The 112,847-nt window shown below is 62.4% G+C and carries 106 protein-coding genes and 4 pseudogenes (1 of these 110 running past the window's edge); 48 read left to right on the top strand and 62 right to left on the bottom strand.

Features of this window, described 5'->3' with window-relative positions:
• Positions 1–198 carry the beginning of an NUDIX hydrolase gene (locus VSR68_RS15180; protein ID WP_342940633.1) on the bottom strand. 270 nt of this gene lie to the left of the window's left edge, so the window shows 198 of its 468 coding nt (coding positions 1–198); the start codon lies at positions 196–198; its stop codon lies beyond the left edge, outside the window.
• Between the two features lie 171 nt (positions 199–369).
• On the opposite strand from VSR68_RS15180, the gene VSR68_RS15175 reads away from it, so the two are divergent.
• Positions 370–942 carry a YbhB/YbcL family Raf kinase inhibitor-like protein gene (locus tag VSR68_RS15175; protein ID WP_342940632.1) on the top strand — a complete coding sequence of 191 codons (573 nt, stop codon included), beginning with the start codon at positions 370–372 and terminating at the stop codon, positions 940–942.
• Positions 943–1,032: 90 nt separating this feature from the next.
• On the opposite strand, the gene VSR68_RS15170 is transcribed toward VSR68_RS15175, so the two are convergent.
• Together VSR68_RS15170 and VSR68_RS15165 are read right to left on the bottom strand one after the other, a co-directional pair.
• On the bottom strand, positions 1,033–1,788 hold the full coding sequence (locus tag VSR68_RS15170; RefSeq protein ID WP_342940631.1) for an SDR family oxidoreductase: 756 nt from the start codon (positions 1,786–1,788) through the stop codon (positions 1,033–1,035).
• A 463-nt stretch (positions 1,789–2,251) separates the two neighbouring features.
• Complete coding sequence (locus VSR68_RS15165; protein WP_342940630.1) at positions 2,252–3,544, bottom strand: aspartate carbamoyltransferase; 1,293 nt, start codon at positions 3,542–3,544, stop codon at positions 2,252–2,254.
• Positions 3,545–3,628: 84 nt separating this feature from the next.
• Here VSR68_RS15165 and VSR68_RS15160 point away from each other — a divergent pair, with 84 nt between their 5' ends.
• The 5 genes from VSR68_RS15160 (at position 3,629) to VSR68_RS15140 (ending at position 7,323) form a co-directional block, all read left to right on the top strand.
• Positions 3,629–3,844 carry a hypothetical protein gene (locus VSR68_RS15160; protein ID WP_342940629.1) on the top strand — a complete coding sequence of 72 codons (216 nt, stop codon included), beginning with the start codon at positions 3,629–3,631 and terminating at the stop codon, positions 3,842–3,844.
• A gap of 126 nt (positions 3,845–3,970) precedes the next feature.
• The gene (gene dapA / locus VSR68_RS15155; protein ID WP_342940628.1) at positions 3,971–4,882 is read left to right on the top strand and encodes a 4-hydroxy-tetrahydrodipicolinate synthase; all 912 of its coding nucleotides are present in this window, start codon (positions 3,971–3,973) and stop codon (positions 4,880–4,882) included.
• 366 nt (positions 4,883–5,248) lie between these two features.
• Entirely contained in the window at positions 5,249–6,427 is a 1,179-nt protein-coding gene (locus VSR68_RS15150) for a M23 family metallopeptidase (protein WP_342940627.1), read from the top strand.
• On the top strand, positions 6,420–6,812 hold the full coding sequence (locus VSR68_RS15145; RefSeq protein ID WP_342940626.1) for a hypothetical protein: 393 nt from the start codon (positions 6,420–6,422) through the stop codon (positions 6,810–6,812). Before VSR68_RS15150 ends, VSR68_RS15145 begins: the two co-directional genes overlap by 8 nt.
• Positions 6,813–6,870: 58 nt before the next feature.
• Positions 6,871–7,323, top strand: coding sequence for a polymer-forming cytoskeletal protein (locus tag VSR68_RS15140; RefSeq protein WP_342940625.1), 453 nt, complete (start codon positions 6,871–6,873; stop codon positions 7,321–7,323).
• Between the two features lie 76 nt (positions 7,324–7,399).
• Here the strand turns inward: VSR68_RS15140 and VSR68_RS15135 are convergent, their stop codons facing one another.
• On the bottom strand, positions 7,400–9,469 hold the full coding sequence (locus tag VSR68_RS15135; protein WP_342940624.1) for a putative bifunctional diguanylate cyclase/phosphodiesterase: 2,070 nt from the start codon (positions 9,467–9,469) through the stop codon (positions 7,400–7,402).
• Positions 9,470–9,563: 94 nt separating this feature from the next.
• Here VSR68_RS15135 and VSR68_RS15130 point away from each other — a divergent pair, with 94 nt between their 5' ends.
• A complete protein-coding gene (locus VSR68_RS15130) occupies positions 9,564–9,818 on the top strand; it encodes a hypothetical protein (RefSeq protein ID WP_342940623.1) in 255 nt (84 codons plus the stop codon).
• Between the two features lie 15 nt (positions 9,819–9,833).
• Here the strand turns inward: VSR68_RS15130 and VSR68_RS15125 are convergent, their stop codons facing one another.
• The gene (locus VSR68_RS15125; RefSeq protein WP_342940622.1) at positions 9,834–11,474 is read right to left on the bottom strand and encodes an L-lactate permease; all 1,641 of its coding nucleotides are present in this window, start codon (positions 11,472–11,474) and stop codon (positions 9,834–9,836) included.
• 437 nt (positions 11,475–11,911) lie between these two features.
• On the opposite strand from VSR68_RS15125, the gene VSR68_RS15120 reads away from it, so the two are divergent.
• The gene (locus VSR68_RS15120; RefSeq protein ID WP_342940621.1) at positions 11,912–12,484 is read left to right on the top strand and encodes a nitrogen fixation protein NifQ; all 573 of its coding nucleotides are present in this window, start codon (positions 11,912–11,914) and stop codon (positions 12,482–12,484) included.
• Between the two features lie 76 nt (positions 12,485–12,560).
• Positions 12,561–13,484 (top strand): recombination-associated protein RdgC, encoded by a 924-nt coding sequence (locus VSR68_RS15115; protein ID WP_342940620.1) that lies wholly within the window; start codon positions 12,561–12,563, stop codon positions 13,482–13,484.
• Positions 13,485–13,515: 31 nt separating this feature from the next.
• On the opposite strand, the gene VSR68_RS15110 is transcribed toward VSR68_RS15115, so the two are convergent.
• On the bottom strand, positions 13,516–13,737 hold the full coding sequence (locus tag VSR68_RS15110) for a hypothetical protein (protein ID WP_152764277.1): 222 nt from the start codon (positions 13,735–13,737) through the stop codon (positions 13,516–13,518).
• A gap of 164 nt (positions 13,738–13,901) precedes the next feature.
• Complete coding sequence (locus VSR68_RS15105) at positions 13,902–14,810, bottom strand: glutamate/aspartate ABC transporter substrate-binding protein (RefSeq protein WP_342940619.1); 909 nt, start codon at positions 14,808–14,810, stop codon at positions 13,902–13,904.
• Between the two features lie 257 nt (positions 14,811–15,067).
• On the opposite strand from VSR68_RS15105, the gene VSR68_RS15100 reads away from it, so the two are divergent.
• Positions 15,068–15,502 carry a hypothetical protein gene (locus tag VSR68_RS15100; RefSeq protein WP_342940618.1) on the top strand — a complete coding sequence of 145 codons (435 nt, stop codon included), beginning with the start codon at positions 15,068–15,070 and terminating at the stop codon, positions 15,500–15,502.
• A gap of 19 nt (positions 15,503–15,521) precedes the next feature.
• Here VSR68_RS15100 and VSR68_RS15095 read toward each other — a convergent pair whose 3' ends face one another.
• Positions 15,522–16,454 (bottom strand): LysR family transcriptional regulator, encoded by a 933-nt coding sequence (locus VSR68_RS15095; RefSeq protein ID WP_342940617.1) that lies wholly within the window; start codon positions 16,452–16,454, stop codon positions 15,522–15,524.
• A 148-nt stretch (positions 16,455–16,602) separates the two neighbouring features.
• On the opposite strand from VSR68_RS15095, the gene VSR68_RS15090 reads away from it, so the two are divergent.
• The gene (locus VSR68_RS15090) at positions 16,603–17,466 is read left to right on the top strand and encodes an NmrA family NAD(P)-binding protein (RefSeq protein ID WP_342940616.1); all 864 of its coding nucleotides are present in this window, start codon (positions 16,603–16,605) and stop codon (positions 17,464–17,466) included.
• 31 nt (positions 17,467–17,497) lie between these two features.
• Here VSR68_RS15090 and VSR68_RS15085 read toward each other — a convergent pair whose 3' ends face one another.
• Positions 17,498–19,819 (bottom strand): FdhF/YdeP family oxidoreductase, encoded by a 2,322-nt coding sequence (locus tag VSR68_RS15085; protein ID WP_342940615.1) that lies wholly within the window; start codon positions 19,817–19,819, stop codon positions 17,498–17,500.
• A 283-nt stretch (positions 19,820–20,102) separates the two neighbouring features.
• On the opposite strand from VSR68_RS15085, the gene VSR68_RS15080 reads away from it, so the two are divergent.
• Entirely contained in the window at positions 20,103–21,527 is a 1,425-nt protein-coding gene (locus VSR68_RS15080; protein WP_342940614.1) for a PLP-dependent aminotransferase family protein, read from the top strand.
• 46 nt (positions 21,528–21,573) lie between these two features.
• A complete protein-coding gene (locus tag VSR68_RS15075) occupies positions 21,574–21,882 on the top strand; it encodes an ArsR family transcriptional regulator (protein ID WP_342940613.1) in 309 nt (102 codons plus the stop codon).
• Between the two features lie 57 nt (positions 21,883–21,939).
• Here the strand turns inward: VSR68_RS15075 and VSR68_RS15070 are convergent, their stop codons facing one another.
• Both VSR68_RS15070 and VSR68_RS15065 read right to left on the bottom strand, forming a co-directional pair.
• Positions 21,940–23,094 carry an FUSC family protein gene (locus VSR68_RS15070; protein WP_342940612.1) on the bottom strand — a complete coding sequence of 385 codons (1,155 nt, stop codon included), beginning with the start codon at positions 23,092–23,094 and terminating at the stop codon, positions 21,940–21,942.
• Between the two features lie 28 nt (positions 23,095–23,122).
• Entirely contained in the window at positions 23,123–23,734 is a 612-nt protein-coding gene (locus tag VSR68_RS15065) for a LysE family translocator (protein WP_342940611.1), read from the bottom strand.
• A gap of 157 nt (positions 23,735–23,891) precedes the next feature.
• Between VSR68_RS15065 and VSR68_RS15060 the strand changes: the two genes are divergently transcribed.
• Positions 23,892–24,422: a GNAT family N-acetyltransferase gene (locus tag VSR68_RS15060; protein ID WP_342940610.1), complete on the top strand. Its 531-nt coding sequence runs from the start codon at positions 23,892–23,894 to the stop codon at positions 24,420–24,422.
• An 89-nt stretch (positions 24,423–24,511) separates the two neighbouring features.
• On the opposite strand, the gene VSR68_RS15055 is transcribed toward VSR68_RS15060, so the two are convergent.
• The 12 genes from VSR68_RS15055 to VSR68_RS15000 form a co-directional block, all read right to left on the bottom strand.
• The gene (locus VSR68_RS15055) at positions 24,512–25,573 is read right to left on the bottom strand and encodes an alkene reductase (protein WP_342940609.1); all 1,062 of its coding nucleotides are present in this window, start codon (positions 25,571–25,573) and stop codon (positions 24,512–24,514) included.
• 95 nt (positions 25,574–25,668) lie between these two features.
• The gene (locus VSR68_RS15050; protein WP_342940608.1) at positions 25,669–25,992 is read right to left on the bottom strand and encodes a helix-turn-helix transcriptional regulator; all 324 of its coding nucleotides are present in this window, start codon (positions 25,990–25,992) and stop codon (positions 25,669–25,671) included.
• A gap of 374 nt (positions 25,993–26,366) precedes the next feature.
• A complete protein-coding gene (locus VSR68_RS15045; RefSeq protein WP_342940607.1) occupies positions 26,367–27,437 on the bottom strand; it encodes an SDR family oxidoreductase in 1,071 nt (356 codons plus the stop codon).
• A 39-nt stretch (positions 27,438–27,476) separates the two neighbouring features.
• Positions 27,477–28,556: a maleylacetate reductase gene (locus tag VSR68_RS15040; protein ID WP_342940606.1), complete on the bottom strand. Its 1,080-nt coding sequence runs from the start codon at positions 28,554–28,556 to the stop codon at positions 27,477–27,479.
• Positions 28,553–29,416 (bottom strand): intradiol ring-cleavage dioxygenase, encoded by an 864-nt coding sequence (locus tag VSR68_RS15035; protein WP_342940605.1) that lies wholly within the window; start codon positions 29,414–29,416, stop codon positions 28,553–28,555. Before VSR68_RS15035 ends, VSR68_RS15040 begins: the two co-directional genes overlap by 4 nt.
• Positions 29,417–29,436: 20 nt before the next feature.
• Positions 29,437–29,721, bottom strand: coding sequence for a YciI family protein (locus tag VSR68_RS15030; protein ID WP_342940604.1), 285 nt, complete (start codon positions 29,719–29,721; stop codon positions 29,437–29,439).
• A gap of 28 nt (positions 29,722–29,749) precedes the next feature.
• Positions 29,750–30,658 (bottom strand): NAD(P)-dependent oxidoreductase, encoded by a 909-nt coding sequence (locus VSR68_RS15025; RefSeq protein ID WP_342940603.1) that lies wholly within the window; start codon positions 30,656–30,658, stop codon positions 29,750–29,752.
• A gap of 4 nt (positions 30,659–30,662) precedes the next feature.
• On the bottom strand, positions 30,663–31,733 hold the full coding sequence (locus VSR68_RS15020; RefSeq protein ID WP_342940602.1) for a 2,3-butanediol dehydrogenase: 1,071 nt from the start codon (positions 31,731–31,733) through the stop codon (positions 30,663–30,665).
• 57 nt (positions 31,734–31,790) lie between these two features.
• Positions 31,791–32,762, bottom strand: coding sequence for an ABC transporter permease (locus tag VSR68_RS15015; RefSeq protein WP_342940601.1), 972 nt, complete (start codon positions 32,760–32,762; stop codon positions 31,791–31,793).
• Positions 32,759–33,733 carry an ABC transporter permease gene (locus VSR68_RS15010; protein ID WP_342940600.1) on the bottom strand — a complete coding sequence of 325 codons (975 nt, stop codon included), beginning with the start codon at positions 33,731–33,733 and terminating at the stop codon, positions 32,759–32,761. The genes VSR68_RS15015 and VSR68_RS15010 overlap by 4 nt, the downstream gene beginning before the upstream one ends.
• Positions 33,717–35,237: a sugar ABC transporter ATP-binding protein gene (locus tag VSR68_RS15005; protein ID WP_342940599.1), complete on the bottom strand. Its 1,521-nt coding sequence runs from the start codon at positions 35,235–35,237 to the stop codon at positions 33,717–33,719. The genes VSR68_RS15010 and VSR68_RS15005 overlap by 17 nt, the downstream gene beginning before the upstream one ends.
• Before the next feature lie 53 nt (positions 35,238–35,290).
• Positions 35,291–36,445 (bottom strand): ABC transporter substrate-binding protein, encoded by a 1,155-nt coding sequence (locus VSR68_RS15000; protein ID WP_342940598.1) that lies wholly within the window; start codon positions 36,443–36,445, stop codon positions 35,291–35,293.
• 235 nt (positions 36,446–36,680) lie between these two features.
• On the opposite strand from VSR68_RS15000, the gene VSR68_RS14995 reads away from it, so the two are divergent.
• From VSR68_RS14995 to VSR68_RS14985, 3 genes and pseudogenes are all read left to right on the top strand, one after another.
• Complete coding sequence (locus VSR68_RS14995; protein ID WP_342940597.1) at positions 36,681–37,601, top strand: helix-turn-helix transcriptional regulator; 921 nt, start codon at positions 36,681–36,683, stop codon at positions 37,599–37,601.
• A 393-nt stretch (positions 37,602–37,994) separates the two neighbouring features.
• Positions 37,995–38,156 (top strand): annotated as a pseudogene (locus tag VSR68_RS14990) (IS6 family transposase); the annotation flags it as partial.
• Between the two features lie 294 nt (positions 38,157–38,450).
• Complete coding sequence (locus VSR68_RS14985; protein WP_342940596.1) at positions 38,451–39,683, top strand: MFS transporter; 1,233 nt, start codon at positions 38,451–38,453, stop codon at positions 39,681–39,683.
• A gap of 7 nt (positions 39,684–39,690) precedes the next feature.
• Here the strand turns inward: VSR68_RS14985 and VSR68_RS14980 are convergent, their stop codons facing one another.
• Entirely contained in the window at positions 39,691–40,425 is a 735-nt protein-coding gene (locus tag VSR68_RS14980) for an IclR family transcriptional regulator (protein WP_342940595.1), read from the bottom strand.
• Between the two features lie 215 nt (positions 40,426–40,640).
• On the opposite strand from VSR68_RS14980, the gene VSR68_RS14975 reads away from it, so the two are divergent.
• Genes VSR68_RS14975 through VSR68_RS14955 form a run of 5 tightly spaced genes read left to right on the top strand, consistent with a single transcriptional unit; the run spans position 40,641 to position 45,611 of the window.
• Positions 40,641–41,876 (top strand): CaiB/BaiF CoA transferase family protein, encoded by a 1,236-nt coding sequence (locus tag VSR68_RS14975; protein ID WP_428983511.1) that lies wholly within the window; start codon positions 40,641–40,643, stop codon positions 41,874–41,876.
• Between the two features lie 23 nt (positions 41,877–41,899).
• Positions 41,900–42,985, top strand: a complete 1,086-nt coding sequence (locus VSR68_RS14970; protein ID WP_342940594.1) for a TauD/TfdA family dioxygenase — start codon at positions 41,900–41,902, stop codon at positions 42,983–42,985.
• Positions 42,986–42,994: 9 nt separating this feature from the next.
• Positions 42,995–44,263, top strand: a complete 1,269-nt coding sequence (locus VSR68_RS14965) for a 3-isopropylmalate dehydratase large subunit (RefSeq protein WP_342940593.1) — start codon at positions 42,995–42,997, stop codon at positions 44,261–44,263.
• Positions 44,260–44,763, top strand: coding sequence for a 3-isopropylmalate dehydratase (locus tag VSR68_RS14960; RefSeq protein WP_342940592.1), 504 nt, complete (start codon positions 44,260–44,262; stop codon positions 44,761–44,763). The genes VSR68_RS14965 and VSR68_RS14960 overlap by 4 nt, the downstream gene beginning before the upstream one ends.
• Entirely contained in the window at positions 44,760–45,611 is an 852-nt protein-coding gene (locus VSR68_RS14955) for an oxaloacetate decarboxylase (RefSeq protein WP_342940591.1), read from the top strand. The genes VSR68_RS14960 and VSR68_RS14955 overlap by 4 nt, the downstream gene beginning before the upstream one ends.
• Positions 45,612–45,758: 147 nt before the next feature.
• On the opposite strand, the gene VSR68_RS14950 is transcribed toward VSR68_RS14955, so the two are convergent.
• From VSR68_RS14950 to VSR68_RS14935, 4 genes are read right to left on the bottom strand one after another with little or no spacing between them, the layout of a single operon-like run.
• Positions 45,759–47,123 carry a short-chain fatty acid transporter gene (locus VSR68_RS14950; RefSeq protein ID WP_342940590.1) on the bottom strand — a complete coding sequence of 455 codons (1,365 nt, stop codon included), beginning with the start codon at positions 47,121–47,123 and terminating at the stop codon, positions 45,759–45,761.
• A gap of 26 nt (positions 47,124–47,149) precedes the next feature.
• A complete protein-coding gene (locus tag VSR68_RS14945; RefSeq protein WP_342940589.1) occupies positions 47,150–47,959 on the bottom strand; it encodes an amidohydrolase family protein in 810 nt (269 codons plus the stop codon).
• Positions 47,960–47,998: 39 nt separating this feature from the next.
• Positions 47,999–49,189, bottom strand: coding sequence for a CoA transferase (locus tag VSR68_RS14940; RefSeq protein WP_342940588.1), 1,191 nt, complete (start codon positions 49,187–49,189; stop codon positions 47,999–48,001).
• 25 nt (positions 49,190–49,214) lie between these two features.
• Positions 49,215–50,108 carry a CoA ester lyase gene (locus tag VSR68_RS14935; protein ID WP_342940587.1) on the bottom strand — a complete coding sequence of 298 codons (894 nt, stop codon included), beginning with the start codon at positions 50,106–50,108 and terminating at the stop codon, positions 49,215–49,217.
• Positions 50,109–50,206: 98 nt separating this feature from the next.
• Here VSR68_RS14935 and VSR68_RS14930 point away from each other — a divergent pair, with 98 nt between their 5' ends.
• Positions 50,207–51,121 (top strand): LysR substrate-binding domain-containing protein, encoded by a 915-nt coding sequence (locus VSR68_RS14930; RefSeq protein WP_342940586.1) that lies wholly within the window; start codon positions 50,207–50,209, stop codon positions 51,119–51,121.
• A 156-nt stretch (positions 51,122–51,277) separates the two neighbouring features.
• Here VSR68_RS14930 and VSR68_RS14925 read toward each other — a convergent pair whose 3' ends face one another.
• From VSR68_RS14925 to VSR68_RS14905, 5 genes are all read right to left on the bottom strand, one after another.
• Entirely contained in the window at positions 51,278–52,051 is a 774-nt protein-coding gene (locus tag VSR68_RS14925) for a glutaredoxin domain-containing protein (protein ID WP_342940585.1), read from the bottom strand.
• Positions 52,052–52,088: 37 nt separating this feature from the next.
• Positions 52,089–52,865 carry an ABC transporter permease gene (locus VSR68_RS14920; RefSeq protein WP_342940584.1) on the bottom strand — a complete coding sequence of 259 codons (777 nt, stop codon included), beginning with the start codon at positions 52,863–52,865 and terminating at the stop codon, positions 52,089–52,091.
• Positions 52,862–53,506: an ABC transporter permease gene (locus VSR68_RS14915; RefSeq protein ID WP_342940583.1), complete on the bottom strand. Its 645-nt coding sequence runs from the start codon at positions 53,504–53,506 to the stop codon at positions 52,862–52,864. The genes VSR68_RS14920 and VSR68_RS14915 overlap by 4 nt, the downstream gene beginning before the upstream one ends.
• Positions 53,507–53,616: 110 nt before the next feature.
• Positions 53,617–54,465, bottom strand: a complete 849-nt coding sequence (locus VSR68_RS14910) for an ABC transporter ATP-binding protein (protein ID WP_342940582.1) — start codon at positions 54,463–54,465, stop codon at positions 53,617–53,619.
• A gap of 9 nt (positions 54,466–54,474) precedes the next feature.
• A complete protein-coding gene (locus tag VSR68_RS14905) occupies positions 54,475–55,455 on the bottom strand; it encodes an ABC transporter substrate-binding protein (RefSeq protein ID WP_342940581.1) in 981 nt (326 codons plus the stop codon).
• Positions 55,456–55,655: 200 nt separating this feature from the next.
• Here VSR68_RS14905 and VSR68_RS42820 point away from each other — a divergent pair, with 200 nt between their 5' ends.
• The 6 genes from VSR68_RS42820 (at position 55,656) to VSR68_RS14870 (ending at position 61,587) form a co-directional block, all read left to right on the top strand.
• On the top strand, positions 55,656–56,402 hold the full coding sequence (locus VSR68_RS42820) for a GntR family transcriptional regulator (protein ID WP_428983510.1): 747 nt from the start codon (positions 55,656–55,658) through the stop codon (positions 56,400–56,402).
• Positions 56,403–56,441: 39 nt separating this feature from the next.
• Positions 56,442–57,848, top strand: coding sequence for a 3-isopropylmalate dehydratase large subunit (leuC, locus tag VSR68_RS14890; protein WP_342940578.1), 1,407 nt, complete (start codon positions 56,442–56,444; stop codon positions 57,846–57,848).
• Positions 57,845–58,456, top strand: coding sequence for a 3-isopropylmalate dehydratase small subunit (leuD, locus tag VSR68_RS14885; RefSeq protein WP_342940577.1), 612 nt, complete (start codon positions 57,845–57,847; stop codon positions 58,454–58,456). Before leuC ends, leuD begins: the two co-directional genes overlap by 4 nt.
• Before the next feature lie 34 nt (positions 58,457–58,490).
• Complete coding sequence (locus VSR68_RS14880) at positions 58,491–59,876, top strand: MFS transporter (protein WP_342940576.1); 1,386 nt, start codon at positions 58,491–58,493, stop codon at positions 59,874–59,876.
• Between the two features lie 22 nt (positions 59,877–59,898).
• The gene (locus tag VSR68_RS14875) at positions 59,899–60,777 is read left to right on the top strand and encodes an isocitrate lyase/PEP mutase family protein (protein WP_342940828.1); all 879 of its coding nucleotides are present in this window, start codon (positions 59,899–59,901) and stop codon (positions 60,775–60,777) included.
• 84 nt (positions 60,778–60,861) lie between these two features.
• Positions 60,862–61,587: a GntR family transcriptional regulator gene (locus VSR68_RS14870; RefSeq protein ID WP_342940575.1), complete on the top strand. Its 726-nt coding sequence runs from the start codon at positions 60,862–60,864 to the stop codon at positions 61,585–61,587.
• A gap of 396 nt (positions 61,588–61,983) precedes the next feature.
• On the opposite strand, the gene VSR68_RS14865 is transcribed toward VSR68_RS14870, so the two are convergent.
• From VSR68_RS14865 to VSR68_RS14850, 4 genes are all read right to left on the bottom strand, one after another.
• Positions 61,984–63,618 (bottom strand): choline dehydrogenase, encoded by a 1,635-nt coding sequence (locus VSR68_RS14865; protein ID WP_342940574.1) that lies wholly within the window; start codon positions 63,616–63,618, stop codon positions 61,984–61,986.
• A 2-nt stretch (positions 63,619–63,620) separates the two neighbouring features.
• Positions 63,621–63,932 (bottom strand): cupin domain-containing protein, encoded by a 312-nt coding sequence (locus tag VSR68_RS14860; protein WP_342940573.1) that lies wholly within the window; start codon positions 63,930–63,932, stop codon positions 63,621–63,623.
• An 81-nt stretch (positions 63,933–64,013) separates the two neighbouring features.
• Positions 64,014–64,877, bottom strand: a complete 864-nt coding sequence (locus VSR68_RS14855) for a glycine betaine ABC transporter substrate-binding protein (RefSeq protein WP_342940572.1) — start codon at positions 64,875–64,877, stop codon at positions 64,014–64,016.
• A gap of 56 nt (positions 64,878–64,933) precedes the next feature.
• The gene (locus tag VSR68_RS14850; protein ID WP_342940571.1) at positions 64,934–66,190 is read right to left on the bottom strand and encodes a Xaa-Pro peptidase family protein; all 1,257 of its coding nucleotides are present in this window, start codon (positions 66,188–66,190) and stop codon (positions 64,934–64,936) included.
• A gap of 159 nt (positions 66,191–66,349) precedes the next feature.
• Here VSR68_RS14850 and VSR68_RS14845 point away from each other — a divergent pair, with 159 nt between their 5' ends.
• Complete coding sequence (locus tag VSR68_RS14845; protein WP_342940570.1) at positions 66,350–67,285, top strand: LysR substrate-binding domain-containing protein; 936 nt, start codon at positions 66,350–66,352, stop codon at positions 67,283–67,285.
• Positions 67,286–67,603: 318 nt separating this feature from the next.
• Here the strand turns inward: VSR68_RS14845 and VSR68_RS14840 are convergent, their stop codons facing one another.
• Genes VSR68_RS14840 through VSR68_RS14830 form a run of 3 tightly spaced genes read right to left on the bottom strand, consistent with a single transcriptional unit; the run spans position 67,604 to position 69,400 of the window.
• Positions 67,604–67,804: a DUF1289 domain-containing protein gene (locus VSR68_RS14840; protein WP_342940569.1), complete on the bottom strand. Its 201-nt coding sequence runs from the start codon at positions 67,802–67,804 to the stop codon at positions 67,604–67,606.
• Positions 67,805–67,807: 3 nt separating this feature from the next.
• On the bottom strand, positions 67,808–69,094 hold the full coding sequence (gene dmeF / locus VSR68_RS14835) for a CDF family Co(II)/Ni(II) efflux transporter DmeF (protein ID WP_342940568.1): 1,287 nt from the start codon (positions 69,092–69,094) through the stop codon (positions 67,808–67,810).
• Positions 69,095–69,121: 27 nt separating this feature from the next.
• The gene (locus VSR68_RS14830) at positions 69,122–69,400 is read right to left on the bottom strand and encodes a metal/formaldehyde-sensitive transcriptional repressor (protein WP_028370623.1); all 279 of its coding nucleotides are present in this window, start codon (positions 69,398–69,400) and stop codon (positions 69,122–69,124) included.
• A 121-nt stretch (positions 69,401–69,521) separates the two neighbouring features.
• Between VSR68_RS14830 and VSR68_RS14825 the strand changes: the two are divergent.
• Together VSR68_RS14825 and VSR68_RS14820 are read left to right on the top strand one after the other, a co-directional pair.
• Positions 69,522–70,501 (top strand): annotated as a pseudogene (locus VSR68_RS14825) (chromate resistance protein ChrB domain-containing protein).
• 11 nt (positions 70,502–70,512) lie between these two features.
• Entirely contained in the window at positions 70,513–71,682 is a 1,170-nt protein-coding gene (locus tag VSR68_RS14820) for a chromate transporter (RefSeq protein ID WP_428983516.1), read from the top strand.
• Positions 71,683–71,804: 122 nt separating this feature from the next.
• On the opposite strand, the gene VSR68_RS14815 is transcribed toward VSR68_RS14820, so the two are convergent.
• The 5 genes from VSR68_RS14815 to VSR68_RS14795 form a co-directional block, all read right to left on the bottom strand.
• On the bottom strand, positions 71,805–72,479 hold the full coding sequence (locus tag VSR68_RS14815) for a nitroreductase family protein (RefSeq protein WP_342940566.1): 675 nt from the start codon (positions 72,477–72,479) through the stop codon (positions 71,805–71,807).
• A gap of 285 nt (positions 72,480–72,764) precedes the next feature.
• Positions 72,765–73,400, bottom strand: a complete 636-nt coding sequence (locus VSR68_RS14810; RefSeq protein ID WP_342940565.1) for a nitroreductase family protein — start codon at positions 73,398–73,400, stop codon at positions 72,765–72,767.
• A gap of 68 nt (positions 73,401–73,468) precedes the next feature.
• A complete protein-coding gene (locus VSR68_RS14805; protein ID WP_342940564.1) occupies positions 73,469–74,239 on the bottom strand; it encodes an alpha/beta hydrolase in 771 nt (256 codons plus the stop codon).
• Between the two features lie 92 nt (positions 74,240–74,331).
• The gene (locus VSR68_RS14800) at positions 74,332–74,520 is read right to left on the bottom strand and encodes a hypothetical protein (protein ID WP_342940563.1); all 189 of its coding nucleotides are present in this window, start codon (positions 74,518–74,520) and stop codon (positions 74,332–74,334) included.
• Between the two features lie 16 nt (positions 74,521–74,536).
• Entirely contained in the window at positions 74,537–74,872 is a 336-nt protein-coding gene (locus VSR68_RS14795) for a hypothetical protein (RefSeq protein WP_342940562.1), read from the bottom strand.
• 277 nt (positions 74,873–75,149) lie between these two features.
• Between VSR68_RS14795 and VSR68_RS14790 the strand changes: the two genes are divergently transcribed.
• From VSR68_RS14790 to VSR68_RS14775, 4 genes and pseudogenes are all read left to right on the top strand, one after another.
• A complete protein-coding gene (locus tag VSR68_RS14790; protein WP_342940561.1) occupies positions 75,150–76,037 on the top strand; it encodes a LysR family transcriptional regulator in 888 nt (295 codons plus the stop codon).
• A gap of 311 nt (positions 76,038–76,348) precedes the next feature.
• Positions 76,349–76,609 carry a hypothetical protein gene (locus tag VSR68_RS14785; RefSeq protein WP_342940560.1) on the top strand — a complete coding sequence of 87 codons (261 nt, stop codon included), beginning with the start codon at positions 76,349–76,351 and terminating at the stop codon, positions 76,607–76,609.
• Between the two features lie 275 nt (positions 76,610–76,884).
• A pseudogene (gene bktB, locus VSR68_RS14780) lies at positions 76,885–78,074 on the top strand (beta-ketothiolase BktB).
• 643 nt (positions 78,075–78,717) lie between these two features.
• Positions 78,718–78,936: a hypothetical protein gene (locus VSR68_RS14775; RefSeq protein WP_342940559.1), complete on the top strand. Its 219-nt coding sequence runs from the start codon at positions 78,718–78,720 to the stop codon at positions 78,934–78,936.
• On the opposite strand, the pseudogene VSR68_RS14770 reads toward VSR68_RS14775, so the two are convergent.
• Positions 78,928–79,392: pseudogene (locus VSR68_RS14770) on the bottom strand (IS6 family transposase); the annotation flags it as partial. The gene VSR68_RS14775 and the pseudogene VSR68_RS14770 sit on opposite strands and share 9 nt — an antisense overlap.
• Before the next feature lie 177 nt (positions 79,393–79,569).
• On the opposite strand from VSR68_RS14770, the gene VSR68_RS14765 reads away from it, so the two are divergent.
• The 3 genes from VSR68_RS14765 to VSR68_RS14755 all read left to right on the top strand — a co-directional run bounded on the left by VSR68_RS14765 (position 79,570) and on the right by VSR68_RS14755 (position 83,924).
• Complete coding sequence (locus tag VSR68_RS14765) at positions 79,570–79,749, top strand: hypothetical protein (RefSeq protein WP_428983509.1); 180 nt, start codon at positions 79,570–79,572, stop codon at positions 79,747–79,749.
• A gap of 1,302 nt (positions 79,750–81,051) precedes the next feature.
• Positions 81,052–82,680: an MFS transporter gene (locus tag VSR68_RS14760; RefSeq protein ID WP_342940558.1), complete on the top strand. Its 1,629-nt coding sequence runs from the start codon at positions 81,052–81,054 to the stop codon at positions 82,678–82,680.
• Between the two features lie 350 nt (positions 82,681–83,030).
• Positions 83,031–83,924, top strand: a complete 894-nt coding sequence (locus VSR68_RS14755; RefSeq protein WP_342940557.1) for an ATP-grasp fold amidoligase family protein — start codon at positions 83,031–83,033, stop codon at positions 83,922–83,924.
• A 35-nt stretch (positions 83,925–83,959) separates the two neighbouring features.
• Here the strand turns inward: VSR68_RS14755 and VSR68_RS14750 are convergent, their stop codons facing one another.
• The 4 genes from VSR68_RS14750 to VSR68_RS14735 all read right to left on the bottom strand — a co-directional run bounded on the left by VSR68_RS14750 (position 83,960) and on the right by VSR68_RS14735 (position 87,334).
• Positions 83,960–84,640: a response regulator transcription factor gene (locus VSR68_RS14750; RefSeq protein ID WP_342940556.1), complete on the bottom strand. Its 681-nt coding sequence runs from the start codon at positions 84,638–84,640 to the stop codon at positions 83,960–83,962.
• Between the two features lie 18 nt (positions 84,641–84,658).
• Entirely contained in the window at positions 84,659–85,564 is a 906-nt protein-coding gene (locus VSR68_RS14745; RefSeq protein ID WP_342940827.1) for a S1C family serine protease, read from the bottom strand.
• Positions 85,565–85,869: 305 nt separating this feature from the next.
• Positions 85,870–86,445 carry an isochorismatase family cysteine hydrolase gene (locus tag VSR68_RS14740; RefSeq protein ID WP_342940555.1) on the bottom strand — a complete coding sequence of 192 codons (576 nt, stop codon included), beginning with the start codon at positions 86,443–86,445 and terminating at the stop codon, positions 85,870–85,872.
• Between the two features lie 247 nt (positions 86,446–86,692).
• A complete protein-coding gene (locus VSR68_RS14735) occupies positions 86,693–87,334 on the bottom strand; it encodes a FadR/GntR family transcriptional regulator (RefSeq protein ID WP_342940554.1) in 642 nt (213 codons plus the stop codon).
• A 215-nt stretch (positions 87,335–87,549) separates the two neighbouring features.
• Here VSR68_RS14735 and VSR68_RS14730 point away from each other — a divergent pair, with 215 nt between their 5' ends.
• From VSR68_RS14730 to VSR68_RS14715, 4 genes are read left to right on the top strand one after another with little or no spacing between them, the layout of a single operon-like run.
• The gene (locus VSR68_RS14730; RefSeq protein ID WP_342940553.1) at positions 87,550–89,334 is read left to right on the top strand and encodes a gamma-glutamyltransferase family protein; all 1,785 of its coding nucleotides are present in this window, start codon (positions 87,550–87,552) and stop codon (positions 89,332–89,334) included.
• A 36-nt stretch (positions 89,335–89,370) separates the two neighbouring features.
• A complete protein-coding gene (locus tag VSR68_RS14725; RefSeq protein WP_342940552.1) occupies positions 89,371–90,843 on the top strand; it encodes an MFS transporter in 1,473 nt (490 codons plus the stop codon).
• 30 nt (positions 90,844–90,873) lie between these two features.
• Positions 90,874–91,404 (top strand): GAF domain-containing protein, encoded by a 531-nt coding sequence (locus tag VSR68_RS14720; protein WP_342940551.1) that lies wholly within the window; start codon positions 90,874–90,876, stop codon positions 91,402–91,404.
• 58 nt (positions 91,405–91,462) lie between these two features.
• Complete coding sequence (locus VSR68_RS14715; RefSeq protein ID WP_342940550.1) at positions 91,463–91,915, top strand: CoA transferase; 453 nt, start codon at positions 91,463–91,465, stop codon at positions 91,913–91,915.
• Here VSR68_RS14715 and VSR68_RS14710 read toward each other — a convergent pair.
• The 4 genes from VSR68_RS14710 to VSR68_RS14695 all read right to left on the bottom strand — a co-directional run bounded on the left by VSR68_RS14710 (position 91,846) and on the right by VSR68_RS14695 (position 97,819).
• Positions 91,846–92,460: a hypothetical protein gene (locus VSR68_RS14710; protein ID WP_342940549.1), complete on the bottom strand. Its 615-nt coding sequence runs from the start codon at positions 92,458–92,460 to the stop codon at positions 91,846–91,848. The genes VSR68_RS14715 and VSR68_RS14710 overlap by 70 nt on opposite strands.
• A 91-nt stretch (positions 92,461–92,551) precedes the next feature.
• Positions 92,552–93,601: a patatin-like phospholipase family protein gene (locus tag VSR68_RS14705; RefSeq protein WP_342940548.1), complete on the bottom strand. Its 1,050-nt coding sequence runs from the start codon at positions 93,599–93,601 to the stop codon at positions 92,552–92,554.
• Between the two features lie 190 nt (positions 93,602–93,791).
• Positions 93,792–97,247 (bottom strand): adenylate/guanylate cyclase domain-containing protein, encoded by a 3,456-nt coding sequence (locus tag VSR68_RS14700; RefSeq protein WP_342940547.1) that lies wholly within the window; start codon positions 97,245–97,247, stop codon positions 93,792–93,794.
• A 290-nt stretch (positions 97,248–97,537) separates the two neighbouring features.
• Complete coding sequence (locus VSR68_RS14695; protein WP_342940546.1) at positions 97,538–97,819, bottom strand: hypothetical protein; 282 nt, start codon at positions 97,817–97,819, stop codon at positions 97,538–97,540.
• Positions 97,820–98,758: 939 nt separating this feature from the next.
• Between VSR68_RS14695 and VSR68_RS14690 the strand changes: the two genes are divergently transcribed.
• Together VSR68_RS14690 and VSR68_RS14685 are read left to right on the top strand one after the other, a co-directional pair.
• Positions 98,759–98,956, top strand: coding sequence for a hypothetical protein (locus VSR68_RS14690; protein WP_342940545.1), 198 nt, complete (start codon positions 98,759–98,761; stop codon positions 98,954–98,956).
• A gap of 526 nt (positions 98,957–99,482) precedes the next feature.
• Positions 99,483–99,713: a hypothetical protein gene (locus VSR68_RS14685; RefSeq protein ID WP_342940544.1), complete on the top strand. Its 231-nt coding sequence runs from the start codon at positions 99,483–99,485 to the stop codon at positions 99,711–99,713.
• A 74-nt stretch (positions 99,714–99,787) separates the two neighbouring features.
• Here VSR68_RS14685 and VSR68_RS14680 read toward each other — a convergent pair whose 3' ends face one another.
• The 5 genes from VSR68_RS14680 to VSR68_RS14660 form a co-directional block, all read right to left on the bottom strand.
• Positions 99,788–100,222, bottom strand: a complete 435-nt coding sequence (locus tag VSR68_RS14680; RefSeq protein ID WP_342940543.1) for an RbsD/FucU family protein — start codon at positions 100,220–100,222, stop codon at positions 99,788–99,790.
• A 90-nt stretch (positions 100,223–100,312) separates the two neighbouring features.
• Positions 100,313–101,887: an altronate dehydratase family protein gene (locus VSR68_RS14675; protein WP_342940542.1), complete on the bottom strand. Its 1,575-nt coding sequence runs from the start codon at positions 101,885–101,887 to the stop codon at positions 100,313–100,315.
• Positions 101,887–103,482, bottom strand: a complete 1,596-nt coding sequence (locus tag VSR68_RS14670; protein WP_342940541.1) for an aldehyde dehydrogenase (NADP(+)) — start codon at positions 103,480–103,482, stop codon at positions 101,887–101,889. Before VSR68_RS14670 ends, VSR68_RS14675 begins: the two co-directional genes overlap by 1 nt.
• A gap of 54 nt (positions 103,483–103,536) precedes the next feature.
• Positions 103,537–104,874: an MFS transporter gene (locus VSR68_RS14665; RefSeq protein WP_342940540.1), complete on the bottom strand. Its 1,338-nt coding sequence runs from the start codon at positions 104,872–104,874 to the stop codon at positions 103,537–103,539.
• A 145-nt stretch (positions 104,875–105,019) separates the two neighbouring features.
• Complete coding sequence (locus VSR68_RS14660; RefSeq protein ID WP_342940539.1) at positions 105,020–106,234, bottom strand: fumarylacetoacetate hydrolase family protein; 1,215 nt, start codon at positions 106,232–106,234, stop codon at positions 105,020–105,022.
• 179 nt (positions 106,235–106,413) lie between these two features.
• Here VSR68_RS14660 and VSR68_RS14655 point away from each other — a divergent pair, with 179 nt between their 5' ends.
• Positions 106,414–107,370: a LysR substrate-binding domain-containing protein gene (locus VSR68_RS14655; protein ID WP_342940538.1), complete on the top strand. Its 957-nt coding sequence runs from the start codon at positions 106,414–106,416 to the stop codon at positions 107,368–107,370.
• 111 nt (positions 107,371–107,481) lie between these two features.
• On the opposite strand, the gene VSR68_RS14650 is transcribed toward VSR68_RS14655, so the two are convergent.
• Entirely contained in the window at positions 107,482–108,510 is a 1,029-nt protein-coding gene (locus VSR68_RS14650) for an aldo/keto reductase (RefSeq protein WP_342940537.1), read from the bottom strand.
• 106 nt (positions 108,511–108,616) lie between these two features.
• Positions 108,617–109,720 (bottom strand): LacI family DNA-binding transcriptional regulator, encoded by a 1,104-nt coding sequence (locus tag VSR68_RS14645; protein WP_342940536.1) that lies wholly within the window; start codon positions 109,718–109,720, stop codon positions 108,617–108,619.
• Between the two features lie 384 nt (positions 109,721–110,104).
• Here VSR68_RS14645 and VSR68_RS14640 point away from each other — a divergent pair, with 384 nt between their 5' ends.
• Positions 110,105–111,646 (top strand): sugar ABC transporter ATP-binding protein, encoded by a 1,542-nt coding sequence (locus tag VSR68_RS14640; RefSeq protein ID WP_342940535.1) that lies wholly within the window; start codon positions 110,105–110,107, stop codon positions 111,644–111,646.
• Positions 111,647–111,662: 16 nt separating this feature from the next.
• The gene (locus tag VSR68_RS14635) at positions 111,663–112,712 is read left to right on the top strand and encodes an ABC transporter permease (RefSeq protein WP_342940534.1); all 1,050 of its coding nucleotides are present in this window, start codon (positions 111,663–111,665) and stop codon (positions 112,710–112,712) included.
• Here VSR68_RS14635 and VSR68_RS14630 read toward each other — a convergent pair.
• Positions 112,663–112,847, bottom strand: a 185-nt coding sequence (locus VSR68_RS14630) for a hypothetical protein (protein WP_342940533.1), incomplete at its 5' end; no start/stop codon positions are given. The genes VSR68_RS14635 and VSR68_RS14630 overlap by 50 nt on opposite strands.

Genomic DNA, 112,847 nt, shown 5'->3' with positions numbered 1-112,847 from the left:
CGCTTCCAACGCGAGACCTGTTTCCTCCAGCACCTCACGCCGCGCGCATGACTCGATGCTTTCGCCGAACTCCAGGTGTCCGCCCGGAGGCGCCCATGTGCCCGCGCCATGCGAGCCGGCCCGCTTCCCGAGAAGAACCAATCCATCCCGAACGATGATGACCCCGACGCCAACCTGGGGCTGCGCATTGTTATCCATTGTCGAAGCCTGATGTGAGTTCGCGTGAAGGCGAGTTTGAATATGGCCCGTATCGTATCGGGACGTTGCGCGCAAGACAACGCGATGATTCGCGACGCTCGCTTCCGCGAAGTTCCGTTGATCGCTATCGTTCGATCGCAAGTTCACCCTCGTCCCTCAACGGAGCGCACCATGCGATTGAACGTCCTTTTGCGAACGACTCTTTGCTCTTCAGTGCTTCTGGCGATCATGCCGGCGATGGCCATTGCCGGCCCGTTCACGGTCAAGATCGATGACCTGAACCACGGGCGCTTCGCGAACGAACAGGTGTATGGCGGATTCGGCTGTCATGGCGACAACGTTTCGCCGCACATCTCGTGGTCGAACGTTCCACCGGGAACGAAGAGCATCGTCGTGACGATCCACGATCCCGATGCGCCGACGGGTGGACTCGGCTGGACGCATTGGGAGGTCGTCAACATACCGGCGTCGGAATCGTCGATCGGGAAGGGCGCTTCCGGCAATCCCAACGCGTTGCCGACGGGCGCCCTCGAAACGCTGACGGATTTCGGCGAGTCGAAATACGGCGGACCTTGCCCGCCTCAAGGAGAGACGCATCGATATGTCGTCACGGCATCGGCGCTCAGCGTTGCGCAGATCGACGTGAAGACGGCGTCGAGTCCCGCGCTCGTCGCCTATCAGATGCATGGAAAAGTGATCGCGCAAGCGCGGTATGTCGCGACCTATCACCGGGCCGCGAATTGAACGTTCGAAGTTGAACGTTCGACGTCGAGCATTCGATGCCGGGCGGGAGGTCACATGCGTGTCATCCCGCCGGCGTCGGCGGCTGCGCGGTCAGCTCGCTGCCTTCGAGCGGCGCAGCCATTCGTCGAAGCCGACGCGGCCCAGGCGCGCTTCACCCAGCGGCACGAGCGAATGCTCTTCGACGAGGCTGCCGAAGTATCGCGCGTTGGGATCCCTCACGACTTCACGCGGATCGCCGACGGCCTTCAGATAGCGCGCGATGAATTCGTCGAACGGCGCGCGCTCGGGGCCCGCGATCTCGACGATGCCGTTGCGAGGCGGCGCGATCCCGACATCGGCGACGGCAGCGGCCACGTCATCGGATGCGATCGGCTGGAAAAGGCCCGACGAAATCTTGACGACGTTTCCGTCCACGCTCGAATCGGCGATGCCGCCGAGAAATTCGAAGAACTGTGTCGAGCGGATGATGGTGTACGGGACGCCGGAGGTCACGATCAGTTTTTCCTGCGCGACCTTTGCGCGGAAATAGCCATTTTCCGGCGACCGTTCGATTCCGACGATCGAGAGCGCGACGTGATGCCGGACGCCCGCTTCCGCTTCGGCGGCGAGAAGATTGCGGCTGGAAGTCTCGAAGAATTCGAGCACCGCCTTGTCTTCGAACGACGGCGAATTGGCGAGGTCGATCACCACTTGCGCGCCCGTCAAGGCCTCGCTGAGCCCTTCGCCGGTGATCGCGTTGATGCCGCTTCTTGGCGATGCCGCGATGACCTCGTGGCCCGCGTCGCGCAGAATGGGGACGGTCTTCGAGCCGATCAGGCCCGTTCCGCCGATGACAACGATCTTCATGACTCACTCTCCTTGACTGCCGAATCGCGTTTGAGGACTTGCTCGGGCTTTGGCTCAACTTTGACAACAGGCGAAGCGGCGGCGCGCGTGTCAATACCCGCTGTCGGCGATTGCCTGTTGTCGCAAACGACCCGGTTGCGCAAGCGTTATTCGTGGCGCTCTCTGCGGGGCTTCGTGGAGGCGTATGTAACGCCGCACAGTCGGTGGCGTTCGCGGTGACAGAAGCCGTGAAGAATCGTCATCGGCCGGTGAGCCCCGTGCGTGTAAAAGCCGACGCACGTTTAACCATAGAACGTTTTTCGAAAAACAAAAAACCGCTGGCACGAGCCGGCGGTTTCGACGCAAGCGCAGTACTTCGATGAACGCGAAATGGCATCGGGCCTTGATTCGCTGCGAGTACAGCCACAAAAACAAAACGCGCCTTCAAACTTCGAGGCGCGTTTTGCTTCGGACCGGCGTTCGCTCAGTCGATGCCATGAAACACGGCATCGTCCGGGCCGAGATAGGCGGGCGGACGCCAGGCCGCATCGCGCATCGAATGCTGAACCAGCTTCTCGACGCCGAGCAGCACCGCGAAAATCGCCATCCGCACGGGAATGCCGTTGTCGGTCTGGCGGAAGATCGCGAGGCGCGAATCGTGATTCAGGTCCGTGCTCAGATCGTTCGCGCCGGGGCGGCTGTCGCGCGGCAGCGGATGCATGATCAGCGTGTCGGGGCCGCACACGGTATCGACGAGCGCCTGGTTGATCTGGAAATCGGGCGTGTAGCCTTCGAACGATTCGTCCGCGAAGCGCTCCTTCTGGATGCGCGTCGCGTAGACGACGTCCGCGCCGCGCAGACCGTTCGCGAGATCGTGCGTCTGCTCGACCACGTGGCCGTTGCGCGAAATCTGCTCGACGATGTACGAGGGCATTTCGAGCGTCGGCGGCGAGATCAGCGTGAACTTGATACCGCGATACAGCGCCAGCAGCTTGACGAGCGAATGCACGGTGCGCCCGTACTTGAGGTCGCCGACCAGCGCGATATGCGCGCCGTCGACGATCTTGCCCAGCCGCGAGAACTCGCGCTGGATCGTGTACAGGTCGAGCAGCGCCTGGCTCGGGTGCTCGCCGGGGCCGTCGCCGCCGTTGATCACGGGAATGTTGGTCGCGCGCGCGAATTCGGCCACGGAGCCCTGTTCCGGGTGACGGATCACGAGGGCATCGACGTAGCCGGCCATCACGCGGCTCGTGTCGTAGATCGATTCGCCCTTGGCCATCGACGAGAACGTGAAGCCCGTCGTATCGCACACCGAGCCGCCCAGGCGGCAGAACGCCGCGCCGAAGCTCACGCGGGTGCGCGTGCTGGCCTCGAAGAACAGATTGCCGAGCACCGCGCCTTCAAGCACGCGCGAGATTTTGCGGCGGCGCGCGATCGGCTGCATGATGTCCGCGACGCGGAACAGCGACTCGACGGCGTCGCGCGAGAACTGATCGACGGAAAGCAGTTGCGGCTTGCCTTCGAACAGAATCTGGCTGCTGAGCGATTGCGAATCTACGCTTTGCGTATACTTTTCCGCCGGCGCGCCGTTCACGACGATCTCCGACACGAAACGCTCGACGATTTCCGGCATCGCCCGCGATTCCTGCGAGTCGTCGGGCAAGAGCCACGTGTCGAGCGCGCGCTTCGACACGCCGATGCGCGTCGCGAAGCCGTCGCGGGTGAGGTTAAGACGCCGCATCGCGTCACGGAGAAAGGCTTGTTGCGGGACGCTCATGGGCTGCCTCTTTTTTCGTCAGGTGATTGATCGATATACGCGTTGCGTATATTAATTCGCCGTGCGAGGAAGTCAAGCAAATTCGTGTATCCGTTCGCCGAACGCGCGACGCTCCGGCACGCCGGATGCAGTGACGGCGGCAAGCCGCGCCGCTTTCCGGTTACACTTCCGTCCATGGAAACGGACTCGATGCTCCGCGAACGTCTCGAAACCAGCGCGCTTTTGCTCGCTGTGTTCGCGCGCGCCGCTGCTGCACAGGCATGCGCCGCTTCCAAGGCCAAAAAACAGCCGCTCATCTGACCGGAGCTGCTGTTCCGTCAGATGTGCGACGGAACAGCCTTATCCAGCCCGGTTTTCAAACTCCCGCTCCGATACTGCCTTCCTCGCCGCTGAACGGTTCCGATACGGTCGCGTTCGAGAAAAGTCATGTCCAATTTTTCGGGTATCTGGATTCCCCTTGTCACGCCGTTTGCCGCTGATGGCTCCGTCGACGAAAGTGCACTGCGCCGGCTCGTGAAGCTTTACGCGGAAGCGGGCGTCGCCGGCATCGTCGCGCTCGGCACGACGGGCGAGCCGTCGTCGCTCGACGCACACGAGCAGGAAGCCGTGCTCGCAGCCACGCTCGATGCCGCGCGCGGCGCGTTGCCCGTGATCGCCGGCGTATCGGGCAATAACGCGCGCAGCATGCGCGAGCGCGTGTTGCGCCTGAACGCACTGCCGCTCGCGGGGCTGCTGATCTCCGCGCCGTACTATGTGCGGCCGTCGCAAGCGGGCATCGCCGCGCACTTCGAAATGCTCGCCGACGCCAGCGAGCATCCCGTCGCGCTCTACGACATTCCCGCGCGAACCGGCGTGCGCATCGAGCCGGACACGTTGCTCTCGCTCGCCGCGCATCCGCGCATTCAAGCGGTCAAGGATTGCGCGGGCTCGCTCGACACGACGCACACGCTGATACTCGACGGCCGCCTGCAAGTGCTCGCCGGCGACGACATCCGCATCTTCGATACGCTCTGCATGGGCGGCAGCGGCGCGATCGCCGCGTCCGCGCATGTGTGGCCGCAGCGCTTCGTCGCGCTCGAGCGCGCGCTGAAGACGGGGCGCCTCGACGAAGGACGCGCGCTCTTTCACGCGCTCGTGCCGCTGATCCGGCTGCTGACGTCCGAGCCGAATCCCGCGCCCGTGAAGGCCGCGCTCGCCACGCTGGGCCTGATCGAAAACGAGCTGCGCGCGCCGATGACGCGTGCGAGCGAAAGCTTGCGCGAGCGATTGGCGGACATGATCGGCGCACATGATTTGCCTGATTTGCGCACCTGTTTTGCGCACCTGAGCGGTAGATGACGCGCATGTGAGGCACGCCGGATTGCGATTCGGGCTGTCCTGGCGCTGCGTTTCGCACGAGTGGCACGAGTCTCGCGAGTCGCGGACCGGCATCGGACTGCGACGAATCCGATGCCGTCCAATTTGAGATGTGCGTTTGGCGGGCAGCGTGATAATTCGCGCCACCCGTTTTTCATCACACTCAGATCGATTCGTCATCCTGCGTATGCTGATTCATCGCTTCACCATGCAACCCGCTGTGCTGCTCGTCGTTCGACTCATCGCGCAGTTCATCGCGCTACTCATCATGCGTCCGCCGGCTGCTCACGCATCGCATCGTGTGTGCATGCCGCGTCTCGATGCGCGCCCGACGAGGGGCGCGTTCTGATGTCGTTGATCTGGGGCACGGGCCGGAATCTGACGAACGGCGCGGTGCGTTTCGTCACGCGGCGCATGGCGTTTGCGATCGCGGTGCTGGTCGCGTGCGGCAGTTCCGCGCTGGCGTTGACGGCGGGCGTGATGATCGGCCGCGCGTGGCCGAAGAGCGACGCGGCCGCGCAGTCGGGCGACAGCCGCGTCCGGCGCGACTATACGATCGCGGAGCTTGGCAAGCTGAATGCAGCAATCGAACAGATGCAGCCACGTCTGACGCGGCTCGCATCGCAGGTCGCGACGCTGCACGACTTCGAAACGCGGCTGAAGACCATCAAGACCTTGCCGCGTCCCGTGTTCGCATCGCCGGCGCTTTCTGCAAGCGATCTGCTCGGCGACGATGCAGGCGACGATGTGATCGTCGGCGGCGCCGGCAACAAGGCGGACCGCGCGCAGGCGATCAAGGGCGCCGGAAAGGCGGGCGGCGGCAAGGACCACGGCGCCGCCAGCGAAGTCCGGGCAAAAGCGAACGAAGGCAACGACGACAATTCCGCATCCGATGGAAAACCCGCCAAACCCGGCGAAACAAAGAACGGCAAGGCGAGCGACGCCGCCGTGATAACGGGCGAAGGCGGTCCGTCGCTGCCGCCGCGCCGCTGCGACGAGCTGACGTCCGAACGGGTGCGCGACGCCGTCGAGATTCATCAGCAGATCGGCTGTCTCGTCGCGACGCTCGCCGCGCTGGAGCAGGAAACGACGATGCACGTCGCGAACTGGGAGTCGTTTCCGGGCCGTATGCCCGTCGACGGCGCGCACTTCGGATCGCCGTTCGGCAATCGTGTCGATCCGTTCACGCATCACCTCAGCTTTCATCCGGGCGTCGATCTCGTCGCGATGACGGGCACGCCGATTCTCGCCGCGGCGGGCGGCCACGTGATCCGCGCGGGCCCGGAGAGCGGCTACGGCAACGCAGTCGAAATCGATCATGGCAACGGCCTGATTACACGCTATGGGCACGCATCGCGAATCGTCGTGCAGGAAGGCGATCTCGTGCTGCCGCGCCAGCATATCGCCGACATCGGTTCGACGGGCCGTTCGACGGGGCCGCATCTGCACTTCGAGGTGCTGGTCAACGGCGCGCCCGTCGATCCCGCCGACTATCTCGCACTTTTCATGGAGCCGTCTCATGGCTGACCGCATCGGCGCATTGAGCCGCTTGCGCGGGCGCCGCATCACGCAGCGCGCGTATGAACTACAGCCCGTGCGCTCGCGGGGCACGCGCATCGCGACGTGGACGCTCGCTTGCATCGCATGTGTCGCGTGCGTCGTGGCGGGCGGCGCGGCGGTGCGGGCGTACGACTTGCACGTCGCGGCGGCGCACGCGTCATGCACGACGCCCACGACGCCGGCTTCGCGCGACGACGTACAGGACGCACTGATGCGCGCGCAACTTGCGCTGAAACAGGAAGCGGCGTCGCGCGCGACGGTGCAGAAGTCGGCCGACGCACTCGCAGTCGAAGTCGGCCGGCTCAAGGCTCAGGTGCTGTTCCTGCAAGGCCAGAGTCATTCGCGCCGTTAGCGCGGCGCGCGGTGCGCCGCATTGACGGCGCGTTCTCAACCTCAATCCGATATCGATCATGTTCAGCAAGAAGAAGTCACCCGGCGTCACCCAGAGCAAACTGGCCACCTTGATCGCGCACGACGTGTATGTGACGGGCGATCTCGAGTTCAGCGAAGGCCTGCGCATGGACGGTCATGTGAAAGGCAACGTCACGGGCAAGGCGGGGTGCGAGACGCTGCTCGTGCTGAGCAATCGCGGCTCGATCACGGGGAACGTGTACGGCTACGACGTGATCATCAACGGCACGATTACGGGCGACGTGATTGCCGATCACTTCGTCGAGTTGCAGGAGAACGCGCACATCACGGGCAATATCTACTACCAGCAGTTGAGGATGGATGTCGGCGCGTCCGTCGACGGCAAGCTCACTCGCCGGGAAGCGACGCATGCAGTCACGAGCCCGTACATCGAGCACGCGACAGAGCATGTGCCGCATACGGGCCACGAAGTGCAAGCCGTCGATCAATAAGGTTTTTGCAAAGGCTTGCCGCTCGTCACGCACGGGACAAAGCGGCGCAAAGCCGCAAGCCACGCGCATGCGCGAATCAGGCGGCCGTCATGCGGTCCTGAAGCAGTTCGCTGAACGCGTCGGCCGTGAGCGGCTTGCCGAGCAGAAAGCCCTGCATTTCGTCGCATTGCAGGTCCTTGAGCTTGTCGAGTTGCGAGGCCGTTTCGACGCCTTCCGCCACCACGTCCATTTCCAGCGAGTGCGCGAGCGCGATGATCGCCTGCACGATCGCGCTGCCTTCATGGCCGTGTGCGTCGAGCCCGTTCGTGAAGAAGCGGTCGATCTTCAACTGCTTCACGCGAAAGCGCTGCAAATAGGCGAGGCTCGAATAGCCGGTGCCGAAATCGTCGATTGAAATTTCGAAGCCGCTGTTCTGGAATTCGCGGATCATGTCGGTCGTCCTGGCTGCGTCCTGCATCGCGACCGATTCAGTGATCTCGAACATGATCTGGCTGCAATCGACGTTTTCGCTGTGCACGATCTCCAGCATCTTCTCGATCAGATCCGGCTGCGCCATCTGCCGGGGCGACAGATTGATCGCGACTTTCGTCGGCGGCAGGCCCGACGCTTCCCAACTGCGTATGTGGCGGCACGCCTCGCGCAGCACCCAATAGCCGATCTGCACGATCTGTCCGGAGCGTTCGGCGATCGGGATGAAGTCCATCGGCACGAGCGCGCCGAGTTCCGGGTGGTTCAGGCGGATCAGCGCTTCGGCGCCTGCGACGTCGCCGCTGTCGCCGCGAAACTTCGGCTGGAAATGCAGCGAGAAATAGCCTCGGTCGAGCGCTTCGTGCAGCGCGCTCTGAATCTTCAGCGTGCGCATCGCCGCTTCGTTCATGTGCGCTTCGAAGAAGCGATACGCGCTGCGCCCGCCACGCTTCGCTTCGTACATCGCGGCGTCGGCGTGCTTCAACAGCTCGTCGACGGAATCGCCATCCTGCGGATAAAGCGCAATGCCGATGCTCGGCATGATCTGCAGCGTCTGGCTTGCCGTATCGATGCCTTTGCGCATCCGTTCGAGCACGGCATCGGCCAGCTTCGCTGCGTCGTCTGGTGCGCCGAGGTTTTCGGCGAGCACGATGAACTCGTCGCCGCCGAGCCGCGACACGGTATCGGCACCGCGCACGCATTGCAGCAGGTTGTGCGCAAACGCTTTCAACACTTCGTCGCCGTATGCGTGGCCGAGCGAATCGTTGATCGTCTTGAAGCCGTCGATATCCATGAACAGAATCGCGAAGCTGCGCCCCGTGAACTTCGACACGACGATCGCGCGTTCGATGCGCTCGGTCAGCGTGCGGCGGTTGGGCAGATCGGTGAGCGTGTCATAGGTGGCGAGGCGGACGATCTGGCTGTTCAGCGACGACACGGAACCGGCGAGGAAGGTGGTGCGCGCATCGAAGCGCGACAGGATCAGCGTGACGATCAGAATCGCGAACGTGAACACCATGATCGTGGTCGCGAGCCACTGCGCGTTGACGCCGTGCGCCGCGCCGCAGATCGAGCCTGGCAGAAAGTCGGCGGCGGCCATGCCCGTGTAGTGCATGCCCGTGATCGCAAGGCCCATGACGCCGGCTGCGCCGATGCGCTTGGCCAGCACGCGATGCACGTTCGCGTCGCGCAACGCATGCGCGATCCACAGCGCCGTGATGGAAACCACGATCGCGACCGCGACGGACGCGGCGAACAGCGACGGGCGATAGTGGATGCCCGGCTGCATCTGCATCGCCGCCATGCCGGTGTAGTGCATGCCCACGATGCCGATGCCCATCAGCACGCCGCCCGTCACGAGCCGTTTGACCGGGAGGGCGGGGCGCGCCACCTGATAAAGCGCGAAGTACGACACCACGATCGCAATGCCGAGCGAATAGCCGGTGATCGCGAAGTCGTAGCCGAGCGGTATCGGCAGTGAAAACGCGAGCATCGCGATGAAGTGCATCGACCAGATGCCCGTGCCCATCGCGGCCGCACCGCCCGCGAGCCACAGGTGGCGCACGCGTGCGCGGGCCATCGTCGAAATGCGTCCGGCGAGGTCGAGCGCCGTGTACGACGCGAGCGTTGCGACAGCGAGCGACACGGCGACCAGACCCAGGTTGTAAGTGCTCTGCATGTCGGTCCGTTGCTAAAGGAATGTTCCCACAACGGGCTAACGGCAAAATCTTTAATTAATTGAGTAAAAATCCAAAACGCTTATTCGAAAACGTTTGGCGCGTTTTAAAGGCTCTTTTGATTTCGAGGATTTAAAAGAGGAGATTGCGCGTGTTATCCGCGAATTGGAACGCAATTCGTTGTCGGGCGCGCGGCGTCGCGAAGAAGAGAGCGATGCGTACCGCCGATGCAATTCGGCCAACGGCATCGAAGGAAACAGGAAGACAGCAGGAAGAAAGCAGAAAGAAAGGCAGGAAGAAAACAAACGAGGGCCGCAACAGCCGCGGCCCTCGTTCGACAGACTGAATTAAATGCAGTGCCAGCCGTCAATGCGGCAGAGCCGGGATCATCCAGCTCAACACGTGTTGCTGGAGGAACACCAGCAGGCCGAGCAGCAGGGTCAGGAACACGCTATGCCAGAACGTGCGGGCGAACACGACGCCTTCCTGGCCTTTCAGTTCCGTCGTCGAGACACCCGTTGCGATGTTCTGCGGCGAGATCATCTTGCCCATCACGCCGCCCGACGAGTTCGTCGCCGCCATCAGCACGGGATCGAGGCCCACCTGGCGCGCGGCCACGACCTGCAGGTTGCCGAACAGCGCGTTACCCGAGGTGTCGCTGCCCGACAGAAACACGGCCACCCAGCCAAGCGATGCCGAAACGAGCGGGAACAGCGCACCCGTCGACGCGACGCCCATGCCGAGCGTGTAGCTCATGCCCGAGTAGTTCAGCAGATACGCGAGGCCGACGATCATCATCACCGTCGCGATTGCAATGCGCGTCTGACGCCACGTCTTCAACACGCACTCGAAGAAGCTGCCGACGCTCGTGCGCGTCCACGCAGCCGTGATTACGGCCGCGAGCAGGATCGCCGTGCCCGTGCCGAGCGGCTGGAAGTCCCAGACGGCCGCATAAGGCTTGTTGTAGAGCGTCACATAGACGGCGTTGTGCAAGCCCGGCCATTTCACCTTGATGTCGCCGATCGACGCGATGTCGGCATGGACCCAGACGATCACCACCACGGACACGATGATCCACGGCAGCCAGCCGCCGTAGCCGACGCGTGCGCCGTTATTCTCGATGCCGGCGCTGCGCACGACGGCGAACTTGGGGTCGGGCTCGGGGCGCCAGACCTTGAGGAAGGCGATCGTCACGATCAGCGACGTGAGCGACGACAGCACGTCCGTGAGCTGGTAGCCGAGAAAGTTCGACGTGACGAACTGCGCGAGCGCGAAGCTGCCGCCCGACACGAGAAGCGCCGGCCACAGCTGGCGGATCGAGCGGAAACCGCCGTAGATGCCGACGACGTAAAAAGGCAGCAGCAGCGCGAAGAACGGCAACTGCCTGCCGACCATTGCGCCGAGGGTCGCGGCGGGCAGCGACGTCACGGCGCCGAGCACGGTGATCGGCACGCCGAGCGCGCCGAATGCGACGGGCGCGGTGTTGAAGATCAGCGTGAAAGTGAGCGCCTCCAGTGCGGGAAAGCCCAGGCCGACGAGCAGCGCGCTCGTGATTGCCACGGGCGTGCCGAAGCCGGAAATGCCTTCGAGCAGACATCCGAACGAGAACGCGACGACGAGCAGCACGAGCCGCCTGTCATCGGGCAGATGGTCCAGCATCCACTGGCGGAACTGCTCGAAGCGTCCGGACTTGACCGCGATGTTGTAGAGCAGCAGCGCGTTGACCACGATCCACATCACGGGTACGAGCGCGAGCGCCATGCCTGCGCCGACCGCATCGAACGCGATGCCGGCGGGCATGCCCCATACGCCCGTCGCAATCGCGAGACCGGCGATCAGGCCCGCCAGCGACGCCTGCCATGCGGGCCGGCGAAGCACGCCGAGCATGACGAGCGCAACCGCGATCGGCACGGCCGCGACGAGAAACGAAAAGAGAAGCGAATTGCCGACGGGCGTCAGCGGTTGTGCGAAAAGTACTCCTGGCGGTACGGCGGTTGTTAATGCCATATTGTCTTTGTCTCCTGTGTCCGTTCCCGGGATCGGCGAACTGGGTCTTCGATTTGTTGCTGGTCTGGGAATCGCAGTTTCTTTACCGCACGGACGCCCGGTAACGCTGCGTTTGTCGCTTGCTTTCTTTGTGTAATTCGATTCCGCAATACCCCAAACCTGGCGCATTTTTACTGCATCGCCGTGCAGTGTCTATCTGCCGTGGATGTGGTAATACCAGTTTGTGCGCAGTCGCGGAGAGCTCGGTGCAGACACAACCAGTGCGCATAACGATTGCCGCCGTGTAATCGCAGGAGCGTGGCGATCAACTAAAGGTGGTCATACCAGCCGGTCGACATGGCGGACGGGCGCTGCAGCGTGCTCGTTCGATGTTCGCCATGTGAAAATGGCGAGGCCCGCACATCGAAGCGAAGCAGAACACGAACGGGAGCAATGACATGACGTCTGATCCGATTGGCGCACGCGATACAGCAGTGGCGCGTCTGCTCGATCAAGCACTGCATCGCGATGCAGCCGATACCGTGATGTTCGCGCGCCTGATCGGCGCGAAGCTTGCGAGCGGAGAGGCGTTGCATCTCGGCCTCGCGCGCGACGCGCTCGACGCGTTGCTTTCGCGTCACTTTCGGGGTGCGCAGCCATTGCACTTTGCATCCGAACGCATCGCCTCATCGGAACATGAGCCCTTCGTCGATGCGATGCGCGAATTGCTGCTGCGCCATGAATCGGCGCGTCCGGCCGCCGACCGCGACGCGCAATGTCTCGCGACGATCATCGCGACGGCGTGTCTGCGCCCCGATCATCTATGGCGCGATCTCGGTCTCGATGGGCGCGATGATGTGACGGACATTCTCACGCGCCACTATCCGCAGCTCGTCGCGCGAAACATCGATGGCCTGCGCTGGAAGAAATTCCTCGCGCGAGAACTGGCGCTCGCAGAGGGGCGCGCGCCTGCGCCCGCGCCGGGCTGTCCCGGTTGCGAGGACTATGGCTTCTGCTATCCGGCCCGCTGATCGCCGCTGATCCGGGCAAACCCCCACGTGGAAACCCGCTGTCATATAGAATGACGCGCTTTTGCCCGATCTCGCCATGTGGTTCAAGAATCTCCAGCTTCACCGTCTTCCCGCTCCGTGGAATGTGAGCGTCGAGCAAATGGAAAAATGGCTCGCGCCGCATGCGTTCCAGCCTGCCAATAGCGTCGAGGTGCAGCGCCAGGGCTGGGCGTCGCCGCGCAACGACGGCCCGCTCGTCTATTCGATCAACAAGCAGATGCTGCTCACGTTCCGCGCGGAAAAGAAACTGCTGCCGGCGTCGGTGGTGACGCAGGTGACGAAGGCGCGCGCGCTGGAACTCGAAGAGCAGCAGGGCTTCAAGCCCGGCCGCAAGCAGATGCGCGATCTCAAGGAACAAGTCACCGACGAGCTGCTGCCGCGCGCGTTCAGCATCCAGCGCGACACGCGCGTGTGGATCGACACCGTCAACGGCTGGCTCGTGATCGATGCCGCGTCGCAGGCGCTCGGCGACGATGTGCTCGGGCTGCTGGTCAAGTCGATCGACCGCTTGCCGATCAGCAGCGTGCGCGTCGCGCAGGCGCCCGTTTCCGCGATGACGAACTGGCTGCTGGCGGGCGAGGGCCCCGTCAATTTCACGCTGGATCAGGATACGGAACTGCGCTCGCCCGCCGAAGGCAACGCGACGGTGCGCTACGTCGGCCACGCGCTCGAAGCGGACGACATGCGTCGCCATATCGAAGCGGGCAAGCAGTGCATGCGGCTTGCGATGACGTGGAACGACCGTGTGTCGTTCGTGTTGACGCCGTCGCTGACGATCAAGCGCGTGACGCCGCTCGACGTGATCAAGGAAGCCGCCGATCCGACCGCGCTCAACGACGACGAGCAGTTCGATTCCGACGTCATGTTGATGACAGGGGAACTCGCGAAGTTGCTGGAAGGGATTGTCGATGCGCTCGGCGGCGAGCTCGACGAAGGGATGGCGTCCGCGAAGGCGGCGTAATCGGCGTGGGGTTCGCGCGAAGCGAACCCCGTCAGTCGAACATATTCCTGAACGTGACGGCCACGATGACGGGCACGCACAACACCAGAGGAATAGCGAAGTAAGGCACTTCGAGATCGACGAACCAGCTATACACGAGCCAGCCGATTCCGGCGCACAGCGTACCGATGCCGATCAGCGCGGTGAGGACGTTCAGCAGCGTGGGCGACGGTTTCCAGCGCTTGTGTTCCTCGTTGGGCGGGGGCGATGTCATTGCAACTCCGGAGCAGATCGTCACGAGTTTCGATTCGTACAATTCTACTCCGGCAGCTTGCAACCGGCGCTACTCAAACGGCGCGCCGGAACGGCCTGAAAGCCACCCGCAAGGGCGGCTCGCAAGGGCTCCGGCGCGCTTTCGGCGAGCCTCCGATACAGGCGTTACTCGAAAGCCTTGTCGTTCGGATTCTTGTAGAGCGAGCGCAGGTTGTCGCTCATCGGGAAGTCGAAGTTCATGTTCTTCGGCGGCACGGGCTTCATGAACCACTTATCGTACATCGCGTCGATCTCGCCGCTCTTCATCACGTGCGAGAGCGTCTCGTCGACCACCTTGAGGAACTCCGGGTCGCCCTTGCGCAGCATGAAGCCATACGCCTCCGACGATTGCGGCGTGCCGACGATCACCCAGTCAGCGGGCTTCGCCGTCAGCGTGCGCGTGCCAGCGAGCAGCACGTCGTCCATCATGTACGCGACGGCGCGGCCCGTTTCGAGCGTCATGCGGCCTTCGCCGTAGTCCTTCGCGCTGATGATCTGCATGTTCATCTTCTTGTCTTCGTTCATCTTGCGCAGAATGCGCTCGGACGTCGTGCCCTGGTTCGTCACGACCGTCTTGCCGGCGAGATCCGGGAAGTCTTTGATGCCGGAATCCTTGCGCGTGAGCAGGCGCGTCGTCGCGACGAAGAATGTGTCGCCGAAAGCAACCTGATTCTGCCGCGACGTCAGGTTCGTCGTCACGCCGCATTCGAGATCGACCGTGCCGTTCTGCACCAGCGAAATGCGGTTCTGCGACGTCACGGGGATGAAGCGCACCTGAAGATTCGGCTTGTGCGTTTTCGCTTTCACCGCGTCGATGATCTTGTTGCACAGGTCCTGCGAAAAGCCGATCACCTGATTGTTCGTATCGACGTACGAGAACGGAACCGACGTCTCGCGATGGCCGATCGCGATCAGATTGGCGGACTCGATCTTGGTGAGCGTGGGCTGCGATTCTTGCGCGGTGGCATTCGCTGCCGAAGTGAGGCAGGTCGCTGCGACGCACAAGGCCAGCGCGAGCGAGTTCAGTCGTTTCATTGCAAGTCCCCTGTTGAATCTGGATCGATCGGTTTTGGACGGGCGAACCGTAAGGTCGGGCACGGTCCGGAGCATGCGTGCACGAATGTTGCCACAACAAAATTAATTGCAACATATGTTTAACCCTTAATGCCGCGGTCGTCCGACCGTTCGCGAGAGCACAGTCATATGCGCGGCGGATCGCGATGGCATGATGAATGCGGCGATCGCTTCTACACTTGTCGTTCCGTTTTCCGTCGAAAGCAAGGAGGAAACCGATGCACGCCGTTCGCACATGGATTGCAGGAGTCACTTTGATGACAACGCTCGCCGCGATGGCCCCGTTGTCCGCAGCTTCGCAGACTAACGCCGGCGCACCGCCGTCGCCGCCACCGGCGCCCGCGGCCGACGGCACGTTCCTGCTGACGATCTTCCTCAAGCACGACCAGTCGAAGCCGCTGCCGAAGATCAATCAGGAGCTTGCCGATCAGGGCTTTTACAAGGCGTTTCCGCCGCCGGGCATCGAGGTCGTCTCGTGGTACGTGATGATGGGCGTCGGCCAGGTCGTCACGCTGCGCGTGCCCGCCAACCGGTTGCGCGAAGTGAACCGCGCGATCGAGGAAACCGCGTGGGGCGGCTATCACACCGAGTTCTACCCGACTTACGACTACAAGTCGATCGCCGAGCAGGCGCGGGCAAAGAACGGCAAATGAGCGGACGCTCGCCGACGCGTCAGTACCACGGCGTATCGGCGAGTGCGGAGCCTGTGATCTTCGCGATGAAGTCGAGGAATGCGCGCACTTTCGCCGGCGGATGACGCCGCGACGGATAAAGCGCGTAGAGCGGAAAGCGCTCGTCGGGCCAGTCGGGAAAGAGATCGACGAGACGGCCGCTGTCGAACAGCGGCTGCGTGCCGAGCGCCATGATCTGCGCGATGCCGTGTCCGGCGAGGCACGCGCCGTGCATCGTCGATACGTCGTTGACCACTAGCCGGCCGCGCGCCGCGATGACGATTTTCTTGCGCGGCCGGTGAAATTCCCATACGAACGGACGTCCCGTTTCCGGGTCGCGATAGTGGATGCAGTTGTGCGGCTCGCGTTCGAGATCGGCCGGCTTGAGGGGGCGCCCGTACTTCTTCAGATAGCCCGGCGACGCAGCCGTCACGATGCGCGTTTCCAGCAGCTTGCGCGCGACGAGCGTCGACGGACGCGGCTCGCCGAAACGCACGGCGAGATCGAAGCCGTCGGCGATCATGTCGCCCAGCTGGTCGCGCGTGATCAGATCGAGATCGAGTTCCGGATAGCGTTCGACGAACCGGCCTACTTGCGGGCTCAGCACGATCTTCGAGAAGAACGGATCGACGTTCACGCGCAGCCGTCCGCGCACGGCCGTTGCGCCGCCTGCCGCCGAGGCCGCCGCTTCTTCGAGCCCGCCCAGCAGCGGCACGATCTGCTCGTAGAAACGCCGGCCTTCGTCGGTCAGCGTGACGGTGCGCGTCGTGCGGTCGAACAGGCGTATGCCGAGCCGCGCTTCGAGCCGCGCAACCGAGCGGCTCACGCCCGACTGCGACATGTCGAGCCGTTCGCCCGCGCCCGCGAAAGACCCGCTGTCGACGATCGCCGTCAGCACGCCCATGCCGTTGAGAATACGTTCGTCGAAGGACATCGCGCTCCTTTCTTCCGCGTCATGCATGACGCTGCTCATGATGCCATTGTGTCATGAGTCAAATGATATTCATGTCATGGTGTAAAGCGCCGCCGGCGACCACAATGCATCCCGTCGCAAGCATTTTCAATTGAACGGGAGTAGGCAGATGTTCGCTATTACGGGTATTACGGGTCAAGTCGGCGGCGTGGTCGCGCACACGCTGCTCGCGCAGGGCAAGCCGGTGCGCGCGGTGGTGCGCAGCGCGGAGAAGGGCGCGCCGTGGGCCGCGCGCGGCTGCGAAGTCGCGCTTGCCGACATGCATGACGAAGCGGCGCTGCGCCGCGCATTCGAAGGCGCCGAGGGCGTGTTCGTGCTGCTGCCGCCCGTGTTCGATCCGTCGCCGGATTTCGCGGAATCGCGCCGCAATATCGCCGCGTTGCGTGCGGCGCTGAACGCGGCGAAGCCATCGCGTGTCGTCGTGCTGTCGACGATCGGCGCGCAAGCCACGCAGCCGAATCTGCTGAATCAGCTCGGCATCATGGAGGAGGAGCTTCGCACGCTGCTTGTGCCAGTCGTGTTTCTGCGCGCCGCGTGGTTCTTCGAGAACTGCGCGTGGGATGTCGAGCCGGCGCGCACGTCGGGCGTGATTCCCGCGTTTCTGCAACCGCTCGACAAGCCCGTGCCGATGGTCGCCACCGACGATATCGGCCGCGTTGCCGCGCATCTGTTTCAGGACACGTGGACAGGCGCGCGCGTCGTCGAACTCGAAGGCCCGCGCCGCGTGACGCCGGATGAAATCGCGGCCGCCTTCGCGAACGCGCTCGACAGGCCGGTGCGCATGCAGATCGTGCCGCGCGGCGAATGGGAAGCGCTCTTTCGCGCGCAAGGCATGACGAATCCGTTGCCGCGCATGCAGATGCTCGACGGCTTCAACGAAGGCTGGATCAAGTTCGAGGCGCCCGCGTCGTCGCTGAAGGGCAGCGTGACGGTGGAAGCCGTGATCCGCCAACTGGTCGAACGCCCCGCGTAAAGCAGTCGGCCTGGCCGGTTGTGCGGTTTCGTCACGCGGCCGCAGCGGGTGCAGCGGACGGATGCAGCAGCACGGGAATCGACTTCGACGTCGGCGTATTGCACACGTCGCCGACGCTCGACAGCGGCACGAGCGGATTCGTCTCCGGGTAATAAGCGCCCAGGCAGCCGCGCGGAATGTCGTATTCGACGAGCAGGAAGCGCTCCGCGCGGCGCTCGATGCCGTCGTCCCAGATCGTTTCCATGTCGACCCACTCGCCGGGCCTGAAGCCGAGCATCGCGATATCGGCGGCGTTCGCGAACACGACGCGGCGCTGGTTGTAGACGCCGCGATAGCGATCGTCGAGCGCGTAGATCGTCGTGTTGTACTGGTCGTGCGAGCGCGTCGTCATCAGCGTCATCGCGCGTTCGCCGTGCCGCTTGCGCGCGCGCGTGATCGGCGTGTCGCGTTGAATCTGATGCACGATGAAGTTCGCCTTACCCGTATCCGTCTTCCAGTCGCGCTCGCGTGAAGCGACGCGCAGATGGAAGCCGCCCGGCTGCGCGATGCGTTTGTTGTAATCGTAGAAGCCGTCGATCGACCATTCGATTGCATCGCGAATCTTCGCGTAGTCGTTCGCGTAGGCGAGCCAGTCGACTTTCTTGCTGCCGAGCGTCGCGTGCGCGATCTGCGCGACGATGCGCGTCTCCGAAATCAGGTTCTCCGATGCGGGCCTGTTCATGCCGTACGAGACATGCACCATGCTCATCGAGTCCTCGACAGTCACGCCTTGCGCGACGCCGTTTTGCAGGTCGATTTCGGTGCGCCCGAGCGTCGGCAGGATCAGTGCGTCCTTGCCGTGCACGAGATGGCTGCGGTTGAGCTTCGTCGTGATGTGCACGGTCAGATCGCACGCGCGCAACGCGTCCCACGTGCGCGGCGTGTCGGGCGTCGCAATCGAGAAGTTGCCGCCCAGTCCGATGAACACCTTCACGCGGCCGTCGAGCATCGCTTCGATCGTCTCGACGACGTCGTAGCCGTGCATGCGCGGCGGCTCGAAATTGAACACCGTGCCGAGGCGGTCGAGAAACTCCTGCGTCGGCTTGTCCTCGATGCCGACCGTGCGATTGCCCTGCACGTTCGAGTGGCCGCGCACGGGGCACAGGCCCGCGCCCAGGCGGCCGATATTGCCGCGCATCATCATCAGGTTCGACAGCATGTGCACCGTCGCCACCGAGTTCTTGTGCTGCGTGAGGCCCATGCCCCACGTCGAGATCACGCGCTTGCCGCTCGCGTAGATGCGCGCGAGGTCTTCGATGTCTTCGCGCGCGACGCCCGATTCTTCGACGAGCGCTTCCCACCTTTCTTCGCGCAGATCGGTGGCGAACGCTTCGAAGTTCGCCGTGTGCTCTTCGATGAACGCAACGTCGAGCACGCGCTCGGCGTTCTGTTCGATCGCGGCATCGTCCAGTTCGAGAACACGCTTCGCAACGCCCTTGAGCAGCGCGAAGTCGCCGCCGATCTTCGGCTGGACGAATGTCGACGCGATCTTCACGCCCGCTGGCGACAGCATGTCCGCGACGTGCTGCGGGCTCGCGAAGCGTTCCAACCCGCGTTCGCGCAACGGATTGATCGATACGATGGTCGCGCCGCGCTTCGCGCATTCGCGCAGCTCGCCAAGCATGCGCGGGTGATTCGTCGCGGGATTCTGGCCGAAGATCAGGATCGTATCGGCGTGCTCGAAATCGTCGAGCGTCACCGTGCCCTTGCCGATGCCGACGGTCGTGGGCAGGCCGCGGCTCGTCGCTTCGTGGCACATGTTCGAGCAGTCAGGGAAATTGTTCGTGCCGTACATGCGCACGAACAGCTGATACAGGAAGGCGGCCTCGTTGCTCGCGCGACCCGACGTGTAGAACGCGGCCTGATGCGGGCTGTCGAGCCCCTTCAGATGCTTCGCGATCCGTTGAAACGCGTCGTCCCATGAAATCGGCGTGTACTTGTCCGTCAGCGGATCGAACACCATCGGGTTGGTGAGCCGGCCATGTTGTTCGAGCGTGTAGTCGTCCTGCTTCATCAGCTCGTCGACCGTGTGCTGCGCAAAGAAGCCGGGCGTCACGCGCTTGGTGGTCGCTTCCGCCGCGACGGCCTTCACGCCGTTTTCGCAGAACTCGAAGGTCGATGCGTGCTGCCGGTCCGGCCACGCGCAGCCCGGGCAGTCGAAGCCGTCCGGCTGGTTCTGCCTGAAGAGCGTCTTGTAGTTGCCGCCCGCGACCTTTTCCTTGATCAGGTTGATCGCCACATACTTCAGCGCGCCCCATCCGGCGGCGGGTCCTGTGTACGGTTCGATGCGGCCTGGCTTGGTGCTCTTGTCCATGATGCGTCCAGTGATGCTTGATGTGGATCAAGCGTAGTGGGGATTACACGTAGCGGGCGTGTACACAATGCGTGAAAGAAAAAGAGTACAGTTGAGACTGTTATCGACGAAATCGATAAATCACTGTGAACTGTGCTCAAAAGGCGGGCGGCGCGCACAATTGCGGTTCACGCGGTACGTGTAGTTCGCGTGTTTTGTGCGGCTCGTTTTGTGCGGTTCATTCATCGCGCGTCTCCGTCATGCGTTCGCCGCAAGGCGGCCGCGCTCACGTCAAAGGCATCCGTTGAAGCTCTACGAAGAACTGGCGAAGGAGATCGAAGGGCAGGTGAGGCGCGGCGTGTTCCGTCCGGGCGAGCGCGTGCCCTCCGTGCGGCAGACCAGCCAGCACCGGCAAATTTCGATCACGACTGTGCTGCGCGCGTACCTGCTGCTGGAGAGCAAGGGCATCATCCAGAGCCGTCCGCAATCCGGTTATTTCGTGCGGCTCGGCGCGAACGACGCCGCGCCCGTGCGGGAACTGGATGTGTCGAAGCCGATTGCCGTTTCCGCGCAGGTGGACGTGAGCCGGCTCGTGCTGTCGACGCTACGCTCGATCGGCAGCGACGAGGCCGTGCCGCTCGGCTCGCCGTATCCCGATCCCGCGCTGTTTCCGTTCCAGAAGATCAACCGATACGCGCACGCGGTCGGCCGGCGCAAGACGCAATGGGGCGTCACCGACGAGTTGCCGCCTGGCAATCCCGACCTGATCCGCCAGATCGCGCGGCGCTATCTGGAGAACGGCGTCGCCGTCGATCCGAACGAGATCGTCGTGACGGTCGGCGCAACCGAGGCGATCAATCTGTGTCTGCAGGCGGTCGCGAAGCCGGGCGACACGGTGGCCGTCGAGTCACCCACGTTCTACGCGATGCTGCACGCGATCGAGCGCATGGGCATGCGCGCGATCGAAGTGGCGACGCATCCGCGCGAGGGCATCGATCTCGGCGCGCTCGCGCAGATACTCGACAAGCGTCGCATCGCCGCGTGCATGGTGATGCCGAACTTCCAGAATCCGCTCGGCTTCCAGATGCCCGACGAGAAGAAGCGCGAGCTCGTCAAGCTGCTCGTGCGGCACGACGTGCCCGTGATCGAGAACGACGTCTATCACGAACTGTATTTCGGCGACGTGCATCCCGGCGCGCTGAAGAACTACGACCGCAAGGGACTCGTGCTGCATTGCGCGTCGTTTTCGAAGACGCTGACGTCCGCGTACCGGATCGGCTGGGCGATGCCGGGGCGCTATCGCGAGCAGGTCGAGAAGCTCAAGTTCCTCAACACGCTGACCACGCCGTCGATTCCGCAGCTCGCGATCGCCGAATATCTGAAGCAGGATGGCTATGAGCATCATCTGCGCAGGCTGCGCAAGGGCTTTGCGCAGCGCGCGCGGCTGATGACGGCGATGGTCACGCGCTTCTTTCCCGAAGGCACGCGCGTGTCGCATCCGATGGGCGGCTACGTGCTGTGGGTCGAGCTGCCGCGCGGCGTCGATTCGATGCAGCTGTACAAGCTCGCGCTGGAGCACGGCATCACGGTCGGTCCGGGCTATATGTTCTCGACGACGAACGGGTACAGTCATTGCATCCGTTTAAATTACAGTTACGCATGGTCGCCGGAAATCGAACGCGCGCTGGCGACGATCGGCAAGCTGGCGGCGGCGAGCTTGCGGCAATGAGTAGTGGACCACGGACGGACCGCAGACGGACCAGAGGAGATTCGATTTGAACCCGAATGACCCGGCACACGACAAGCACTGCGACGACACCGACGAGGACGGCGAACTCGATCCCATCGTCGAGCAGCTGCTGATGCTGCTATGGGAAGCGGCGCGCGAATCGTCGGGCAAATCGTGGTCACTCGCGAAGCTCAGCAAGCGCGCCGATCTGCCGATGAGCACGCTGCGGCGCTATCTGACACAGTTGCAGTCGGCGGGCGTCGCGGACGTGCAGATGGACGAGGAAGGGCGCGGCTCGGCGGCGCTGACGGCCGAAGGGCTCGAGCTTTGCGAGGCGCTGTTCGGCGAGCCGTGAATATGAGCCTTGAAAGCGAACCGCAGACGCGGGGCGTGGACGAAGAAAGCGTCGCGCTCAGGGCGTGGCTTCTTCGGATTGCGGCAGAAAAGAGAAGCGGCTGGCGGCGAGCATCACGCACGTGAGAATCGCGATGCCGATCAGGATGCCCGATAGCCGCAGCAGCGCGGGATGCGGATCGGCGGACCACGCGCGATCCTGCACGAAGACCATGATGAATGCGATCGTGAACTGCCGCCCGATGTAGCTCGCGCCCTGTTTGCCCGTCTGCACGTGACAGCCCGCCCACACGCCCGCCGCGAGCGCGAGCAGGCACGGCACGATCTGGCCGTGCATCAGCGGCAGCAGCGCGATGCCGACCGCGCCCGCGATCAGGCAGCCGGCCACGCGTTGCACCATCTTGTCGGCGACGGGCTTTTGCGAACGCACGACGAGCGACGACGGCGGCAGGATCAGCACCGCGATGGCCGTCACGAGCGCCTGCGCGAAGCCCGGCAGCGCGAGCGCATAGGTGAGCGCGGCGACGATCGACACGGTGATGCCGGCCTGCACGGCGAGCACGATGCGCGCGTGGCGCAGCGTTTCGAACGTGGGGCGTTCGGCGTCGGCGGATGCGGCGGCGGCCGCCGCGACTTTCGAGGTTGGGCGGCGTCGCTCGTACCAGCGGATGCCGAGATGAAACACGCCCGACACGACGAGGCACGCGAAAGTGCCGACACACACTTCGGCGACGCGCAGCATCGCGAACGACGCGGTCGGGCCAAACTGGAGCAGTTCGTGCGCCTGATACAGGACCATCACGGACGTGACGCCGCCGAGCACCCACGCATACGACGCCGACGAGCCGTTCGCGCGATACACGCACACGCCGCCGACCACGCCCAGCACAGGCACGAAGAGCCACGGACGATCGCCGATGACGGGCCCCGCGAGCACGGCGAACAGGGCGCCGAGTATCGTGCCGAGCACGCGATGCAGCGCCCGCTCGGCCGATGCGGAGAAGCGCGTCTGCATGACGGCGAATCCGCTGACCGCGGCCCACCACGTGTTCGGCAGATCCAGCAGATGCGCGAGCGCCACCGACAGCACGACCGAGATCATCGCCTCGATGCCGAACAGCGCGCGTTCGGCGGAGGGCTTCCAGGCCTTCAGTTCGCGGCCGAGCGCGAGCAGCGCGTCGCGGCCCGTTTGCTTGAACATGTGGGCGCGCATGCGCAGGCTCGGTCGAGAAGAAAGAAAGTCAGCGGGTCGCGATCGCGGCCGCCGCGCCCGCCATCATCGTCGCGCTGGCGCGATTCGCGATCTTCACGGCGCGGCGGCTCGTCAGCAGCGTGCGCGCCTTGACGGCGAGCAGCGCCCAGACGAAGTCGACGGTCATCAGCACGGCGAGCATCGTCAGCGTGAGTTCGAGCCACGCGAGCGTGCCGACGCGCGACAGGTCGATGATGGTCGGCAGGAGCGCGAGGTAGAACACCATGATTTTGGGGTTCCCGAGCGTAACCATCATGCCCGCGACGAACATGCGCCACGGCGACTGGCCGCTCGGCAGCGTGCTTTCGTGCACGTCCGTGGGTGCGAGCCACATCTTCCACGCGAGGAACAGCAGATACGCGACGCCCGCGAACTTCAGCACGATGAAGACGAGCGCGAACGTGCGCGCGACGACGGCGAGCCCGGCCACCGCGCAGGTGAGCCATAGCGCTTCGCCGAGCCACATCGCGGCGAGAAAGGGCAGCACGTCGCGGAAGCCGTTGGTGAGCACGCGCGCGACGAGCGCCGCAATGCTCGGGCCGGGAGAGCCCGCCGCGACGATCAGCGCGAGCGCAAAGACGAGAAGACCTGAAAGTGCCATCGAGTGACTCCTGACAAGCGTGCTGTCGTGCTGGGCATTATATCGGTGCGACGGGCGGGTTGTTTCGCAAGGGCGTGTAATGTCACTATGTCCGTTCGTGCGCAACCGTTCACCTGCAACCGTCGTATGCAACCGTCGTATGCAACCCCATAGCCCGATGCAAGCGCCCGCTGTACGCTACCGGCCCGCCGTGCCCGACGATGTCGCGTCGATTCGCTTCGTCGAATACGAGGCCGCGCAGCGTTTCGTGAGCGTCGGCCTGACGGGCATCGCGGCCGCGCGGCCGATGGATGCGCCGTTCGTGCTGAAGAAGGTGCGTGCCGCCGAGGTGATCGTCGCGGAGTGCGGCGGCGAATGCGTCGGCTTCGTGATGTTCGCGATGCTGCGCGCGCGCATTTACGTCGAAGCGCTCGACGTGCTGCCCGAGCAGGCGGGCCGGCGCATCGGCGCGGCGTTGCTCGAACACGTCGATGCGCGCGCACGCGAACGGGGCGCCACGCACGTCGTGCTCTCGACGTTCCGCGATGTGCCCTGGAACGCGCCGTACTACGGGCGGCTCGGCTTCAGCGTGCTCGAGGACCACGAACTCGATGTGGCGTTGAAGCGCATCCGCGCGCTGCGGATTGCGCGCGGCGTCGATGAAACGAAGCGCGTGTTCATGCGCCGCGTTGTGAAGCCCGTCGACTGATGCACGATATAAAAAACAAACGCGGCCGGAACAGTTCCGGCCGCGTCGTCGTGCTACCCGCTATTACGCTTGCGCGTGCAACCGAAGCATCAGCTCACCGCTTCGAGTGCCGGATAGTCGGTATAGCCCGTTTGGCCTTCCGCGTAGAAGGTCGCGGGAATCGGCTCGTTGAGCGGCGCACCCAGTTCGAAGCGGCGCACGAGATCGGGATTCGCGATGTACAGCTTGCCCCACGCGACGGCATCGGCGTCGCCCGTGTCCAGTAGCTTCTGCGCGCTGTCCTTCGTGAAGCTTTCGTTCGCGATATAGACGCCGCCGAATGCCTTCTTCAGTTGCGGGCCGAGGCGATCTTCGCCGAGCGCTTCACGCGCCGCGATGAACGCGATCTTGCGCTTGCCGAGTTCGCGCGCGACATAGCCGAACGTCGCGGCCGGATCGGAGTCGCCCATCGTGTGCGCATCGCCACGCGGCGCGAGATGCACGCCGACGCGATCCGCGCCCCACACGTCGATACACGCATCCGTCACTTCGAGCAGCAGTCGCGCACGGTTTTCGATCGGGCCGCCGTATGCGTCGGTGCGCGTGTTGGTGCTGTCCTGCAGGAACTGGTCGAGCAGATAGCCGTTCGCGCCGTGTACTTCGACGCCGTCGAAGCCCGCTTTCTTTGCGTTCTCCGCGCCCTTGCGATACGCGGCGACGATGCCCGGAATCTCCGAGATGTCGAGCGCGCGCGGCGTCACGAAAGGACGCTGCGGACGCACGAGGCTCACGTGTCCTTCCGGTGCGATCGCACTCGGCGCGACGGGCAGTTCGCCGTCGAGGAAGATCGGGTCCGACACGCGGCCCACGTGCCACAGTTGCAGGAAGATCTTGCCGCCCGCCTCGTGGACGGCGTCCGTCACGAGCTTCCAGCCTTCCACCTGCTCGTCCGACCAGATGCCGGGCGTGTCGGCGTAACCGAGGCCTTGCGGCGTCACCGACGTCGCCTCGGAGAGGATCAGTCCGGCGCTCGCGCGCTCTGCGTAGTACTTCGCCATCAGCGCGTTCGGCACGCGCACCTTGCCTGCACGCTGGCGCGTGAGCGGCGCCATCACGATGCGGTTCTTCAGTGTTAGATCGCCAATCTGGAGCGGGTCGAAAAGAGTCGGCATAACGTCCAATCCTTGCGGGCAACGGGCCCGTGTGTATGTGTCAAAACTGCATTCGGGGAAGAGCGAAGATGCGTGCGAACACGCATGACCGCCCGTCAGAGATCCGCGTTCATGTGCGCGAGGAACGCCGCGATGACGGCTTCGTTGCGCTTGAAGAAAACCCATTGGCCCACGCGTTTCGACGTGATCAGCCCCGCGCGCTGCAACGCGGCGAGGTGCGCCGACGTAGTCGACTGCGACAAGGCGCAGCACGCGTCGAACTGGCCCGCGCAAACGCCGTGTTCGTACGAAAGCTCCTGCTCCGGAAAGTACTTCTCCGGTTCGCGCAGCTTCGCAAGAATCGCGCGGCGCGCCGGGTTTGCCAGCGCTTTGTGGATCGCGTCGATGTCAATGGTCTTCGGGTTAGGCTTCGTGCTCATGAATCGTATGACAAACGAAAACGACAAACGGCGGGCAGACTCTCTGGCCGGGAAGTCGGCATCTGCATCGCTATGGGTCGAATCTTATATCGTATTTTCACGATATGAGCGCAAGTCCCTACGGTCAATGAGGGTGATAGGTGTCGTCCCCGCTCAAAGATTGAGCAAGGCATTCAATCACGTGGGTCAAAATTCGATGAAAACTACGGGCTCAGGTGGGTCAATTCTGCGTGAACATCAACAGCGAGGCGAAGAACCGATTGCATCCAGATCGGCCCCGTCTCGCGTAAAGTCCCAGCGTCAGAGCATGACTCCCGGCTTGTCGGCTTGACCGCTATGGGCGTCGTAATCTTGTCACCGCCGCCTTCAAACGCTTACGAAGGGATGATCCGTTCGTGTCTTAGCTTGTCGAAAAGAGCGAAGAACGCATCGGATGTACTCTGGTAATCGAGGAAGCGCGCCTTTCGGCTCTTACTCATGTCGGTCAGCACTTCCATTGGACGCCCGAGGTCGGCATCCGTGTGCCACCACGACGCAAGTCTTCCGATATCCGGTTCCTTCAATTGATGGCGCTCAGCAATCCGAGACCATTGCTCGCCTGCTTCGCGCATGCGGTTTTCGAGCGGGCGCAGTCTGCCATCGAATGGAGCGGGCTCGATGCCAAAGTATTGCGCGATCTGCGACCACATCCATTTCCATCGGAATACATCGCCATTCACCACGTTGAAGGCTTCGTCGCGGCCGTTCGGTGAGGTGCTTGCCCACTCCAGATGACGCGCGAGCAGACGCGCGTCGGTCATATCCGTGAGACTGTTCCATTGGACTTCGGAGCCGGGAAACACAAATGGTTGCCCGGTTTCCTTGCACAAAGTAGCGTATACGGCGAGCGTGGTGCCCATGTTCATCGCGTTGCCTAGCGCAAAACCAATGATCGTATGCGGGCGATGCACACTCCAGTTGAAGCCATATCGACGCGCTGCATCGAACAGCCTGTCTTCCTGTTCGTAGTAGAAGTTGTCGACGGGTTGCCGGCCCTGTTCCTCACGAAACGGCGTGAGCGGCACGCTGCCTTGCGCATACGCTTCGAAGGGGCCGAGGTAGTGTTTGAGCCCTGTGACGAGTGCGGCATGTTGGAGCGTGCCGAATGGCCCCAGCGCGTCCAGCGCGTGACGGACCATTGCGCCGTTCACCTCGATGTTCTCGCGCTCCGTCGCCTGCCGCGACCACGCGGTGAAGAAGACATGTGTGAAGTGCCGCCCGTGCAGTGCACGGGTGACGGAGTCGGCTGAAGTCAGGTCCGCCTTGACGGAGTCGACTCCGCTATCTGTCGCCGTGCGGCCGCGCGAGAGTCCGGTCACATTCCAGTCGCCGCGTGAGAGCAGATGCTGCGCAAGGTTCCCGCCGACGATGCCCGTCGCGCCAATGATGAGTGCTCGTTTTTCCATAAAGAGTAAGAGTGGGTGAGTTTGCGATAAAGCGAGCGCCTATACGCCTGCGAACGTTTTGCTGTCGGGTCGCACGCCGTCGAAAGCGCAGGTCAGCAAGCGGTGTATCGCTTCGAACGAGAGCGGCCTCGGGTTGAAGTAAGGCGCCTGCATGGCAGCCGATGCGGCCGCATGAATGTCGGTTGCGCGAAAGCCCAGCGCCTCGAGAGACACTGGCGCATGCAGCGCGCGGCCGAGATCATGAAGCGCGGCAGCGGGCTCCGGCGTATCGAGCGACTTGCACAGCCGTTCATGCGCCGCCGGAGCGGACGGCAGATTGAACGCCATCGAGTAAGGCAGGATCACCGCATGCGTTTCAGCGTGCGGCAGGTTGAACATGCCGCCAAGCGTATGGCAAACCTTGTGATGCAACGCCATACCGACGCTGCCGAGCACTGTTCCGCATAGCCATGCACCGTATTGGGCGCCTTCGCGTGCGGCGATGTCGTCCGGCTGCTCGACGATGCGAGGCAACGCGCGTGCGAGGCTACGTATGCCTTCCTCCGCGAAGAGCGACATCACTGGGTTGGCGTCCTGCGCATAGAGGCCTTCGGCTGCATGCGCAATCGCGTTGAGGCCGCTGGTGGCCGACAGCGCCCGAGGCAACGTCAGCGTGAGGCATGGATCGTAGATCACGGTGCGCGGCAACACACGATAGCTCTTGCCCGTCTTTTTCTCGCTGTCGGATGTGAGGCCGTAGATGGGTGTGACTTCCGAGCCGGCATAGGTCGTCGGGATGGCCAGGATCGGCAGCGAGGTTTCGAGTGCGATGGCCTTCGCAAGTCCGAGCGTCGAACCCCCGCCCGCCGCGATCAGTCCGTCCGCGCCCGCCGCGAGCGCTGCCGCGACGCCTTCCTGCGCCGTTTCGACGGGTACGTGCATGACGGCGCGGTCGAACACGTCCACGCAGCGCTCCCCCGCGAGCCTGCGAACGCGGTCGGCGAGGAAGCGCTGTTCGGGCGTGCACAGTACGAGCGCCCGGCGGATGCATAGCTCATCGAGCTCGTCCGCCAGGTGGTCGATCGCGCCCGTGCCGAACACAATGCGGCCAGGCCGGCTGGTGTAGGTGAAGGCAATCATAAGGACGGGCTCAGGACGAAGTCGAATGCGAGTGTGCTGAACGGCGTTGCCATCACCGTGCCGTCGGGCGCCGTACCGCCTTCATGGCGAATCCACGGCGCGATGAGCGATGAGCGTACGCCGAATACGGCATCCGAATCGAGGTAGCCGTCGCCTTCGCGAAAGACGTGCGTGACGAGCCGTTCGTAGCCGGGCGCCGTAATCATGAAATGCAGGTGCGCAGGACGCCAGGGATGACGCCCCAGCGCTTCGAGCATGCGTCCCACGGGGCCGTCGTGTGGAATCGGATAGGGCTCCGCCACGATCGAGCGAAAGTGATAACGCCCATCGGGCAGGCTATGCAGCACGCCTCTTGCGCGATGCATGTCAGCGCTGCCGTACTGGACGTCGTAGAAACCGTCGGCGTCCGCCTGCCAGACTTCGATGCGCGCGCCACTCACCGGCTCGCCGTCCGGGCCGCGCACCACGCCCGACACGAAGCAGGGCTCGCCGCGTGCGCCGTTGGCCACATCGTCACCGTTGCGATAGTCGGGCGCGTTGTCGACGAAGAACGGCCCGAAGACCGTCGCTTCCGTGCAGCCGTCGGGTTTGCGATGGGCCATCGCCGTCACGAGCATTGAAAGGCCGAGCGTATCCGACAGCAGAATGAATTCCTGGCGGCGCTCGTCAGTGATACGGCCGACATCGGTGAGAAAGCGAATGCCGGCTTCCCATTCGCGCTCGGTCAGCCCGACCTCGCGAGCGAAGTCGTGCAGATGCCGTACGAGACGGGTGACGATCGCCTTGAGCCGCTCGTCGGGTGCATGCTCGTGGCGCGCGAGGACGGCATCCGTGATGGAGTTCTCGTCGAGATTTCGCATGAGTCGAATCCGTGGTCTGACTAGCGGTTGTCGACGCGCTTGACGAACGGCCGGATATCCACCGAGCGCCAGATTCCCGCCTTGTTGAACGGGTCGTTACTGTTGAAGCGCATTACGTCGCCGATTTCGTCGGCTTCGAAAAGGAAGAAGCTGCCGATCATCGTTTCCTGGTCACCTGCCAGCAGCGGGCCCGACATGACCATCCTGACGGGCGAAGTGGCGAGATAGGTTTTGTGCTGTTCGTAATGGGCAAGACGGCGTTCGACCATATTGTCGTGATCGAGACAGTAGACGGTGTAGTGCATTGCGACTCCGGAATGAAATATGAGCGGTTCAGTGGTCGAGACCGGCTTGTGCTTCGACAGCGCGCACGATGGAGAAGAAATCCAGCTCTGCGCCGTCGCCCTGTGCGTAGCGCTCGAACTGCTCGCGCACGAGCGCCGCGGCTTTCATGGGCACTCCGGCACTCATGCCCGCATCGACGACGAGCGACATGTCCTTGAGCATTTGCCGCGACGAGAAGGCAGGCGAGAAGTCCCTTTTCTTCAAAGGATCGAGTTTGTATTTGACGAGCGGCGATGCCGCGACGCTATCGCCAATCACATCCAGCATGTCGCACCAGTCGAGTCCGCCCTTCGTGCCAAGTGTCAGTGCCTCGGCAAGCAGCACAGCTGTCGAGCCGACGAGATGATTGATGGCGAGCTTCAGATATCGTGCCTGCTGATCCTCGCCGACGTAGTACTGTCGCGCCGAAACGGCCTGAAAGGCTGGAAGAGCCTGGCCGTAAGAGTCTCGCGGGCCCGATGCGAAAACGGTCAGTTGGCCCTTTTCGGCGAGGACGGTGCTGCCCGAGACGGGCGCGCAGACATAGCCGACACCTCGTTTGAGCGCGGCATCCCGCACGTCGCCGGATGCTGCGGGCGACACCGTACTCATGTCGACGTAGGTGGCGCCGTCGTTCGCGCTCTCGATCAAGCCCTTTGCACCGAGTGCGATCGTTCGCAGCACAGCGTCGTCGGGGATGATCGAAAAGATGACGTGCGCCGAACGCGCGACGCCGCAAACGTCTTCAGCGCGGCGCGCGCCGAGTCGCACGGCCTCGTCTACGCGTGCAGCGTCGACGTCGTACACGGTCACGTCGAACCCTGCCTTAAGCAGATTGCGCAAGATGGGCGTACCCATCTTGCCGAGTCCGATCCAGCCTATCCGTTGTGCGTTCTGTTTCTCTTGCGTGTGCGGCATGTCGTCACCGTGTCTGGGGATTGATGAGGATCTTCATCTTGTCGCTGCCTTTGTCACTCAGCACGTCGAAGCCCTTTTCGACGACATCGTCGGCATCGATCAGATCGTGAATCAGCTTCTCCACCGGGAACTTGCCGTTCGCGATCATGCCGATGATGCGCGGCCAGATCGTCACGGGGTAGCACCACGTTCCCTCGATGCGGATATCCTTCAACGACCATTTCATGGGGTCGACACTCGCTGTGCCGACATGCAGCCCCGCCTGCACGACGGTGCCTGCCGAGCGCACGGCATCGACACAGGCGTTCAGCGCGTGCTGGTTGCCTGCGCACTCGATCGCGACATCCACGCCCACGCCTTCAGTCAGGTCGCGAATTTCTCGGGGCAATTCGCCGTCGGATGGATCGAAGATTTCGGTCGTCACGCCGAAACTGGCCATCTTCGCTGCGCGCGCCGCATTCGGCTCGCTGACGAAAATCTTCGTGGCGCCCGCTGCATGGCAGGCGAGGGCCGCAAGCACGCCGATCGGTCCCGCGCCCGTAATCAGTACAGTCGAGCCGACCGTGACGCCGCCCCGATCGACCGCATACAGCGCAACGGCGGCGGGTTCGATCAGCGCGCCTTGCCTGTCGCTCACGTTGTCTGGCAGTCGGTTCGCGTGATAGTCGTTGAGCACGGTATATTCGGCCATGCCGCCGCCGTCCCAACTGAGGCCGACGCAGCCCATCTTCGTGCACAGATGCCGCATGCCGCGCGCGCAGTAGTAGCACTGGCCGCACGACGCGAGCGGCATGACCGAGATGCGGTCGCCGCGTTGCACGTTCTTCACGTTCTCGCCGACTTCGACGACTTCCGCGCTGAACTCGTGGCCCAATACCTGAGGCGCTTTCGCGCCCGTCAATGCATGCGGTTCGGTCGGTACGACAATGGGGCCCGCCTGGTATTCATGCAGGTCGGTGCCGCAGATGCCGCACCACAGCGGCTTGACGATCATCTGATTCGCTCCCATGCCCGTCGGGTCCGGTACGTTTTCGACCCGGATGTCGTGTGCACAGTGAAAACGCACAGCTCTCATGTCTGACTCCTTGGTTAGTCGGGCCATTTCGAATGACCTCATGTGAATGTCGAAGGTTCAGCGCTGCCGGCGGCTCACATAGCAGGCCGATGCGCCGATGATGATCGCGCCCTTGACGATGATCTGCGCCTGCACAGGCATGCCGATCAGCAGCACGATGTTGAAGACGATGACGAGAATCGCAGCCCCTGCAAGGCCGCCCGGCAGCGAGCCACGACCGCCGGAGAGCGCGAGGCCGCCCATTACCGCGGCGACGATCGAATCGAGTTCGAAGCCGCGGCCGACCCAGTTGTCGACGATGCCGACATAACCCGACAACGTCAGTCCTGCGAGTCCCGCCAGCAGCGCACTGACCACGTAGCAGACGATGCGCACGGTGTCGGGACTGACGCCCACCAGTCGTGCCGCGACGGCGTTGCCACCCACCATGTACACGCGTCGTCCGAACGTGGACAGGTGCAGCAGCGTCCCGCACACGATCGCGCACGCGCCCAGCATCAGCACGTTGACGGGCACACTCGCTATCGAACCTGTTCCCATCAGGTGAAAGAGTGGCGGCACGTTGCCCGACGGTGCGCCCTGCGTGTAGGCGAAGCGCAGGCCATCGAGCACGACGGCAGTCGCGAAGGTCGCGAGAAACGGCGACACCTGGCGCTTCGTGACGAGCAGGCCGTTGAGAAGCCCGGCGCCGATGCATAGCAGTAACGTGACACCGAAGATGGCGGGAGCCGAATGGTTCGTGTCGTCGAACGCGGTGGCGATCACGGCCGCCGTCGCCATCACGGATGCGACCGACAGATCGAGCCCACCCACGAGGATCACGAACACCTGACCGATGACGACAACGCCGAGCGGCGCGAATTGCACCAGCATGTTGAGCACGTTGCCGGGACGCAGGAAGGTGGGCGACCATGCGCCGGAAAGCGCGACGAGTGCGACGAGAAACAGGTAGATGCCGTAGCGGCGCGCGAAGTCGAGTGAAAGCGCGCGGGCCTGCGTGGCGTCGCGACGCGGGGCGACCGAGTTCATGCGAGCCTCCGTTTCTGCTGGACGTTGACGCAGACGGCCGCGATGATCGCGATGCCCTGCACGATGAGTTGATACTGCGACGGCACGCCCGCGAAGTTGATCAGGTTATTGAGCATGCTGAGCAGATACACGCCGAGCAGCGTGCCGATCACGCCTCCGCGTCCTCCGCTCAGAATCGTGCCGCCGACGACAACGGGCGTGATCGATGCGAGCGTGTAGTTGACGCCGAGATACGGCTGCCCCGAGCCGAACTGCGAAGCGAGGTAGATACCCGTCAGACCCGCGCAGAGCGAGGAGAACGTGTAGACGAACAGAATGACCCGTTTGCGCGGGATGCCTGACAGCGTCGCGGCGTTGTCGTCGTCGCCCACGAGGTAGACGTAACGGCCAAGCCGCGTATTGCGCATGAAGTACGACACGCAGAGATACAGCAGCAGCACGATGGTCGCCGTGACAGGTACGTTCGCATAGCGGCCGTACACCAGTGCGTCGAATCCGTCCGGAACGCTGCCAGCCGGTCCGTTTGCGTAGTACAGGATGCCGCCTTGCAGCACAGCACCCATGCCGAGCGTGACGATCAACGGATGCACGCGCAGCCAGAGCACGAGCAGACCATTCGCGAGTCCCACCAGCACGGACAATGCGAGCGCAAGCGAAATTGCGGTGCTCCAATTGCCTTGTGTCGCATCCGAGAGTCCGGACGTCAGCGTCGCGGTAACGCTGATGAGCGAGCCGACGGACAGATCGATGCCGCCTGTGAGTATGGCGAGCGTCTGCCCGAGCGCGACGAGCGCGAGGCCGGTCGCCTGCTGATGGACGTTCAGCAGGTTCGAGAGCGTCGAAAAGCGATCACTGACGCTTGCACCGGTGACGAAAAGCACGGCGATCAATACGGCGACGATGTATCCGGCTCCATTCGACGCGACGTGACGCCTGATGAACCGGGCTGGAGCTTCAGTGTGCGAATGCATGAGCGCCTCCCGTCCGCGCGAGTTGCGCACCGCCTGTCGCGAGCGACATGATGTCGTGCTCGGTCATCTGCCCGCCGCGCACTTCCCCTGCAATGCGACCTTCGCGCATCACCAGCACGCGGTCGGACATGCCGATCACTTCCTGCAGTTCCGAACTGATCATCAGGATGCCGAGTCCGCGGTCGGTCAGCTGCCGCATCAGTCGATAGATTTCCGCCTTCGCGCCGATGTCGACGCCGCGTGTCGGCTCGTCGAGAATCAGGACGCTGGTGCATACGCGCACCCATCTGCTGATGAGCACCTTCTGCTGATTGCCGCCCGACAGCGTTGCAACACTCCCCGCAGGCCGCGCGCCAGCAATGCCGTATTCGCGGATGGCATCGGCGCCCGCCGTCCGCTCTTCCTTCGCGTTCAGCAAGCCCAGGCGAGACACGCGCTGCAGGGTGGTGGCGGTGACGTTCTGGGCGACATTCAGATACATCAGCAAGCCTTCGGATTTACGGTCTTCCGTGACGAAGCCGAGACCGAGGCGGATCGCCGTTGCCGGCGTCATTCGTGCATGGTGTGCGCCGCGCACTTCGATCGTGCCGCGTGCAGGCAGCGCACCGAAGATGCCTGACGCGAGTTCCGTGCGGCCTGAGCCGACCATGCCGGCAAGTCCGACGATTTCGCCCGCGCGCACCGAAAGCGAAGCATCGAACACGCGATTGCCGACCCGCAGTCCGTCGACCTTCATTAGCACCGTGCCATCAGGCTCCAATGCGGGCTTCGGCGGATAGATGTCGCGCATCTCACGGCCGACCATCATGCGCACGAGATCGGCGCGCGTCGTTTCGGACACGGGCTGCGTGCCGATCTTGCGTCCGTCTTTCATCACCGTCACGCGGTCGCACAGTTCGAATATCTCGTCCAGCCGGTGCGAGATATACACAATCGCGACACCGCGCTCGCGCAGCACGCGCAGCCGTTCGAACAACAGCTGAACCTCCTTGCCGGCGATGACGGCGGTCGGTTCATCGAGTATCAGCACGCGTATCTCGCTCGCCATCGCTTTCGCAATCTCGACCATTTGCTGACTGGCGACGGGAAGTGCACCGACGCGCTCCTGCGGATCGAGTTGCACGCCCAGTTCGCGCAGCAATGTCGCAGCGCGCTCGTTCATCGCGCGATGGTCGACGACCCCGAGCCGCGTTCGAGGCTCGATTCCCGCGAAGATGTTCTGCGCGACGCTCGACTGCGGAAACAGCACGAGTTCCTGATAGATGATGTGAACGCCGTGCGCCTTCGCATCAGCCGGAGACTTCCATGCGACAGGTTTTCCGTCGAAACGTATTTCACCTTCATCGGCCAGGTAGGCACCCGCGAGCACTTTCATCAGCGTCGATTTGCCGGCGCCATTTTCGCCGACCAGTGCATGAATCTCGCCGCCGCGCACACCGAAGCTCACCGAATCGAGGCTCTTCACGCCAGGAAACTGCTTGGTGATACCGCTGACTTCGATCACGTCTGGCTGCACAATCTCGCGGCCAACGTCTGAGGGAGTGGATGCGGGCGTGATCATTTCTCCCCCGGCAGCTTGATCTTGAACGTAGACGGGTTGTAGTCCGGCCCCATGCCGCCGTCGATGATCTTGTCGGGCGGACCTTTCGCGTCGACTACCTGATCGATGTACTGATCCGGATGAGGGACCGATGCCGTCTCGTCACCGCGCGTCAACGCAATTTGCGGGCTGATTTCGTAGATCTTCGGCAACGGCTGGCCTTGCAGAACCCTGAGCGCAACGTCGAGCGATGTGCCGCCCATCGAAGGCGGATAGCCGATTTCGAGCATCGGGATTTTGTACTTCAGCGCAAGCTGCAATGGCCCATTGAGGTCGGCCGTCGTATGCGGCGGAATTTCGCCCGGCTTGAATCCGGCAGCGAGGAATGCCTCGATCGAACCGGCAACGGGTAACCCATGCGCGCACCAGACGGCGTTGATGCTGTGCCCATACTTCGCGATCATCGCCTGCATCTGCTGCTTGGCCTTGACGGGGCTCCAGTCGGAATAGACGGTATCGAGCACCTTGATGCCGGGATATTGCGAAAACACTTCATGTGCAGCCGCTTCGCGATCGGCGCTGACGCTGGAGCCTGCCTGGCCTGCCAGCATGATCACGTTGCCCTTGCCGTGCAGCTTTTCGACGATCCATTGCGCCCACACGCGCCCCATCATCGCGTCCGAACCCGTCACGAACGAGACGAAGTTGTCCGATGAAATGCGCCGGTCTACCATGACGACGGGTACGCCCTGTTTCATCGCGCGCGTGACGACGGGATCGAGCGCCTTCTGCGTGTTTGCGCTGACAATCAGCAGATCCACACCGCGCGAAATCAGGTCCTGAATGTCGGCGGCCTGTTTGGCGTCGTCCATGTTGCCGTTGGTGATCAACAACTGCTTGACGAGATCGGGATGCTCGGACGCCGCCTTCATCAGCGAATGCTGCATCACGACGCGCCAGCTGTCGCCTAGACCGGCATTCGAAAAGCCAATCACATAGGGCGGCTTCTTCTTGAACCTGGCCGTGTCGGAGAACGGAATCTGCACGGCGGGATTGAACAGAAACGTGCGCGGTGCGCCTGTGTAGTCCGCGCGTGCGGCAAAGGAAGCCGTCAGGATGAAGGCCGCAGCGGCGCAAACGCTCGCACGGTGAAAGCGGGTCGAACGACGCATGGATGTCTCCGTAAATGTTCTGATATCTGTCGGGAGACACGCGCGTTGCGATGGTGTTCGTCAACGCGGCTGGCGGCAACATGCACGGGTAACGGGTTCTATAATCTGGCGTTACCGAGGCTGGACACAGCAGCGTGCTTCCCGACGGCGCCAATGTGGCATGGTTGACGAAGCGCATCTAGCAATTGCCATTACTAGTAATGGCAATAACAGGGAAGGCATGAGGAGGCGGGACATGGAGAAGCAGCAGCGTCTGAACGAACTGGCCGATTTTCTGAGGACGCGCCGCGCCCGCTTGCGGCCGGAAGACATCGACTTTCCGAGCGGTAGCCGCCGCAAGACGCCGGGCTTGCGCCGCGAAGAAGTAGCCGAGCGCGCCGGTATCAGCGTCACGTGGTATGCATGGCTGGAACAGGGCAGGGAAGTGAATGTGTCGTTCAAGACAATCGAGAGTCTCGCGAACGCGTTGAAGCTGTCGCCGCACGAGCGCACCCACCTGTTCGAGCTGGCCAACCATTACACGCCGCCTGGTCCGTATCCGATTGCACAGAACGTGACGGATACCGTTCGACGCATGCTCGATCAACTGGGCAACATGCCGGCGTATGTCGTCGACGGCAACTGGAATTACGTGACATGGAACGAGGCTGCCGTGCGCGTATTCGCCGATTTCCGCAAAATGCCTGTGGGCCGATGCAATCTGCTGTGGTTCACGTTCCAGAAGGAAGGCGCGCGTTCGCTCTTTCGAGGATGGGACGCCTACGCGAAATGCGTGCTTGCGCAGTTTCGCGGCGACTACATCCTGCGGCCGTCGGGCGAGGTGTTTCTGCGCGATCTCGTTGAAGAACTGAACGATACGGATGCAGACTTCTGCCGTTGGTGGGCCGAGCACGAAGTGCTCAAGCGCAGCGACTGGCGCAAGATCGTCGAGCATCCTATCGCGGGTGTACTGGAACTGGACGCGCTGTCGCTCGAAGTGCCGGATGCGCCCGGCATGCGCATCATGGTCTACACGCCGGCGCCATCGACGGACACTGCGCAGCGCATCGAGGCATTGATGAGAAGCAGTAAATCCCCACGAAGCCCCTTTGAGACTACTGCCGTCCTCGATACATTTCGGAAGGTTCGCAGATCGGGAACTGGACTGGACTGCTAAATCTGACGCTCCAGACGATCAACGGCCAATGGCAGCTCGCTCGTCCATCGACACGCGTGGACAGTCGGGAGACTGAATAGGAGCGGGCCCGGTCGTCGGGCCACGAGACGCGCTATCGACGCTTCCACTGCTGGGCGGTAGCAATATGGCGGAGAATCGACATTCCATCGCGTCCCACGGTTGCCTGGCAATTCGTTAGCTGTTCATCGGCCAGAAGGACACCTTATTCGTGCCAAACTGGACTCAGCATCCCGCCCAGTGCCTGATCGGCATTCGCGCTTGGGTCCGATGCTTCAAGCGACCGACGGTTCGTCACGACTCCAGCCATTGCCATCAGCAACGCGAGGGCCAGGTACGCTCCCGCCAGAGCGTCAATGACGCCGCCAATTCAGCCTGTTTGCAGGTCGTCACTTTGACCGCGACGTGATCATTCTTTGTGTGCGCTGGTATCTGCGCTACACACTCAGCCTGCGCGATCTCGTCGAGATGATGGCCGAGCGAGGGTTGTTGCTTGCTCACACGACGATCCTGCGCCGGGTGCGACGCTATACGCCCGGGTTCGTCAACCCGCCACGACCGTCCCGCAGGCGTGGCCACAGCCCTCTCATTCGCCTCCTGAGGGTTCAAGCAGGATCAACGCTTTTTCAGCCATATTCGCGCACCTGAGTTCGGGCCTCGCTTTGGCGCGGCCTCGGTAAACGAGCTGCTGGTCCCATCGTTCGCTCTCTAGGGAAATCCCCGACCTTCATTTCCTTGTGCACTTTCCCCTACTCCGTTACGTTATCGAAAATAGACATAGTTTCTATTATTCGTGCCGTAGGACATTCGCGGGAAGCGAAGGAGACAAGGATGAGTTTGAGATACCAGCTGCTGGTACTGACCTGGCTGCTTCAGTTCGTGAACTATCTCGACCGGGTGAGCATTTCCGTCGCCGGTCCGACGATGATGAAGGCGCTCCATCTCGATGCCGCGCAGTTCGGCTTTCTGCTTGCCGCATTCGCACTCGGCTATGCGCTGATGCAGTTGCCCGGCGGCTTCCTCGCGGACCTGTTCGGCACCAAGGCGCTGCTGGTCGTGGCGCCGGTCCTGTTCTCGGTCTTCACGGGGATGACGGGGCTTGCAACGTCGATGGCCGTGCTGATCGCGGCGCGCTTTTGCTTCGGCCTTGCGGAAGGATCGTGCAACGCCGCCGTCTATAAGGCCGTCGCCGACAACTTCAGCCACAAGGACGCGGCCAAGGCGCATTCCGTATGGCTTTCCGCTTTGGCGATCGGTCCGGCCGTGGTTGCGCCCGTCGTCACGAGCCTGCTGATGCACGGCGACTGGCGCAACGTGTTCTACGTATTCGCGATTCCGGGCGTGATCGTCGCGCTGCTGATCTTCTTCATCATTCCAGGCAAGGAGATCGAAGCGAAAGAGCGCACGCCCGACAAGTCGAGCCGCGCCGATCAATGGCGTCTGTTCGCGGGGCGCAAGAGCACGTGGCTGCTGTTCTTTGGCTATATGACCTTCAGCGTCGGCTACTGGGGCTTCCTCGGCTGGATTCCGTCGTATCTTGCCAATCAGCGGCATATCGATCTGAAATCGCTGGGCGTCGCGGCGTCGGTGCCTTATCTGTTCGGCTTCCTCGGCATCGTCGTGTTCGGCTGGCTCGGCAGCGGGCTCCTGCATCGCAGACGGCCTGTGCTGGTCGCGGTGGGCTATCTCTGCACGGGCCTCGCGCTGTATCTCGCGTACAGCGCCGACGACATCGTCGCATGCGTGATCGGTCTATCGGCGGCCGCGTTTCTGCTGTACGGCTGCCTGTCGCCGTATGCGGGGCTCGTCGCGCAACTGGCGCCGCAGGGCGCGCGCGGCGTGTTCGCGGGTGTCATCAATACAGGCGGGCAGATCGGCGGGCTGCTCGCGCCGCTCGGCGTGGGTTACCTCGTCAAGGCGAGCGGCTCGTACAACAACGGCTTTCTGTTCATGATCTCGGCGCTCGTCATCGGCGCGGGCTGCTTTGCGGCGCTTCAGTCGCGCGTGAATCGCACCGAGCCGGTAGAGGTCGATGCGAACGCCGCGATTCAGCAGAACGTATGACGCGCGCCTAGACGCCGTTAAAAGGGGCGTAGGGCGGCTGGAAGATCGACGTATCGCCGCCCAGCGCCTTCGTGAGCGCCGCACCCGCTTCCATTACCTTCGGCAGATAGACATCGAAGGACTTGCGATCGAAGCGAAAGCGCGGAACCCCGAGCGAGATCGCGCAGACGAGATCGTGTCCCGTGCGAAACACCGGCACGGCGATCGCGGCGCTTTCCGGCTCGCGCTCGCCGAGCGAGACGCAATAGCCGTTCTCGCGCACTTTCTTCAGATGCCCCTTCACGGCGCCTTCCGTGAACGCGCGCAATACATGACCCGCCGCGCCGGCATCGAGCGTCAGACGCTCGCCTTCACGCACATGCATGCGCACCGAGCGCTGCCATTCGACGCGATAGAGGCACAGGCGCTCGTTGCCCTCGCGCACATAGACCGCAGCGGTTTCCCCCGTTTCCTTGACGAGCGTGCGAAGCACCGGCAGCGCGTAATCGCGCAGACGGAACGAGCTCTGATAAATCATGCCGAGATGGAACAGCATAGGCCCGAGCATGTAGCGGCCGTCTTCCAGCCGCTTGAGATAGCCGAAGTGTTCGAGCGATTCGCACAGTCGAAGGATCGTGCTGTGGTAAAGGCCTGTCGCGTTGGTGAGATCGGTGAGAGTCATGCCGTCGATGCTGTCCTCGAAGGCTTTCAGGATCGAGAGCGCGCGGTTGACGGCCGCTACGCCAGGTTCTTCGGTTGCCATTGCTGTTTCCGGTTGGTTGCGCCGTTGTTTGAGTGTTGCCGCGTATCTTGCCGTGTAAGGCATGTAGCCCGCAAGGGTGACGGGTGTTGCCGGCTCGCGCAACTGCGTCGAGAGATGACATCGAGCAAAAATAGACGCGATGTCTATTTTCAAAGATAATGAATTCACGCCACTGTTTTCGGCAAGCAACAAGCGCAATCGGGAGGACGTGACCCATGCATCGCAAAGCCTTCGACGCATCGCACATCGGGCCGCTACGCGGCGTGAAGGTGGTAGACCTGTCACGGCTCGTCGCGGGCAACATGCTGACCTTGCAACTCGCGGATTTCGGCGCGGACGTCGTCAAGGTCGAGCCTTTGAAGGGCGACACGCTGCGCGCATTCCGCACGCAAGGCGCCGAAGTGTTCTGGAAGGCGTATGCGCGCAACAAGCGCAGCGTGTGCATCGACTTCCATCATGAATCGAGCGCGAAGGTGATCGCGAGCCTTGCGCAGGACGCCGATGTGCTCGTCGAAAGTTTCAGGCCCGGCACGCTGGAGAAAATGGGCCTTGCTCCGCACACCCTCCATGCGGCCAATCCGAAGCTCGTGATCGTGCGCGTATCGGGCTGGGGGCAGACGGGGCCGTACCGTCATCGTCCGGGCTTCGGCACGCTGGTCGAGGGCTATTCGGGCTTCGCCGCGATGAACGGCTTCGGCGATCGTGAGCCGGTGTTGCCGCCGATGTTTCTCGGCGACATGACCGCGGGCATCTATGGCGCGCAAGCCGCGATGGTCGCGCTGTGGGAAGCGCGCGTGAACGGCGGCAACGGCCAGGTAATCGACCTCTCGCTGTTCGACCCGATGATCTCGATTCTCGGTCCGCAGGTCGCGAACTATCAAATCACGGGCGGCGTGAAGGCGCGCACCGGCAGCCGTTCAAGCACGACGTGTCCGCGCAACACATACGAAACTGCGGACCACAAGTGGCTGTGCATCTCGACGTCGACGCAGAGCATGGCGCAGCGGCTCTTCACTGCGATTGGCCGTGACGACATGAACGCCGATCCACGCTACGCGACCAACAGTGCGCGTCTTCAACACGTAGGGGAGGTCGATCACGTGGTCGGATCCTTCATCAAGGCGCGCACGCTCGCTGAAAACCTCGCGTTCTTCGAGCACGCGGAAGTCACCGCCGGCCCCGTGCTCGACGCAAGCGAGCTTGCCGACGATGACTACGTGACCGAGCGCGAAAGCCTCGTCGAACTCGAGGACGACGAACTTGGCCACGTCGCCGTACATAACGTGGTTGCGCGCCTGTCGGCGACGCCGGGCGGCTTCACGCGTCCCGCGCCGAAGAAGGGCGAACACTCGCGCGACATTCTCGCGCCGCTCATCGGCGAGCGTGCGCTCGACGAACTCATCGGCTGCGGCGCCGTAATCGATGCCGCGTGCAATGCCGCACGTGACTGAGCCATTTCCATCAAGGAGCAAAGATGAACCGCGTTGGACAACCGATCGACTCGCCCGCAGTCTGGAAAGGTCCCGAACTCGACTGGATGCGCGAAGGCCTGCACGTTCTGAGCGATGCCGAAATAGCCGAGATCGATTCGGCGCTCGCGCATATGCACTCGCTCGGCGACATCGACTTTCCCGACATCAGTCCGGAGACCTTTCCGCTCGACACGATGGGCCGCTTCATGCGCGAGCTGCCCTCGTTCCTGCGCAATGGACGCGGCTTCATGATGCTGCGCGGCCTGCCACGCGAGCGCTACTCCGATGACGACATGACGCGCATTTACTTCGGTCTGGGCTCGTACATCAGCAAGCCTGTGACGCAGTCATACCTCGGCGACGTGCTCGGCCATGTGGTGGACGTGAGCGACTATGAGCCGAAATCGCGCGGCTATCGCAAAGGCGGAGGCCAGCTGATGCACACGGATTCGTGCGACATCATCGGCCTCATGTGTCTGCGCACCGCGATTTCCGGTGGCGAAAGCCGCATTTCCAGCGCACTCGCCGTGCATAACGAACTGCTGCGCACGCGGCCGGATCTGCTCGAAGTGCTGCACGAAGGGCTTTGGTGCAAGCGCACCGATGAAGACGGCCGCCGCGCGACGCGCACCTTCAGCGAACACAAGGTGCCATTTTTCACCGATAGCGCGGGCGAGATGATCTGTTATCTGCCGACCGGGTACGCGCGCCTCGCCGAGAAGAGCGGTCAGGTTCCGTTCAGCGAGCTCGAATCGGAGGCGCTCTACACGGTGCGCAAGATCGCGGCATCGCCTGAGTTCTATCTCGACATGGGCTTTCGCGACGGCGACATCCAGTTTCTCAACAATCGCGTGCTCGTGCACGGCCGTACCGATTATGTCGATGCACAGGCGCTCAACGAGCGTCGCCATCTGTTGCGCCTGTGGCTCACGGTGTCCGACTGGCCGGCGATGCCCGACGCGCAGGTGTTTCACAAGCCCGAGGATCTACGCATGTGGGCGCAATATCGACGCCCGTTCGCGGAACTACCGTCCACGCACGATCGCCTGCTGCTCGAAGCAGGGCAGGTCGCGCAGATGGTTGACTGAGCCGAGACCATGGCCTCGGCTCAGACGCTCGCGCAAAAGCTCATCGCAAAGGCGTGCGGGCGCGCCGCTGTCGCGGTGGGCGAGATCGTCACTTGCGCTGTCGATCTCGCGATGTTCCACGATTCGAGCGGCCCGCGCCGTCTCAAGCCGATGCTCGAAGGACTCGGCGCACCGCTTTGGGACAAATCGAAAATCGTGCTCGTGATCGATCACTACGTGCCCGAGGCCGATGACGAATCGCGCCGCATCGTGCGCATCGCACGCGACTGGGCCGTGCAGCAGCAGTTGCCCAACGTGTATGACAGCGTCGGCATCTGCCATGTGGTGCTGCCGGAGCATGGACACGTACGGCCCGGCATGTTCTGTGTCGGCGGCGATTCGCATTCGCCGACGGGCGGCGCGTTCGGCGCCTATATGTTCGGCATCGGCAGCACGGAGATGCTGGGCGTCGCGGTCTCGGGCCAGATCTGGGTGAAGGTGCCCGAGACGCTGCGGATGCGTTGGCGCGGACGCCTCACGCGCGGCGTGACCGCGAAGGACATGATGCTGCACATGATCGGCCGCTTCGGCATGAACGGCGGGCGCTATCAGGCCGTCGAGTTCTGCGGCGAAGCGGTCACGGCTTTGCCGATGCAGGAGCGCATGACGCTTTCGAACATGAGCGCGGAGATGGGCGCACAGACGGGTCTCATCGCGGCGGATGCGGTGACGCTCGACTATCTGCGCACAGCGGGCGTGACCGGCGAGATCGACCTCGCGCGCTGGCAAAGCGAGCCCGAGGCGCAAGCCGAAACCCATGACTTCGATGCCAGCACGCTCGCGCCGCAAGTCGCCGCGCCGCATAGTCCCGCGAACGCGCGTGCAGTCGATGCCTTCGACGATGTGGACGTGCAGGTTGCTTACATCGGCGCATGCACGGGCGCCAAGCTCGACGACCTGCGCGCGGCGGCACTCGTGTTGAAGCATCGGCGCGTGGCGCACGGCGTGCAACTGGTCGTCGCGCCCGCGAGCGTGCGCGACCGCGAAGCCGCGCGTCGCGAGGGCGTGATGTCGATTCTCGAGGACGCCGGTGCGCAAGTCCTCGCCACTTCGTGCGGCGCATGTTCCGGCTACGGCGGACAGATTCCCGAAGGCAGCACCGTGATCTCCAGCACCGCGCGCAACTTCAAGGGCCGCATGGGCGCGGAAACAGCGCAAGTCTATCTCGGCTCGCCCTACACGGTGGCGGCGTCTGCATTGCGCGGGCGCATTACTGATCCGCGCGGGGTGATCGCATGAGCGAAGGCATCGAAACGCATCGCGTGTGGCGCGTCGGCGCTGATATCGATACCGATGCGCTCGCGCCCGGCGCGTATATGAAATTCGGCATTGAGGAGATCGCGCGGCACTGCCTGCAACGGCAACGCCCGGCGTTCGCCGCAAATGTGCAACCCGGCGACGTCATCGTGGCGGGGCCGAACTTCGGCATCGGCTCGTCGCGCGAGCAGGCGCCTGCTGCGCTCGTGCAACTCGGCGTGCGCGCGGTGATCGCGCCCGCGTTCAGCGGCTTGTTCTTCCGCAATGCGTTCAACGTGGGGCTCGTGCTGCTCACGTGTGCGCAAGCCGAAGTGTTGGAGGAGGGCGAGCGCATCGCGATCGATCCGCTGCGCGGACGCATCACGCGCGCCAATGGACTCACGCTCGGCTGCGAGCCCTTGCCCTCATTCCTGCTCGACATGGCCGAAGCAGGTGGACTTTTCAATCTGCTGAAGAAGCGTTACGGAGCGGTCAACTCATGACACTCGCTGCAAAACTCGCGCGCGGAACCGTCCTGGCGCCCGGCGTGTACGATGCGCTTTCCGCGTTGATCGCCGAGCAGGCAGGATTCGATGCGCTGTATCTGTCGGGCGCGTCGATCGCTTACACCCGTTTGGGGCGCTCCGACGTCGGCCTGACCACCTTCACCGAAGTCGCGGATACGCTTGCGCGCATCACCGAGCGCGTGGGCCTGCCGGTCATCGTCGATGGCGACACGGGCTTCGGCAACGCGCTCAACGTCAAGCGAACGGTAAGAGGCTTTGAACGCGCGGGCGCCGCGATGATCCAGCTCGAGGATCAGACGTTCCCGAAGCGCTGCGGTCATCTGGACGGCAAGAGCGTGATCCCCGCAGTTGAGATGTGCGGCAAGCTGCGCGCCGCGCTCGATGCACGCGAGCACCGCGACACGCTCATTCTGGCACGCACCGATTCGCTCGCGGTTGAAGGTCTCGATGCCGCGCTAGAGCGTGCCGAACGCTATCTGGAAACGGGCGTCGATGCATTGTTCATCGAAGCCCTGCGTTCTGCAGAGCAGTTGGATGCCGCATGTGCGCGTTTCGCTTCGCGCACGCCGCTGCTCGCGAACATGGTCGAAGGCGGCAAGACGCCGGTGCTAAGCGCCGAAGCGCTGGCGGCGCGAGGTTTTCGCATCGTGATCTTTCCGGGTGGCGCGGCGCGCGCGGTCGCGCATACGCTGCAAGGCTTCTATTGCAGCCTGCGCGAGCACGGCACGAGCGCGCCGTGGAAAGAGCGCATGGTGAACTTCGACGAGATGAACGGGATCATCGGCACGCCGGAATTGATGGACGAAGCGAAGCGCTACGAGTGAGAAAGGCCGTGTATCGCCCCAGTGTCGCTCACCAGGCACAGGCGTGACCCGCGAGCACCCAGCGCTGCCGGGCGCCCCCCGCAAGCGCGACCATGACAGTGATCGCGCCGCCGATGCGCCTTCATCGTATTGTCTCGCTCGGCTGTCTCAGACGAAGATCAGGAGCGCGGCGCCGTACACGATCAGGCCGAGCGCGAAGGTCATGACCGTGAAGCCGAGCACGCGCTGCACGCCAACGCCTGCCATTGCGACGACGGGCGCCGCCCAGAACGGCTGCATCATGTTCGACACCTGCTCGCCCATTGCGACCGCCATCGTCGTCGCAGGAACGGACGCATGCAGCGCGACCGCGGCGGGCACGACGAACGGTCCCTGCACGGCCCAGTGGCCGCCGCCGCTCGGAATGAAGAACGTCACGATGAGCGAGCACATGTAGCTCCAGAACGGCAGCGTGTGCGCATTGGAGATCGCGATGAAGAAGTGCGAGATCACATCGGGCAAGCCGGTCGCGTCCATCATGCCCATGATGCCGCCGTAGAGCGGGTACTGAAGCATCATCGAACCGGTTTGCTTCGCGGCGTTCTTGATGGCGTCCGCATACGCGAGCGGATAGCCGTGCAGGATCACGCCCGCGATGAACATCACGAAGATCACCGCGTTCACGCCGGAAAACGCGATGTGCTGATAGTGCGTCAACACCATCAGTGCGATACCGACCGCGCCGATGAGCGCGCTGCCGATCCACGAATGCTCGATCCAGCGCGCGAAGCTCAGTTTGCCTTCGGGCTTTCTGCGAAGCGGCGCGTCCGGATGCTTTTCGGTGTCCAGCACGATGGTGTCTTCGTCGGCCGGCTTGAGCCACGCGAGCAAGAAGGGCATCGCGACCAGCATGACGAGCGTCGGCACGAGATTGAAGCGCGTGAAAACGGTGTCGCCGAAGGGCAGCACGACGCCCGTCAGCTTCTGTACGACGTTCATCGAACTGCCGGGCGTCGATTGCGCGAGCGCGATGGAACTCGAAATGCCGCTCGCCCACACGACCCAGCCCGAAAAGCCCGCCGCGACGATCCACGCGAAGTCGATGCGCATGCGCTTTGCCACTTCACGCGCAAGCAACGCGGCGACGACGAGACCCATGCCCCAGTTGAAGAACGAAGTCACCGCGACGAGCACGAACGTGAGCGTGGCGGCCTGCGCCGGCGTGCGCGCGATCGACACGAGCGCCTTGAACATGCGCTGCACCGGCGGCGCGTGCGCGAACGCGTGACCCGTGACGAGCACGAGCGTGATCTGAAACGCGAAGGTGAAAATGTCGAAGAAACCCTTGTACCAGCCGGCGATCATCTTCGGAACCGTCGCATGCGGCGCGAAGATCAGCGAAAGCGCGGCGACGATCGCGGTGATGAGGATCGCGAGCACGAACGGGTCGGGAATGGTGCGCTCGAACAGACGGATGGTCCCTTCCGTGAAGCGCGTCTTGCGCACGGGCGAGGGCGCGGCGGTGGATTTCATATCGTGTCTCCTGAAGTTTTGTTCTTTTAGATCGCGAAGCCGTACAGCACGGCGGGATTGGTGACGAGGATGCGCTCGCGTGTCGCTTCGCCGTCGGCCCATTCGGAGAGCAGGTCGAGCAGGAACGCGTCGTCGGGCTTGTGCGTTTCCGTCACGTGCGGCCAGTCGCTGCCCCACACCAGACGTTCGGGCACGGCTTGAACCCATGCGCGCGCCATCGGCGTGATGTCGGCGTAGCGGCCTTCGAGACCGGCTGCCGAATCCAGATACGGGCCTGAGAGCTTGATCCACGCGCGGCCCGCATCGGCGAGATTGCGCACGATGTCGAATGCGGCATGATGCACGCCGTCCTTCAAGGGCAGACGCGCGCGATGATCGAACACCATCGTCGCGGGCAGACGCTGCAGCATGGCTTCATGCTCGACGATCTGCTGCGCGGTCCAATGCAGTTGCACATGCCAGCCGAGTTCCGCGACGCGCTGCGCGAGCGGCTCGACCATGTCGAAACCGACGGCCGCATTCTTCGTCGTATAGAGGGTAAAGCGGATGCCGCGAATGCCGCCGTCATCGAGCGCGGCGAGTTCGTCATCCGCGACATCGGGATGAAGCACAGCGATGCCGCGCGCATTGTCGATGCCGAACTGGCGAATGGCATCAACGGTGACGGCGTTGTCAGTGCCGTAGATGCGCGGCGTCACGATCACCACGCGCTCCATGCCGATGCGCGCCTGCATCTTTCGATACGCGGCGACATCGGCGTTGGCGACGAAGCCGTCGATGTTCCCTTGCTTGAGGAACGCCCGGTCATAGATGTGGATGTGGGAATCGCATTTCATCGCGATGTGTCTCCGTGTTTCTTATGTCATTTCGCGCGGTCAGAGCACGGCGCGCTTCACACGCAATGCTTCGATTTGCGCATCGCTCAAGCCGGCTTCACGCAGCAATGCATTGCTATGCTCGCCGAACGCGGGCGCGGCGAACGGTTCGGGCAAGGGCGTCGCGCCAAAGCGCACCGGGTGCTTGAATCCGCGATACGCGCCCACGCCCGGATACTCGAAACGCGCGACCATATCCTCCGCGAGCACCTGGCTGTCGTCGAACATGTCCTCGACGCTGCGCGCGGCGGCGCACGGAACCGCATCGCCGAAGAGCGCTTCCCATTCGATTGCGGTGCGTTGTGCAAGCGCCGCATGCAGCTTCGGCACGACTTCATCGCGATGCATCGCGCGCTTCTTTACCGTGTCGTAACGCTCGTCGTTCGCGAGCGCTTCGAGGCCCGTCAGCTCGCACAGTGACTGCCAGAAATGCGGCGTGTTCGCGGACAGATACAGATAGCCTTCGCGCGTCGGATGAATGCCCGTGATGCCGCCCGATCGCATGTCGCGTCCGACATCTTTGGGCTCGCTATCCGCCCAGATCAGCCGCGCGGATTGCATCGTAAGCGCGCTGCGCAACAGCGAAACGCCGACGTACTGGCCCGCGCCGCTTTTCTCGCGCGCAAACAGCGCCGACGACACGCCCGATGCAACGAGCGCCGCCGCATAGTAGTCGACCACCGAGCCATACAGCACTTCCGGCGGACCCTCCTGCGGGCCTTGCAGCGTGCACATGCCGGTCATCGTCTGCAGTACCTGGTCATACCCGGCCTTGTCCTTGTTCGGACCGGTTTCGCCGTAACCCGTCACCGCGCAATAGATGAGACGCGGATTGATCGCGCGCAATTGCTCATACGCGATGCCAAGCCGCGCCGGCACGCTCGGACGAAAGTTATGCACGAGCACATCCGCCTGCCTGACGAGCGACAGCAGCACGTCGAGCGCTTCGGGTTGCTTCAGATCGAGCACGAGGCCGCGCTTACCGCGATTCACGCCGAGAAACGCGCGGCTTTCCGCTTCGAGCGTCGATGGATATTTGCGCAGGTTGTCACCCGAGGGCGGTTCGATCTTGATGACTTCGGCGCCCTGATCGGCGAGCAGCGTGCAGCCGTAAGGGCCCGCAATGTACGCGCTCAGATCGAGCACACGCACGCCGGAAAGCGGGCCGCCTCGACCAACGTTCTGTTCCATGAATCTCTTCTCCTTGCTCGATGCTTTAAACCGCGAGCGACGCGCGCTGCGTTTCCGACAACAGCCCGAGCCGCGCCGCGTCCTTCACGAGCACGCGGGCGCGCTCGACGAAGGGCGGATCGATCATCCGGCCATCGACGACATAGGCGCCGACGCCTTGCCGATTCGCCGTGCGCGCCGCTTCCACGACACGCACCGCATGCGCGATGTCTTCGTCGGACGGACGGAATACGTCATTGGCAATCGCGATCTGGCTCGGGTGGATGCAGCTTTTGCCGATGAAACCGAACGCGCGCGCCATCTGCGCTTCGGCGCGAAAGCCATCGATGTCCTCGATGTTGGCGAACGCAGTGTCGTACGCGAACACACCCGCTTCACCAGCGGCGATGCGCAGCGCGAACATCGCCTGTTGAATAGCCGCTGGCTCGCGACGCGCGATGCCGAGCGGCTCGAACAGATCGCCGAGACCCAGCTGCAATCCCGCGACACGCGGATGCGCGGGCGCCAGCTCCGACGCCATGCGCAACGCGCGCGGCGACTCGATGTTGAGCAGAAGCCCGATCGGCACGGTGACGCCGTTTGCGCGCTCGGCAGCTTCGAGAGCTTGCGCGGCGGCGAGCACGTCGTCCGGATGCTCGGGCTTTGGCAGATTGACGAGCGAGACGCCGTTACGCGCGATGGCGTCGATATCGGCGGCGAAATAAGGTGTGGAAAGCGCGTTGACCCGCACGATGAGCGTCTTGCCGCTGGCGAGTGCGTCGTCGGTGGCGAGAAGCGCGCGCAGCTCGGCGCGCGCCTGTGGCTTGCGCTCGGGCGCGACGGCGTCTTCGAGATCGAACGAGAGTGCGTCGGCGGCGCTCGCGAACGCCTTGGCGAAGAGTTCCGGGCGCGATGCCGGAACGAAGAGCTTGCTTCTCATGCGTCTCCCTTCCTTTTTGATATGCCGACCAGTCTACGGATTGCCACGTTTTAGATAAACTATCCACGTCTATCTTTAAACGAAAGCAAATCTATCCGATGGATACGGCATTTCTCGCCAACCTGCTGCTCGTCGTCGATACCGGCTCGATGGCCGAAGCCGCGCGCCGCGCCGGCGTGACGCCTGCCGCGATCGCGCAGCAGATGTCGGCGCTCGAACGTGAGCTGGGTGTGACGCTTTTCGCCCGCTCCGGCCGCACGGTGATTCCGACCGAGGCGGGGCATCGCGTTGTCGCGCGGGCGCGCGGACTGGTCGCGGAATTCGCCGAACTGAAAGCGCACGCGCTCGAAGGCGAGGCGGCGGGCGAATTGCGAATCGGCACGATCACGACCGCGCTGCTGAGCCTGCTGCCCGATGTGCTCGCGAACTTTTCCCGGGCCTTTCCGCGCGCCAAGCTGCTGATTCGCGCGGGCACGTCGATGGAGCTGTACGACACCTTGCAGCGCGGCGATCTCGATGTGGCCATCTGCCTGCATCCCGTGTTCGCACTGCCGAAGGCCTACGACTGGCATCTGCTGCGTGAAGAGCCACTCGTCGTGCTGGCGCCCGCGCACCTCGCCGGGGCCGATCCGCATGAACTGCTGCGCCGCGAGCCGTTCATCCGTTACGACCGGTCGCTGGGTGGCGGCAAGCAGGCGGACCAGTATCTGCGGGCGGCGCGCATCGTGCCGCGCGAGCTGTTCGAACTGAACGCGCTGATGGCGATCGCGATGATGGTCGATCGCGGGCTCGGCGTGTCGCTGGTGCCGCATATCGTCTCGCCGATGACGTCGGCACTTTCCGTCGCGCGGCTTGCGTTGCCGGTTCCGACCGAGCCGCGCCGCTTCGGCGTGGTGTGGCAGCGGGCATCGCCGCGGGCACGGTTGATCAATGGTTTGTTGCAGTGCGCGGATGAGGTGGTTGCGGCAAGTGTCGGGAAAGAGCTTGGAAGTGGGGCGAGGAAAGCTCCTTGAGCGAATCAAGGAAAAACGCTTGATCGTTGAATGGCGTCCGCGAGCGCGTGAAGATCTCAACACCCTCTAAAATGCCCCAGTCCCGTCAGCGGGCGATCGATGTGCGCGACGAGGCAGTGCCATGAATGTCCGCGCCGATTGCCCTGATGTCCCCAATCACTGCTTGTCCCAAACCTCTTGCGGCACCGGCAAGCCTTCGAGGTCGGCGGCGGTCAACGGACCGTCCGGTTCGATGCCGTGACTCTCGAGCATCAGCATCACTTGCCGCGTATGCTGCGCGGCGTGCCAGGCGGTACGTTCAAGGACTTCGTGAAAAGGTCGCGTGCCGTAATAGGTCTGTACCGTGTAATTGACACTGAGGTCCTTTTGCTCCGCCCACCACGCCAGTAATCTGGCACGCACGCTCTCACCCCACGCGGCGATGTCTTCGCCGCTCCAGCCGTCAGGCGGAAGATCGTCGAAGGACTCGAAACGCAGTGCAATGCCCTGCGACGCTTGCATCCCCATTTCGACCACGCGGAACATGTGAAAGGCGAGTCCCGCAGGCGTGCGATTGCGATTGCGAAACGGCGTCTTCAACTGATCGGGTTGGAACTGGCGAACATAGCGGGCATTCGCGCGCATCAGCAGGTCGAGCTTTGCGACCAGTTGCACCGGCGGCAACGGTTCCTGCACGCTGGTTTTCAGGTCGAGAAATTTGATGACGTCGTGGATCGATTGACAGAAGGTATAGCGCTTGCCAATGGACACGACAGGCACACTGCGCGCGCCAAGTTCGAGCAGTTGCGCGCGTGCGTCGGGATCGTTGTGCACGTCGAGCGACTCGAACTCGATTCCCTGTTCGGTCAGGAATTCCTTGGTGCGCAGGCACGAGGAACATCCCGGCTGCCAGAATAACCTGATACGTGCTGCACTCAGTGTTCCGATCATGATCTTCTCCACGAAACGGCGCCAACAATCCGACCCGTCAGCCCGACTTCGACAGGGTTTGATGCCACTTCAACAGCAGCAGGTTGACGACGGTGGCAAACACGAACAACAGGATGGCGAGCGCCATGATGGTCTGGGTATCGTTGCGGCCCATCGCAATCATCAGCATGTGGCCGATCCCGCTTTGCGAAGCGAACATCTCGCCAATGAGCGTGCCCAGCAGCGTCAGCGAGAAACCGATGCGCAAACCCGCGAGCACTTCGGGCACCGCCGCGGGCAGCAGCACATAGCGCGCGTAGGCCATCGGCGAGAGGCGGCACACACGAGCCGTCCGTCCGAACACGGGGCGCATGTTGCGCACGGCACCCATCGTGAAGACCGTAATCGGAATGATGCCGTGGATCACGCCGAACGTGACCTTGGCGTACAGACCGAGGCCGAACACCAGCAGCACCACCGGATACAGTGTGATCTTCGGGATAGCATAGAGGGCCATCAGAATCGGCTCCATGACGTCGCCTGCGAGACGTCGCGCGCCTAGCACCAGTCCCAGGCAAACTCCGCCGACGCATGAAATGGCGAAGCCCAGGGCGAATGCAACTGACGTGACCCGCAAGTTCTCAGGAAAGTCGTCGTCGCGCATGATCGACTTGAACTTGACGAACGTTAGCCATGGGCCTGGCAGTACGTCCGCGCTCAACAATGAGCTCGCGATCTGCCAGAGTCCCAGCAGAACCACGACTAGCAGCACACTATCGCTCCAACGCGAGTGCGAGCGTTTCGGTTTCAGCGCCGCGGTGGGAATCGTGCTCATGGGGCCGTCCTCCGCGTGCGGCTGTATAGGCGCATCTCGGCCATATGCAGCAACATGTTCAGCGTGCCGACGAAAATCAGCAGCAACAGCATCAGGCCATACATGGTCGGGTTATCGAAGTTGTTGTACGCGTAGGCAATACGAAATCCGAAGCCCGAGCCGGCCAGGACGAATTCGCCAGCAATCACCGCGATAAACGCATAGACGACGGTGAGCTTGATTCCGGTGAACACGAACGGCAAACTCGAGGGCAGGGTGATCAGCCAGATTTCGTCGAACGGGCTCATGCGCATGGCGCGAGCCGAACGAAGCAGGACGCGCGGCACCCGTTCGAGTCCATTGAGCGTGTTCGCGGCCATCGCCACGACGCCGAACAGAAAACCGATCGCCACCAGCGGCCAGCGATTCAATCCGAAGATCACGATCAGCACCGGATACACGACGAAGATCGGCACGGCGTAATAGGAGAGCAGCAATGGATCGATCACGCGCCGCACACGCGGCAATTTGAAGAGTCCCACACCAAAAGCGAAACCGCCCGTCACCGCAAGGACGACCGCGAGCGACGCATTGGCGAGCGTCTGCAGGATGTCGCGGGTGTAGTCGCCAGAGGCGAGCAACGCCCACGCGCCCTCGGCCATCTTCGACGGTGGAATGAACGAGACTGGATCGATCCACGCGCAGCGACTCGCGATTTCCAGCGCACCGACGAAGAGCACGACGAGAGCGAGGCGCCAGCGCGTGGCGCGATTCATAGCCGGCTCCCGAGTGCCTTTAGCGCTTCACCCCGCAGCAGCCCCCAGACGCGTGCGGTCAATTCGCCGAAGCGCGGGTCCAGCGCCGTATTGCTGTCGCGCTGCCGCGACCATCCGGTTTTGATCGTTGCGATGAATCGTCCCGGACACGCCGACATCACTCCGATGCGGTCCGACAGCAACACGGCTTCATCGATGGAGTGCGTGATGAGCATCACGGTCGCGCCGGTTTCCCGCCAGAGCTTGAGCATTTCCTCGCCCATCAGCAGACGCGTTTGCTGATCGAGCGCACCGAAGGGCTCGTCGAGCAGCATGAGGCGAGGGCGCATCACCATGGCGCGCGCAATGCATACGCGCTGCCGCATGCCGCCCGACAATTGCACCGGATACGAATGCGTAAAGGCTTTGAGGCCCATGAAAGCCAGCGCGTGCTCGACCCGTTCGCGAATCTCGCTCTCGGCGACGCCGGCACGCCGCGCGCCGAATGCGGCATTGTCGTAGACGTTGAGCCAGGGGAAGGTGGCGTCCTCTTGAAACACGACGGAAATACCCTCGGGAACCTTGTCGCGCACGGCCGTGCCTTCGAACATCACGTTGCCCGCACTCGCTGCGTTGAGCCCGGCAAGTACGTCGAGCAGCGTGGACTTGCCGCAACCCGACGGGCCTACGATCGAAAAGAATTCGCCCGTCTGCAAGCTCAGGCTCACTGGGCCGAGCGCATGATAAGGCGGTTTGCCTCGCTCTCCGGGATAGATCCGTGTGACGTCGGTGAGGGTGGCATGAATTCCGGAGAATGCCTGTTCAGGCGTGCTGGCGGACACCACGGATAAAGGCACGGCTTTCATGGGTCCACCTTACCGCGAGCGTTCGCCTGGCGGCAGATAGGATTCGTTGACGACCGTATGCCAGTCGAACGGACCCGGCTCGACGGCCTTGATCAGCACGAGACCCTTCGCGACCTCGTCCATGCTCGCATAGTTGAAGCGCCCGGTACTCCAGTAGTGGGGATCGGTATCGAGGCAATTGTCGATGGCCGACTTCGCGACGGCAGGATCGATCTTGTAAGCCTTCGCTAGAATCTGCGCGGACTCGTCACGATGCGCGGCAATATATTCGACGCCTCTTTTGCGGGCCTCGATGATGCCCGTCACGATTTCCGGATGGGCCTTCAGATAATCGGTGCGCACCACGCCGACAGTCTGCGTTTCAGCGGGCACGATATCGGTGGAACGGAACGCGATCTTCAACTGGTCCTTGTGCTGGCTGTAGGCGGGCTCGGTCATGTACGCGACGTCGACGGCGTGCTGTTGCAACGCGATCATCATCGTGCCCGATGCGCCTACCGGTTTGCGCTGCACCTGCCCGGTCAGCCCGGCACGCTCGAGACCGACGATCGTGATCATCTCGGTCATCGACTTCGGACTGCTATAGCCAATGGTCTTGCCCTTCATCTGTGCGATGCCTTGGACGTTGGAGTCCTTGAGCTGAACCCAGAGCAGGTCGGCGACGCTCTGCACACCACTATGAACGATCGTGATCGGCACACCTTGTTTGATCGCGGCAATGGCAGCCGGCAATGCGACCTCGCCGTAAGGTATCTCGGATGCCATCGCATTGCGTACCGAGGTTCCACCGCCTTCCGATGTGATGAAGCCGGTGACATCCACCCCGTTCTGCTTGAAATAGCCCTTATCCAGCGCGACGGCAAAGGGCACGCCATACATGCCATCGATCCAGTGCGTGACAGTCAAGGTTGCGGCCTGAGCGGTCGCAACACTCACAGCTAAAAATGGGGAGAGCACCGCAAGCCGCGCGAATCGGTAGATACCCTTCATCAGTTGTCTCCTGAACACCATTTTTGATTGTATGTACAAAGTGTAGGATAGTTTTTAGGCGAACCAGCCATCGCCCGCTATGGATGTTTACGCGAACCTCCCTTGTTTTACGGACATATCCAAACATGGGCTAAGGGTTTTCCTGACACACGTAATGCGAAAAGATTCTGGTTTTGTCCTACAGTTTTGACCAATACTAGATGCAACAGTTATCTGCTGTGCTTGCCAAACCAATGTCCACTACAAATGACGAAACCGTCGAGCAAACCGACCGCGCGCTGCGATCGGTGCTCGAACCGGCGCTTCGCACGGGGGAGACCGTTGAACGAACCGCTGCGCTGATCAGGCAGCAAATCGTGGAAGGGCGGCTCGTGCCCGGCCAGCGTCTGGTCGCTCGCGATCTGGTCGAACAGTTCGGCATCAGCCGAGGTCCGCTGCGCGAAGCGTTTCGACGGCTGGCCGCCGACGGCCTCGTCGATCTCATCCCTAATCGCGGCGCGACGGTGCGTCGTTTGTCGAATGATGAGATCGCGCAGGTCTATCAGATTCGCGAGGCGCTCGAAGGCTACGCTGCGCGGCGAGCCGCGCAGTTGATCGATCAGGGCGACAACCGGGCGCGTTTCACCGAAATCGTGGAGCGGGGCCGGCGTCATTTCACTGCGCCGGACTTCGCGGCGTTCATCGTCGACAACCGGCAATTTCATCGGATCATCGTCGACATATGCGAGAACCCGCAACTCAGCGAACTCATCGACAAGTATCAGCTACCAATCTTCATGCATCAGTTGCGCGAGCGTATCGGCGTGGATCAGATCGTGCGCAACTCGCTTGCGGAACATGAACTGATTGCGAGCGGCATTCTGGCTGGCGACCCCGAACGGGCGGCGCAGGCCATGCGCAATCATCTGCGGCACTCGGCGGACGAATTGATGAGGTTTCCACGCTAATAAAGCCGGCGTGTCGCGCATATCGACGAAGAGACCACCATGGGGCACACCCTTTTCGACAAGATCTGGAATCAGCATGTGATCGCCGAATTGCCGGGCGGGGAGAGTCTTTTACATGTCGATCGGCATCTGATGCACGAGCTCACGAGTGTGGCTGCCATTCGTGCTCTGGAGTCACGCGGCGCGACCGTCCACGATCCATCTCTGACGTTCGCCACGGTCGATCATGTGATCTCGACGCGCCCGGGCCGCACGGCAGGCGACGCGCGGTGGAGCACGATTGCGATCGATACCTTGCGCGAACAGACCTCGCGCCTCGGCATCGATCGCTTCGATGTCGACGACGGCCGGCAGGGCATTGTTCACGTGATCGGCCCGGAACTCGGCTTGACGTTACCGGGCCTGCTTCTGGTTTGTGCGGATAGTCATACCTGCACGCACGGCGCGCTCGGAGCGATTGCGTTCGGCATCGGGTCGTCCGAGCAGGTGCATGTCCTCGCGACGCAAACCATTCGGCAGAAGCGGCCCAAAACGATGCGGGTGCGTTTTGATGGACGCACCCAGCCGGGCGTCGAAGCAAAAGACATGATCCTTTATCTGATCGGCGTTCTGGGCACTTCGGCCGCGACCGGGTACGCGGTGGAGTACGCCGGTTCCGCGATCGAAGCACTGGAGATTGAAGCGCGGTTGACGCTGTGCAATCTGTCGATCGAACTCGGCGCGAAGGTCGGCATGATCGCGCCGGACGAGGTGACGTTCGCGTACGTGGCGGGACGCGATTATGCTCCCGCGGGCACCGCGCTGGAACAGGCGATCGTTCAATGGCGTCGGCTGGCGAGCGACGCGGACGCCGTGTTCGATCGGGAGATCGCGATCGACGCATCGCTCATTCGTCCGCAAGTGACGTGGGGCACGAGCCCCGAACATGTGATGGCGATCGATGGGCGCATTCCCGATCCTGCTGAAGAGCCCGATGCGATGCGACGGGAAACGCTCGAAAAAGCGTTGTCGTATATGCAATTGCAGCCGGGTCGCCGGCTCGATGAAGTATCGATCGATCGCGTCTTCATCGGCTCCTGCACGAACAGCCGCCTGAGTGATCTGCGCAATGCCGCGTCGATTGTAAAAGGCCGCCACGTTGCGCCGCACGTGCAGGCGTGGGTGGTGCCTGGCTCCATCGAGGTCAAGCGTCGTGCCGAGCGGGAAGGGCTGGATCATATCTTTATCGAGGCCGGTTTCGAATGGCGTGAGCCGGGATGTTCGATGTGCGTCGGTGCGAACGGCGATCGGGTGGGCAGAGGCGAGCGTTGTGTCTCGACGTCGAACCGTAACTTCGTCGGCCGTCAGGGGCCGGGTGCGTTCACGCATCTCGCGAGCCCGGGCGTGGCGGCAGCAAGTGCGATCGCTGGAAAAATCGCGATGCCCTCGACGGAGCGCGCCGCATGAAAGCTTTCACCGTATGCGAGGGCATTGCCGCACCGCTCGTGCGGGACAACATCGACACCGACATGATCGTGCGTGTCGAACGCATCGCCCAACTTCAGCGCGGCCAGTTCAAACCATGGGCATTCGAAATGATGCGCTACGACGCGAATGGCGACGAGGACGCGTCGTTCGTGCTGAACAGGGCGCCGTTCCGTCACGCGCAGATCGTGCTGTCGGGAAGCAATTTCGGCTGCGGCAGCTCACGCGAAATGGCCGTGTGGGCGCTGGAAGAATTCGGCATACGCTGCGTGATCGCACAGAGTTTCGGCGATATTTTCTACGCCAATTGCCTGCAAAACGGTCTGCTGCCGATTTGTCTGAGCGCGGCGCAGATCGACTCGCTGGTGTCCGCAGCCAGTCTCGGCGAACCCTTGCGAGTTGACTTGCGGACCCGCACGGTCGGCGTCGTCGGCGAGCCACCCATTCCCTTCGATTTCCCGGATGAGCGACGCGAGGCGTTGCTTGAAGGCATCGACGAAATCGATCAGACGCTCAGGCACAACGCGCGGATTCTCGCGTTTCAAAGGGACGACGCGTCGAAGCGTCCCTGGGTCTACGTGCGCAAATAGCGTTCAAACCAGCGATCAAACTCGGAGTTCGACCATGCCGACTACGGTACATGCAGGCGCAAGACTGGATCGATTGCCCACTTCGGGGTTTCACCGGCGCATTCTGTGGCTGATCGGCGCGGGCATGTTTCTCGATTCCTTCGATATCTATCTTGCAGGCGGCGTGCTCGGGGCGCTCACGCGCAGCGGCTGGTCGACGATGCAACTGAATGCGGCGTTTCTGTCGTCGACGTTCGTTGGCATGTTGATCGGCGCATTTACTGCCGGTATTCTTGGCGACGCGAAAGGCCGGAAGTTTACCTATCAGTTCAATCTGATGATCTTCGGGCTGGCGTCGATCGCGGGATCGCTTGCGCCGAACATGAACTTGCTCATCGTGTGCCGCTTTTTCATGGGCCTCGGATTGGGAGCGGAGATCGTAGTCGGTTATGGGTCGATCGGCGAATTCATTCCACCGGCCGTGCGCGGAAAATGGTCCGCGTATCTGTCGTTGATCACAAATTCCGCGCTGTTCTTTTCGACCTTTCTCGGCTATCTCATCATTCCATCCGTCGGTTGGCGCGCGATGTTTGCGATCGTCGGCGTCGGTGCACTCGGCGTTTGGGTGTTGCGCAAGAGGATGCCCGAATCGCCACGCTGGCTGGAATCGAAAGGGCGCTTCGAGGAAGCTGAAACGATTCTCGCCGGGGTCGAAGCGGAAACGGCTCAAAAACACACATTGCCGCCTATCGTCGAGGCGCCACGCGCGAAGACGACGACCACGAGGCTCGGCAGTCTGTTCCGGCCGCCGCTGTTGCGCCGCACGTTGCTCGCGGTGGTGATCCAGATCGCGATCAATGTGGTGATCTACGGATTCATCGTGTGGGTGCCGACTTTCCTGATCAAGCAGGGACATGGGATGGCGTCGTCGCTCGGGTATTCGTCGTTGATGGCGCTAGGAGGGCCGGCCGGCGCGCTCGTCGGCGTGCTGATCGCCGATCGCGTCGGACGCAAGAACGGGTTGATCGGCATTGGCCTGCTTGCGGCCGTCGTCGGCTGGCTGTACGGCAATTCGACCACCGTCGAGATGGCCACGTTGCTCGGCTTCGTGCTGTTCACGCTGACCTATCTGATGGTTGCGCTTGGCATCGCCACGTATATCCCCGAACTCTTCGCCACGGAAAACCGCATGCGGGCCAACGGCATTGCCGGATGCGCAGGGCGGTTATCGGGCATCGTTGCGCCGCAGATCGTCGTACTGATGTATGCAACGGGCGGCATCAAGAACGTGCTGTCTATGATCCTCGGCGCATTGATCTTGATGGCGCTGGTCCTCGCGGTGTTCGGCGTGGAGACGAACCGCCGTTCGCTGGAGGAAATCGCCGTCGTTCCCGACGATCCCTCTGTTCCCCATTCCGTCGCCGATGTTCCTGGCAACTGACTTCATCGACACTCGAAGGTAACTGCTCATGACCGCTAACTCCCGCAGAAAAGCGCTTAAATCCAGACTCGCTTCCGGCGAGATCGTCGTCGCGCCCGGCGTATTCGACATGATTTCCGTGCGTCTTGCCGACACCATGAAGTTCGACTGTCTGTACATGACCGGCTTCGGCACGGTGGCCTCCTATCTCGGCGAGCCGGATGCCGGCCTCGCGACCTACACAGACATGCTCAACCGTGTCAGCGCGTTTTGCTCCGCCGCCGAAACGCCGCTCGTTTGCGATGCGGACACCGGCTATGGCGGTTTGCTGAACGTCGCACATACGATACGTGGCTACGAACGCGCGGGTGCGGCCGGCATCCAGCTGGAAGACCAGGAGTTCCCGAAGAAATGCGGGCACACGCCGGGGCGCCGCGTCATTCCGCTCGAGGACATGGTCAAGAAAATCAAGGTCGCAAGCGAAGCCCGCGAGGACGAGGATTTTCAGATCATCGCGAGAACCGATGCACGCACGGCGCTCGGGCTCGATGAAGCGCTGCGCCGCGGCGAGGCATATGCGAAGGCGGGCGCGGACGTGATCTTCATCGAGTCGCCGGAAAGCGAAGCGGAGCTGGAGAAGATCGGCAAGTCGTTTGACCTGCCATTGCTGGTGAACATCGTGGAGGGCGGCAGGACCCCGCAACTCACGCCGGCTGAACTCCAGCGGCTTGGCTTTTCGCTGGCCATTTATCCGTCGGCGGGTTTTCTCAGCATCGCGCGTGCTTTGGAAAAAGCCTATGGAGAAGTTAAGGCATTGCGTGGCACCACCGGTCTCGAAGCCGAAATGATGCCGTTCAAGTCCATGTGTGAATTGATGGGCTTTCAGGCCATATGGGACTTCGACAAGGCGTACGCCGATTGACATCTGGCGCGTGCCGTCGATAACGCGAGCCGTTCGCCCTCGCCAGGATTAGCCGCATCGATGTGCTTTGTAGGAGAATGCACGATGGACTTCCCTTATAAAAGCGCGAACATGACTACGGTAGTGGAAGCAGGCGGGCGCTCGGGCGAAACCGTGGAACGCGTCGCCGCCGATTTGCGAAACCAGATTCTGGAAGGCCGGTTTGCGCCCGGTCAACGGCTCATTTCGCGGGACATCGTCGAGCTGACCGGCGTGAGCCGTGGTTCGTTGCGCGAGGCATTCCGCCGTCTTGAAGCGGACGGTCTGGTCGAACTCATTCCCAATCGAGGCGCTATCGTGCGCCGGTTGTCGCATGACGAAGTCGTGAAGGTTTTCGAAATTCGCGAGGCGCTCGAAGGGTTCGCGGCCCGGCTGGCCGCCACGCGAATTCATATCGGCGAGAACCGCGAGCGCTTCCTGGCCGTTCTGGATCAAGGACGGGTGCATGCTGTGCGACCGGTGTTCCTGGGCTTCATCAAGGATAACCGCGCGTTTCATCAGGAGATCGTGCGCGTCTGTGGCAATCCACAATTGGGCGAACTGATCGATAAGTACCAGTTGCCGGCGTTCATGATCCAGTTGCGCCAGACCATTGGCAGCGAACAGATCATTGGCAATTCACTCACTGAGCACGAGGACATTGCTACCGCGATTCTGGCGGGCGATCCGGACGCGGCGTACGAGGCGATGAAGCGGCATCTGTGGCACTCGGCGGAGATGATTCTCAAGCTGCCGGCGATGGTGGACAGGCGGATGGTGGGTGCAGGGTGACGGGCGGGGTCGGTGTGGCTTAGGTCGATATATAATTTGACATGCAGCGAATCAACGAATATTTAGGATACCGGGCATTATCACGGCGAGCACTGGAGGGGCAACGCGAGCGCGGGAGGGGCAGGGCATAGCTGCCGGCTTTTCGGCGTTTGCTGACGTTAAAGTGTAGGTCACTGTGAGGCAGGTCAAGGGCGCTTTGCCGCCATTCCCTCCGTCGTAGCCTCGAATGTCTGAAACCATTCCGACCGAACGAGTACTTGCGACCTATAGATGCCCTTTGATCGAGCGAGCCGCCTCCGGCCGCTTGTAAAACTGGAACGGTCATTTGAAGGCATCCGGGGTACATGAACCTCGACACCAGCAATGCCCGTCCCGACATCGTTCGGTAAATCCGAGTCAGGCAACGAACTGCAGGGGTTCGGCGCGCATGGTTGGTCGCCCGAGCACGAGATCACTTACCCGCTCGGCCAGCATGATGGTTGCAGCGTTGATGTTCGCGCTTGGCACAGACGGCATGACCGATGCATCGACGACACGCAGTCGCTCTACTCCGCTGACTTTCAGATCTGGACCTACGACGGCGGACGGATCGTGCTTCGCTCCCATCTTGCAAGTTCCACAGGGATGATACGCGCTTGACGCGTCCAGCCTGATGAACTCGTCGACGGCCGCGATTGCGGTTACATCGACGCCCGGCATGTCTTCACGATAATGAAAGCGACGGAAGGCGGGTTGTCGTGAAAACAGCAGGCCTAGCCGTACCGACTCGCGCATCACGCGCCAGTCTTCCTCGGTGTCCATGTAGTTCGGATCTATCGAAAGCGGGGCGTCGGCGTGCATCGACTTCAGTCGGACACGCCCACGACTGGTCGGGCGCATTGGACCCACTCCGATGCGATATCCGTTTGTTTGCCGCGTGGGTATCCAGTCCTTGTTGAAGAACACCGGGAAGAAGTGAAACTGGATATCCGGATGAGAAATGTGGGGGGCGCTTTTGAGAAAGGCGCCGACATGGCACTGGTTAACGGACGCAACGCCCGACTTGAAACCGAACCACTGCACGCCAGCCCACAGCATTCGGTGAAGTTGCAGCTCCCGGTTGAGCGAGACAGGTTCCCTGGTTTCGATCTGGATGTGACATTCGAGATGGTCCTGCAGATTTTCTCCGACCCCGGGCAACTCGACTCTCGGAGCTATCCCTTTTTCCTTGAGATGATCGACTGGCCCGATTCCTGACAACATCAGCAGTTGCGGGGAACCGAAGACACCCGCGCAAAGTAAAGTCTCCTTGCGTGCAGTGACGTTCACGACAGAGTCGCCGTGCAGCACCTTGAACCCGGTCGCCCTGTTGCCGATCAGGTTGATCTGCTCGAGTGTGCTCTGCGTCCAGATCGTCAGATTACCGTCGTCCTTGCGCGAGTGAAGGTAGCCGTATGAGGCGCTGTTGCGAATACCGTGATCAACGCTCATCTCGAAGCGCGACACACCTTCCTGCTGGTATCCGTTCACGTCGTCGGTGAGCGGAAAGCCAGCTTCGACGCCCGCATCGAGAAAGGCCTGGTTTAGCGGACAGAGATGCTCCTGACGCTGCGCATGAATGAACCCGTCTGTACCCCGATAAGCGCTGCTGACATCACTGTGCTCGATCTTCCGGAAGTACGGCAGACAATCCTTCCAGCCCCAGCCCGTCGCCCCTTCCTGCTCCCATCGCTCATAGTCGAGCGGATGACCGCGAAGCCATGTCATGCCGTTGATGGATGACGAGCCGCCGAGAACCCGACCGCGTGGCTGCTGGATGCGGCGGTTGTCGAGGTTCCGCTGCGGCTCGGTCTCGAACCAGTAGTTATATCGCGAGCTCGGCTTGAAAATCGATCTCAGGCCAGCGGGCATACGGATCACCCACGAATTGTCACGTGGACCCGCTTCTATCAGCAGTACCCGATTGCCGGCATCAGCGAGCCGACGCGCGAGCACGCAACCGGCCGAACCTGCTCCGCCGATTACATAGTCGAATTCCACAGCCTCGCTCATGATCACGCCCCTGTCGCGGTACCGCGATCGTCGTGATACGTGTAACGCGTTTCGATGGGCGCGGAGATCTCCCATACCGCCTCCGCGCCTTCGCCGATCGATACGAAGTCTCCGGCTTCGATGTCGAGTTGTACGCCATGTGCGAAGGTCAGCCGTGCGCGGCCTTTAACGACGTAGAACGTCGCGCCAGGTGCATAGCGATGCTGGAAGGTATTGCTGTCGCAATGCCACGTTTCCCAGTCGGTGGTGGTGTGTTCGATGTCGTCCGGCGCTCGTTGCCTGGAGATGGATGGAATCGTGATGGACGCGTTCATTTCGGATGTGGAGAGTGATAGTTGGGTTGGCGCGAAATGATGAGCGAGGCGCCGGGATTCGTCGTCGGGTGTCAAGCAGGCTTACCTGGTCCACTGCTGAACCAGCGGGCGGTTCGCATCGATCCAGGCCTTTGCGCCTTTTTCAGGGTTTGACACGCCCTGCTTGATGATTTCCGACATCAGGCTTCCCAGCGAGTTGTCATCCATCTTCCATTGCTGCAGCCACTGCTCCACGTCAGGATGTTGCTTCTTGAATGCCTGGGTTTCGATTCCATAGATCGAGTCCGTCGAACCGTAAGCGCCTTTTGGGTCCTTCAGATATTTGAGCTTGTATTTGGACCAGATCCAGTGAGGCTTCCACAGCGTCACGACGACAGGCTCCTTGCGCTGAATCGCACGTTCAAGCGACAGGACCATCGCAGACTCGGACGATGACTGAATGTCATAGTCGAGCTGATAGGTGGTCTTTGCCTTCTCCGTCAACTGCATGAGGCTGCTGCCGGAATCGATGCCGACGATCTTCGGGCGGCCACTGGACGCGAAGAGACTTTTGTTCGCATTCAACTGGTCGATGCTGTCCACGGCAACATAGTCAGGAACGACGAGGCCCAGATTGGCCTCCTTGAACCACGGCCCAATCTGCACCACTCTGTCTTTGACCTTGTCGAACGCAGGCTTGTCGCCTGACGGAAGCCAGACTTCGAAGGTCAGGTCGATTTTCCCCTGCGCGACGCTGTTGTAGATCAGCGCCTTGTCTGCGTTCTGCAACTGGACCTTGAATCCTTTCTCGTCGAGAAGGACCTTCCACATATTCGCGACGGCGATGTTCTCCGCCCAGTTGTTCACACCGATCGTGATCGACTTGTCGTCTGCACGCGCAGTGACGCCCGTTAGCAGAAAGACTATGGGCAGTAGCCACTTGAACAATCCTGGTAACCTGGTCATTTTCTACGCTTCCATTTGAGGGTTGAAACGGTCTGGCACATGCAGCGGCGCCTTGCTTATCGCAGCAAGGTTTCTTCGAACGGGAAAAGTGAAAGCAGGCGCGTTCCCGTCTCCGTCACGAGTAGTTGCTGCTCGAGCTTCACGCCTTCCTGTCCCCCGTGCTCGCCGATGTAGCTCTCGACGCAAAGCGTCATTCCCGGCTGGATCTCACCGTCATAGCCAGACGCGGCGAAGTCCGCGTGATGGTAGAGGTACGGATATTCGCCGGTCATACCGCACCCGTGTGCCGACAGGTAATAGCGATTCGCGTGATATCTGTCCGGAATGTTCCAGGCCTTGTCGCTGTATTCCCTGAACGTCATGCCCGGACGAATGATCCCGATGTTGTGATGGACCTGCTCGTGAGCGAGCTTGTAGAGCGTGCGCTGGTTCTCGCTCGGCTTATCCGGCCCGGCGTGGAAGGTACGGGAAAAGTCAGAGTAGTAACCGTGACAGCCGACGACATCGGTATCCAGCGCGATCAGCTGGTTTGGTTCGATCACATGGCGCGATGTTTCCTGGAACCAGGGGTTCGTTCGACGCCCGGCACTCAACAAGCGCGTCTCAACGTAGTCGCCATCCTGGGCAATGACCGATTGATGCAGCACAGACCACAACTCGTTCTCCGACATGCCGGGCTGAATCGCGTCCCGAAGCTTTCCGACGGCGGCTTCTGTCGCACGCAGTGAGGCGATGATGCACTTCAGTTCCTCGGCTGACTTGATGGCGCGTGCCATCTCGATCGGCTCTTGTGCATCCACCAGACGCACGCCATGCGCAGCCAGCGCAATCGCGGCTCCCGCGTTCATGCGCTCGATACCCACCGTGGGTTTTGGGCCGACGAGTTCGGTCAGCGTAGTCACCATGTCGGCCGCCCATGCCTTTTCGCGCGCCACTATGGCCGGGCCCGCCGCGACGAAACTGGCGGTTGATGATGGACGGACTTCGTCGATCGTCTCAAGGCCGTCGGCCAGGTGCTCGCAACCGGTGAACTCGAACAGAAGCGTCCGGCTTTCCGTGACGATGAGGTAGCGCGAAGGCGTGTTACGAGCGCAAAAAATCTGCATGTTGCGCGCGCCCGTGGCGTACCGGATGTTCACCGGGTCGCTGATGATCAAGGCCGCGATATCACGCTTTCGCATTTCGGCCCGGACTCTGCCAAGGCGATACGTTCGCACCGACGGGAGGTCGATGTCGGAGCCGTCCGAGGAGCGATCGAGCGACTGAAGATCGGAAAGATCGTGGCGCTCGCGGTGCCAATTTAGCGTAGTCATAAGACGTCCAGATGGGGAAAACACTAACCTCTAGTTATGAACCGTACCGCGACAGCCGACGCTTGGGAGTCTCGGTTCCGCCAACGTGAAAAAGACTTTACGAGGCACAAATTTCCCTGTACACAGATGAAATCTCATGTCCGTTGATAACTGTACGTTATGAAGAGCCTGCGCCATCGCCTTCCGCCGCTGACGAGTTTGATGTTTTTCGAGGCAGCGGCCCGGACGTTGAATTTCACGCGAGCTGCGGAAGAGCTTCACGTTTCACAGGCAGCAGTAAGCAAGCAGATCCGCCAGCTTGAGGAAGGACTCGGGTTCGTACTCTTCGAACGGGTCGGGCGACGCGTACAGTTGTCGCCGCGCGGAACGCAGCTTCATGGCAAAGTCAGCGCGGCGTTCAATTACCTCGCTGATGCCGTGGATGAGATCAGCGTCAAGCGGAGTGCGACCATGGTGACGCTGGCCGCAAACACAGCGATCTCGCATTTCTGGCTGAGTGAAGTCATGAAGGACTTCCGTGACCGCAATCCGAGCTTTTCGGCGAGCATTCGTACAATTACGTCCGATCAGCCTTCTGATCTGTTTGACGACAGCGTCGACCTTGTCGTGGCGTATGACCCGGGTCAGCGAATCGACTGGACGGCGCAGTTGTTGTTCGAGGAAGAGATATTCCCCGTGGCGAGTCCTGCCTATATCGAGAGTCATCCGCTGCTCAGCGACGATCCCGAAGCACTGCTATCACAGGTGCTTCTCGAGTACGAGCGCCTCCAGCCCAACTGGATCAACTGGTCTATCTGGTTCAAGTCGCTGGGAATTGAACCGAGCCGCGTGAGAGCGACCGAGTATGGCAACAACTACATCGTGCTTGTGGACGCGGCCACACGCGGACGAGGGGTGACGTTGGGCACTCGCCATCTTCTTGACGCAGAGATTCGCAGCGGAAAACTGGCTCGCCTATCGTCGTTGAGTGTGCGCCCTGGTCGCGGCTACTTCCTGATGCGCAATGACCAGCGTCCACTCAACCCCGAGGTTGAACAGCTGTATAGCTGGATCGCCCGTTACCGTGTGAACCAGGAGATTCGCGAAGGCACGTAGTCATCCGACCCGCGCGACAAGCGTAGCATCCATCGTCGAAATGACGCGATGAAGCGAGGCACGCGCCGACGTCCCGGCCACATATTCGCTGTCGGTTCTGTTGCGCGAAGTGGACGTTCATCCCGCATGCAGCGCATGCGTCTGAGTGCGCTCCGTCTGGCCGATCCCGGTCCGATAAAGCGTGGCCGGCGTGGTGGACCGTTGATCGTCCGCGTCGGGCAACAGCCGACCCGTTGCCTTTCGCCGTCCCCGGGTGAACGGCTTCAATAAGGTGTGCGTCGGACGTCCGACACGGCGACAGACAAGAGGCGTACTCCTTCAGCTCTCCACCTTTGAAATCTGCGGCTCGCGTTTTATCTTAGCCTGTCGCCGGGACTTCTCGTTGAGAATCTCATGACGCCGATGGTCGGTCATTTTCTTCCAGTCCCGGATTTCCTCTCGCGTCCGAAAGCAGCCGATGCAAAATCCGGTCTTGCCATCGATCGCACACACATCAATACAAGGCGATTTGACTGTCATCAGTCAAGCTCCGGATGGCGTCGAATTCACTTCGACCGTCACATGTGACAGACCCTTGAACCGCTTGAGAGCCGCGCGGTAGAAGCGCGAGTTGCGCCGCGCTTCACGGGTGGCCACTGACACGATCGCGCTCATGTGCCCGGGGCCGACGCGCCAGACATGAAGGTCGAGCACGGTGTCGCCATTGTCTTCGACGACATGACGGACGTTTTCGACCATGCGCTTATCGAGATTCATGTCGAGCAGAATGCCGCCCGTATCGCGCATCAATCCCCACGACCAGTTCGCAATCACCAGTGCGCCGATTACCCCTGCAAGCGGGTCCATCCAGACCCAGCCAAACGCACGAGCTAACAGGAGGCCGATAATCGCGAAAACAGAAACCGCGGCGTCGGCAATGACGTGAACGTAGGCCGATCGGATGTTGTGGTCACGAGTTGCGGCAGATTTTGCATTCGCGTGGTCGTGATTGTGTTCCTCGAATTCGATCCGATGTTGTCCGTTCGGCAGGCGGACTACTGCACTGAATGCGTGCGGCTCGGGTATCTCGTCCACCGACTCCAGATAGCCATCGCGATCGGCAAATCTGAAAATCTGGCGCGTGCCCTCGGGGCGAATCGTCGTAATTGAAACAGCATCGGCATTCAGTTTCGAGTAAGCCGTTTCAGGTGTGATGCGAAAGACAGGCGGAACACCGTCTTCGAAGACTGACAGGGTAAATTCGCCAGCGCTGTCAGAGATGCGATGCACCTCGTCCTCGTGACCGTGTTCGTCTTCATGACCGCGATCACCATGGCTATGCCCGTGACCATGACTGTGGCCGTGGTGATTGCCGCTCAACAGCCAGACACTCGCGAGATTGACCACCAGTCCAAGCACGGCGATAGGAATCGCCTGACCGAAGTCGATGGGCACGGGCGCGAGAAATCGCGACACGGCCTCGTAACCGATCAACAGTGCGATCATGACCAGCACGATGGCGCTGGTGAAGCCCGCAAGGTCGCCCAGCTTACCGGTGCCAAATACGAAGCGTGGATCCTTGGCATGCTTGCGGGCATAGGTGTACGCGAGTGCCGCGATCAGCATCGCGCCCGCATGTGTCGACATGTGCAGCCCGTCGGCCACCAGCGCGAGCGATCCAAACAGGCTGCCGCCTGTGATTTCAGCGACCATCATTGCGCCACATAGCACGATGACCGCCCATGTCCTGCGTTCGTTCTGTTCGTGGGCATCGCCCAGGAATATGTGGTCATGCCCGACGCCGAACGCGACATCTTTCCAGTCACTCATTTCAACTTCCGCTCTACAGGTTCGGTATCACTTGAAGTAGCTGTGGACTACTTCGATCAACTGCTCGGTCGCACTTCCTTCATCGTGAGCATGCTCGTGTTCGGCATCGACCAGATGCGTGCGTATATGGTCTTCCAGCACGACGGCCAGCAAGCCATTCATCGCGCCGCGGCAACTCGTGATGAGTTGCAGCACGTCATTGCAGCCGCGCTCGTCCTCAAGTGCGCGCTCGATGGCTTCGACCTGCCCCTTGATGCGGCGCACGCGATTGAGCAGCTTCTGCTTGTCGCGAATGGTATGACTCACGGGAGACTCCGTTATAGGGTGGGGGGGTATCCTACCACGCTCTCCTTCGAAGAGCACCGCCCACGCGCGAGCCCAATTTTACATATTGTAGATTCAGCTACATCGGTGTAGTTTACGCTACATGAAAACGCTAACTATCTGGTCGCTGCTTGTGCTGACCCTGCCGACTGAAAACGCAACCGCGCGCATGCGCTACTGGCGGACGCTGAAGGCGAAGGGATGCGCCGTTCTCCGCGACGGCATCTACCTGCTACCCCACACGGAAGAACGCGAGCAGATGCTGCGCGAACTGGGGGGGCCATCGCGGATAGTGGTGGGACGGCGCATCTGCTCCGTGCGCCGAGCATCGACGCCGCTCAGGACGAGGAATTCCGGACGCTTTTCGACCGCAGTGACGATCACGCGGAGTTCATGCGCACGCTGAAGGAGGCGCGAAAGACAGTGTCCGGCCAGTCGGCCGCCGAACTGACAAAGCTTCTCAGAAAGCTGCGCAAGGACTATGAGAGCGTCGTTGCGATCGACTACTTTCCGGGCAACGCCGCGACGCGCGCCGAGGCCGCGTGGCAGGACTTCATCGGGCTGGTCGACACGGTGCTGTCACCGGGTGAACCTCATTCGGCTGAACGGCCCATCCGCAGCCTGTCCGTCGGCGACTATCAGGGGCGCACGTGGGCGACCCGCCAGCACATGTGGGTTGATCGTGTCGCAAGCGCCTGGCTGATCCGGCGCTTCATCGATCGCGATGCGCGCTTCATCTGGCTCAAATCACCCGGCGCCTGTCCGGCCAACGCGCTCGGCTTCGACTTTGACGGTGCAGCCTTCACGCACGTCGGTGAACGCGTGACGTTCGAGGTGCTGGTCGCGAGCTTCGGCCTCGACAAGGATCCCGCGTTGCTTCGACTGGGCGAGATGGTGCATACGCTTGACGTCGGCGGCGCCCCCGTGCCCGAGGCGATCGGCTTCGAAGCAGTGATGGCCGGGGCAAGGGAGCGTGCAACAGACGAGGATCATCTGCTCGACGAAATGGGGCGTGTGCTCGATTCGCTCTACACGCACTTCGCGTCGGCTGCAAAAAACCGGGATGCAGGGAGACGCTCGTGAGCACGACGACAATGACGGCGCCCGGCTACACGCTCGGCCAGCTCGTCCTGTACATGCTGCGGCTGGGCACGTTCGGATTCGGCGGACCAGTGGCGCTCGTCGGCTACATGCATCGTGATCTGGTCGAGCAGCGCGGCTGGATCAGTGAGTCAGACTATCGCGAGGGGCTGGCACTCGCGCAGATGATGCCAGGCCCGCTCGCAGCACAGCTCGGCATCTATATGGGCCACGTGCACTATCACCTCGTCGGCGCGACGCTAGCCGGTATCGCGTTCGTATTCCCGTCGTTCCTGATGGTGGTTGGCCTCGGCTGGGCTTATGCCCACTTCGGTGGGCTGTCCTGGATGCAGGCAGCCTTCTATGGCGTGGGTGCGGCCGTCGTCGGAATCATTGCGATGAGCGCATACAAGCTCACCACGAGAACGCTAGGCAGGAACCGCCTCCTGTGGGCGATCTACCTGACGCTCGCCGCGACAACCGTCGTCACCGAATCCGAAATCGCCTGGCTCTTCATTGCGGGCGGCCTGATTAACTGGTTCGTCGTGGCTCCGCCAAAGTGGCTGAGCAAAGGCGGACTGAATGCGGCGGCAGCGGCGCAGTTACCGCTCGCGAGTGGTGTCCTCAGTGGCTTTGACTGGCCGCTACTCGGCCAGATCGGACTGTTCTTCGCGAAAGCCGGCGCGTTCGTGTTCGGCTCCGGGCTCGCGATCGTGCCGTTCCTTTACGGCGGAGTCGTCACCGAACATCACTGGCTCAACGACAGACAGTTCGTCGATGCCGTCGCCGTCGCGATGATTACGCCGGGCCCCGTCGTTATCACGGTGGGCTTCATCGGCTATCTGGTCGCAGGTTTCGCGGGCGCCTGCGTGGCGGCGCTCGGCACTTTCCTCCCTTGCTATCTGTTCACGGTGCTGCCTGCGCCGTACTTCAAGAAGTACGGCAAGCTGCCCGCCGTCAAGGCGTTCGTCGACGGCATCACGGCCGCCGCTGTTGGTGCGATCACCGGCTCGGTGATCGTCATCGCTCGGCGCTCCATTGTCGATTGGCCAACCGTTCTGCTAGCGGTCGCGACCGTACTGCTGCTGTGGCGTTTCAAGAAGCTGCAGGAGCCTGTCATCGTCATCGCGGCTGCGCTCATCGGTCTTGTCGTGTACCCGCTCATCCACTCGCATGCCTTCTGATTGTGTCGCGCGCGCATACGTGGCACGCCCATTACCGGGTTCAGGGATGGTTAGATGAACTCAAGGACCTCGGTGACCGGACGAGTCGCCTTTTGCAGACGGTTTTTGGCACGCTCCACGGTTCAACGGAAGCTCAGGACGTCGAGCACGGGCCGGCGCGGCTTCGACGGCCAGTTCCCCTCGCGCATCGGCCCGACCGCGAGAAGCATCACGGGGATCTCGTTGTTCGTGAGACCGTATTCCGTTCTCGCCGCGGCGGGGTCAAAACCGATCATCGGCGTCGAACCCCAGCCCATCGACCGGGCAGCGTAAATGATCGCGGCCGCGCCGAAAGTAGCGCTGCGGATCGCCTCGTCCCGCTGCTGCTGCGGTTTGTCGTCGTAAATGCCGCGGGCACCCTTTTCCGCTTCGGGAAGATGGTCCGCCGGCATGTAGCCCGCTTCCACCATCGGGCTAAAAACCGCGGGTACGGTGCTCGCATCAGCAAGCTGACCAATGATGATGAATGTCACGGCCGCTTCGTAACTAATCGCCTGGTTCCAGGCGATCGGGCGTAGCCGCTCCTTCGCCTCGGGCGAACGCACGGCAACGAAACGCCAGTTCTGGAAGTTGAACGAGGTCGGCGCCGAGGTCCCGATCTCCACGAGGGCGGTGATCTGTTCGTCAGTCAGAACAGCCTCGGGATCGTAATACTTCGTAGCACTGCGGCTCAGCATGGTTTCGATGACTGCATTGGTCATGACGAGGCCTTCGGTCGCATTGCGGGTCCGAGCGGTTTCGACGATGGAGGTGGTCATAACGGTCCTTTCATTCATAGGTTGGATAGGTTTAGATTACAGCCAGGCAGCAGCTGTTTCGAGACGAGCTCGGCTCAATTAAAGGCTCAATATGCTCATGTTTCTTCGAACCGACGATGCGCTCGCCCCCCGTGCTGCATGACGCAGTTGCAGACACGCGGTTCGTGTCTCTGGCGTTACAGAGATCAAACTGATTGTTGTAAATGGAGCAAGACGGTGCGAGGCGTGGCCTGCTGGAACAGCTATGGCGTGCCCGGCGACATTCGGAATTGGTTTTGCAAATAGTTAGAGAAGATCAAGCACATCTGCCACCGGCATGCGCGGCTTCTGCGGCCAGTTCCCAGCTCGCTCCGGTCCGACGGTCAACAGCATGGCGGGCACTTCGTTTTCGCCGAGGCCAAACTCGCGGTGCACCGCTTCGGCGTCAAAACCGATCATCGGCGTGGAACCCAGGCCAAAGGAGTGGGCGGCATAGATCATCGCCGCTGCGCCAAAGGTTGCGGTCCGCATGGCTTCGTCACGCTGGCGTTGGGGTTGATCGTCATAAAGACTGCGTGCCCGGCGTTCGCTCTCCGGCACCATATGTGCCGGCATGATCCCGGCTTCCACGACAGGTGCCAGGCGCTGCGGGAGTGTGCTCGCATCGGCCAACCTGCCAATGACGATGAAGGTGACGGCAGCTTCCGTGATCGCCGGCTGGTTCCAGGCGATCGGACTGAGGCGAGCCTTGGCTTCAGGCGTACGTAGGGCGATAAAACGCCAATTCTGTAAGTTGAAGGATGTCGGCGCGGTCGTACCGATGCGCACTAGCTCGCGAATCTGGTCGTCGCTCAGGGTGGCGGCGGGATCGTAGAATTTGCTGGAGCGGCGGCTCGTAATACATTCGATGACGGCATTGATCTTGGTAGTTGCGCTGGTCATGACGATTCCTATGGGTGTAGGGGGATCGAGGTACACAAATGTTTTGGCTCATGTGAACCTGCTGTCATTCAAGGTTCTGGAATGTGATACCGGCTGGCCCACTTCGATATCATCGCGGCGGCATAGTCCGCGTCGGCCCGGCGCGTAAGCAGGTGATCGGCGTTGTCGAGAGAAATGAAGGTCTTGTGGTGCTTCGCCGCGGCAAAAATGCGCGCGGCGTTTTCGATTCCCACCGTCGCATCGAGCGGCGAATGCAGGACCAGCAACGGAATGCGCAACTGCGCGATCCGTGAAGCCAGGTTGTGATGTGCAAGGTCGTCGACAAAACTCTTGCGCACGACGAACGGCCTGCCAGCTAGCAATACCTCGGCTTCTCCTTCCGTTTCGATGGTTTGAAGGCTTCGCCGATCGAACTGATGCAGAACATGGCTGGTATCAAAGGGGGCGCCCAGCGTGGCCACTGCACGAATGTCCGGCATCTCGCCAGCCGCCATCAAGACGGCAGCGCCACCAAGACTATGGCCGACGAGAATCGATGGCGACTTGCCGTCTCTCGCCATCGCGCTGCCGGCCGCGACCAGATCGTCCACGTCCGCGGCAAACGTCGTGTCGGCAAAGGTTCCACCGCTATTACCGGGTCCAGCAAAACCTAGGCGCAGCACGCCAATTCCATGAGCGGCCAGCGCGCGTGCGCCACGACTGGCGGCCAGGCTGTCCTTACCGCAAGTAAAGCAGTGGGCAAGTATGGCCCACGCGTGCGCTTCCCTGTCCGGCAATTCCAACTTGCCGGCGAGCCTGTAGCCACGTGGTCCGTCAAATTCAAAGGATGGTGCGGTCATAACTCAATATCACTGGTTTGGCACGCATTACATGAGCGCGCTGAAGCGCGACGCTCTGGATGGGTACTGCCGTGCCCGTCGGGCAAGGCCGCTTACTCGACGGCCGGAAAGGCCGGAAAGCCGACGTCGGTACAGTTGATACGGTTGAAGGTATCCGTGAAGATTCCGAGCGCGATGGTCAACGAGATCCCCGCCAGTTGGCTGTCGGTGCGGCCGGCCACGCGAATGGCAGCAACTTCCTCGTCGCTGATCGTGCCGCTCGTGGTGTGCAGGAGGGACACGAACCGCACAAGGGCATCACGCTTTCGCATCGCCCGTGGGCGGCCCCGCGCGAATGGCAAGCAGCGCATCAACCGGCAGGCCTACCAGTTCGCCGACGACGCCATGGGCGACCACGCAAACGTCGTAACTGGTCTTCTCCCTGATTAACAGCTTGATGATTTCGTGCTCCTGTCGGCTCAGGCTGCCGGCGTTCGTGTGGCCTGCGTGTCGAGCGCCGCAGCCAAAGACGCGGGTACAAGGTAGCCCAACGCGGCGTAAGACACGACCACCGGAAACCTTCTTCACTCGCACGTAGATATCGGCGCTAACGCCGGTGGCGGATTCGATGGCAGGAGTAACGATTCGGCTCATGGTGCGAAGTCTTCGTCAGGCGGTCAGGAGCTTTCGGTTGATGGGCATATGTGATCCATATGCGCGCGGACGATAAATCGGATCCCACGCCGTATCGGCTCACCAGAAAGCACACAAATCGCATCCGCTCGCGCAGTACCGACACCCCATTGGACGGAGTGTTCATAGCGGGGCAGGACATTGACGCGTATTACATACGCATCCGTAAGCTGGCACAATCTGGCCTTTCCGATGTCGTCTTCGGATGCACCGAAGGCAACCAGTCCATGGTGAATGTATGAGATTCGATATCGCGGACCTGCACCTGTTTCTTTGTGTGGTCGATGCTGGCAGCATTACAGCCGGGGCCCGACAGGCGAATCTCGCATTGGCGTCGGCAAGCGAGCGGATCAGTAACATCGAGTCGGACGCTGGTGTCCGTCTACTTGAAAGAAGCCGCGCGGGGGTGCTAACCACCGAGGCAGGAGAGGCGTTAGCGCATCATGCGCGTCTGATACTCCGACAGCACAGCCTGTTGCGGGGAGAGCTACGTGATTTCGGTGCCGGCGCGCGTGGTTCGCTGCTGTTGTACGCGAACACGGCAGCGTTGATGGGCCTCCTGCCGCAGAGACTCGCGCCGTGGCTGGCTCAGCGTCCGCGCCTGAACATTGATCTGAGAGAGCGTAGAAGTGCGGAGATCGTGAAGATGATCGACGCGGGCCTGGCCGAAGCGGGCGTGATATCGGATGCTATCAACCCCACGGGCGTCACCATCCAGCCCGTCGCGAGTGACCATCTCGTCCTGATTGTTCCTGTTGCGCACGGACTCGCAGAATCGAAGGCTATCTGCTTTGCGGATGTCACGGATGAACAGTTCGTTGGTCTGGAGGCCGGGAGTACGCTTCAGGACCATATCGACGAACTCGCTGCCGATCTGCACAAGACACTGGAATACCGTATCCGTATGAAGAGCTTCGAGGGATCGTGTCAGATGGTGTCACAGGGATTGGGGGTAGCGATCATTCCACTGGCCGTGGCCAGGCGCTATCGACGCAGGTATCCGTTCAAAATGGTCGCGATCAGCGATAAGTGGGCACGCAGGCGCCTTTGTCTGTGCTTCAAGCAATGGCACACGCTGTCGAGGCCGATGCAGAAGCTGCTGGCGCATCTCGGTGGCAGAGCGTAGACGCTGTAGCCGCGCGGCCGTCACCAGCCCGCGCACGCGCCGCGGCGCCAACATGAAGCGCGACTGGATTAGGGCGCGACCATACTCGATGGTCATCCGGTGCGCTGCGGATCGGTCGGAACATGACGGCCTCAGCCACTTGGTCGATGGGGCATCTCGAGGATGCGCATTGCCTTGGCTTCCTGATTAAATCGGCGCGCGTACAAGCAAATCGCGCAATACAACGGTGCAACCTTCTTCATCCAACTTGCCTCCGTTGCTACGTCTTGATTCGAGATCTTAATGAAGATATGGACTTATAAAGTCGTGCAATGTCGACCCTTAAAGATTGCAATGACGATCATCGCCGCGTTGGCGCCGCGACAGCAAACGCGGAAGACGCTGCTTTGTGGCGTTGGTTCTCCATGCTCATGCAAGAAGCCAGAATTCGGTGGTGTCGCGGTCATGCGGGATATTTCGTGAGCGTCGATCACCAGCACGTTGCCACAGAAGCAGATTTCGATGCTGCCATTCGGGCAGCAAAGAAAAAGTGCAGCAATATCACAGCTACTCGCAAGAGACAACTCCTGTGAACCGCCATGCAGCGGTTAGGCTCGCCGAGGATCCAACACGAAGAAATACTTCGATGTACCGTGGCCTGAGAAAAGCACCAATCATTCTCTCACGGAGCCAATACATACAGGGGCTCCTTGTCATGGAACGATGTGAGATCAGCTTACAGCCAGTGCCGTTCGCGCACCCGGGATTTACGTTCACCGAGTCGACGTAAAGCGTTTCTGAGAGAACACATCGAAAGCAATTTCGGTAGTACCTATTTCGAGCCACTTTTCTTCGGACGGAGTCGAAATTGAGTAAAGACGTGGTAATTGTAAGTGGCGTGAGGACCGCTATCGGTGAATTCGGCGGCAGCCTCAAGAATTTTTCCCCCACCGAGCTCGGAGCACGGGTGGTTCGCGAAGCACTATCGCGCGCCTCCGTGTCCGGCGATGAAGTGGGCCATGTAGTATTCGGCAACGTCGTGCATACCGAGCCGCGTGACATGTATCTCGCGCGCGCTGCGGCGATCAACGGCGGCGTGGCGCAGCGCACGCCCGCCGTAACGATGAATCGCCTTTGTGGTTCAGGTTTGCAGGCAATTATCTCGGCCGCGCAATGTATTTTGCTCGGTGACGCTGATATCGCAGTCGGTGGAGGCTCAGAAAGCATGAGCCGTGCACCCTATGCGCTACCCGCGGCGCGTTTCGGACAGCGCATGGGCGACACGCGTCTCGTTGACATGATGGTCGGTGCGCTCACCGATCCGTTTCAGTTGATCCATATGGGCGTGACGGCCGAGAACGTCGCACGCAAGTACAACATCTCGCGCGACGCGCAGGACGCACTGGCACTCGAATCTCACCGCCGCGCAGCCAATGCGATCGCGAGAGGCTATTTCAAAGAACAGATCCTACCTATTACGATTGCGTCGAAGAAGGGTGTGACGTCGTATTTGACACTGACGAACACGTGCGCCTCAACGCTTCGAACGACGATTTTTCGAAACTCAAACCGGTGTTCCTGAAGGAGGAAGGCACGGTGACGGCTGGGAACGCTTCGGGCATCAACGATGCCGCTGCCGCCTTGGTCCTTATGGAACGACGCGTCGCCGAGAAGCGCGGCGCAACCCCGCTCGCACGCCTGGTCGCATATGCGCATGCGGGCGTGGACCCGGCATATATGGGTATGGGGCCGGTGCCCGCTACGCACAACGTGCTGCAACGCGCAGGCCTGAGGATGAGTGATATCGACGTCATCGAAGCAAACGAAGCCTTCGCGGCTCAGGCTTGCGCAGTTGCCAAGGAACTCAATCTCGACCCTGCAAAAGCCAATCCGAACGGCTCGGGCATTTCGCTCGGACATCCGATCGGCGCAACGGGCGCGCTGATCACCGTCAAGGCCCTTTATGAACTGAAGCGCATCGGCGGCCGATACGCGCTTGTCACGATGTGCATCGGAGGCGGTCAGGGGATTGCAGCGATCTTCGAAAATCTTCAATAATTGAATCGAGGGAAACGCATGAAAATCGCGTCGTAGGTGCGGGTACGATGGCAGCGGCACCGCACAAGCTGCGGACATCGAGGGCTCGACGTCGTGATCGATGTCACCGACCCGAGAGCGATTTGAATGGGGGAGAACCCCACCGACATACGTCTCCTTCTGGTGCCTTTTCCATTTGAGGTATCTGACGAATGTTTCTCTGTCAGCGCGCCAAGGCAGAAGGTATGTCGTGCGCAAACACTGCGAAAGCGGTTGGCTGCGAGGAGTGGGGGCCGAACCTGAATCGGACGATCCGCGCGAAACGGAAATGGAATTCCCCCATGAGGTTCAGGCGCGAAATGCAGCGCGCGCCCTTGCTAACAAGCTGCTTAAAGAACTGGAGCCCTGAATTGCCGCGCCGACCATCGGAACCTCGGCAGCCACCGAAGCGACGAAAGCGGCGCCGGAGATAGCCATGTGGACTTGTCAAAACCGCAATGCAGTTTTGCGTTCGATCAGGTGGAAGCCCAGACCGACGAGGGCGGCTTTTTTCATTTGTCCTGGCTGCGACTACCGGAACAAGCTTGTGAACACCGGTCCAGACGCAACTGGGCGCCCGCAACTTGTCCAGCGTGACGAGTAGTGGGCCTTTGCGGAGCAGACCATGCGCTTCGACTACAAGGAGTTTCATATCGACGCGTCGCCTCTCGATGAAGGCGGTCGCTACTACGCCCGCGCGAAGATCTATCGGCGCGACCTGGCCGGCGGTGAAGCCGTAGAAATGAAGTATTCAGGTGATCTCGGCGATTACCCCTCCGACGCGGACGCTATCGAAGCGGCGCAGCGTTGGGCGATTCAATGGTGCAACCAGAACGGCGCTTAGGCCGCGTGCTACGGCCAGGTTCGCACCGCTTTTATCAATTGTCACCGTCTCGGGCGCGCCGTTTTGGTCGATGGATTTTTCGAAATAGCGCCGCGCCGCAGCCTTGTCACGATGGGCACGCAGTAGAAAATCCACAGTGTTCCCCTCCCTGTCGACTGCGCGGTACAAATACTTCCACTGGCCTCGGACCTTGACATACGTTTCATCCATTCGCCAGTTCCGGCCGACGGCTCGCTTGTTGCGGCGAAACGCCTTTTCCAGAACCGGCAACACTTTGATGGCCCAGCGGTGCGCGGTTGAATGGTCGACCGGGATTCCGCGCTCCGCCATCATCCCTTCCAGGTGCCGAAGGCTCAGCGGATACGCCACATACCAGCGGACACACGTCAGGATCACATCGAGCGGATAGTGCAAGCGCTTGAGCACCCGTGCCAAGGGTGGATTCAAAGTCGTTATCGAGCGTCCGACCGTTCATATTGTCATGGCACATGATACCCGACGCTTGCTGCGACAAAGCCGGTTCGGTGCGCTATCACCTTGGCCTGGTTACGCCAGGGAGCCCCGAGTGCTACATCGACGTGGAACGAATCCGAAGTTTCCCGTATTGTGCTCTTCTGCGACGTCGAGCGGCCGATGTATTTCCGCTGGGCGGCGGCGTTCAACCGCGCGTTTGCGAATATCGTGCTTCGCGCAGCCAGTTCCCCGAATGACGAAAACGATCGCACTGGCTTCCTGAACCGCGCGTTCAAACGCGTGTACGCGATACGCCGTGTCGGCAAGCGCCTGAAGGCGTGGCATCGACCGACGTATTAGGTCGTCAAGTGGGTGCTGTTCGGCTCGATATTTGCCAGCATTATCTACGCACTTTGAAGTGGCGGCCACACGAAGTACATCTGGTCACGCGTTGCTTCCCTGCGTCATGTAACCACGTCATGGATATCGTTATGAAGCAGTTCGTCGATCAACCGATTCGAGCCTGGGCCGATGACCGCTGCGGGGGAAGCCGTGATAAGGCAATTTGACAAAGCCGGTAAAATTGATAAGTTCGCCGAACGCTGTAACGAGTAGCTAGCGAATCGAAAGAAAGTGCGTGATGTTTTTTAAATGCCATATATCGAGCCCGTATATCACCAAAGGCTTAGTATCTTTTTTCTGTCGATGATATACGTTTAAGACGTGCGCTTTCTCTTTGCGTACCGGGCCTACCAGCCCACTGGCGGTTCTTCGGATGCTCCTGTCATCTCGAACGCCACTCGCGGATTTGCCGCGTTATTTTCTTCCACACACCCGGTAGAACGCCGGAAAGAACGCTTCCCGCAACCGGGTCCCCGCAGCAGCCGGAGTCGCTGGCAGCGGCCGTTTTGGCGCGTGCCGGGCGCTTCGCCCATTGCGTGTGAAAGCGGGCGCAAAACCTGAAACCTGATTTGGTATTGAAGGAGTAAACCATGAAGACGACGACGCTTCTCGTGCCCGTCGTGCTCCTGGGCGCGCTCTCGTTAGCGGGCGTAGCTCAGGCGCAGGACATGTCCTCGCAGCAAAATGCTCAATCGTCATCGACGGCTACCAGCACATCTTCTGACTCGTCCGGTTATGGTGGTGTATCCGGGAGCGCAAGTGCGAGTGGCAACACGACCCGGTTGGGACAGGGCAACTGCGGTCACCTGCCTCAATGCAACGCCGATAGCGGCCACTAACGCGCAGGTTGATGTCGTGGTCTCGCGGATCGGGGCCGACCCATCCGCGAGATCTCCGCCGCGTTGCCGCCGTTCTGAATGTTCTGCGACGGCTTCCGTCAGCATGAGTATCCATCATATAGTTCGGGTTCCTGAATTGACCAGTCCGGGAGCGCGACAAGTTTTGGCACGGACGCGCATGCCGAACGATCGACGATGCAGTAAGCCGCCATAGCGCGCACGCGGAATCGAAGCGAAGAGCGTTCGCTAGCGGCGAAACCAGGCATTCGCCACTGGCGACGCGAATGTCGGTCATGCAACCCTCAATATGTCCCGCGATCTCCTGCACGAATCGGCGCACAACATGCCGATACACTGAACGGCCGGCCGCTTTGCTTGTACATTACACAGTTGACAGCAACGCACCGAATGGACACGTCTGATGGCCGATCACGCCACCCCGCCTCTCGACAAAACGCGCGACGAGCCGCTCGCGTTCGCCGCTCAGGCCGCCCCTTGCGATGACCTGGCGGTCATCGCGCAACCCGCTTGCGATCGCATGTGCCGCCACAAGCGGCTCGCTCTCGCGGCGACGATTCTCGGCTCCAGCATGGCCTTCATCGACGGCTCCGTCGTCAACGTCGCGCTGCCTGCGATCCAGAGCGAACTCGGCGCGAACGTCGCGGCGATGCAATGGGTCGTCAACGCGTACCTGCTGCTGCTCGGCTCACTGGTGCTGGTAGGTGGCGCGATGGGCGACAAGGTCGGGCGGCGCACGGTATTCATTGCGGGCATCGGGTTGTTCACGGCGGCATCGGCGGCATGCGGCTTCGCACCCAGCTCAGGCGCGCTGATCGTGGCACGCGCAGTGCAGGGCATCGGCGCGGCGCTGCTTGTGCCGAGCAGTCTGGCGATCATCGGCGCGGTCTTCGACGAGCGCGAGCGAGGCCGCGCGATCGGTACATGGGCCGGCGTTGGCGCGATCATGTCGGCCGTGGGTCCCGTCGCGGGCGGCTGGCTGGTCGATGCGCTCTCGTGGCGCGCGATCTTCTATCTGAACGTGCCGCTCGCGGCGGCGACGATCGCGCTCGCGCTGTCGTCGGTGCCGGAGAGCCGCAACGAAGGCGCCGCGCGCCGTCTTGACTGGGCAGGCGCGCTCGCAGCCGCCGCCGGGCTCGGCGCGCTCACGTATGGCCTCACGCGCGCGTCATCGCATGGTTTCAACGATGAAGTAGTGATCGGCGCGATCGCTGCCGGAATCCTCGTCTGCGCGGTATTCATCGCGATCGAAGCGCGCAGCAAAGACCCGATGATGCCGCTCGACCTGTTTCGTTCGCGAGACTTCAGCGGCGCGAACCTCGTCACGTTGCTGCTGTACTTCGGCATGGGTGGCGCGCTGTTCTTTCTTCCATTCACGCTGATTCGCGCGCACGGGTACTCGGCGACGGAAGCTGGCGCGGCGCTGTTGCCCGTGCCTGTCGTGATCGGCGGGCTGTCGCGCTTCACGGGTGGGCTCGCGACACGCCTGGGGCCGCGCGCGTTATTGACCGTCGGCCCATTGGTTACGGCTGTCGGCTTCACGCTGCTCGCGCTGCCTGCGCTCTTCGAGACGGATCGCGAAACCTACTGGACGAGTTTTTTCCCGGGGCTCGTCGTGCTCGGCCTCGGCATGACGATCACCGTTGCGCCGCTGACGACGACCGTGATGACGGCCGTTCCCGCCGCGCGTACGGGTGTCGCGTCGGGCATCAACAATGCTGTTGCGCGCATCGCGAGCCTGCTGGCGATCGCCGTGCTCGGCATCGTGTTCATGTGGTCGCATGGCGCGGCGCTCGCGGTGCGCCTCGAACGGTTGAACATTCCGCCCGACTTGCATCGCGCCGGGCAACTGCTCGAACCCGACACGTCGACGATGGCGGGCGCGCACGCCGTGCCCGCGCGGATCATCGAGGCGCAGGCGGAAGCGATCGATGCGGGATTGCGAGCTGTCGCGCTGACGTCCGCGGTATGCGCGTTGCTCGGCGCTGCGTGCGCGGCGGCAATGATCCGCGGGCAAAAAACCAGGCACTGAAACATTCCTGGTTTGTGCGCATATTCACAAAAGCTTCTCACAATTGAACTAATGGGTCGAAGCCAAATACCGGTTCACGCCGCAACGGTAATTGCATGATGTTCAACGTTTCCGGCCAATAGCACTCGACTTAGAGCCGAAATTGTTGCAACGCCGCGATAGCTGCTAAGCTCGATGCATTGCTGGTTGTCTTAACGCGTGGAACCTCGTTTGAACCGGCATCAAATTCGATGTGTATCCGGAACACCAAGACTCATCGGCATAGAGAAGCATGTCTATGCCCGCAACGTGCGCGGGAGAGCGGCTCGTTTCATTGAGACATACCCCCATGCGCAGATTTCAGGTGTACTGTGCGACGACCTTTCAAATCACGGTTAAAAGAAAATGCAAAAGCTCTGCTGCCAGACTTACTTTTCCTTTCGCTTCTGCATCGAAAGGAAGTGGGGCGCTTTCCAAACCTGATCCGGCCGCGCACATTCAACGAGCAGATCTTGAGGAGAAGCCTGAAACCTGATCCTCGATACGCTCCTCTGACGGACAAGCTTGGCGTACGCGAATACGTAGGCAGGGTACTTGGAGAACAGTTCCTCGTACCGCTGATTTCGGAACCCGCGGGATTTACGCCATCCGTTTTCGATTCGCTTCCAGATTCCTTTGTCATGAAAGCAAATCACGGAAGCTCGTTCGTCGAAGTCGTGCACGACAAATCGAAAGCTAGCTTTGAGCAATTGCAGCGTCTCGCTGCCCGATGGCTGTCGACTAATTTCTATAGGAACGCTCGTGAGCGTCACTACAGGGACATCGAGCCGCGATTGTTCTTCGAAACGCTTTTGCTCGACAAGAGAGGAAAGATTCCTGCCGACTATAAGGTGCACTGTTTCGGCGGAAAAGCGGGACGACCCGAGATGTACATCCTGCACATCAGCGATCGCTTTGGGCAAGACCCGCGTGGCAACATCTATGACGCGAACTGGAATCATCTCGACGTGTCGGTCGGCGGATATGCCCGTAGTGTCAATGCGGAGCCGCCTCCCGATAACCTGGCGATGGTGCTCCAGGCCGCCGAGACCTTATCTCGAGGTTTCGACTATGTGCGGGTCGACCTGTATGCGTTCGACAATGCGATCTACTTCGGTGAATTGACTTTTACGCCTGGCGCGGGAGTCGTGCCCATGTTCCCCGATCATATCGATCTGGAGTGGGGCAAACTCCTGAGAACCGTGGGTTCTACGGGTACTCAATGAAGCGACTGCATCTGCAATGGCTGCGATGACGTGGACTACACCATGATGAATCCGCGCCGCATTCCGAGCATCACCGCCTCGGTGCGGTTGGTCGCGCCGAGTTTGCCGAAGATGGCGGAGACGTGAAATTTCACCGTGTTGTCCGAAATGTCGAGTTGTCGCGCGATCTCCTTGTTGCCGAGTCCGTCGGCGAGCATCGCCAGTACTTCGATCTCGCGTAACGTCAACGCTTCGAACGGTTCACCGGATGCCGCCTCGCGCGGCGGTTTGCGTCCCGTCAGCAGCTTTGCAAGGATGTCGGGTGACAGCACGCAAAGGCCCGCGGCGACGGCTTCGATCGACGCGACGATTTCGGCGGGCATCGCGTTGCGCGGCAGAATCGCCAATGCATCGGCGTGCAGCGCGTCGAGAATCCCGTCACTCTCCGGGTCGTCGCTCAACAGGACGAGCGCCGGTGGCGCGTGCCCGATTTCGAATAACGTCTTGAGCGCGTCGCTCGCCTCCTGGTCGATGTCGGTCACGACCACATCCGGCACCGAACCTGCAAGGCAATCGACGAGCGTTTCAGCGTCGGCTGCGCTACCCAGGAATTCAAGCGCCGGGTTCGCGTCGACAAGCGCTTCAACAACCGCTTGCAGGCTCGCGCGCACCTGCGACGATGCCGCAATCACCGCAACCCTCACGGGCGCCATGTGTACCCTCTGTCCATCCGACATTTCGCCGCTTCCCGGACCTCATCTGCACGCATTCCGTTGAGGGCGTTCGCCCACCGTTACCGAACACGCGTGGCGTTCGCCACCTCGGATCAACGCGATTTGCAACTGCTGTCCAATGCTCGCCGAGCCCAGCGCGGCGTGCACGTCGTCCATGTCGCAGCAAGGCTTGCCGTCCAGTTCGATCAGCACATCGCCTATCAGCACGCCCGCCTGTTCCGCAGGGCCGCCCGGCGCCAGCGAATTGATCAGCAATCCGCTGCTGAACGGCAGGTTCATTTTGTCGACCCACGCGTCCAGCAGGCTGACCTGCTGCGTGCCGACGCCGAGGTAGCCCCGCGAGACGCGCCCTTTGGCCAATAGCTCATCGGTGACGCGCTCCACGGTCATTCCGGGAATCACCATGCCGGCGCCACGCATCAGTGCCGACGTGCAGATGCCCATGACTTGCCCGCGCATATCCGCGAGAGCCGCGCCGGAGAAACCCGGACGCAGCCCGCCGTCCAGTCGCACGAACGCATCGAGCTGTCCACCTCTCCACGTGCGCCAGGAACCGCCTGTACTGCCGATTACGCCGAAATCAGCGCTGATGCCGAGATCATCCGCGCGCGCGACGGCGAGCGCGAGATGGCCCGGCTTCAGTGAGCGGGCATCGCCGGATTCGATCGGGTCCAGGTCCACGCCGTCCAGTTTCAGCACGCCAAGATCGGTGCCCGGATCGAGGCCCGCGAGGACTGCGGCGACTGTACGTCCATCGGACAATGTGACCTTGATCCCGTCCTCGCGCCTGATCGTGTGTGCAGCCGTCACGACGACGCCATGTCGCCAGATTACCCCACTTGACGGCATGCGATGCCGGCCGTGCACTGTCACGACACTTCGCGCGATTCGCCCGGCAATGTCTGCCAGATTGTCCGAGAAATCCATCAAAGGATTTCCGCTCGAAGATGTGGTTTCCATTTCAGGTCTCCTGCCAGTTGCGATGCGACGTGCTTGCGCGTCGCGTCATCGATTGCTCGGCTATCCGTGCGGACAGCGTTGTGACGACGGATTCACAATGACAGAAGAAGAGGGGGCGCACACCACCCAAATGGGTAGCCGGGTCGATGCAATGCGGACTTCGCGATGCAGCGCGAGACGGAGATCTACCCTGATGCCGCCATCGATCGTGCCGCACAGCGCGTCGTCGAACGGCTGCTTTGCTCACAGCACAGTCGAAACGCAGGCAACTGCTAGGCGAGCAACGACAAGGCATCGGCGAGCGAGAGCACCGTCGTGCGCGAATCGAACGCCGTTGAGAAAAGATGATCGTGGACGATCTGATCCGGGTCGTAGCAGCAATCCTTCACCGTGAACAGGCGGAAGTCCGCATCGCTGGCGTATGCAACCGACGACAGCACGACACCCGTCGACGCAATGCCCACCATCAGCAGCGTATCGATACCTTGCGCGCAAAGCCGCGCCTGCAGATCGGTACCAAAGAACACGCTCGCACGATGCGCGATGATGAGCGGTTCGCTAGCCTGCTGGCCGAGTTCCGGCGAGATCTGGTCGTCGATGAAAAGACCGAGTTGCTTGATTCCCTGGCCGTTCCTGTTCAACGGACTGACTTCCGGATAGCCCGGACTAAAGTGGATCTTGGCAAAATAGACGCTGACGCCTTTGGCCCGCGCGGCGTCGCACAGCTTGCGCGTATTGGCGAGCAAAGCGGGCGCGACCGATGGAAACAACGACAGGATGTCGGTCTGATAGTGCATGACCACCAGAGCGGTTTGCGTCGGAACGATCGCGGGAATCGGCATGTTCATGGCGTGCGTATCGGTGGGGCATTCCGTGCGCTGTCGATGGTCCGCCGGATCGGCGGGACACGGTTCGATGCGTGGCGACATAAGGCTACGCGATAAAGAAAGTGGCTCGACTCTACCACGGCCATCGTGAAGCGAAATTTCAACGGCGATGCGTCACCGGCTGGCTTGCGGAAGACGTCTCCGTTTTCCAGAGGTAAAGCTGCCGCGTGAGAGCAAGCCCGTGCAGCTCGATGAAACATGTCGATGCCTACCGCGTGTGCAATCGCGCCGCGACGTTGGCGAGATGATCGCGCATGCGCGCATAGGCGGCATCCGCATCGCGCTCCAGCATGCAATCGACGATCGCCTTATGCTCTGCCGCGAAGCGTTGCCGATTGCGGTCGTCGACTGTCTTTTCGCGCAACGTCGGACGCGCGCGCACGCCGTTGATCGCTTCCATCAACGCGATGATCGCGGGGTTGCGCGTCGCTTGAGCGATCAGCAGATGGAAGCGGTGATCCCACTTCTGCCACTCGTCGTCGTCGCGCGCAGTGGCGTTCTTGCGCGCGCAGTTCTCGAGTTCCGCGAGATCCTCGGGTGAGGCTTTGATCGCGGCCAGCGCGGCGAAGGCCGGTTCGATGGCAAGCCGCATCTCGGCGATATCGGCGGGACTCGTACGCGCGCCGAGTCCCGCAACCGTCGGCGTGAACCTGATAGGGCGGCTGCCCAGATAGGTGCCGCGTCCGACGCCGCGCCATACACGCCCCGACGCTTCAAGCGTCGACAGCGCGGCGCGCAGTTCGCGTCGCGACAAGCCGAGTATTTCCGCCAGTTGCCGTTCCGGCGGCAGCGCGTCGCCATCGCGCAGCCCGTGCTCGCTGATGAAGGCATTCAATGCTTCTACGCTCATCGCATGTCCCTCTCCGTTATTTGAACCAATATGTATTGGTTCAAAGTATAAAAAGCGTTTACGGGATTTGCAATGCCAATCGAATCAGAGCTTGACACCGCTTTTTTGTACGCAAACATTAAAACAACGACAGCGCATGCGCCGCTCCGAACGGAAAAGCAGCGAGCTATTTTTTAGAACCAAATATGAATTGGTTCAAAAAGGAGAAGTTCGATATGGGATTCACGACGCGCCCTGAACTGATCGGCACATTCGGCATGGTGGCGAGTACGCATTGGCTTGCCAGTGCGTCGGCGATGGCGGTTCTTGAGAAAGGAGGCAATGCGTTCGACGCCGCGGCTGCCGCGGGCTTCGTTCTGCAGATCGTCGAGCCGCATCTGAATGGTCCGGGCGGCGAGCTGCCCGTGGTGTTCTATTCGTCGCGGGAAGACCGGGTGCGCGTGTTGTGCGGTCAGGGCGTCACGCCCGCCGCGATGTCGATCGAACGCATGAAGCAGATGGGACTCGATGTCGTGCCGGGCACAGGCCTGCTGCCCGCCGTCGTGCCGGGCGCGTTCGGCGGCTGGATGGCGCTGCTGCGCGACTACGGGCAACTGCCGCTCGCCGACGTGCTGAGCTACGCGATCGGCTACGCAAGGAATGGCTATCCGGTGATTCCGCGCATGTCCGCGTCGATTCTCGCGATACAGGCGTTCTTCAAGTCGGAATGGAAGACATCTGCCGCCGAGTGGCTGAAGGACGGCGAAGCGCCACGCCCCAACGCGCTGTTCGCGAACCCGGCCATTGCAGCGACTTACGAGCGCATTCTGAAACTCGCGTCGTCGAAACAGGATCGCGCGGAGCAGTGCGAAGCCGCTCGCCATGCGTTCTATCGGGGCTTCGTCGCGGATGCAATCGATCAGTATTTTCGCGGCACGCCCGTGCTCGATACGTCCGGCAAGCGCAATTGCGGTCTTCTGACGGGCGACGATCTGGCGCGCTGGCAGCCGTCATACGAAGACCCGGCGTCGTTCGAGTACGAAGGGCTGACCGTGCACAAGACGGGGCCCTGGGGCCAGGGGCCCGTCTTCCTGCAACAGCTTGCATTGCTGAAGGGCTTCGATCTCGCGTCGATGAACCCGACGGGTCCGGACTTCATCCATACCGTGATCGAATGCGCGAAGCTCGCGTTCGCTGATCGCGAAGTGTTCTACGGGGACCCCAACTTCTCCGACGTGCCGCTGTCAACGCTGCTGAGCGAAGCGTATAACGATGAACGCCGCAAGCTCGTCGACGGCGAGCGCGCGTCACTCGAGTTCCGTCCTGGCGCGATCGGCGACAGCGCCGCGCGCGCCGCGATCATCGTCGCGAATGCAGGACGCGAGCAGCCGGGCGGATTCGGACAGGGCGAGCCGACCTTCGCACCCTTGCCGGAACTGCGCGGCGACACGGTGCATCTCGACGTCGTGGACCGCTGGGGCAACATGGTATCCGCGACACCGTCGGGTGGCTGGCTACAGGCATCGCCTGCCGTGCCGGGGCTCGGTTTCAACATCACGACGCGCGCGCAGATGTTCTGGCTCGAGCCGGGGCTGCCGTCGTCGCTCGGTCCTGGCCGGCGGCCGCGCACGACACTGTCGCCGACGCTCGTCACGCGCGACGGCAGGCCGTATGCCGCGTTCGGTTCGCCCGGCGGCGACCAGCAGGACCAGTGGTCGCTCCAGCTTTTCCTCAAGCACGTGCACGCCGGCATGAACCTGCAGGCCGCCGTCGATTCGCCGACCTTCCAGACCGCGCACTTTCCGGGCTCCTTCTATCCGCGCGCGATGCAGCTTGGAAAGATGTCCGCCGAAGCGCGCATTCCCGAAGCGACGCTCGCCGAATTGCGCCGCCGTGGACACGATCTCACGGTCGCGGAGCCGTGGGCGCTTGGCCGCGTCTGCGCCGTCGGCATCCGGGACGGCCTGATGCGTGGCGCCGCGACGCCGCGTCAGATGCAGGCTTATGCGATCGGCCGTTGAACGTCACATCTCAAGCAGATCTTCTGGAGCGCTGTCATGTCATCCATTGCTGCCCGCCTCGAGCGGCTGCCCCTCTCGGGCTTTCACCGCAAGCTGCTCGTGATCGGTGGACTCGGCTACATGTTCGACGGGCTCGATTCGTCGTCGCTCGCGTTTCTTCTGCCCGTCGTCAGCAAGCTGTGGCATCTGTCGAGCGTGCAAAGCGGGCTCGTCGCGAGCAGCACGTATATGGGGTACTTCTTCGGCGCGTTCCTGTCGGGAGTGCTCGCGGATATCATCGGCCGGCGCCGCATCATGATGTCCGCGCTTTCGATCTATTGCGTCGCGTCGTTTGCAAGCGGCATGGTCAACGACTGGCACGTGTTCTTTGCGCTTCGCATCCTGGCCGGCTTCGGCTCGGGTGCGGAAGCCGTCGTCATCGCGCCGTTCCTCGCTGAATTCATTCCGCGCCGCTATCGCGGCATGTTCTGCGGCGCGCTCGTCGGCTTCATGTCGTTCGGCTATGTGACGTCGTCGATTCTCGGCTATACGGTGATCGGCAAGTTCCCCGATGGATGGCGCTATATGGCCGTCATCACCTCGCTGCCGGTGGTCATGCTGCTCTGGTGGCGCAGGATGCTTCCCGAATCGCCGCGCTGGCTCGAAGCGCAGGGCCGTGTTCGCGAGGCGCTTTCGATCGTCGAGACCGTCGAGGCGTGGTTTGCGAAGCAGGGCATTGCGCTGCCCGAGCCGTCGGTCAGCGCAACGCCCCTGGCCATTCCCACGAAGCCGCGCGGTGCATTGGGCAACGTCGCGGCGATCTGGTCGCACAAGCTCGCGAAAACGACTGCGGTCAGCTGGCTAATGTGGTTCTCGGTCGCGTTCGCGTACTACTCGTTTTTCTCGTGGATACCTAGCCTGCTCGTCAAGGAAGGACTGACGATCACGAAGAGCTTCGGCTACTCGATTGCGATCTATGGCGCGCAGATTCCGGGCTACTTCTCGGCTGCGTGGCTCAACGAAAAGATCGGCCGCAAACGCGTGGTCGCGAGCTATATGCTGCTCGGCGGCGTGGCTGCGATTGCACTTGCTTTCTCGCACACGGCGACGCAGATCATGATGGCGGGCATCTGCCTGTCGTTCTTCATGAACGGTGCGTTCGCGGGCGTCTATGCATACACGCCGGAAATCTTCCCGACAGCGGTGCGCACGACGGGAACGGGCAGTTCGTCTTCGTTCGGCCGCATCGGTTCGGTGAGCGCGCCGATTCTCGTCGGCTTCGTGTATCCGGCAGCGGGTTTTCTGGGCGTATTCGGCATGACGACGGCGGTGCTTGTCGCGGGCGCATGCGTGGTGCTGGTGTTCGGCATCGAAACGCGTGGCCGCTCGCTCGAAGAGATCGAAGCGCAAGAGCTTGGCGCGCGCGCCGCGCCTTCGCCGCTTCCGTCGCGCGATGCGGCCTCTGTCGCGGCATCGGAACAGCAGGCGGCTTCCAGCGGACGCGCCGGTGCCGCCGCCAAACAGTTTTGATCACGCGAATGCACAGGGATGAACCGCATCATGCAGCACGACTCCACGCAGCACCACGCGCTCTCGATCGCCGATGTCTCGCTCCTTGCGCACGCGATCCGTCAGACCGACCAGCCGAAGGCCATCTTCGAGGCGGTCGAGCAGGTTGCGCAGAATGCGATCGGCTTCAGGCTTTTCACGATCATGTGCTTCGATGCCGAGCGATTCGAAGTCGAGCGGCTGCACTCGAACATGCTCGACGTGTATCCGCTGAGCGGCCGCAAGAAGAAACACGGCAGCGTGTGGGGCGAGCACACGCTGCGTGACCTGAAGCCATTTCGCGCGACGACGCCCGATGGCATCCGCGTCGCATTCGACGACCACATGGTGATGACGGGCATGGGGCTCGGATCGATTCTCAACATACCGGTGGCGTACAACGGCCGATGCGTCGGCACGATGAACATGACGCACGTCGCGGGCTGGTACACGCAGGCGCATGAAGAGATCGGCCTGCTGCTTGCTGCGTTCATCGCGGCGCCGCTTGCGTTGCATCAGGCGGCGAGCGTCAGCGCGACGTGATGCTGATGCGGCCGAACTGCTCGACAACCGCCGTCAATAGACCGGGCAGTTCGCCGCAGTGAGAGCACGGGAGCCTGCTTATGGCTCGCTGTGTCCCGAGCCCCGACCCCCGAGCCTTGCCGTTCAGGTCGACGTCTATTGCTCGATCTTCGGCTTCGGCATTCTGTCCGCGTATCCCGCGAGGCCAGCCTTCGATACCGTCATTCAGGCGATGAGCGGTCTGATGGACCCGACGCGCAGCGACGGCGAGCCGGTCAGGCTGGGCGCGTCCGGCGCGGACATTCCCGGCGGACAGGCGGCGCTCTTCGCGATCGTCGAAAATCTCGCCGGGTGTTCGCGGCAGGCGGCGACGTTCGTTGAAATTTCGATGCAGGACGTAGCCGCGTGGTGCGCGCTGTTCGCGTTGGGCAATCCCGCGCCGGCAGGCATCGTCGTGTTGTTTCAATGCGCCATCGGCAGATCCAGCCGCCACGTCAGATTGCTGCGCGCGCGCGTTTCGCAGCGAGTGTGAAAAAAGTCCGTGAGATAGATGCGCGGACGCGCCAGCAGGCCGCCCAGGAGTGCCCGTTCGTGCTGGTCGTACGCGCGATCGTCGAGGTCCGGCCGCTCGGCACGCAGGCGTTCTCCGTCGCGACGAAAGAGGCTGCGCGAAGCGCCGAGCACGGCAAGGTCGATATCGCACGCGAAGCGTTCGTCCAGTCCGGCCGGCGCGTTCGTATGCCGCGTCGCGAGAATCATGTCGCAGATGCACTCGCTCGCCGCGATACGGCCGTCCGCCCATTGCCGGAACCAGCTCGCGCTGCGTTGTTCGTTGTCCCGCGCGCCGGGCGCGTAGATCACGTCGTGGCACCACAATGCAAGCTCGACGGCATCGGGATGCGGAATCTCGTCGCGTGCCCGGTCGAAATCGCGCAAGCAGCGGCGCACGTGCTGCAGCGTGTGGTATCGACGCGCCGGCTCGGCATAGCGCTGCGCGAGGTCGGCGCAAACGGCCTCGGCACGCGAGCCGCCGCTGCGTGACCACAATGCGATGAAGCGCGCCTGCGTCTGCGTCATTTCGTTCGATTCCCGTCATGTGCCGATGCGCGCTCTTTGGGCGCGGCACGCAGCGCGGCGTCGCCGTCAGGCGGCGAACGCGTCGCGATGTTCAAAGAAACTCCCTGCGAATGTCGATGCTCGATCGTTGCCCGATGTTCCGGTAGTGATGCATGAGCCACATATCCGCCTCGTGCCTTCCCTTGTCGTGCAGGCCGCACAGGAAATCCCAATCGGCGTTGTACTTGCTGGACACGCTCAGCGTGCACATCGCGTCGTCGGATCGAATCGAATGGATCAGCATTTCCTTCATCTCGCCGCGCTCGATCTTGCCTTGCTGGATCAGCTCGGTCACGAACGCGACCGCTCGCATTTCGCGCATCAGCGACGAGTTGAAGCTGATTTCGTTGATGCGGTTGAGAATCTCGGCGGCCGACATCGGCACGCCCCGGCGAACGAGCGGATTGATGTGGACGATCACGATGTCGCGCGTGTTGCAGTTGTATATCAGCGGGTAGATGGCTGGGTTGCCCATGTAGCCGCCGTCCCAGTAGTGCTCGCCGTCGATGGTGATCGCCTGGAACAGCGTCGGCACGCACGCGGACGCGAGCACTGCGTCCACACAGACGTCGTCGCCCGTGAAGAGGCGGATCTTCCCCGTCTCCACGTTGGTCGCGCACAGGAAGAGACGGATGGGGCAGTGCTTGCGCAACGCGGCGAAGTCGACTTTGCTCTCGAGCACCTCGCGCAGCGGATTCAGATTGTTCGGATTGAACTGGTACGGCGAGAAGACGCGCAGCATCATGTCGGCAAACGCATAGAGCGGCGAATGATCGAGCCCGAAGCTGTGCGTCCCTTTCAGCCAGGGCATCCAGCGCAGCGGGTTGTAGCGGTCGGCGGAACGCGAGACGGCGCGCCAGAAGTCATGCAGCGCCTCGCGCGCGCCGTCCGCGCCGCCTTTCGACAAGCCGTACGCGAGCACCGTGGCATTCATCGCGCCGGCGCTGGTCGCGCTCACGCCCTCGATCGTCAGCCGGTCGTCTTCGAGCAGCCGGTCCAGCACGCCCCACGTATACGCGCCGTGCATCCCGCCGCCTTGCAATGCCAGCGCGACCGGCTTGCGCGCGTCGTCGGCTCGAGGTTCTGTGTTCTTCGTCGTCATTTTCGGTCTCGTCGGTCGCTGCAAATCGTGTTGCGCATCGGGCGCGGTGCGCCAGGCAGTCTTGCGCCGATGCGCCGATGCGCCGATGCGCCGATGCGTCGCTCGGCTGCCGGCGCTATTGGCCCAATCAGGCGTGGTCAGGTCCGCTCCGCTCAGGCCGGCTCACACCCAATCAGGTCCGCTCAGCCCGTCATCCTGTGTCCGGCGCCAGCGCATCGAGCAATGCTTTCGCCTCTCGCATATCGGCGGTGTCGAAGCCCTCCGACAACCCGTCGTACACCTGGGACAGCACGCTCCGCGCGTCCGCCGCCTTGCCCTCGTCCTGCCACAGACGGGCGAGGCTCGACGCGGCGCGCAACTCGAGCGATCTCGCGCCCAGACGATGAGACACGTCGAGCGCCGTGCGAAAACAGTGTTCGGCCTCGTCGCGGCGAGCCGATGCGCGTTCGTCGTTCTTGCCCCCGAGCAACAGGCTGCCCTTGAGCCGATACAGTTCCGCTTCGTACCAACGCTCGCCCGACTTTTCGACGATCGCCATGGCCTCTTCGAGTGCGCCGAGGCCGCTCGCCGTGTCGCCCGCGCGCCCGTAGCTGTCGGCGAGGAGCGCCAGAAAATACGGGCGATGGTCTTCGCCACCGGCGGCGCGGTCGGCGTCGAGGCCCCGCCGCATCTGGGCAATCCCCTCGTCGATATTTCCACGCTCGCTCAGCACCCAGCCGCAGAAAATGGTTCCCCACGCGAGCCAGTAAAGCAAGCCCTGTTCGGTCGACAGCGTGATGGCGGCTTCGGCATGCTCGCGGACCAGCGACGATTCGCGCCGAAGCTGATGCAACTCGGCCGCGAAGGCGAGGGCGAATGCCAGATTCGGTCCGTGGGCGATCTTGTGCGCAAGGGCAAGCCCCTCCTGGCAGCGCTTGCGAGCCTGATCGGGAAATCCCTGAAGCCATAAGGTCAGCGCGAGGAAGCTCAGCGCCCGGATGCCGGGGTCCACGCCGTGGGCGAACGCATGGGCCTGATGCCGCTCCGGATCGTAGATCGCGAGCGCCTGCTCGTGATGATCGCGGGCGTCGTCGAGATCTCCCTGCAGGAACAGGCACGCGCCGAGCGCGCCATGCGCCTCGACGAGCAGGGCCGGGTCGTTTGCACGGCGCGCCACGTCGAGCATCTGCGTCCCGAGTTCGCGCGCCGGCGCGTACTCCCCGTGCGTCATGTAATAGATTCTCAGGCCCAGTTGCGCCGCGAAGCGTTGCGCCGCGTCGCCCGTCTGCTCGCACAACGCGAGCGCGCGCGTATAGGCCGCGGCGACTTCCGGCGAGCCGTAGCCGCGCACGGACATCAGCGCCGGCCCCAATGAGAGCCGCAGCGCCAGTTCTCTTTGCCTGCGCTCCGGCGTGTCGGGCAGACGATCGAGCAACGTCAGCGCCGCTTCGAGGTGATGCATCGCATCGAGATGTGCGGCATGGCGGAGCGCCAGTTGCGCGGCGCGATGCAGATACTCGACGGCCTTCGGAAGGTTTCCGCTCAAGCTGTAGTGGTGTGCCAGTTCGCTGCTGTAATCGGCGATGCTGGCGGGAAACAGCGCCTCGATCGCCTGCGCGGTTCGCTCGTGCAGCGCGCTGCGCCGCTCGGTGAGCAGCGAGTGCCCGGCAACTTCCTGCGTGAGAGCGTGCTTGAACGAATAGTCCACTTCCGGAAATGCGGGCCGCTCGTAAATGAACTCGGCGGCCTCCAGATGGGAGAGAAGCTGGCGCAGATCGTCGTCCGCGCGCGCGATCTGGTCGCCGCAGATGAGCCGCACCAGGCTGAACGAAAACTCCTTGCCGATCACGGCGAGCGTCTGCAGCAGTTCTTTCTCGGCGACGGGCAGCCGATCGATACGGCCCGCGAGCACGCCTTCGACGGTCGTCGGAATATGCAACGTCGCGGGCGGACGCTCGATCCGGTAGCGGCCCGGCTCGCCGAGCAGCGATTTTTCCTCCGCGAGCGTCTGGACCACTTCCTCCATGAAGAACGGATTGCCTTCCGTCTTCTCCAGGATCAGCTGCTTGAGCGGCGCGAGGCCTTGGTCATCGCCGAGCAGCGCTGCAAGCAGTCCCTGCGCTTCGGCGGGACCAAGCGGTTCGAGCCGCAGCCGCGTGTATTGATTCTCGTGCTGCCAGCCGGGCCGGTACTCGGGCCGATAGTTGACGAGAAGGAGAATCCGCGTCTTCGGCACGCGTTCGATCAGATAGGCGAGAAAGGCTTCCGTTTCGCTGTCCAGCCATTGCAGGTCCTCGAACAGCAGTTCGATCGGCTGGTCCTGGCTCTCGCGCGCGAGGAGTTGCGTGATCGCATCGAAGGTCCGGTCCCGGCGGATCTTGGGGTCCATTTCCTCCAGCGCCGAACCGGGTTCGCCGATGCCCAGCAGAAACAGCAGATAAGGCACGAGACTCTCGAAGCTGCGTTGCAGTATGAGCGCCTTGCCCATCATCTTTTCGCGGCATCGGCGCTCGTCGTCCCGCGCGGTGATCTGGAAATAGTTCTTCAAAAGCTCGATCAGCGGCAAATTGGCAAAAGCCTTGCCGTGAGAAACCGAGAACGTTTCGAGCACCAGGCAGCCGTGTCGCGAACGCTCCTTGAACTCATGAAACAGCCGCGACTTCCCGACGCCTGCTTCACCGACCACGCCGACGACCTGCCCGCGCCCCTCCCGGGTCATCTCGAGCGCCCGGTTCAAGTGCTCCATTTCGACCTCGCGGCCGACGAACCGGGCCAGTCCGCGATGCGCTGCCAATTGCAGGCGCGTGCGCAGCGCGCCGGGGCCGAGGACTTCGTACACCGATAGCGGCGCGCGAATGCCCTTCAGTTGCGTGGCCCCCAATGACTTGAACTCGAAATAGCCTTCGGCCAGCTTGTGGGTGGACTCGCTGACGAGAATCGACGTGGGGGCGGCGATCCCCTCCATCCGCGACGCAATGTGGATCGTATGGCCGACGGGGTCGTAATCGGTGTGCAGGTCATCGGTGCGGATCGAACGCACGACGACTTCGCCTGTATGGACGCCGACGCGGATTTGCAGCGGAATGCCTTTCTCCAGACGGATGCGGTCGGCGTGGCGGCGCATCGCTGCCTGCATGCGCAGCGCCGCGAAGAGCGCGCGCTGCGGATGATCCTCATGGGCGATCGGCGCGCCGAACAGCGCAAGGATGCCGTCACCGAGCGACTTCGCCACATAGCCTTCGTAGTAGTGAACGGCTTCCATCATCAGCGCGACGACGGGGTCGATGAGGCGATGGGCCTCCTCCGGGTCCAGGTCGTGGATCAAGGCGGTGGAGCCGGCCATGTCCGCGAACAGCGCGGTGACGGTCTTGCGCTCGCCGGCGGTTTCGCCGCGCGCATCCATCGCCGCCTGTTCGGCCAGGATGCGTTCGGCGAGGTGGTGCGGCGTGTAATGGATAGGCGCCGGAGACGGCGACGAGACAGACTGCGGATGCGGGACAGGCGCCACGGATGCATCGGTCAGCGGCGCGCCGCATGCATTGCAGAATCTGGCCGACGAACTCGCCTCATGGCCGCAGCGCGGACACGTGCGCGACAGCATGGCCCCGCACGCTTCGCAGAATTGCGCCCCAGTGAGGTTTTCGAATCCGCAGTTTGCGCAGCGCATACTCCCTTCCCATGCCGAGCGCCATTACTTGAAGATTATGCTCCCGGTCCGGTTGCGGCACACCCGGTTGAACTGCAAATCACGTGCAGTCAGAGCGAGGCGCGGGGAGGGCGGCCCATTGTGCCGAATGAACGGCAGGCGGGTGTCTCGATCGAGCGGAAATTGCAGGGAAGGAAGTCACGCGTCGCGGGCGTCGGCGATCCGTACCCGGATGCGAAGCGACGGTCGCGGTGCGGTGTGGTGCGGTGCGGTGCGGGGCGCTGGTTGACTTGCGCCCCGCGATCGGCTGATCAGTTGCCGCGATACATCGGGTCGGCGTTGTCTGCCATCGAGGGGCCACCCGACTCGTATTTGGCGGGCTCGTTCCCGCCGACACCACTATGGCGTTCTTCCATCATGCGTGCCTGGGCTTCTTCGACGGCCAACGTTTGAGCGCTTTGGCCGCGTTGCGATGCAGGTCCGCCGTCATCGGGGCGATAGTACGGTGCGGGGCCATAGCCGCTCGCGAAGGCGGGTGCGGCCAACGAAGCGGAGCTTGCAATCAGCAAAGTGGCGATGAGTTTCGTGTTCATAGGTAGTCCTATATTAATAATTGAATTCCCGAATGTAGCCGGATCAGGATCATTGGGGCGCGCTATTCAACGTTGATGGAATGATGCAAATGCCCGCCGCGCGCAGACAGAGAGGCTCGAACGAACAAGAACATTGCTGGAATCCACGCAATATTGCTGACGCCGCGGCGAAAGCACGGAACCGGTCGTTGTCGCGCCCATCGCTGCAAATGCACAGGTTGTGCCAAAGCGGGTTCATCAGGCTCGCAAGCGATCGTAAGCCATGGAAAACAAAGAAGATTCGCGTTCGATCGCAATCTCTTCCGGCGAACCCGACGTGTGCCGATGTCCGGCTGACGACGAACACTTCGCGGTTCGCTGTCTGGTCTGATCCAACAGAGCTGGTCCACGCACACGCGTGGCGGATTCGACTCGGTGAGCGACTCGCGGGAACGTGATGCCGCAGGTCTGCCCTGGAAAAGACCGATACGTCACGGCCCGGATGAAGAACAAATTGCGCGCGATAAAGTTAGGAGAGCTTCACGCGAAGATTCGAAAAAGAAAGAACTCATTCAGCTGAAAAATGCGCATCTAAATCGATGAGGTTCTTTTGAATCCGGAATTGAGTGAGTTGTCGGAAATGGGCGTTCAAGTTCTACGGGATCTCTCGCTTTCGCTTTCCTTGTCGTTCGACCTGAACGGCGCGTCGGGAATGCAGTTGCAAGAGATCTTCGTATGACGAAATACGCTCTATCAACGATGTGGTTCTAATGCATTATTTTCATGCGGACTGTCCCGAATTCCGATTTAACATTTGTTCCCCGGCCTGAAGCTACCGAATTCGCGGGCCGGCTATAAGAGACTGGAACAATCTACTGAAATATCAAACGGCCTTTGCATCAATGGGTAATTAATGCCTGCAGGTAACGTTTAGTCCAGATAACACGGAGCGAGACAAACATGCTGAGCCCTCACGAATTCGCTACTCTCATGCTGGTCAAGGCTGCGCCCGAACAGATCGACCTTGGTCGCGAAGAACTGGATACGCTTCTGGAGCGTCAACTGGTGGCGCTGGAAAAACTGGCGTCCGAAGTGCAGCGTCCCCGTCTTACGCTTCACGGGGTTTCGGTCCTTCAGGCCATTACCCGAAAACACTAAGCTCGCGCGGACCCGGAACCTTATCCGCGGAATCCTCTCGCAAGGCGTTTGCGGCAGGCGTATTGCCGTTCGTCGTACGCGCGATGCGTTCCGAAGATGAGCGAGCGAATCAATCTCGCTTGAGCACCTGAAAATCACCCGTCATGTGCGTGCCACTTGCGGCGCGCATCATTGGTTTGCGTACATCGTCCGCAGTGGGACGCTCGCGTCAGACGCGAAGCGTCCGCATGCGGATCGCTCGATTCGGGGGCTTGATGATGCTCACGCAGGGACAGGTCGCCGCAATCCGGATGGCGACCCGTGCGGATGCGTCCGGCACTGTTCGGAACCACGGACCACGTGTCGCGAACCCATTGCGGGTAATGCGCCGAGAGCCGTGCAGAGAATCTGAAACTGGCTGAACCCGTGGCCGTTCGCGATGCATTGGACCATACCGGTATTCACATCTTGTCATGGCCAAACGGACTTCAATTGCGCTGGCATGTCGTTGAGCGTGGCGGCACCTTTGACCTTATCAGGAGATGTTATGCACTTCTACCACCACGGTGTAGCGATACAACCGGCGGTTGCAAGAAGCGGCAATACCTTTGTCGCGCGCGTATCCATTCTCGAAGAGGATGGCGAACTCACCTCGCTGGGTGATTTGGGGCATTTTGCGAACCGGCAATCAGCGATCGCGTTTGCCGTGAAGTGCGGTACTGCATTCGTTGACGAAGAGCCGATGCCGCGGCCACCCTGTGATATCCGCCACGCTTGAAGCGTGGCGGCCGCTACCGTTCGAATTCTTCTGGCGAAGCGGGTTATGTGGCCGCCCCGCGAACCGGCGAGGATTCAACCGGCCACTGGCGACACGACCCCTTTCTTGAGCAGCAGATTGCCATAGGGTCGCGTTTCCCCCGTCTGCACGATTGCGAAGCCGGCTCTCGCTCGCGCGTAGAACTCATTGCGCGCTAGCCCCTCGGCTTCGGAACATCCGTGGCGTTTCAACACACGCTGAAGGTCGAGCGTTGCGGGCGGAGGCGCGGGCAACGGATCGATCGGCGTCATGACCCAGGCGGCGCAAGGCACTGCCTCGTCTAACGGGAAAAGTCGCAGCACCTCGTTCGCAAGTTCCGCCGATGTGCAAGACGGCAACCGGATCAGCTGACGCGCGTGAGAAGCGGCGGGGAAGTTGGCATCGACCAGCGCGATCTCGTCGCCGTGCCCCATCGATGCAAGCGTGAAGAGCAGATCCGGCGACAATAGCGGAGAGATTCCCTTTAGCATTTTCGATTCACCTCATGCTATTTGATAAACCGGGTTTCGATCGGCATTCGGCATGCTGTCCGAATGCCGATAAAAACAAAGCGGCCAAACTCAGGTGATCGCGCCCAGTTGCCACGGCACGAACTCGTTCTGGCCGTAGCCATGCAGTTCGCTTTTCGACTTCTCGCCGGAAGCGGTCGCGAGCATCAACTGGAAAATCTCTTCGCCCAACTCATCGACGCTACGCGTGCCGTCGATGACCGCGCCGCAGTTCAGATCGATATCTTCCTGCTGCCGCTGCCAGAGCGCCGTGTTGGTCCCGAGCTTCAGCGATGGCGACGGCGCGCATCCGTAAGCCGATCCGCGTCCCGTCGTAAAGCAGATCAGGTTCGCGCCGCCCGCGACCTGGCCCGTCGCGGAGACGGGATCGTAGCCGGGCGTGTCCATGAACACGAGGCCCTGCGCATTGACCGGCTCGGCATAGCGGTAGACGTCAACCAGATTTGTCGTGCCGCCCTTGGCGACTGCACCAAGCGACTTTTCGAGGATCGTCGTCAGCCCGCCCGCCTTGTTGCCCGCCGACGGATTGTTGTCGAGGCTCGCGTCCATCCGCGCGCAGTACGCTTCCCACCAGCGAATGCGGGCGATCAGCTTTTCGCCCACTGCCTGCGAGATGGCGCGGCGCGTGAGCAGATGCTCGGCGCCATAGATCTCCGGCGTTTCGGAGAGGATCGCCGTGCCGCCGTGCGCGACGAGCCGGTCCACGGCCGCGCCCAAAGCGGGATTCGCGCTGATCCCCGAGTAGCCATCGGAGCCGCCGCATTGCAGGCCCACCACCAGATGGCTCGCGTCGACGGGCTGACGCTGTACCTGATTCGCGTCGACGAGCATGGCCTCGATCTGTTCGATGCCCGCGGCCACCGTGCGTGCGGTGCCGCCGCTGCTCTGGATCGTCAGCGTCTTCAGCGATGCGCCTCCTTGCAGTCCTTGCCCCTGCATCAGTCCGTCGATCTGGTTGGTCTCGCAGCCCAGGCCCACGATCAGCACCGCCGCAAAATTCGGATGACGCGCGTAACCGCCGATCGTGCGCCGAAGCACATCGAGCGCCTCGCCGTTCGCGTCGACTGCGCAGCCCTGGCCGTGCGTGAGGGCCACGACGCCATCGACGTTCGGATAGTCGGCGAGCGCCTGCGGGTTGATGTCGCGCCGGAAGTGATCGGCGATCGCGCGCGCGGCCGTGGCCGAGCAGTTCACCGACGTCAGTATGCCGATGTAGTTGCGCGTCGCCACGCGCCCATCGCTGCGCACGATGCCCTGAAACTGCGCGGGCGGCCTCACGTGCGCGGTCGGCCGGATATCGGCGCCGAATGCATAGTCGCGTTCGAACGAACCGATCGCGAGGTTATGTGTATGCACGTGCTCACCCGACGCAATGGAACGCGTCGCGAATCCGATGATCTGCCCGTAGCGTCGCAAGGGTGCGCCCGCTTCGACAGCGCGAACCGCGACCTTGTGCCCAGCGGGAATCAGCCCGCGCACCGTGACGCCATCGCTCAGACGCATGCCCGCCACGAGCTGATGCCGCGCGATCACGACATCGTCAGCGGGATGCAGCCGGATGACGGCATCTGTCGATGAGGCATTGGCGGCAGGCGCTCCCGCTGCAAATTCCGTAGTCGTAGCCATCAGATGGCCTCCGTGCAGGTGTCGACGGGCGCGGCCGCGCTTGTCGCTATGCCGTCGACGAGGCGTGGCAGGTTCCACGGATTCGCGTCGCGCAAAGCGGGCGGAAGGCTGGCGTCGGGATAGTTCTGGTAGCACACGGGGCGCAGAAAGCGCTCGATGGCCGCGCTGCCCACCGACGTGCCGCGCGCATCCGTCGTAGCAGGATAAGGTCCGCCGTGGACGATCGCATCGCTCACTTCCACGCCCGTCGGATAGCCGTTGAACAGCAGTCGTCCGACCTTTGTCTCCAGCGCCGCGAGCAACGCGGCTTGCTGCGCGAGATCGGTCCCGTCCGCGAGCACCGTCGCGGTCAGCTGGCCTTGCATCTTGTCGGCGAACGCGACGAAATCGCGTTCGTCGTCGAGTTCGACCAGTATCGTCGAAGGACCGAAGACTTCTTCTTCGAGCGCGTCGCCGCCGAGCAAGGCGTCGCGCGCGGCAATGAACAGATGTCCGCCGACGCGTTCATCCTGCCCGGCCGCCAGCAGTTCTTCGACACCCGGCAGCGCACGCAATTCCGCCACGCCGCGCCTGAAGTTCTCGCGAATGCCTGCGCCGAGCATCGGTTGCGGCGCGGCTTGTTCGAGCGCGTCGCGCAACGCCGACTTGAACGTATCGAGCGCTGGCGAGCGCACGCCCAGCACCAGACCGGGATTCGTGCAGAGCTGACCGCAGCCGAACGTCACGGATGCCGCCAGTTCCCGCGCGATCTGCGCGCCACGCCCGGCGAGCGCCGAAGGCAGCAGGAAGACGGGGTTCACGCTGGACATCTCCGCGAAGACGGGGATCGGCTCGCGCCGCGCCTGTGCGAGATCGAAGAGGGCGCGGCCCGCGGCGAGCGAGCCGGTGAAGCCCACGGCCTTGATCTGCGGCGCCTTCACCAGCGCCGCGCCTGTCGCCGCCGTACCGTAGACCATATTGAAGATGCCGGCCGGAAGACCCGACTTCGCGACGGCGCGCACGATCGCGTCGGCGACGAGTTCGGACGTCACCATGTGGCCGGGATGCGCCTTGACCACGACGGGACAACCGGCCGCGAGCGCCGATGCCGTATCGCCGCCCGCGACGGAAAAGGCGATCGGGAAATTGCTGGCGCCAAATACGGCCACGGGTCCGACGGCGACGCGATATTGCCGCAGATCGGGGCGCGGCAGCGGCGTGCGATCCGGCTGCGCGCGATCGATACGAACATCGAGAAAATCGCCGCGACGCACCGTGGCGGCGAACATCCGCAATTGATTGCTCGTGCGCTTGCGCTCTCCTTCGAGACGCGCGACGGGCAACGCCGTCTCGCGATTCGCCTCGGCGATGAACGACGCGTCCAGCGCGTCGATTTCATCGGCGATCGCTTCGAGAAGCGCGGCGCGCACGGTCGGGCTCGTCGCGCGAAAGGTGGGGAACGCCTGCTGCGCCGCTTGCGCTGCCGCCGTCACTTCGGCTTGCGTTGCCTCGTAGAAGCTGACGGGATAGCGCTCGCCCGTGATCGCATCGACGCTGTGCAACGGGGTGCCGGCCGCATGGCGCTCTCCGGCGATGTAGTGGTGTCCAAGAATCATCGAATTAGAACGTGAAAGTGAAATCTGTCGAGCGAAATCCGTGGAGCTAGGCCGTCATGCCGTCTCGGACCGGGACGAACGCTGCTTGATCGCGAACGAACGCTGCGCCACCGCGCCGATGCTCAACAGCAGGAGCACGCCGCAGCCGCCCGCGATCGCGAGCGCAAGCATGCCGGCTCGCTGGCTATGGAAGCTGGATTCGACTGCCGTCTTCAGCGTCGGCGCGAGAAAGCCGCCGAGATTGCCGAGCGCGCCGATCAGCGCGATGCCGCTTGCCGCTGCCGTTCCGCTCAGATAAGCGGTGGGCAGCGTCCAGAACAGCGGTTGCACGACCACGAAGCCAATCGCGGCAACACAGAAGGCCAGCAGCACGGGGACGAGTTCGTGTCCGAGCGTCGACAGCGCGATGCCCGTAGCGGCCATCACGAGCATCGCGATCGCGAATTGCCGGTGTTTGCCGCTGGCGTCGGCGATACCCGTCACGACGCGCAGCGCGATCAGCGCGCACAGCCAGGGAATCGCGGTTAGCAGACCGACCTTCAGGCCGACGGCCGTGCCCGTCAATTCGGAAAGGCGCGTCGGCAGATAGAAGATGACGCCGTAGACGCTGACCTGAATCGCAAAGTAGATCGCGACGAAGCGCATCACCTGCCAGTTGCGCAGCGCCGCGAGCGCGCTCGCGGGACCGTGGGCGACTTTATGGCGGTCTTCCGCCGCGATGGCGGCTTCGAGCGCGGCCTTTTCATCGGCGTTCAGCCAGCTCGCGTGGCGCGGCTTGCTGACGAGATAGAAAAACGCGATGACGCCGACCACTGTCGCCGCGATCCCTTCGATGATGAACATCCATTGCCAGTTGTGCAGCCCGAGCTGACCGCCCATCACCTCCAGCAACAGGCCGGAGAGGGGGCTGCCCAGCACGAGCGCGAGCGGCAGGCCGAAGTAATAGACGCCGAGCGCCTTGCCGCGCTGGCTTGCCGGAAACCAGTACGTCGAGTACAGGATGACGCCCGGAGAAAAGCCGGCCTCGGCCACGCCGAGAATGAAGCGCAGCACGTAGAACGACGTTTCGTTGTGGACGAACATCATCGCCGCCGACGCGAGGCCCCATGTCACCATGATCCGGCTCATCCAGACTTTCGCGCCCACGCGATGCATGATCAGGTTGCTGGGAATCTCGAACACCGCGTAGCCGATGAAGAAGATGCCGGCGCCGAGTGCATACGCGGCATCGCCGATGTTCGCATCGACCATCAGCGCCTGCTTGACGAAGCCGACGTTCGAGCGGTCGAGCATCGACAGCGCGAACATCAGCGCGAGGAACGGTGCCAGCCGGTTGCGCGCTTTCCTGATGGCGCCGGCGAGCGCGTCGTGGTTTGAAGCCTGGGTCTGCATTGTTTGTCTCCCGTGTCATGCAGGACGGTTGCCGTGCATGGCCACGTCATGTGTATCGATCGGTCCACCGACGCGCGCGGCCGGTGGGACGCACATTGAAATGCGAGTGGCGCGTATCGCGTATCGCGAGCCGCCAGGGCTGAATTCAGAGCGGCTTGCCGAGCAGCCCTCGTTGCGCGAGGTTGTTGATCAGCGCGCGCGCGCCGAACTGCCACGGCGCGATACGGTCGCTGCGGCCGACGCGGTTCACAAGCGTGCCGAGCGACGGCGTGGCGATCCGCACGATGTCGCCTTCCTTGTGCGTGAAGCCGCCGCCGGGCGCATCGCGATCCTCGACGGGCGCAAACAGCGTGCCGAGAAACAGCATCGCGCCGTCGGGGTACTGATGGATATCGCCGATCGTCTGCGCGACGAGATCGAGCGGATCGCGCGTGATCTGGTTCATCGAGCTTGTGCCGACCAGCACGAAGCCGTCTTCGCCCTCGACACGCAAGCCGATTTCCGCCTGCCGCACGTGATCGATCGAAAAGCTCTCGTCGAACAGGCGCAGGAACGGACCGATGGCGGTCGACCCGTTGTTGTCCTTCGCCTTGCCGAGCAGCAGTGCGCTACGGCCTTCGAAGTCGCGCAGGTTGACGTCGTTGCCGAGCGTCGCGCCCAGCACCTGGCCACGGCTGTTGATCGCGAGCACCACTTCGGGTTCGGGATTGTTCCACTCCGACTTCGGATGCAAGCCGATCTCCGTGCCCGTGCCCAGCGCGGACAGCACGGGCGCCTTCGTGAAGACCTCCGCATCGGGGCCGATGCCCACTTCGAGGTATTGCGACCACATGCCTTGCGCGATCAGCAGGGCCTTGAGTTCGCGCGCCTCGGTCGAGTCCGGACGAATGCTGGCGAGGCTGTCGCCGACGAGTGCCTGGATCTTCGCGCGAATCTGCGCGGCGCCAGCGGGATCGCCCTTGGTCTGTTCCTCGATCACGCGCTCGATCAGGCTGCCCGCGAACGTGACGCCCGCCGCCTTGATGACCTGGAGATCGCAGGGTGCGAGCAGATGCGCGCGGGTATCCGTGCTTGTGCCGCTTGCGCTGGCGGGCGCGCCCGCGAGGATCGACTCGAGACTGCCGATCCAGCGGCCAGCGGCATTGCGCACCGTGGCCACCGGGTCGTCGTGTTCCAGCAGGCTGCTCATGGTCGGCGCGACGTCGGAAATGTCGAAAACGCCATCGGCGCGCAGCACGACCACGGCCGGGCCGCCCGGCGTCGTGTCGGTCGGCGGCAGCCATGCGCGTCCGACCAGTGTGCCCTTGAAGCCGTCGTCGGGAAGCGTGTTTTTGGCGTCCAGCACTAGCGAGGTAGTCATCGTTATCTCCATGGATTCTTGTTGTCGCCCGGTCGCCCGGTCGCCCGCCAGCATCGTGGCGGCGTACCGGCAAGGTGCAAGGGTAAGGTGCAACGGTACGCGCGGCTCCGATAAACATCCAATCGTTTATTCGGTAATATCGATTCCGTTTCGTTATGAGTAAGGCGTGGTTTACCTGTATGGCCAAACATTCCGCTTCAGCCGTTCCGTCGGTGTCCGTGTTGACCCGATTGCGCTTCCGCCACCTGCAATTGCTCGATATTCTTGGGCGCACGCGCAACCTGCGCATCGCCGCCGAGCAGATGCACATCACCCAGCCCGCCGCGACCAAGATACTCGGCGACACGGAGGCCATATTGGGTGCGCGGCTGTTCGAGCGTCTGCCGCGCGAGATGCGTCCCACCGAACTCGGGATGTTTGCGTTGCGTTACGCCGGCGCTGCCGTCGCCGATCTCGGCAAGTTCGTGAACGAGCTGGATGCGCTGCGACTGGGCGGCCACGGTCATCTGACGGTCGGCGCGATCTCCGCGTCGGCGGCCGGCGTGGTGGCCGAGGCAATGCGGGATATCCTGCACAAGCGTCCGTTGTTGCGAATCCGGCTCGTCGAGCAGAGCAGCGATCAGTTGGTCGTGTGGCTCGAGGAGAGAAAGATCGACATCATGGTCGGACGCCTGACCGAGCCGCATCACCAGGCGCTGTTCGATTTCGAGAAGCTGTCGCTCGAGCCTGTGTGGGTCGTGTGCGGCAAGCGGCATCCGCTGCTGGACCGCGCGAGGCCCGAAGTGGCCGATCTCGCCGGGTGGCCGTGGATCCTGTATCCGCCCGCGACGGCTATCCGGCATCTGTTCGAGGAGACCGTGGCCGCTGCCGGCATCCGTTCGCTGGTCGGCATGGTCGAGACGCCGTCGATCTTCTCGGCACTGGCGCTGCTGCAGACAACCGACATGCTGTCGCTTCAGCCGCGTGCCGCCGTCGAAAAGTACGTCGACGAAGGATTGCTCGGGCGACTGGAGGTGCCCATTCGCCGGACGATGCCGCACTACGGCATCGTCACGCGCAAGAACGAGCCGCTGTCGGAGCCGATGCAGGAGTTCATTTCGATCTTGCGCACGGTCGCGGAGCAGTCGCACGCGTGATGACGACGCAGCGGCGCAGTCCTGGGGAGGGCGCCGCGTCTGTCGGTCGATGGCGCGGTGCGCACGCTGTTCACGCGTTCGAACGCGAAGAGCGTGCCGCAGCCCTCGCAATTAAACGGGCGCGTGTGTCGTTGCGTGGATCGCGTCGCCCGAAGATAGAGGCTCCGGCGCATCGGCGGGAATCAGGCCATCGGCCTTCAACGCTGCCCAGAATGCCGACGGAATCGGCTCGGTCATTGCCGCGCAGTTCTGTCTGATCTCGCTCGCGTTCCTCGCGCCGGCGATCACGCACGCGACCGCTCGCGGCGCATGCGTGAACTGCAGCGCGGCCGCCTTGAGGTCCACGCCGAAGCGCTCGCAGTGCGCGAGAAGTCTGCGCCGCTTGTCGAGCATCTCCGCCGGCGCCTCCGCATATTCGAACGTCGTGCCGCCGACGAGCAGCCCCGAGTTGAACGGACCGCCCGCGACCAGCTGCACGCCGCGCGCATCGCAAGCGGGGATCAGCGCGTCGAGCGCCGATGTGTCGAGCAGCGTGTATCGTCCGGCGATCAGAAACACGTCCGGGTCCGCGTCGTTCAACGTCATCAGGCACGGCTCGACGCGGTTGACGCCGAGCCCCCACGCGCCGATCACGCCCTGATCGCGCAGATCGCCCAGCGCCCGCATCGCGCCTTCGACGGCGATCCGGTATTGCCGCAGCCAGTCATCACCATGCGCATCTTCGGCGACGTCGTGGATATAGACGATATCGATGCGATCGAGTGAAAGACGCTTGAGACTCTCTTCGATCGAACGGAGCACGCCTTGCGCCGAATAATCGAATTCGACGCGAAACGGCAGTGCGCCGACGTATCCGTGCTGGACTTCGGGAACGGACGCATCGGGAATCAGCAGGCGCCCGACCTTGGTCGAGACGACGAATTCGTCGCGCGCACGATGCGCGAGCGCGCGGCCGAGGCGCTGTTCGGACAGACCCATGCCGTAGAACGGCGCGGTGTCGAAGTAGCGCATGCCGGCTTCCCATGCCGCGCTCAATGTCTCTTCAGCCGCTTCTTCGCTGACGCGCGCGAAGAGATTGCCCAATGGGGCCGCGCCGAAACCCAACGGTCCCGGCGGAATCAGGGCTTGCCTGTTGTTCACGGATTGCCTCGCAAGGTTGTTATTGGTCCCGCTCGCCGCGCGTATGCGCCGATTCGCGCCGCTTCATGCCGCTGCTTCATGCCGATTCATGCCGACTCGCGCCGCTTCATGCGTCGGAGAGCTGCGCCTTGCCCGTGCTTTTCGCTCGCCGCGCCGCGGGCTTCGCGGGCGCTTTCTGTGCGACGAGCGTAAGCCCGCTCGGTGCAGGCGGCGCGACGCACGACTGCCGGATCACCAGCTCGGGTGCGAACACGAGATGCTTGGGCGCGGCGTTCGTCCCGTTGATGCGCTCCAGCAGCAGGTTGAATGCGGCCTCGGCCATGGCATCGACGGGTTGGCGAACGGTTGTCAGCGCGGGAGAGAATGCGGCTGCCCAGGGGAAATCGTCGATTGCTGCAACCGATACATCGCGCGGACACGACAGGCCCGACTCGGAGATCGCGCGCATCACGCCGATCAGCATCTGGTTGTTGGTCGCGAAGATCGCCGATGGCCGCTCGGGCAACGCGAGGAGGGCGTGCGCGCAGTCGAACGCATCGTTTCCATTGAACGCGCCGTGCCGCACGAACTCGGGCACCACGTCGAGACCGGCGCCGCGCAGCGCTTCGACGAAACCGGCCAGGCGATCGCGGCCGGGCACGAGATGCTGCTGCCCCGCGATGATCGCGACGCGCGTGTGACCGAGACTGATGATGTGCTGCATGATCATCCGCGATGCCGCGACGTTGTCGAGGACGACCGAGTCGTAGTCGTCGGCGCGGATGATGTGATCGACCGTGACGATCGGCATGATGCCGACGTCATTGGGCAAGTCCTTGTATGACGCGTCGGGCCCTGCTGCGCAAATGATGGTGCCCGTCGCGAGATGCGCGCGAAGCATCTTCAGATATGAGCGCTCCTGCTCGATATCGCGTTCGCTGTCGCAGAGCAGGACCGCGTAGCCCTGCTCGCGCGCGCGCTTTTGCACCGAATGGACGAGCTCCGTGAAAAACGGGTTCGTGACGTCGGGCACCACGAGCCCGATGATCCGGGTCGCGCCTTTCTTGAGGCTGCTCGCCACGGTATTGGGCGCATAGCCGAGCGCGGCGACAGCCTTCTTCACGCGACCGGTCAGCTCGGGGCTGACATAGGACGAGCCCGACAGCACTGCTGAGACTGTCGCGAGACTGACCTGCGCAAGGCGCGCTACATCCTTCATCGTTGATGCCACGTCGTTTTCCGATATCAGTGAATGCCCGCCATCGCGGGCTGCCGCACCTGACGCCGCCCGTCGTCGAACGGGGAAACGTCGCCACGCTATTGCAACAGCTGTCGTCATGCGCGCGTCGAACCGCGCGCAATCGCAGCATGCGCCGCAACCCTTTTTATCGGGCGTCAGCGAATCCTCAACGAATCATATCCGCTTTCGATTCGCTTGGTAAAGCGTTTAGCGAAACGTTTCGTTTATGACGCGACATGGTTAACCCGATATTGGCTAAGACCGTGTTGACACGGACAACTGAGCCATCTACATTCTCGCCGAAACGTTTCACTAAACGTTTCGCTGAAACGTTCGGCGTCGAGATTGCGCGCCCCCAAAACTGGACGAGAAGAGATGAGTGAGACAGAAACACGGCAGGACGGCAGTCCTCGTCGCGCGCTGGTGTCGATCCGCAATCTGAGCAAGTCGTTTCCTGGCGTGCGGGCGCTCGACAATTGCCAGTTCGAGTTGCTGCCGGGCGAAGTGCACGCGTTGATGGGTGAGAACGGCGCGGGCAAGTCGACGCTGATGAAGGTGCTGTCGGGCGTTTATCAGAAGGACGAAGGGGAGATCCTGATCGACGGCCGGCCCGTCGACATTCCCGATCCGCGCACGGCGCAGGCGCTCGGCATCGGCATCGTTCATCAGGAACTGAACCTGATGAACCACCTGAGCGCCGCGCAGAATATCTACATCGGGCGCGAGCCGCGCCGCGGCATCTTCATCGACGAACGCGCGCTCAATCGCAAGGCCGAGGAGATTTTCGAGCGCATGCATCTGAAGCTCGACCCGCGCACGCCTGTTTCGCAGCTCACCGTCGCGAAGCAGCAGATGGTGGAAATCGCCAAGGCGCTGTCCTTCGATTCGCGCGTGCTGATCATGGACGAACCGACGGCCGCGCTGAACAACGTCGAGATCGACGACCTGTTCCGCATCATTCGACAGCTTCAGTCGAACGGTGTCGGCATCGTCTACATCTCGCACAAGATGGACGAGCTCAAGCAGATTGCCGGCCGCATCACGATCATGCGCGATGGCCAGTATGTCGGCACCGTGCCGGCGGAAACGACGCCGATGGAGACGATCATCAGCATGATGGTCGGCCGCCAGCTCGACACTTCGCCGCGCCATCCGGTGCAGCGCGCGAACGGCGAGATCGCGCTGGAAGTGAAGGGGCTCACGCGCGGCTCCGTGATTCGCGACGTCGGCTTTACGCTGCGCAAGGGCGAAGTGCTCGGCCTCGCGGGCCTGATGGGCGCGGGCCGCACGGAAGTCGCGCGCGCCGTGTTCGGCGCCGATCCCGTCGAGCGCGGCGAGATCCGCGTGCATGGCAAGAAGGTATCGATCAGATCCACGCAGGATGCCGTGCGGCACGGCATCGGCTATCTGTCGGAGGATCGCAAGCAGTTCGGGCTCGCGACGGGCATGGACGTGAAGAGCAACGTCGCGCTTGCGAGCATGGGCCGGTTCGCGTCGCTCGGCATGTTTCTCGACGATTCCGCGATTCAGCGCACCGCCGATCAATACGTCAGCCAGTTGCGCATCAAGACGCCGTCCGTGCACCAGCAGGTGCGCCTGCTGTCAGGCGGCAACCAGCAGAAGATCGTGATCGCGAAGTGGCTGCTGCGCGACTGCGACATTCTCTTCTTCGACGAACCGACGCGCGGCATCGACATCGGCGCGAAGACCGAGATTTACAAGCTGATCGATGCGCTTGCGGCGGATGGCAAGGCCATCGTGATGATCTCGTCGGAACTGCCCGAGATTCTCCGCATGAGCCACCGCGTGCTGATCATGTGCGAAGGCCGAATCACGGGCGAACTTGCGGCCGGCGAGGCCACGCAGGAAAAAATCATGCAGCTCGCGACGCAACGCGAACCTGTCGTTACCGAATGAATTCACGAGGATGACCATGACCAACACACCTAACCCCGTTCCATCGGCCGAGCAGGCGATGCCCCTCGCGCGCGAGCGCAACGCCTCGAACCTCGCCGCGAAGCTGTTTCATTCGGGTGCGCGCCAGAAGCTCCTCGCGTTCGCGAGCCTCGTCGTGCTCATCATCTTCTTCGGCGTTGCGTCGCCGCAGTTCCTGCAAGTCGACAACCTCGTCAGCATCCTGCAGGCGACCGCCGTGAACGGCGTGCTCGCCATCGCGTCGACGTTCGTCATCATCACGGGCGGCATCGACCTGTCGGTGGGCACGTTGATGGCGTTCTGCTCGGTCATGACAGGCGTCGTGCTGACCAACTGGGGCATGCCGCTCTATGTCGGGATTCTGGCTGCGATCTGCTTCGGCGCGCTGAGCGGCGCCGTGTCGGGCGTGCTGGTCGCGAAGCTGCGCATCCCGCCGTTCATCGCCACGCTCGGCATGATGATGCTGATGAAAGGCCTCGCGCTCGTCATTTCGGGAACGCGGCCCATCTATTTCAATGACACGCCGGGATTCACGAGCATTTCGCAGGATTCGCTGATCGGCAACTTCATTCCCGCGCTGCCGATCCCGAACTCGGTGCTGATCCTTTTCGGCCTCGCGATCTTCGCCGCTGTCGCGCTCAACAAGACGCTCTTCGGGCGCTACACGTTCGCGCTGGGCAGCAACGAAGAAGCCGTGCGGCTGTCGGGCGTCAACGTCGACGGATGGAAGATCGCCGTCTACACGATGGGCGGCGCGATCTGCGGCATTGCCGCGCTCGTGATGTCGTCGCGTCTCAATTCGGCTCAGCCTGCTCTCGGCCAGGGCTACGAGCTGGATGCAATCGCGGCTGTCGTGATCGGCGGCACCTCGCTGTCGGGCGGCGTGGGGACGATCACGGGCACGATGATCGGCGCGTTCATCATGAGCGTGCTCGTCAACGGCCTGCGCGTGATGTCGGTCGATCAGGAGTGGCAGATCGTCGTGACGGGCGTGATCATCATCTCCGCCGTGTATCTCGACATGTTGCGCCGGAAGAAGCAGCGGTAACAGCAGCAGTAACAGCAGCAGTAACAGCAGCAGTAACAGCAGCAGTAACAGCAGCAGTAACAGCAGCAGTAACAGCAGCAGTAACAGCAGCAGTAACAGCAGCAGTAACAGCAGCAGTAACAGCAGCAGTAACAG

The organism is Paraburkholderia phymatum (assembly GCF_038900715.1).
In the GTDB taxonomy this organism is placed as follows: Bacteria; Pseudomonadota; Gammaproteobacteria; order Burkholderiales; family Burkholderiaceae; genus Paraburkholderia; species Paraburkholderia phymatum_A.
This window is presented reverse-complemented; position numbering and strand designations above follow the sequence as displayed.

Excerpts from the sequence above, each read along its gene's own strand:
- VSR68_RS14740 (WP_342940555.1), bottom strand. The coding sequence starts at position 86,445 with ATGAACATGCCGATTCCCGCGATCGTTCCGACGCAAACCGCTCTGGTG.
- VSR68_RS14785 (WP_342940560.1), top strand. The coding sequence starts at position 76,349 with ATGTCGACCCTTAAAGATTGCAATGACGATCATCGCCGCGTTGGCGCC.
- VSR68_RS14870 (WP_342940575.1), top strand. The coding sequence starts at position 60,862 with ATGGACTTCCCTTATAAAAGCGCGAACATGACTACGGTAGTGGAAGCA.
- VSR68_RS14980 (WP_342940595.1), bottom strand. The coding sequence starts at position 40,425 with ATGGCAACCGAAGAACCTGGCGTAGCGGCCGTCAACCGCGCGCTCTCG.
- VSR68_RS14930 (WP_342940586.1), top strand. The coding sequence starts at position 50,207 with ATGGATACGGCATTTCTCGCCAACCTGCTGCTCGTCGTCGATACCGGC.
- VSR68_RS14905 (WP_342940581.1), bottom strand. The coding sequence starts at position 55,455 with ATGAAGGGTATCTACCGATTCGCGCGGCTTGCGGTGCTCTCCCCATTT.
- VSR68_RS15085 (WP_342940615.1), bottom strand. The coding sequence starts at position 19,819 with ATGGACAAGAGCACCAAGCCAGGCCGCATCGAACCGTACACAGGACCC.
- VSR68_RS14760 (WP_342940558.1), top strand. The coding sequence starts at position 81,052 with ATGGCCGATCACGCCACCCCGCCTCTCGACAAAACGCGCGACGAGCCG.
- VSR68_RS14675 (WP_342940542.1), bottom strand. The coding sequence starts at position 101,887 with ATGGCTACGACTACGGAATTTGCAGCGGGAGCGCCTGCCGCCAATGCC.
- VSR68_RS14765 (WP_428983509.1), top strand. The coding sequence starts at position 79,570 with ATGTATTTCCGCTGGGCGGCGGCGTTCAACCGCGCGTTTGCGAATATC.
- VSR68_RS14635 (WP_342940534.1), top strand. The coding sequence starts at position 111,663 with ATGACCAACACACCTAACCCCGTTCCATCGGCCGAGCAGGCGATGCCC.
- VSR68_RS15050 (WP_342940608.1), bottom strand. The coding sequence starts at position 25,992 with ATGAGCACGAAGCCTAACCCGAAGACCATTGACATCGACGCGATCCAC.
- VSR68_RS14695 (WP_342940546.1), bottom strand. The coding sequence starts at position 97,819 with ATGAACACGAAACTCATCGCCACTTTGCTGATTGCAAGCTCCGCTTCG.
- VSR68_RS15025 (WP_342940603.1), bottom strand. The coding sequence starts at position 30,658 with ATGCCGCACACGCAAGAGAAACAGAACGCACAACGGATAGGCTGGATC.
- VSR68_RS15030 (WP_342940604.1), bottom strand. The coding sequence starts at position 29,721 with ATGCACTACACCGTCTACTGTCTCGATCACGACAATATGGTCGAACGC.
- VSR68_RS14860 (WP_342940573.1), bottom strand. The coding sequence starts at position 63,932 with ATGAACGCGTCCATCACGATTCCATCCATCTCCAGGCAACGAGCGCCG.
- VSR68_RS15135 (WP_342940624.1), bottom strand. The coding sequence starts at position 9,469 with ATGCAGAGCACTTACAACCTGGGTCTGGTCGCCGTGTCGCTCGCTGTC.
- VSR68_RS14945 (WP_342940589.1), bottom strand. The coding sequence starts at position 47,959 with ATGAAATGCGATTCCCACATCCACATCTATGACCGGGCGTTCCTCAAG.
- VSR68_RS14730 (WP_342940553.1), top strand. The coding sequence starts at position 87,550 with ATGGGATTCACGACGCGCCCTGAACTGATCGGCACATTCGGCATGGTG.
- VSR68_RS14845 (WP_342940570.1), top strand. The coding sequence starts at position 66,350 with ATGAAGAGCCTGCGCCATCGCCTTCCGCCGCTGACGAGTTTGATGTTT.
- VSR68_RS15170 (WP_342940631.1), bottom strand. The coding sequence starts at position 1,788 with ATGAAGATCGTTGTCATCGGCGGAACGGGCCTGATCGGCTCGAAGACC.
- VSR68_RS15175 (WP_342940632.1), top strand. The coding sequence starts at position 370 with ATGCGATTGAACGTCCTTTTGCGAACGACTCTTTGCTCTTCAGTGCTT.
- VSR68_RS14790 (WP_342940561.1), top strand. The coding sequence starts at position 75,150 with ATGAGATTCGATATCGCGGACCTGCACCTGTTTCTTTGTGTGGTCGAT.
- VSR68_RS14920 (WP_342940584.1), bottom strand. The coding sequence starts at position 52,865 with ATGAGCACGATTCCCACCGCGGCGCTGAAACCGAAACGCTCGCACTCG.
- VSR68_RS14975 (WP_428983511.1), top strand. The coding sequence starts at position 40,641 with ATGCATCGCAAAGCCTTCGACGCATCGCACATCGGGCCGCTACGCGGC.
- VSR68_RS14670 (WP_342940541.1), bottom strand. The coding sequence starts at position 103,482 with ATGATTCTTGGACACCACTACATCGCCGGAGAGCGCCATGCGGCCGGC.
- VSR68_RS14970 (WP_342940594.1), top strand. The coding sequence starts at position 41,900 with ATGAACCGCGTTGGACAACCGATCGACTCGCCCGCAGTCTGGAAAGGT.
- VSR68_RS14725 (WP_342940552.1), top strand. The coding sequence starts at position 89,371 with ATGTCATCCATTGCTGCCCGCCTCGAGCGGCTGCCCCTCTCGGGCTTT.
- VSR68_RS14685 (WP_342940544.1), top strand. The coding sequence starts at position 99,483 with ATGCACTTCTACCACCACGGTGTAGCGATACAACCGGCGGTTGCAAGA.
- VSR68_RS15045 (WP_342940607.1), bottom strand. The coding sequence starts at position 27,437 with ATGGAAAAACGAGCACTCATCATTGGCGCGACGGGCATCGTCGGCGGG.
- VSR68_RS14660 (WP_342940539.1), bottom strand. The coding sequence starts at position 106,234 with ATGACTACCTCGCTAGTGCTGGACGCCAAAAACACGCTTCCCGACGAC.
- VSR68_RS14985 (WP_342940596.1), top strand. The coding sequence starts at position 38,451 with ATGAGTTTGAGATACCAGCTGCTGGTACTGACCTGGCTGCTTCAGTTC.
- VSR68_RS14950 (WP_342940590.1), bottom strand. The coding sequence starts at position 47,123 with ATGAAATCCACCGCCGCGCCCTCGCCCGTGCGCAAGACGCGCTTCACG.
- VSR68_RS14850 (WP_342940571.1), bottom strand. The coding sequence starts at position 66,190 with ATGACTACGCTAAATTGGCACCGCGAGCGCCACGATCTTTCCGATCTT.
- VSR68_RS15000 (WP_342940598.1), bottom strand. The coding sequence starts at position 36,445 with ATGCGTCGTTCGACCCGCTTTCACCGTGCGAGCGTTTGCGCCGCTGCG.
- VSR68_RS15040 (WP_342940606.1), bottom strand. The coding sequence starts at position 28,556 with ATGATTGCCTTCACCTACACCAGCCGGCCTGGCCGCATTGTGTTCGGC.
- dapA (WP_342940628.1), top strand. The coding sequence starts at position 3,971 with ATGTCCAATTTTTCGGGTATCTGGATTCCCCTTGTCACGCCGTTTGCC.
- VSR68_RS14745 (WP_342940827.1), bottom strand. The coding sequence starts at position 85,564 with ATGGATTTCTCGGACAATCTGGCAGACATTGCCGGGCGAATCGCGCGA.
- VSR68_RS15145 (WP_342940626.1), top strand. The coding sequence starts at position 6,420 with ATGGCTGACCGCATCGGCGCATTGAGCCGCTTGCGCGGGCGCCGCATC.
- VSR68_RS14820 (WP_428983516.1), top strand. The coding sequence starts at position 70,513 with ATGACGGCGCCCGGCTACACGCTCGGCCAGCTCGTCCTGTACATGCTG.
- VSR68_RS14700 (WP_342940547.1), bottom strand. The coding sequence starts at position 97,247 with ATGCGCTGCGCAAACTGCGGATTCGAAAACCTCACTGGGGCGCAATTC.
- VSR68_RS14655 (WP_342940538.1), top strand. The coding sequence starts at position 106,414 with ATGGCCAAACATTCCGCTTCAGCCGTTCCGTCGGTGTCCGTGTTGACC.
- VSR68_RS14915 (WP_342940583.1), bottom strand. The coding sequence starts at position 53,506 with ATGGCCGAGGGCGCGTGGGCGTTGCTCGCCTCTGGCGACTACACCCGC.
- VSR68_RS14705 (WP_342940548.1), bottom strand. The coding sequence starts at position 93,601 with ATGACGACGAAGAACACAGAACCTCGAGCCGACGACGCGCGCAAGCCG.
- VSR68_RS15065 (WP_342940611.1), bottom strand. The coding sequence starts at position 23,734 with ATGGCACTTTCAGGTCTTCTCGTCTTTGCGCTCGCGCTGATCGTCGCG.
- VSR68_RS14925 (WP_342940585.1), bottom strand. The coding sequence starts at position 52,051 with ATGATCGGAACACTGAGTGCAGCACGTATCAGGTTATTCTGGCAGCCG.
- VSR68_RS14815 (WP_342940566.1), bottom strand. The coding sequence starts at position 72,479 with ATGACCACCTCCATCGTCGAAACCGCTCGGACCCGCAATGCGACCGAA.
- VSR68_RS14805 (WP_342940564.1), bottom strand. The coding sequence starts at position 74,239 with ATGACCGCACCATCCTTTGAATTTGACGGACCACGTGGCTACAGGCTC.
- VSR68_RS14795 (WP_342940562.1), bottom strand. The coding sequence starts at position 74,872 with ATGAGCCGAATCGTTACTCCTGCCATCGAATCCGCCACCGGCGTTAGC.
- VSR68_RS14720 (WP_342940551.1), top strand. The coding sequence starts at position 90,874 with ATGCAGCACGACTCCACGCAGCACCACGCGCTCTCGATCGCCGATGTC.
- VSR68_RS14810 (WP_342940565.1), bottom strand. The coding sequence starts at position 73,400 with ATGACCAGCGCAACTACCAAGATCAATGCCGTCATCGAATGTATTACG.
- VSR68_RS15125 (WP_342940622.1), bottom strand. The coding sequence starts at position 11,474 with ATGGCATTAACAACCGCCGTACCGCCAGGAGTACTTTTCGCACAACCG.
- VSR68_RS14865 (WP_342940574.1), bottom strand. The coding sequence starts at position 63,618 with ATGAGCGAGGCTGTGGAATTCGACTATGTAATCGGCGGAGCAGGTTCG.
- VSR68_RS14965 (WP_342940593.1), top strand. The coding sequence starts at position 42,995 with ATGGCCTCGGCTCAGACGCTCGCGCAAAAGCTCATCGCAAAGGCGTGC.
- VSR68_RS14840 (WP_342940569.1), bottom strand. The coding sequence starts at position 67,804 with ATGACAGTCAAATCGCCTTGTATTGATGTGTGTGCGATCGATGGCAAG.
- VSR68_RS15010 (WP_342940600.1), bottom strand. The coding sequence starts at position 33,733 with ATGCATTCGCACACTGAAGCTCCAGCCCGGTTCATCAGGCGTCACGTC.
- VSR68_RS15100 (WP_342940618.1), top strand. The coding sequence starts at position 15,068 with ATGCACGCCGTTCGCACATGGATTGCAGGAGTCACTTTGATGACAACG.
- VSR68_RS15055 (WP_342940609.1), bottom strand. The coding sequence starts at position 25,573 with ATGCCGACTCTTTTCGACCCGCTCCAGATTGGCGATCTAACACTGAAG.
- VSR68_RS14855 (WP_342940572.1), bottom strand. The coding sequence starts at position 64,877 with ATGACCAGGTTACCAGGATTGTTCAAGTGGCTACTGCCCATAGTCTTT.
- VSR68_RS14750 (WP_342940556.1), bottom strand. The coding sequence starts at position 84,640 with ATGTCGGATGGACAGAGGGTACACATGGCGCCCGTGAGGGTTGCGGTG.
- VSR68_RS14960 (WP_342940592.1), top strand. The coding sequence starts at position 44,260 with ATGAGCGAAGGCATCGAAACGCATCGCGTGTGGCGCGTCGGCGCTGAT.
- leuC (WP_342940578.1), top strand. The coding sequence starts at position 56,442 with ATGGGGCACACCCTTTTCGACAAGATCTGGAATCAGCATGTGATCGCC.
- VSR68_RS15150 (WP_342940627.1), top strand. The coding sequence starts at position 5,249 with ATGTCGTTGATCTGGGGCACGGGCCGGAATCTGACGAACGGCGCGGTG.
- VSR68_RS14910 (WP_342940582.1), bottom strand. The coding sequence starts at position 54,465 with ATGAAAGCCGTGCCTTTATCCGTGGTGTCCGCCAGCACGCCTGAACAG.
- VSR68_RS15095 (WP_342940617.1), bottom strand. The coding sequence starts at position 16,454 with ATGTCCTTCGACGAACGTATTCTCAACGGCATGGGCGTGCTGACGGCG.
- VSR68_RS14680 (WP_342940543.1), bottom strand. The coding sequence starts at position 100,222 with ATGCTAAAGGGAATCTCTCCGCTATTGTCGCCGGATCTGCTCTTCACG.
- VSR68_RS15090 (WP_342940616.1), top strand. The coding sequence starts at position 16,603 with ATGTTCGCTATTACGGGTATTACGGGTCAAGTCGGCGGCGTGGTCGCG.
- VSR68_RS14640 (WP_342940535.1), top strand. The coding sequence starts at position 110,105 with ATGAGTGAGACAGAAACACGGCAGGACGGCAGTCCTCGTCGCGCGCTG.
- VSR68_RS14940 (WP_342940588.1), bottom strand. The coding sequence starts at position 49,189 with ATGGAACAGAACGTTGGTCGAGGCGGCCCGCTTTCCGGCGTGCGTGTG.
- VSR68_RS15105 (WP_342940619.1), bottom strand. The coding sequence starts at position 14,810 with ATGAAACGACTGAACTCGCTCGCGCTGGCCTTGTGCGTCGCAGCGACC.
- VSR68_RS14995 (WP_342940597.1), top strand. The coding sequence starts at position 36,681 with ATGGAGAAGCAGCAGCGTCTGAACGAACTGGCCGATTTTCTGAGGACG.
- VSR68_RS14690 (WP_342940545.1), top strand. The coding sequence starts at position 98,759 with ATGCTGAGCCCTCACGAATTCGCTACTCTCATGCTGGTCAAGGCTGCG.
- VSR68_RS15060 (WP_342940610.1), top strand. The coding sequence starts at position 23,892 with ATGCAAGCGCCCGCTGTACGCTACCGGCCCGCCGTGCCCGACGATGTC.
- VSR68_RS15035 (WP_342940605.1), bottom strand. The coding sequence starts at position 29,416 with ATGCGAAATCTCGACGAGAACTCCATCACGGATGCCGTCCTCGCGCGC.
- VSR68_RS15070 (WP_342940612.1), bottom strand. The coding sequence starts at position 23,094 with ATGCGCGCCCACATGTTCAAGCAAACGGGCCGCGACGCGCTGCTCGCG.
- VSR68_RS14955 (WP_342940591.1), top strand. The coding sequence starts at position 44,760 with ATGACACTCGCTGCAAAACTCGCGCGCGGAACCGTCCTGGCGCCCGGC.
- VSR68_RS14935 (WP_342940587.1), bottom strand. The coding sequence starts at position 50,108 with ATGAGAAGCAAGCTCTTCGTTCCGGCATCGCGCCCGGAACTCTTCGCC.
- VSR68_RS15115 (WP_342940620.1), top strand. The coding sequence starts at position 12,561 with ATGTGGTTCAAGAATCTCCAGCTTCACCGTCTTCCCGCTCCGTGGAAT.
- VSR68_RS15165 (WP_342940630.1), bottom strand. The coding sequence starts at position 3,544 with ATGAGCGTCCCGCAACAAGCCTTTCTCCGTGACGCGATGCGGCGTCTT.
- VSR68_RS14665 (WP_342940540.1), bottom strand. The coding sequence starts at position 104,874 with ATGCAGACCCAGGCTTCAAACCACGACGCGCTCGCCGGCGCCATCAGG.
- VSR68_RS14735 (WP_342940554.1), bottom strand. The coding sequence starts at position 87,334 with ATGAGCGTAGAAGCATTGAATGCCTTCATCAGCGAGCACGGGCTGCGC.
- VSR68_RS14775 (WP_342940559.1), top strand. The coding sequence starts at position 78,718 with ATGCGCTTCGACTACAAGGAGTTTCATATCGACGCGTCGCCTCTCGAT.
- VSR68_RS42820 (WP_428983510.1), top strand. The coding sequence starts at position 55,656 with ATGCAACAGTTATCTGCTGTGCTTGCCAAACCAATGTCCACTACAAAT.
- VSR68_RS15110 (WP_152764277.1), bottom strand. The coding sequence starts at position 13,737 with ATGACATCGCCCCCGCCCAACGAGGAACACAAGCGCTGGAAACCGTCG.
- VSR68_RS15140 (WP_342940625.1), top strand. The coding sequence starts at position 6,871 with ATGTTCAGCAAGAAGAAGTCACCCGGCGTCACCCAGAGCAAACTGGCC.
- VSR68_RS14710 (WP_342940549.1), bottom strand. The coding sequence starts at position 92,460 with ATGACGCAGACGCAGGCGCGCTTCATCGCATTGTGGTCACGCAGCGGC.
- VSR68_RS15020 (WP_342940602.1), bottom strand. The coding sequence starts at position 31,733 with ATGAGAGCTGTGCGTTTTCACTGTGCACACGACATCCGGGTCGAAAAC.
- dmeF (WP_342940568.1), bottom strand. The coding sequence starts at position 69,094 with ATGAGTGACTGGAAAGATGTCGCGTTCGGCGTCGGGCATGACCACATA.
- VSR68_RS15120 (WP_342940621.1), top strand. The coding sequence starts at position 11,912 with ATGACGTCTGATCCGATTGGCGCACGCGATACAGCAGTGGCGCGTCTG.
- VSR68_RS14880 (WP_342940576.1), top strand. The coding sequence starts at position 58,491 with ATGCCGACTACGGTACATGCAGGCGCAAGACTGGATCGATTGCCCACT.
- VSR68_RS15015 (WP_342940601.1), bottom strand. The coding sequence starts at position 32,762 with ATGAACTCGGTCGCCCCGCGTCGCGACGCCACGCAGGCCCGCGCGCTT.
- leuD (WP_342940577.1), top strand. The coding sequence starts at position 57,845 with ATGAAAGCTTTCACCGTATGCGAGGGCATTGCCGCACCGCTCGTGCGG.